This window comes from Streptomyces sp. NPDC059008 (assembly GCF_042749045.1).
Lineage (GTDB): Bacteria > Actinomycetota > Actinomycetes > Streptomycetales > Streptomycetaceae > Streptomyces.
Map to the genome: position 1 here is coordinate 1 of NZ_JBHYJC010000022.1, position 115,343 is coordinate 115,343.

The 115,343-nt window shown below is 72.8% G+C and carries 96 protein-coding genes; 38 read left to right on the top strand and 58 right to left on the bottom strand.

Annotated elements, in window-relative coordinates:
- Positions 1-222 precede the first annotated feature (222 nt).
- From ACFWZH_RS24415 to ACFWZH_RS24425, 3 genes are read left to right on the top strand one after another with little or no spacing between them, the layout of a single operon-like run.
- Positions 223-1,038 carry an ABC transporter ATP-binding protein gene (locus ACFWZH_RS24415; RefSeq protein ID WP_384434960.1) on the top strand — a complete coding sequence of 272 codons (816 nt, stop codon included), beginning with the start codon at positions 223-225 and terminating at the stop codon, positions 1,036-1,038.
- On the top strand, positions 1,028-1,903 hold the full coding sequence (locus ACFWZH_RS24420) for an ABC transporter permease (RefSeq protein ID WP_384434963.1): 876 nt from the start codon (positions 1,028-1,030) through the stop codon (positions 1,901-1,903). The genes ACFWZH_RS24415 and ACFWZH_RS24420 overlap by 11 nt, the downstream gene beginning before the upstream one ends.
- 41 nt (positions 1,904-1,944) lie before the next feature.
- Positions 1,945-2,985 carry an ABC transporter substrate-binding protein gene (locus ACFWZH_RS24425; RefSeq protein WP_384434966.1) on the top strand — a complete coding sequence of 347 codons (1,041 nt, stop codon included), beginning with the start codon at positions 1,945-1,947 and terminating at the stop codon, positions 2,983-2,985.
- 24 nt (positions 2,986-3,009) lie between these two features.
- Here the strand turns inward: ACFWZH_RS24425 and ACFWZH_RS24430 are convergent, their stop codons facing one another.
- Genes ACFWZH_RS24430 through ACFWZH_RS24455 form a run of 6 tightly spaced genes read right to left on the bottom strand, consistent with a single transcriptional unit; the run spans position 3,010 to position 11,137 of the window.
- Positions 3,010-4,074 carry a trypsin-like serine peptidase gene (locus tag ACFWZH_RS24430; RefSeq protein WP_384434968.1) on the bottom strand — a complete coding sequence of 355 codons (1,065 nt, stop codon included), beginning with the start codon at positions 4,072-4,074 and terminating at the stop codon, positions 3,010-3,012.
- Positions 4,075-4,101: 27 nt separating this feature from the next.
- The gene (locus ACFWZH_RS24435; RefSeq protein WP_384434971.1) at positions 4,102-5,235 is read right to left on the bottom strand and encodes a trypsin-like peptidase domain-containing protein; all 1,134 of its coding nucleotides are present in this window, start codon (positions 5,233-5,235) and stop codon (positions 4,102-4,104) included.
- Positions 5,232-8,234 (bottom strand): ATP-binding protein, encoded by a 3,003-nt coding sequence (locus tag ACFWZH_RS24440; RefSeq protein WP_384434973.1) that lies wholly within the window; start codon positions 8,232-8,234, stop codon positions 5,232-5,234. The genes ACFWZH_RS24435 and ACFWZH_RS24440 overlap by 4 nt, the downstream gene beginning before the upstream one ends.
- Positions 8,215-9,342 (bottom strand): hypothetical protein, encoded by a 1,128-nt coding sequence (locus tag ACFWZH_RS24445; protein WP_384434976.1) that lies wholly within the window; start codon positions 9,340-9,342, stop codon positions 8,215-8,217. Before ACFWZH_RS24445 ends, ACFWZH_RS24440 begins: the two co-directional genes overlap by 20 nt.
- A gap of 7 nt (positions 9,343-9,349) precedes the next feature.
- On the bottom strand, positions 9,350-10,288 hold the full coding sequence (locus ACFWZH_RS24450; protein WP_384434979.1) for an alpha/beta fold hydrolase: 939 nt from the start codon (positions 10,286-10,288) through the stop codon (positions 9,350-9,352).
- An 18-nt stretch (positions 10,289-10,306) separates the two neighbouring features.
- Positions 10,307-11,137 carry a DNA/RNA non-specific endonuclease gene (locus ACFWZH_RS24455; protein ID WP_384434982.1) on the bottom strand — a complete coding sequence of 277 codons (831 nt, stop codon included), beginning with the start codon at positions 11,135-11,137 and terminating at the stop codon, positions 10,307-10,309.
- 262 nt (positions 11,138-11,399) lie between these two features.
- On the opposite strand from ACFWZH_RS24455, the gene ACFWZH_RS24460 reads away from it, so the two are divergent.
- Positions 11,400-12,200, top strand: coding sequence for a caspase domain-containing protein (locus ACFWZH_RS24460; protein ID WP_384434985.1), 801 nt, complete (start codon positions 11,400-11,402; stop codon positions 12,198-12,200).
- An 84-nt stretch (positions 12,201-12,284) separates the two neighbouring features.
- On the opposite strand, the gene ACFWZH_RS24465 is transcribed toward ACFWZH_RS24460, so the two are convergent.
- Entirely contained in the window at positions 12,285-12,476 is a 192-nt protein-coding gene (locus ACFWZH_RS24465; RefSeq protein WP_384434988.1) for a DUF6381 family protein, read from the bottom strand.
- Positions 12,477-12,774: 298 nt separating this feature from the next.
- Between ACFWZH_RS24465 and ACFWZH_RS24470 the strand changes: the two genes are divergently transcribed.
- Positions 12,775-13,878 carry a hypothetical protein gene (locus tag ACFWZH_RS24470; RefSeq protein ID WP_384434991.1) on the top strand — a complete coding sequence of 368 codons (1,104 nt, stop codon included), beginning with the start codon at positions 12,775-12,777 and terminating at the stop codon, positions 13,876-13,878.
- A gap of 98 nt (positions 13,879-13,976) precedes the next feature.
- On the opposite strand, the gene ACFWZH_RS24475 is transcribed toward ACFWZH_RS24470, so the two are convergent.
- From ACFWZH_RS24475 to ACFWZH_RS24505, 7 genes are all read right to left on the bottom strand, one after another.
- Entirely contained in the window at positions 13,977-14,327 is a 351-nt protein-coding gene (locus ACFWZH_RS24475; RefSeq protein WP_384434993.1) for a PRC-barrel domain containing protein, read from the bottom strand.
- Between the two features lie 16 nt (positions 14,328-14,343).
- On the bottom strand, positions 14,344-14,856 hold the full coding sequence (locus ACFWZH_RS24480) for a DUF6328 family protein (protein WP_384434996.1): 513 nt from the start codon (positions 14,854-14,856) through the stop codon (positions 14,344-14,346).
- Between the two features lie 39 nt (positions 14,857-14,895).
- Entirely contained in the window at positions 14,896-17,457 is a 2,562-nt protein-coding gene (locus ACFWZH_RS24485) for an ATP-dependent Clp protease ATP-binding subunit (protein WP_384434999.1), read from the bottom strand.
- A 195-nt stretch (positions 17,458-17,652) separates the two neighbouring features.
- On the bottom strand, positions 17,653-19,908 hold the full coding sequence (locus tag ACFWZH_RS24490; protein WP_384435002.1) for an FUSC family protein: 2,256 nt from the start codon (positions 19,906-19,908) through the stop codon (positions 17,653-17,655).
- Between the two features lie 7 nt (positions 19,909-19,915).
- Positions 19,916-20,905, bottom strand: a complete 990-nt coding sequence (locus ACFWZH_RS24495; protein WP_384435005.1) for an alpha/beta hydrolase — start codon at positions 20,903-20,905, stop codon at positions 19,916-19,918.
- A complete protein-coding gene (locus ACFWZH_RS24500) occupies positions 20,902-21,654 on the bottom strand; it encodes a glucose 1-dehydrogenase (RefSeq protein WP_384435008.1) in 753 nt (250 codons plus the stop codon). The genes ACFWZH_RS24495 and ACFWZH_RS24500 overlap by 4 nt, the downstream gene beginning before the upstream one ends.
- Positions 21,651-22,778 (bottom strand): LLM class flavin-dependent oxidoreductase, encoded by a 1,128-nt coding sequence (locus ACFWZH_RS24505; RefSeq protein ID WP_384435010.1) that lies wholly within the window; start codon positions 22,776-22,778, stop codon positions 21,651-21,653. Before ACFWZH_RS24505 ends, ACFWZH_RS24500 begins: the two co-directional genes overlap by 4 nt.
- Positions 22,779-22,936: 158 nt before the next feature.
- Between ACFWZH_RS24505 and ACFWZH_RS24510 the strand changes: the two genes are divergently transcribed.
- Positions 22,937-23,578 (top strand): PadR family transcriptional regulator, encoded by a 642-nt coding sequence (locus ACFWZH_RS24510; RefSeq protein WP_384435012.1) that lies wholly within the window; start codon positions 22,937-22,939, stop codon positions 23,576-23,578.
- A gap of 81 nt (positions 23,579-23,659) precedes the next feature.
- Here the strand turns inward: ACFWZH_RS24510 and ACFWZH_RS24515 are convergent, their stop codons facing one another.
- From ACFWZH_RS24515 to ACFWZH_RS24525, 3 genes are read right to left on the bottom strand one after another with little or no spacing between them, the layout of a single operon-like run.
- Entirely contained in the window at positions 23,660-24,643 is a 984-nt protein-coding gene (locus ACFWZH_RS24515; protein WP_384435015.1) for an acyl-CoA dehydrogenase family protein, read from the bottom strand.
- Positions 24,643-25,845, bottom strand: a complete 1,203-nt coding sequence (locus ACFWZH_RS24520; RefSeq protein ID WP_384435018.1) for an acyl-CoA dehydrogenase family protein — start codon at positions 25,843-25,845, stop codon at positions 24,643-24,645. The genes ACFWZH_RS24515 and ACFWZH_RS24520 overlap by 1 nt, the downstream gene beginning before the upstream one ends.
- Entirely contained in the window at positions 25,845-26,729 is an 885-nt protein-coding gene (locus ACFWZH_RS24525; protein WP_384435021.1) for an enoyl-CoA hydratase, read from the bottom strand. Before ACFWZH_RS24525 ends, ACFWZH_RS24520 begins: the two co-directional genes overlap by 1 nt.
- Before the next feature lie 79 nt (positions 26,730-26,808).
- On the opposite strand from ACFWZH_RS24525, the gene ACFWZH_RS24530 reads away from it, so the two are divergent.
- The 3 genes from ACFWZH_RS24530 to ACFWZH_RS24540 are packed head-to-tail and all read left to right on the top strand — an operon-like array spanning position 26,809 to position 29,362.
- Positions 26,809-27,591: an SDR family oxidoreductase gene (locus ACFWZH_RS24530; protein WP_384435024.1), complete on the top strand. Its 783-nt coding sequence runs from the start codon at positions 26,809-26,811 to the stop codon at positions 27,589-27,591.
- A complete protein-coding gene (locus ACFWZH_RS24535; protein ID WP_384435027.1) occupies positions 27,584-28,168 on the top strand; it encodes a TetR/AcrR family transcriptional regulator in 585 nt (194 codons plus the stop codon). Before ACFWZH_RS24530 ends, ACFWZH_RS24535 begins: the two co-directional genes overlap by 8 nt.
- A gap of 36 nt (positions 28,169-28,204) precedes the next feature.
- Complete coding sequence (locus ACFWZH_RS24540) at positions 28,205-29,362, top strand: acetyl-CoA C-acetyltransferase (protein ID WP_384435030.1); 1,158 nt, start codon at positions 28,205-28,207, stop codon at positions 29,360-29,362.
- A gap of 21 nt (positions 29,363-29,383) precedes the next feature.
- On the opposite strand, the gene ACFWZH_RS24545 is transcribed toward ACFWZH_RS24540, so the two are convergent.
- From ACFWZH_RS24545 to ACFWZH_RS24560, 4 genes are read right to left on the bottom strand one after another with little or no spacing between them, the layout of a single operon-like run.
- The gene (locus ACFWZH_RS24545) at positions 29,384-30,427 is read right to left on the bottom strand and encodes an NAD(P)H-dependent flavin oxidoreductase (RefSeq protein WP_384435217.1); all 1,044 of its coding nucleotides are present in this window, start codon (positions 30,425-30,427) and stop codon (positions 29,384-29,386) included.
- Positions 30,428-30,438: 11 nt separating this feature from the next.
- A complete protein-coding gene (locus ACFWZH_RS24550) occupies positions 30,439-31,185 on the bottom strand; it encodes a CoA-transferase subunit beta (protein ID WP_384435033.1) in 747 nt (248 codons plus the stop codon).
- Positions 31,182-32,021 carry a CoA transferase subunit A gene (locus tag ACFWZH_RS24555; protein WP_384435036.1) on the bottom strand — a complete coding sequence of 280 codons (840 nt, stop codon included), beginning with the start codon at positions 32,019-32,021 and terminating at the stop codon, positions 31,182-31,184. Before ACFWZH_RS24555 ends, ACFWZH_RS24550 begins: the two co-directional genes overlap by 4 nt.
- Positions 32,018-32,791: an enoyl-CoA hydratase family protein gene (locus tag ACFWZH_RS24560; RefSeq protein WP_384435039.1), complete on the bottom strand. Its 774-nt coding sequence runs from the start codon at positions 32,789-32,791 to the stop codon at positions 32,018-32,020. Before ACFWZH_RS24560 ends, ACFWZH_RS24555 begins: the two co-directional genes overlap by 4 nt.
- Before the next feature lie 82 nt (positions 32,792-32,873).
- Between ACFWZH_RS24560 and ACFWZH_RS24565 the strand changes: the two genes are divergently transcribed.
- Together ACFWZH_RS24565 and ACFWZH_RS24570 are read left to right on the top strand one after the other, a co-directional pair.
- Positions 32,874-33,683 (top strand): SDR family oxidoreductase, encoded by an 810-nt coding sequence (locus tag ACFWZH_RS24565; protein ID WP_384435041.1) that lies wholly within the window; start codon positions 32,874-32,876, stop codon positions 33,681-33,683.
- A gap of 1 nt (position 33,684) precedes the next feature.
- A complete protein-coding gene (locus ACFWZH_RS24570) occupies positions 33,685-34,596 on the top strand; it encodes an SDR family oxidoreductase (protein ID WP_384435044.1) in 912 nt (303 codons plus the stop codon).
- Between the two features lie 105 nt (positions 34,597-34,701).
- On the opposite strand, the gene ACFWZH_RS24575 is transcribed toward ACFWZH_RS24570, so the two are convergent.
- From ACFWZH_RS24575 to ACFWZH_RS24590, 4 genes are all read right to left on the bottom strand, one after another.
- The gene (locus ACFWZH_RS24575) at positions 34,702-35,493 is read right to left on the bottom strand and encodes a uracil-DNA glycosylase (protein WP_384435046.1); all 792 of its coding nucleotides are present in this window, start codon (positions 35,491-35,493) and stop codon (positions 34,702-34,704) included.
- Between the two features lie 84 nt (positions 35,494-35,577).
- Positions 35,578-36,201, bottom strand: a complete 624-nt coding sequence (locus ACFWZH_RS24580; protein WP_384435049.1) for a DinB family protein — start codon at positions 36,199-36,201, stop codon at positions 35,578-35,580.
- A gap of 88 nt (positions 36,202-36,289) precedes the next feature.
- Entirely contained in the window at positions 36,290-37,537 is a 1,248-nt protein-coding gene (locus ACFWZH_RS24585) for an MDR family MFS transporter (RefSeq protein ID WP_384435051.1), read from the bottom strand.
- A 41-nt stretch (positions 37,538-37,578) separates the two neighbouring features.
- Entirely contained in the window at positions 37,579-39,261 is a 1,683-nt protein-coding gene (locus ACFWZH_RS24590; protein ID WP_384435054.1) for an AMP-binding protein, read from the bottom strand.
- A 349-nt stretch (positions 39,262-39,610) separates the two neighbouring features.
- On the opposite strand from ACFWZH_RS24590, the gene ACFWZH_RS24595 reads away from it, so the two are divergent.
- The 9 genes from ACFWZH_RS24595 (at position 39,611) to ACFWZH_RS24635 (ending at position 49,507) form a co-directional block, all read left to right on the top strand.
- Positions 39,611-40,873, top strand: a complete 1,263-nt coding sequence (locus tag ACFWZH_RS24595; protein ID WP_384435057.1) for a condensation domain-containing protein — start codon at positions 39,611-39,613, stop codon at positions 40,871-40,873.
- Positions 40,874-41,071: 198 nt separating this feature from the next.
- Positions 41,072-43,516 carry an ATP-grasp domain-containing protein gene (locus ACFWZH_RS24600; protein WP_384435060.1) on the top strand — a complete coding sequence of 815 codons (2,445 nt, stop codon included), beginning with the start codon at positions 41,072-41,074 and terminating at the stop codon, positions 43,514-43,516.
- Positions 43,517-43,636: 120 nt separating this feature from the next.
- Positions 43,637-44,905: a pyridoxal phosphate-dependent aminotransferase gene (locus tag ACFWZH_RS24605; RefSeq protein WP_384435063.1), complete on the top strand. Its 1,269-nt coding sequence runs from the start codon at positions 43,637-43,639 to the stop codon at positions 44,903-44,905.
- Between the two features lie 2 nt (positions 44,906-44,907).
- A complete protein-coding gene (locus ACFWZH_RS24610; RefSeq protein WP_384435065.1) occupies positions 44,908-45,621 on the top strand; it encodes a maleylpyruvate isomerase family mycothiol-dependent enzyme in 714 nt (237 codons plus the stop codon).
- Positions 45,622-45,656: 35 nt separating this feature from the next.
- A complete protein-coding gene (locus ACFWZH_RS24615) occupies positions 45,657-46,583 on the top strand; it encodes a hypothetical protein (RefSeq protein WP_384435068.1) in 927 nt (308 codons plus the stop codon).
- 34 nt (positions 46,584-46,617) lie between these two features.
- On the top strand, positions 46,618-46,896 hold the full coding sequence (locus ACFWZH_RS24620) for a phosphopantetheine-binding protein (protein ID WP_384435070.1): 279 nt from the start codon (positions 46,618-46,620) through the stop codon (positions 46,894-46,896).
- A complete protein-coding gene (locus tag ACFWZH_RS24625; RefSeq protein WP_384435073.1) occupies positions 46,893-48,041 on the top strand; it encodes an acyl-CoA dehydrogenase family protein in 1,149 nt (382 codons plus the stop codon). Before ACFWZH_RS24620 ends, ACFWZH_RS24625 begins: the two co-directional genes overlap by 4 nt.
- Entirely contained in the window at positions 48,038-48,670 is a 633-nt protein-coding gene (locus tag ACFWZH_RS24630) for a 4'-phosphopantetheinyl transferase family protein (RefSeq protein WP_384435075.1), read from the top strand. The genes ACFWZH_RS24625 and ACFWZH_RS24630 overlap by 4 nt, the downstream gene beginning before the upstream one ends.
- Before the next feature lie 120 nt (positions 48,671-48,790).
- The gene (locus ACFWZH_RS24635; RefSeq protein WP_384435078.1) at positions 48,791-49,507 is read left to right on the top strand and encodes a GntR family transcriptional regulator; all 717 of its coding nucleotides are present in this window, start codon (positions 48,791-48,793) and stop codon (positions 49,505-49,507) included.
- An 11-nt stretch (positions 49,508-49,518) separates the two neighbouring features.
- Here ACFWZH_RS24635 and ACFWZH_RS24640 read toward each other — a convergent pair whose 3' ends face one another.
- Entirely contained in the window at positions 49,519-50,910 is a 1,392-nt protein-coding gene (locus tag ACFWZH_RS24640) for an aminopeptidase P family protein (protein ID WP_384435081.1), read from the bottom strand.
- A 147-nt stretch (positions 50,911-51,057) separates the two neighbouring features.
- Between ACFWZH_RS24640 and ACFWZH_RS24645 the strand changes: the two genes are divergently transcribed.
- Positions 51,058-53,382, top strand: coding sequence for a collagenase (locus ACFWZH_RS24645; RefSeq protein WP_384435084.1), 2,325 nt, complete (start codon positions 51,058-51,060; stop codon positions 53,380-53,382).
- A gap of 27 nt (positions 53,383-53,409) precedes the next feature.
- Here the strand turns inward: ACFWZH_RS24645 and ACFWZH_RS24650 are convergent, their stop codons facing one another.
- Both ACFWZH_RS24650 and ACFWZH_RS24655 read right to left on the bottom strand, forming a co-directional pair.
- A complete protein-coding gene (locus tag ACFWZH_RS24650; protein WP_384435087.1) occupies positions 53,410-55,821 on the bottom strand; it encodes a glycoside hydrolase family 65 protein in 2,412 nt (803 codons plus the stop codon).
- Positions 55,821-56,585 carry an HAD family hydrolase gene (locus ACFWZH_RS24655; protein ID WP_384435090.1) on the bottom strand — a complete coding sequence of 255 codons (765 nt, stop codon included), beginning with the start codon at positions 56,583-56,585 and terminating at the stop codon, positions 55,821-55,823. The genes ACFWZH_RS24650 and ACFWZH_RS24655 overlap by 1 nt, the downstream gene beginning before the upstream one ends.
- A gap of 193 nt (positions 56,586-56,778) precedes the next feature.
- On the opposite strand from ACFWZH_RS24655, the gene ACFWZH_RS24660 reads away from it, so the two are divergent.
- On the top strand, positions 56,779-57,648 hold the full coding sequence (locus tag ACFWZH_RS24660) for a universal stress protein (protein WP_384435093.1): 870 nt from the start codon (positions 56,779-56,781) through the stop codon (positions 57,646-57,648).
- Between the two features lie 11 nt (positions 57,649-57,659).
- Here ACFWZH_RS24660 and ACFWZH_RS24665 read toward each other — a convergent pair whose 3' ends face one another.
- From ACFWZH_RS24665 to ACFWZH_RS24720, 12 genes are all read right to left on the bottom strand, one after another.
- Positions 57,660-59,006 (bottom strand): nicotinate phosphoribosyltransferase, encoded by a 1,347-nt coding sequence (locus tag ACFWZH_RS24665; protein ID WP_384435096.1) that lies wholly within the window; start codon positions 59,004-59,006, stop codon positions 57,660-57,662.
- A 46-nt stretch (positions 59,007-59,052) separates the two neighbouring features.
- The gene (locus ACFWZH_RS24670; RefSeq protein ID WP_384435099.1) at positions 59,053-59,352 is read right to left on the bottom strand and encodes a dsRBD fold-containing protein; all 300 of its coding nucleotides are present in this window, start codon (positions 59,350-59,352) and stop codon (positions 59,053-59,055) included.
- 47 nt (positions 59,353-59,399) lie between these two features.
- Complete coding sequence (locus tag ACFWZH_RS24675) at positions 59,400-60,269, bottom strand: universal stress protein (protein ID WP_384435101.1); 870 nt, start codon at positions 60,267-60,269, stop codon at positions 59,400-59,402.
- Between the two features lie 134 nt (positions 60,270-60,403).
- Entirely contained in the window at positions 60,404-61,660 is a 1,257-nt protein-coding gene (locus ACFWZH_RS24680) for a sugar ABC transporter permease (protein WP_384435103.1), read from the bottom strand.
- Positions 61,657-62,436, bottom strand: coding sequence for an ATP-binding cassette domain-containing protein (locus ACFWZH_RS24685; protein ID WP_384435106.1), 780 nt, complete (start codon positions 62,434-62,436; stop codon positions 61,657-61,659). Before ACFWZH_RS24685 ends, ACFWZH_RS24680 begins: the two co-directional genes overlap by 4 nt.
- A gap of 496 nt (positions 62,437-62,932) precedes the next feature.
- The gene (locus ACFWZH_RS24690) at positions 62,933-64,063 is read right to left on the bottom strand and encodes a sugar ABC transporter substrate-binding protein (RefSeq protein WP_384435109.1); all 1,131 of its coding nucleotides are present in this window, start codon (positions 64,061-64,063) and stop codon (positions 62,933-62,935) included.
- A 1-nt stretch (position 64,064) separates the two neighbouring features.
- Positions 64,065-66,440: a SpoIIE family protein phosphatase gene (locus tag ACFWZH_RS24695; RefSeq protein WP_384435220.1), complete on the bottom strand. Its 2,376-nt coding sequence runs from the start codon at positions 66,438-66,440 to the stop codon at positions 64,065-64,067.
- A gap of 279 nt (positions 66,441-66,719) precedes the next feature.
- Positions 66,720-67,787 carry a zinc-dependent alcohol dehydrogenase family protein gene (locus ACFWZH_RS24700; protein WP_384435111.1) on the bottom strand — a complete coding sequence of 356 codons (1,068 nt, stop codon included), beginning with the start codon at positions 67,785-67,787 and terminating at the stop codon, positions 66,720-66,722.
- Positions 67,788-67,845: 58 nt separating this feature from the next.
- Entirely contained in the window at positions 67,846-68,184 is a 339-nt protein-coding gene (locus ACFWZH_RS24705) for a hypothetical protein (protein ID WP_384435114.1), read from the bottom strand.
- 105 nt (positions 68,185-68,289) lie between these two features.
- Entirely contained in the window at positions 68,290-68,730 is a 441-nt protein-coding gene (locus tag ACFWZH_RS24710; RefSeq protein WP_384435117.1) for a hypothetical protein, read from the bottom strand.
- Positions 68,731-68,868: 138 nt separating this feature from the next.
- A complete protein-coding gene (locus ACFWZH_RS24715; protein ID WP_384435120.1) occupies positions 68,869-69,819 on the bottom strand; it encodes a hypothetical protein in 951 nt (316 codons plus the stop codon).
- Positions 69,820-69,932: 113 nt separating this feature from the next.
- Positions 69,933-71,390 carry an amino acid permease gene (locus ACFWZH_RS24720; RefSeq protein WP_384435122.1) on the bottom strand — a complete coding sequence of 486 codons (1,458 nt, stop codon included), beginning with the start codon at positions 71,388-71,390 and terminating at the stop codon, positions 69,933-69,935.
- Positions 71,391-71,890: 500 nt separating this feature from the next.
- On the opposite strand from ACFWZH_RS24720, the gene ACFWZH_RS24725 reads away from it, so the two are divergent.
- Positions 71,891-73,321: an NAD-binding protein gene (locus ACFWZH_RS24725; protein ID WP_384435125.1), complete on the top strand. Its 1,431-nt coding sequence runs from the start codon at positions 71,891-71,893 to the stop codon at positions 73,319-73,321.
- Positions 73,322-73,349: 28 nt separating this feature from the next.
- On the opposite strand, the gene ACFWZH_RS24730 is transcribed toward ACFWZH_RS24725, so the two are convergent.
- Positions 73,350-75,803 carry a SpoIIE family protein phosphatase gene (locus ACFWZH_RS24730; RefSeq protein ID WP_384435127.1) on the bottom strand — a complete coding sequence of 818 codons (2,454 nt, stop codon included), beginning with the start codon at positions 75,801-75,803 and terminating at the stop codon, positions 73,350-73,352.
- 170 nt (positions 75,804-75,973) lie between these two features.
- Positions 75,974-77,605 (bottom strand): PucR family transcriptional regulator, encoded by a 1,632-nt coding sequence (locus ACFWZH_RS24735; protein WP_384435130.1) that lies wholly within the window; start codon positions 77,603-77,605, stop codon positions 75,974-75,976.
- 343 nt (positions 77,606-77,948) lie between these two features.
- Here ACFWZH_RS24735 and ACFWZH_RS24740 point away from each other — a divergent pair, with 343 nt between their 5' ends.
- A complete protein-coding gene (locus tag ACFWZH_RS24740; protein WP_384435133.1) occupies positions 77,949-78,782 on the top strand; it encodes an undecaprenyl-diphosphate phosphatase in 834 nt (277 codons plus the stop codon).
- Positions 78,783-78,872: 90 nt separating this feature from the next.
- Positions 78,873-80,159, top strand: a complete 1,287-nt coding sequence (locus ACFWZH_RS24745; RefSeq protein WP_384435136.1) for a PP2C family protein-serine/threonine phosphatase — start codon at positions 78,873-78,875, stop codon at positions 80,157-80,159.
- Positions 80,160-80,289: 130 nt separating this feature from the next.
- On the opposite strand, the gene ACFWZH_RS24750 is transcribed toward ACFWZH_RS24745, so the two are convergent.
- From ACFWZH_RS24750 to ACFWZH_RS24765, 4 genes are all read right to left on the bottom strand, one after another.
- Complete coding sequence (locus ACFWZH_RS24750; RefSeq protein ID WP_384435139.1) at positions 80,290-81,114, bottom strand: hypothetical protein; 825 nt, start codon at positions 81,112-81,114, stop codon at positions 80,290-80,292.
- A complete protein-coding gene (locus ACFWZH_RS24755) occupies positions 81,114-82,388 on the bottom strand; it encodes a VWA domain-containing protein (protein ID WP_384435141.1) in 1,275 nt (424 codons plus the stop codon). Before ACFWZH_RS24755 ends, ACFWZH_RS24750 begins: the two co-directional genes overlap by 1 nt.
- A 156-nt stretch (positions 82,389-82,544) precedes the next feature.
- Positions 82,545-83,732: a MalY/PatB family protein gene (locus tag ACFWZH_RS24760; protein WP_384435143.1), complete on the bottom strand. Its 1,188-nt coding sequence runs from the start codon at positions 83,730-83,732 to the stop codon at positions 82,545-82,547.
- Between the two features lie 88 nt (positions 83,733-83,820).
- Positions 83,821-86,106: a SpoIIE family protein phosphatase gene (locus ACFWZH_RS24765; RefSeq protein WP_384435146.1), complete on the bottom strand. Its 2,286-nt coding sequence runs from the start codon at positions 86,104-86,106 to the stop codon at positions 83,821-83,823.
- A 240-nt stretch (positions 86,107-86,346) separates the two neighbouring features.
- On the opposite strand from ACFWZH_RS24765, the gene ACFWZH_RS24770 reads away from it, so the two are divergent.
- Entirely contained in the window at positions 86,347-88,314 is a 1,968-nt protein-coding gene (locus ACFWZH_RS24770; protein ID WP_384435149.1) for an amino acid transporter, read from the top strand.
- 37 nt (positions 88,315-88,351) lie between these two features.
- On the opposite strand, the gene ACFWZH_RS24775 is transcribed toward ACFWZH_RS24770, so the two are convergent.
- On the bottom strand, positions 88,352-90,022 hold the full coding sequence (locus ACFWZH_RS24775; RefSeq protein ID WP_384435151.1) for an FAD-dependent oxidoreductase: 1,671 nt from the start codon (positions 90,020-90,022) through the stop codon (positions 88,352-88,354).
- A 186-nt stretch (positions 90,023-90,208) separates the two neighbouring features.
- Positions 90,209-91,093, bottom strand: coding sequence for a GNAT family N-acetyltransferase (locus tag ACFWZH_RS24780; RefSeq protein WP_384435154.1), 885 nt, complete (start codon positions 91,091-91,093; stop codon positions 90,209-90,211).
- 167 nt (positions 91,094-91,260) lie between these two features.
- Here ACFWZH_RS24780 and ACFWZH_RS24785 point away from each other — a divergent pair, with 167 nt between their 5' ends.
- A complete protein-coding gene (locus ACFWZH_RS24785) occupies positions 91,261-92,376 on the top strand; it encodes a CapA family protein (RefSeq protein WP_384435157.1) in 1,116 nt (371 codons plus the stop codon).
- A 49-nt stretch (positions 92,377-92,425) separates the two neighbouring features.
- On the opposite strand, the gene ACFWZH_RS24790 is transcribed toward ACFWZH_RS24785, so the two are convergent.
- Both ACFWZH_RS24790 and ACFWZH_RS24795 read right to left on the bottom strand, forming a co-directional pair.
- Positions 92,426-93,703, bottom strand: a complete 1,278-nt coding sequence (locus tag ACFWZH_RS24790; protein ID WP_384435160.1) for an acyl-CoA dehydrogenase — start codon at positions 93,701-93,703, stop codon at positions 92,426-92,428.
- 206 nt (positions 93,704-93,909) lie between these two features.
- Positions 93,910-94,368 (bottom strand): RrF2 family transcriptional regulator, encoded by a 459-nt coding sequence (locus ACFWZH_RS24795; RefSeq protein ID WP_384435163.1) that lies wholly within the window; start codon positions 94,366-94,368, stop codon positions 93,910-93,912.
- 139 nt (positions 94,369-94,507) lie between these two features.
- Here ACFWZH_RS24795 and ACFWZH_RS24800 point away from each other — a divergent pair, with 139 nt between their 5' ends.
- From ACFWZH_RS24800 to ACFWZH_RS24820, 5 genes are all read left to right on the top strand, one after another.
- On the top strand, positions 94,508-94,630 hold the full coding sequence (locus ACFWZH_RS24800) for a hypothetical protein (protein WP_384435166.1): 123 nt from the start codon (positions 94,508-94,510) through the stop codon (positions 94,628-94,630).
- Between the two features lie 188 nt (positions 94,631-94,818).
- Positions 94,819-95,742, top strand: a complete 924-nt coding sequence (locus ACFWZH_RS24805; protein ID WP_384435169.1) for a glutathione S-transferase C-terminal domain-containing protein — start codon at positions 94,819-94,821, stop codon at positions 95,740-95,742.
- Between the two features lie 180 nt (positions 95,743-95,922).
- A complete protein-coding gene (locus ACFWZH_RS24810; protein WP_384435172.1) occupies positions 95,923-96,900 on the top strand; it encodes a GlxA family transcriptional regulator in 978 nt (325 codons plus the stop codon).
- A gap of 169 nt (positions 96,901-97,069) precedes the next feature.
- A complete protein-coding gene (locus ACFWZH_RS24815) occupies positions 97,070-98,002 on the top strand; it encodes an NADP-dependent oxidoreductase (protein WP_384435223.1) in 933 nt (310 codons plus the stop codon).
- 217 nt (positions 98,003-98,219) lie between these two features.
- Positions 98,220-98,612, top strand: a complete 393-nt coding sequence (locus ACFWZH_RS24820; RefSeq protein WP_384435175.1) for a hypothetical protein — start codon at positions 98,220-98,222, stop codon at positions 98,610-98,612.
- Between the two features lie 101 nt (positions 98,613-98,713).
- Here the strand turns inward: ACFWZH_RS24820 and ACFWZH_RS24825 are convergent, their stop codons facing one another.
- A complete protein-coding gene (locus ACFWZH_RS24825; protein WP_384435178.1) occupies positions 98,714-99,559 on the bottom strand; it encodes an alpha/beta fold hydrolase in 846 nt (281 codons plus the stop codon).
- A 221-nt stretch (positions 99,560-99,780) separates the two neighbouring features.
- On the opposite strand from ACFWZH_RS24825, the gene ACFWZH_RS24830 reads away from it, so the two are divergent.
- The gene (locus tag ACFWZH_RS24830) at positions 99,781-100,128 is read left to right on the top strand and encodes an Ig domain-containing protein (protein ID WP_384435181.1); all 348 of its coding nucleotides are present in this window, start codon (positions 99,781-99,783) and stop codon (positions 100,126-100,128) included.
- Between the two features lie 56 nt (positions 100,129-100,184).
- On the opposite strand, the gene ACFWZH_RS24835 is transcribed toward ACFWZH_RS24830, so the two are convergent.
- Positions 100,185-100,583: a hypothetical protein gene (locus tag ACFWZH_RS24835; RefSeq protein ID WP_384435183.1), complete on the bottom strand. Its 399-nt coding sequence runs from the start codon at positions 100,581-100,583 to the stop codon at positions 100,185-100,187.
- A gap of 332 nt (positions 100,584-100,915) precedes the next feature.
- Between ACFWZH_RS24835 and ctaD the strand changes: the two genes are divergently transcribed.
- On the top strand, positions 100,916-102,571 hold the full coding sequence (gene ctaD / locus ACFWZH_RS24840; protein ID WP_384435226.1) for a cytochrome c oxidase subunit I: 1,656 nt from the start codon (positions 100,916-100,918) through the stop codon (positions 102,569-102,571).
- Between the two features lie 6 nt (positions 102,572-102,577).
- Positions 102,578-102,970: a cytochrome c oxidase subunit 4 gene (locus tag ACFWZH_RS24845; protein WP_384435186.1), complete on the top strand. Its 393-nt coding sequence runs from the start codon at positions 102,578-102,580 to the stop codon at positions 102,968-102,970.
- Between the two features lie 28 nt (positions 102,971-102,998).
- Here ACFWZH_RS24845 and ACFWZH_RS24850 read toward each other — a convergent pair whose 3' ends face one another.
- From ACFWZH_RS24850 to kdpB, 3 genes are all read right to left on the bottom strand, one after another.
- Positions 102,999-104,636, bottom strand: coding sequence for a cytochrome bc complex cytochrome b subunit (locus ACFWZH_RS24850; protein WP_384435189.1), 1,638 nt, complete (start codon positions 104,634-104,636; stop codon positions 102,999-103,001).
- 198 nt (positions 104,637-104,834) lie between these two features.
- Positions 104,835-105,548 carry an N-acyl homoserine lactonase family protein gene (locus ACFWZH_RS24855; RefSeq protein WP_384435192.1) on the bottom strand — a complete coding sequence of 238 codons (714 nt, stop codon included), beginning with the start codon at positions 105,546-105,548 and terminating at the stop codon, positions 104,835-104,837.
- A gap of 154 nt (positions 105,549-105,702) precedes the next feature.
- A complete protein-coding gene (kdpB, locus tag ACFWZH_RS24860) occupies positions 105,703-107,886 on the bottom strand; it encodes a potassium-transporting ATPase subunit KdpB (protein WP_384435194.1) in 2,184 nt (727 codons plus the stop codon).
- Positions 107,887-108,291: 405 nt separating this feature from the next.
- Between kdpB and ACFWZH_RS24865 the strand changes: the two genes are divergently transcribed.
- Positions 108,292-108,810, top strand: coding sequence for a SixA phosphatase family protein (locus ACFWZH_RS24865; protein ID WP_384435197.1), 519 nt, complete (start codon positions 108,292-108,294; stop codon positions 108,808-108,810).
- Between the two features lie 128 nt (positions 108,811-108,938).
- On the opposite strand, the gene ACFWZH_RS24870 is transcribed toward ACFWZH_RS24865, so the two are convergent.
- From ACFWZH_RS24870 to ACFWZH_RS24880, 3 genes are all read right to left on the bottom strand, one after another.
- The gene (locus ACFWZH_RS24870) at positions 108,939-109,592 is read right to left on the bottom strand and encodes a DNA alkylation repair protein (protein WP_384435228.1); all 654 of its coding nucleotides are present in this window, start codon (positions 109,590-109,592) and stop codon (positions 108,939-108,941) included.
- A gap of 142 nt (positions 109,593-109,734) precedes the next feature.
- Positions 109,735-110,979 (bottom strand): PP2C family protein-serine/threonine phosphatase, encoded by a 1,245-nt coding sequence (locus tag ACFWZH_RS24875; RefSeq protein ID WP_384435200.1) that lies wholly within the window; start codon positions 110,977-110,979, stop codon positions 109,735-109,737.
- Between the two features lie 147 nt (positions 110,980-111,126).
- On the bottom strand, positions 111,127-111,708 hold the full coding sequence (locus ACFWZH_RS24880; protein ID WP_384435203.1) for a TetR/AcrR family transcriptional regulator: 582 nt from the start codon (positions 111,706-111,708) through the stop codon (positions 111,127-111,129).
- Between the two features lie 295 nt (positions 111,709-112,003).
- Between ACFWZH_RS24880 and ACFWZH_RS24885 the strand changes: the two genes are divergently transcribed.
- Both ACFWZH_RS24885 and ACFWZH_RS24890 read left to right on the top strand, forming a co-directional pair.
- The gene (locus ACFWZH_RS24885) at positions 112,004-112,864 is read left to right on the top strand and encodes a sulfotransferase domain-containing protein (protein ID WP_384435206.1); all 861 of its coding nucleotides are present in this window, start codon (positions 112,004-112,006) and stop codon (positions 112,862-112,864) included.
- A 127-nt stretch (positions 112,865-112,991) separates the two neighbouring features.
- Positions 112,992-114,548, top strand: a complete 1,557-nt coding sequence (locus ACFWZH_RS24890) for a GMC family oxidoreductase (RefSeq protein ID WP_384435209.1) — start codon at positions 112,992-112,994, stop codon at positions 114,546-114,548.
- The last annotated feature ends 795 nt before the right edge of the window (positions 114,549-115,343 follow it).

Genomic DNA, 115,343 nt, shown 5'->3' on the forward strand with positions numbered 1-115,343 from the left:
GCACGGCACCTCGCGGCGTTGCCGAAACGTCCCGAGAGCTCCGCTATCGAGACGCTCCGGCGCCTTGCGATGTACCGCACCAGACGCCGCGGCCTTTCCGACCCTGACCCATCGGACAGGCCCTAGTGTGAGCAAAACGAGCACAACAGGGTTTGCGCGCAGAAAGGCAGCTTGTGCCCACAAGGCGGGCTGTGGCCCGGATCACTCCTAACCTCGCGGGCCATGAGCAGCCACACGAGCCCCGCTATCGAACTGCGGGGAACGAGCAAGACGTTCCGGACTCCGTCGGGGGCGCCGCACACCGCCGTGCGGGATCTGGACCTGGTCGTCGAGCGCGGTGAGTTCGTCGCCGTGGTCGGCCCCACGGGGTGCGGCAAATCCACCACCCTGACCTTGATCAGCGGGCTGGAGGAGCCCACCGAGGGCGACGTGCTGGTCGCCGGTGAACCGGTCCGCGGCATCGGCGAGAAGATCGGCTTCGTCTTCCAGCAGGACGCGGTCTTTCCCTGGCGGACCGTGCTGTCGAACGTGATGGCCGGCCCCCGCTTCCGCGGCGTACCGAAGTCCGAGGCCCGGCAGCGGGCGCGCGAATGGCTGGCGCGGGTCGGTCTGGCGGCCTTCGAGGACCGCTATCCGCATCAGCTCTCCGGCGGTCAGCGCAAACGGGTCGCGCTCGCCGCGACCTTCGTCAACGACCCCGAACTCCTGCTCATGGACGAGCCGTTCTCCGCACTCGACGTGCAGACCCGGGCGCTGATGTCGGACGAGCTCCTGGAGCTGTGGTCGGGGACCGGCGCCTCCGTCGTCTTCGTCACCCACGACCTGGAGGAGTCGATCGCCCTCGCCGACAAGGTCGTGGTGATGACCGCCGGCCCCGCGACGGTCAAGGAGGTCTTCGAGATCGATCTGCCGCGCCCCCGCCAGGTCGAGTCGGTGCGGCTGGAGCCGCGGTTCATCGAGATCTACCGCGAGATCTGGTCCTCGCTCGGCGAAGAGGTCCGGATCACCCGCGAGAGGGGTGCCGCGGATGCCGCCTGAGACCGTCCCCGCGCGGCGCGTGGGGGTGACCAAGTCCGGTGCGGGAGCCGATCGTTCGCGGGAGCGGGCGCGCACCGCACGCAACCACCGGCTGCTGGTCCACGGCGCGCGGGTGCTGCTGCTCGTCGGGCTGATCGCCCTGTGGGAGTGGCTGGCCCGGGCCGCCGTGATCGACCCCTTCAACTTCTCGATGCCCTCGAAGATCTGGGACCAGACGACCCAGTGGGCGCTGCACGGCACCCCGCAGGGCTCGCTGTGGGAGCAGATCTGGTACACGCTCTACGAAGCGCTGCTCGGCTGGGTCATCGGGGTGACGGGCGGGGTGGTGCTGGGCATCGCACTCGGCCGGATCCGCTTCCTCGCCGATGTCCTCGGCCCCTACATCAAGGTGCTCAACGCGCTGCCGCGGATCGTGCTCGCCCCCATCTTCCTCATCTGGTTCGGCCTGGGACCGGCCTCCAAGGTCGCCTCCGCCGTGGTCCTGGTCTTCTTCCCGGTCTTCTTCAACGCCTTCCAGGGAGCCCGGGAGGTGGACCGCAACCTGGTCGCCAACGCCCGGATCCTCGGCGCGAGCAGCCGCCAGGTCACGCTGCGGGTCGTCATCCCCTCCGCCACCTCATGGATCTTCACCAGCCTGCACGTCAGCTTCGGCTTCGCGCTGATCGGCGCGATCGTCGGCGAGTACATCGGCGCGACCAAGGGCCTCGGCCTGCTGGTCTCGGCGTCGCAGGGCACCTTCAACGCGGCCGGTGTGTACGCGGCCATGGCGATCCTCGCCGTCGTCGCGCTGCTCGCCGAGGGCCTGTTGGCCTTCCTCGAAAGGCGGCTCTTCCGCTGGAAGCCGGCCGACGCCACCAGCCGCTGAACTCCCCGTATCCCACCACACCTTCCTCCAAGGACGTCATCATGCGTACGCACCGCAAGCTCCCGGTCGCCGCGGCCGCCGCCCTGCTCGCCCTGACCACCCTCACCGCGTGCGGCGGCGGTGGCGCGACGACCTCTGCCGCCGACGGCGGGAACGGCAAGATCAAGATCATGGTGGGAGGCCTCGACAAGGTCATCTATCTGCCCGCCAGACTCACCCAGCAACTCGGCTACTTCGAGGACGAGGGCATCCACGTCACCCTGCTCACCGAACCGGCCGGTGTGCAGGCCACCACCTCGCTCGTCTCCGGCGACGTCCAGGGCGTCGTCGGCTTCTACGACCACACCCTCGATCTGCAGGTCAAGGGCAAGCAGGTGGAGTCGGTGGTGCAGCTCGCGCACGCCCCCGGAGAGGTCGAGGTCGTCTCGAACCAGGCGGCCGGCGAACTCACCTCGCCCAAGGACTTCAAGGGCAAGAAGCTCGGGGTCACCGGCCTCGGTTCGTCCACCGACTTCCTGACCAAGTACCTCGCGGTCAAGAACGGCGTGCAGACCGACGAGTTCACGCCGGTGGCGGTCGGCGCCGGCCAGACCTTCATCTCCGCCATCCGGCAGGGCTCGATCCAGGGCGGGATGACGACCGATCCGACGGCCGCGCAGATCGTGGACAAGCAGCTCGGCAAGGTCCTGATCGACATGCGCACCCCCGAGGGCTCGAAGGAGGCGCTCGGCGGCCCGTACCCCTCCTCCAGCCTCTACATGAGCACCGACTGGGTGAACAGCCACAAGAAGGAGGTGCAGAAGCTGACCAACGCCCTGGTGCGGACCCTCAAGTGGATGTCCACGCACACCCCCGAGCAGATCGCCGCGAAGATGCCGTCCGACTACGCCCAGGGCGGCAAGCAGCTCTACGTCCAGGCGATCAAGGACACCCTGCCGATGTTCACCAAGGACGGGGTGATGCCGGCCGACGGCCCCGCCACCGTCGAGCGCGTCCTGAAGTCCTTCAACCCCAACCTCAAGAACGCCACGGTGGATCTGCAGAAGACCTACACCACCGAATTCGTCAAGAAGGCCGGCTGACCGGCCGGCGGCACGCGCCCCCGGTCAGACGAAGTTGATCTCCGCCCGGCCCAGCAGCGGATCGTCGACCAGCTGCCACAGCGGGACCGCGAAGTTGCCGAAGCCGTAGCGGCCGCCGAAGTGCAGTCCGAGCACGCGGTGGTCGGTGAGGTCGATGACCGGGGAGCCGCTGTTGCCGCCCAGCGTGGAGCAGTCGTGCTTGATGACGTTGCGGTCCGGCACCAGCTCGGTGGCGGTGCCGGGCTGGAGCCGTTTGACGTTGTAGATGTCCATGAAGATCCGGCGCATCGACTCCGGTTCGTTGCGCCGGCCGTCGTACGCCGGATAGCCGACGCAGTACACCGGACGCCCGGGCAGATCGCCCGGCGCGTCGGCGGCCACCGCCAGGGGAGCGGGCAGCGCGCCGCCGCCGTCCGGCGGCGCGACCCGCAGCAGCGCCAGATCGACGTCCTCGTGGATGCCCAGGATCTCCACGACGTCGAAGGACGGGCCGCCACCGGGCTCCGCGCCGCCGTACTCCTCACCCATGTCGACGCTGGCGCCGACGCCCGGCTGGAAGGTCCAGCCGGCGCCGCCCCCGCGGGCGAACTCCGCCGCCACATGACGGTTCGTCAGCACCACGTCGGGGCCTACCAGGAACGCCGTTCCGAGCCAGTCCAGACTGATGTGCCCGGTCAGCTCGACCCGCCCCACCCGGGCCAGCGACTCCCGGATCGCCGCGCGGTGCCCGTCGAGCACCGCCCAGTCGCCCTGCTGCGGCGCGAAGTCGTGGTTCTGGACGAGGATGGCGGGCCGGCCCTCCAGCAGCACGATGGCTTCCATACCGAAGGACTCGTCGTCGCTGATCTCGTCGTCGCGGCCCTCGGCGAGCTTCTCCAGACCGCTGACGCCCGCCGACAGCACCCGGGTGCGCTCCTGCTGGGCGAACTGGGAGATCTGCCCGGCCGGCAGCTCGTCCGCCGGCAGCTCCTCCAGGGACTCGGGGATCTCCCAGGACAGCCCGTCGCGCACCCGCGCCGCGACCTCCCGCAGATCCGAGAAGACCTGCTGCGGCCCGGCCGCGACAGGTGATCTGCTCCCTCTGTGCATCTTGCCCTCCTTGGACTGTGGCCCCCGCTAGACCGCCGCCTGTGCCGCGGCGATCTCGGCATGGACACCGGGACTGGTGGTCTCCAGATGGCGCATCACGCTGCGCATCTGGGTGCCGACGTTGACGAACGCCGTGGTCCTGCCCTTGAACTGCACGTTCTCCACCCGCCGCGTGCCCCGGTGGAGCGCCACCACCTTCCAGTCGTCGGTCAGCACGGGCGAGCCCGAGGACCCGCCACGGGTGTCGGTGAAGTAGCGGACGTCCTGCTCGTCCGCCTCGTAGACGAGGTTGTTGCGCAGCGCCACCCGCTTCGGCCGGCCGCCCGGATGCTGGATGATGTTGACCGCCACGTAGTCGCCCCGGGCGACCGCCAGCGGCCTGTCCGCCAGCCGCAGCACCGGCCGGGCGGGGCCGGGGGCCAGCCGCAGCACCGCGTAGTCGAGTGCGGCGTCCGCGGCGACGAGTTCGCTGACGGTGGCCTCCTCCGTCTCCACCTCGTCGGTGTCGAAGTCGAACCGGGCGGTGGTGTGCTGGGCCTGGAGGCGCAGATCCGCGCTGTCGGCCGTCGGCCGCCCCGTGCCGGTCCCGGCCCTGGCGTTGACCACATGGTGGTTGGTGACCAGCAGGTCCGGGGCGATCAGCCACCCGGTACCGGAGTGCGGGAAGCCGTTCGGCTGCAGCGGTGCGCCCCCTTCGTACGGTGGCACCTTGATCCGGGCCACCGCCCCGCCGGCCAGCTCCCCGCCCCGCAGAAAGCCGATCGGGACGGTGTCGTCCCGATGGATGATCTCCTCCTTGATCTCCGCCGCCGGAGTGGGCAGACCCGCCAGCACGTCCGGCTCACCGCCGGCCTTGCGGGCCACCTCGTCCAGGGCCCGCTGGAAGACGGTGAGCGGCTCGGCCTCGGTGGTCTCGGCGACCGCGTTGCGCAGCCAGATCTCCAGCGGCACCGAGCCGTCCACCAGGCGCTCCACCCGGTTCATCTCGTTGAGATCCGAGCGCACCTGCCGGCCGGGCGCGGGGTTGAGCGGAAGGGTGCCGCGGTAGCGGGGCATGATCCCGTCGAGCAGCAGCGGCCGGACGGTGGGGTCGGCGAGTCCGGTCTCCACGGCGGCGTCCAGCAGCCGCTGGATCTCGTCGGACGAGAGATAGGTGTTCACTGTTCACCGCTTTCCGCCGGGGCGCGCCCGGGCACCGGCGCGTGCTGGACGATCCGGGAGGCGGTCGCCGGGCGGCCCGTGCTGCCCACTCCCATGGCCGCCGCCACTCCGGCGACGATCTCCCCGCTCTCGTCGGGCGTGGCCAGCAGCCGCCGGGCCAGCTCGTCGAGCGTGCCGCGGTCGCGGGCCAGCCGCAGGATCCCCGCGATGCTGCTGGGCGCGCCGCCCGCCTCCGGCCGGGTCGGCCCCGCGGCCTCGTTCAGGATCTCCATCACGGCGCCCAGCAGCGCCGGTTGCCGAAGGGTCGCACGGCGCATCGCCGCGCCGAGCGCGTCCAGCGTCTCGTCGTCGGCGGACAGGCCCACCACCTCCAGCGCATGGTCCAGCGCCCCGGGCTCCAGCTCGTAGATCTGCGAGGCGACCGCGCGCACGAGGACGGGCTGATCGGCGAGTACGTGGTCGGGCAGCTGCCGCAGCCGCTCGGCGAGCTGCTCGTCCGCCTCCAGGTCCGCGCCGCCGTCGCCCGCGGTCAGCTGCGCCTGCGCCAGCAGCGCGCCCATCGCCTCCAGGTCCTGGCCCAGGCCGACCGCGACGTCCTCGGCCACCCGCAGGTCCCGGCCGGCGCTCTCGCGGTCGCCGGCCTCCTCCGCGAGCCGGGCGGACAGCAGCAGCAGCTCCAGATGGCGCTCCCCGCACCCCGCGCGCTCCGCCGGACCGAGGGCCTGCGCCACCGCCGCACGGGCCTCGGCCAGCCGTCCGAGCCGGCCGAGCGTCTCGGCGAACAGCGCGTGCAGCGGGCTGCAAGGAGTCCACGGCCGGCGCCGGCCGATCCGCTCGAACGCCGCCTGTGCGAAACCCTGTGCCAGCAGGTCCTCCACCTCGCGGGCGGCGATCCGCTCCCAGTCCTCCTGGTCGGCGCCCGCCGCCACCTGGTCGGGCGTCCCACCGCCGAGCCGGGCCGTGAGCAGCCCGGCCGCCCGGGGCGTCATGTCCTGCTGCGCCCCGGCCAGATACCGCTCGACGCCCGGCAGCCACCGCTCCTCCACCGAGCGCGGGTTCTCGTCCAGCCGCAGCCGGTGGTAGATCTCCTCGGCCCGCGCCTCCAGCCCGTCGCGTGCGGCGTAGTAGTCGACGGCCCGCCGTTCGACGGCCCGCATCACCTCGGCCCGCTCGCCGCCCGGCAGCCGCAGCATGATGGCGCGGACGTCGCCGCGGTAGCGCACGGCGTCCGGGCCGGCCGGCTCGACCATGTCCAGGCGGCTCAGCTCGTCGAAGAGTGCACGGGCCCGCTCCATGGTCGCCGCCGGCAGCCCGCAGGGTTCGGCGAGCACCTCCTTGATGACCTCCGGCGTGATGACCCGCAGCACCAGGCCCGGGTGGGCGAGCCGGCGGACGTCCTCGTCGGCGATGTGACCGAGGATCCGGTCGTAGAGGATGCCCTGGACCAGCAGTTGGTCGACGTGGCGGAAGACCTCGCGGCGGCGTTCGGGCAGGCTGCGGATCAGCTCGCGGGTCCGCTCGGGCTCCGGCCCGGCGAGGGTGGCGGCCCGGGCGGCCAGCCGCAGGCTGAGCGGATGGCCGCCGACCCGGTCGGCCAGCGCCCGCGCCATGTCCGGGTCCTCGACCCCGCAGGACATCAGCATGTCGACGGCAGCCTCCGGGGCGAGTTCGCCGAGTTCGATGTCGAGCGGGGGCGTGGCCCTCGCCGGATGGTCCACCGGCGCCCGCCCGGAGACGATGAACCGCAACCCCGGATAGACGCTCTGCAGCGAGCGGAAGATCGCCCACATCCGTCCCACCACCGGTGATCCGCGGTACTGCGCCTCCTCGAACGAGTCGACGGCGATCACGAACGGCGGGTCCGGCTGACTCGGGTCGGTCTTGCCGTCGGCGACCGCCCGGACCAGGACGTCGGCGACCCGCCGGATCAGATCGGTCTCCCGACCGGCGGCCAGCATCTGGAACTGCTGGGAGGAACGGCGCCCCAGCACCGCCCGGGTGGTGGCGAGTTGCCGCAGCTGGGTCACCCGGTCCTGCCCCTCACGCTGGCTGCGGACCACCTGCTGGGCCTCGTCCGCCAGCGCGTCCAGCTCGGCGCGGTGGGCCGGGTACTGGACCCCGAGCTGCCGGGCGGCCTCGGCGATCAGGGTGACCGGCTCCCGGAGCGAGAGGGTGGGCCGGGCGAAGTCGATGTACGCGAAGGGGAAGCCGTCGCCGAGACCGTGGGCGCCGTCGAGCACGAACTTGGCGAGGAGGGTGCTCTTGCCCATGCCGTCGGGGCCGTGGATGACCAGCGGCAGCACCGGCTCCAGACGGCCGCCGGCGGGGGCGTCGAAGGGCTGCTGCCCGGATACGGCGGCCAGTCCGGCGTAGCGCCGCAGCTCCGCCAGTTCGCGGTCCCGGCCCTGGAACGGCCGCCGCACCAGGCGTTCCAGCGGCTCCAGCAGCCGGGCCCGCTCCAGGGAGTGCTGCAGCTCGGCGGTGTCCGGCAGGCCGGTCATGCCCGGTACCCGGGACAGCCACAGCACCGCCTGGAGGACGTCGGCCAGTTCGTCGGCGGACATCCGGTCGGTGGCCGGCGGGCTGCCGGACAGGAAGGCCAGCGCGAAACGCTCCGGTCCGGGCCCGGCGGGCAGCTGGTCGAGGTTGCACTCCAGGACCCGCCGGGCCGCCGCGGGGCCGGCCAGCCCGCGTAACGCCTCCTCCCGGACGTCCGACGCCAGGGCCCACTCGGCCCGGTCCGGCATGCCCAGGGTCGTGCAGTCGTCGACCAGTTCCAGGGCCGCGGCGCCGGCGGCCCGCTCCTCCCCGGGCAGCTTGAGCCGGCGGGGATCGAAGCGGGCCAGCAGACAGGCCGCCTCGCGGTAGGCCCGGCGGACCGCCGGCACTTCGGGGGCCCGGTCCTCGCCCGTGCGCAGCGCCGCCCGTAACCGGGTGGCGAACAACTCCCGTACGTCGCAGGGCGGTTCGGCCGGCCGCTCAGAGGGATCGATAGACACGGATGGCCCCCTCCGCAGCCGTGCAGATCCTGCGCATATAGCTCTCGCCGTGCCGGGTGTCCGCGGTGGAGGCGTGCAGCACCTCCGCGACGGCCACGTCCACGAGGTCGGCGATGGTGGCCTCCCGGGCGTCGCCGCTACCGAGGAGCGCGGGCGGGGAGTCGTGGAAGACCTGGTCGAAGAAGGTCCGCAGATCACCGGGTTCGGCCACCCGCGCGGTGTCCCGGCAGATGTTTCCCCGCAGGTCGTGGGGGAGTTCCGGCATCGAGCGCCCGTACCCCAGGAGCACCAGCCGGGGCGCGTCGTCGCCCCGTACGTCGGCGTGCTCGTAGATGGCCATGGCCAGCTGGCCGATGAAGTCCCACACATCGGAGCTGGGGTCGAGCTTGTCGCACTCGTCCAGGACCAGCCACAGGCGCTCCTCGGCGGCGGTCGCCCGCCCGGCCACCCAGTGCGCCGCCTCGTCGATCGACGGGAGCAGGTCGTCGAGGCCGGCGGGGTTCAGCGGGGCGGCCCCGGCGTGCGGACCGGCGACGAAGTCGGCCAGTCGCCGGACGACCCGGGCGGCGGTGGAGGTGCGCGACAGGGTGACCCGTACGGGACGGAATCCGCAGTGCTGTCCGATGTGGCGCAGGAAGCCGTAGGTGTAGGAGCGGCCGCTGTCGGGCTCGCCGTCGACCAGCAGGATGAACTTGTCGGGGTCCGCGATGAACCGGCGCAGGGTCTCCCGCAGGTCCGCACGGTCGATGAAGGCCTCGGTGCCGTTCTTGAGGACGCAGGTGCGGAAGTTGTCCTGCGCGTTGTGGGCGCGTAAGTCCTCACGCAGCCGGTCCCGGAACTCCTCGGCCTTCCGCACCTGCGGCAGCACCCGCAGCCGGTCCTCCTTGGTGAGCGCCTCGACGAGCCTGAGCTGCCGCTGGATGTCCGTACGCGACTGGTGCACGAGGGCGCGGGCGTTGTCGGAGCTGACGCGTCCCAGCGGCAGCGCGGCGATGAATTCCGGGGGGAAGCCGTGCTGGGCGAGCTGGGCGTGCGGCTCGACGTTGTCGAGCAGATAGGTCTGCGCCCAGTCGGTGACCAGGTCCCACTCCGTTTCGTCCAGCGGCACGTCGCACCTACCCCGTACCGTCATCGAAGATCCGCTGAACCGGCTCCCTGACCTGGCGCTGGGACAGGTACTCGGTGACGCCGTGGTGGTTCCGGCTGTCGTTGGTGACCAGCAGATCGGTGACCTTCTCCTGCGGCGCGTACTCGGGCCGCAGGGTGTGGTCGAGCGCCACCAGGTCCCGCAGGTCCGAGGCGTTGCGCCAGGCGGCCACGCCCGTCGGAACCGCCGGCGGCCGCGCCAGATGGTCCTGCACCTCGGAGATGGCCAGCGGGGAGCCGACGGTGACCAGCAGCTCCACCTCCCGCCCCTGCTCCATCAGCACCTCGTAGGCGATGATCGTGCCCAGGCTGTGCCCGACGACCACGAGCGGGCCGCCGTCCGGGCCGTCCAGGGCCTGTGCGACCACCTGGCGCATCGCCGGACCCGCCCCGCCGAAGAAGTAGGCGTGCACGTCCTGGAACGCGTGCTTGACCAGCAGCCGGAACAGCGCCGTCCGGCCCGACTGGGGCAGCGGCAGCGCCTCCAGCGGCAGCTCCGCGCCGGGCTCCTCGCTCTCACCGGCGTGGGCCAGCGTGTCCGCGAGGTAGGTCATGTCGCGCAGCCAGTCGGCCAGGGCGCTCTCCTCCAGGCCGGCCCGCCCCTCCAGCCCGAGGTCGCCGGCATCCCGCCGCGCCTCCTCCAGCGTCCGCGCCACGAACTCCTCGGGCGGCTCGGCCTCGGCGCGCTCGGCCAGGGCCGGCAGCTCCTCGATCAGCTCCGGCCCGCCGTCCAGCGGGTCCGGCCGCAGGTCGGGCAGCGGTGCCGGATACCGCAGCGGGGCCCAGTACGCCATCCGCGACGCCGCACCCATGTCCCGGCCGAACAGCGCCGTGTCCCACTGGGACTTGAGCAGCTCCGCGCGCGGCTTGTTCCCGTTCCCGTGGACGTAGACAACCGTCGGTGCCATTGCGCTTCCCTCCGCGCCTCAGCGCTGCATCATGATGTCGTCGTGGGAGGCGAGGCGCTTCCAGCGCTCGCCCGGGGCGCGCACGGCCGGCATCAGATCGGCGGCCGGCAGCGGCCCGAGGTCCAGCGAGGTCAGCTCGACGACGTCCGACACCGGCACCTGGAACGTCCGGAAGGCGCCCAGGGGAGGCGGCGCCCCCGGCGTCGCGCCGGCCAGCGCCCGCTCGGCGTCCCGGGTGAGGTCCGGGCTCTGGTCGAGGACGTACGCCGTCGCCGCCAGCGCCCCGTCCTGCAGGAACGCCGCCACCTTCCAGAAGCGCAGCGGTACTTGGACGCCCCGGTACGGCGGGTCCGAGTCGTGCAGCACCGGTCCGGTCAGCACGGTCAGTTTGCGGTCGAACGTCGCGGCGTGGTCGAGCAGGAAGTTCTCCAGCCCCTGCCACAGCTGCTTGCCCTGGTTGAAGACATCGGCCTGCGGGGCGGCGTTGGTGTAGTGGAAGGTGTCCGCGTTGGCCTTGTTCGCCTCCGTGGCCTCGCCCCATACGGGATCGAGCCGGCGCACCAGATGCCCCTTGTCCAGGGAGTTGTCGCGGTAGACCTCGTCACCGGCCTGGTGGTGCTCGTCCAGCCGCGGATCGAAGCGCCAGCTGCTCTCCCGGGGCACGTGCTCGACCAGCAGCCGCCCGTCGATGCACACCGCGGTGGCGGCCGCCATCCGCCGGTCCGGGCGCAGCAGGACGGTGAAGTGGGTGTACGGCAGGACCACGGACCGCACATCGGGACTGGTCGGGGTCGGCAGCGGGACCGGGACGCCGAGGAAGTTCTCGTCGTAGCCGGCTCGGTCGGCCAACGGATCCCGGGACTCGATCCGGGCCGTCGACCCACCCGACCGCGGGGAATCTGATGGGATCATGTGACCACCGGTTCCCGGTGGCGCGGACCACCGAATCGGTGCCCCACGGGAAGCCACTCGAACAGCCGGGGCGTGCCCGGCGACCCGCCGGGAGGGGCCCGTTCAGGCGGTTGGGCGGCGCGCCGCGTTCAGCGGTCGACGGCTCACGGAACGCATCCAGGCGTTGCCCGTCACCCCGTCGTCCCCAAGGAGCACCACCATGCCGACCGGCCTCTCCCTCCACGTCGGACTCAACCAGGTCGATCCGGACAGGTACGGCGGCTGGGACGGCCGGCTCGTCGCCTGCGAGAACGACGCCCACGACATGGCGCGGCTGGCCCACGGAGCCGGCTTCGACGACACGACGCTGCTCACCTCGGACGGCACCGTCAAGAACATCACCGCCGAGCTGCGCGCGGCGGCCAAGACCCTCAAGAGCGGCGACATCCTGCTGTTCACCTACTCCGGACACGGCGGACAGGTCCCCCACACCGACGGCCGCGACGAGGAGTCGGACGCTTTCGACGAGACCCTGGTGTTCTACGACCGCGAATTCCTCGACGACGAGCTGCACCGGGAATTCGGGCGCTTCGCCCAGGGAGTCCGCATCCTGGCCCTCCTCGACTGCTGCCACAGCGGCACCGCCATCGAGCTGCCCGGTGGGGACGAGCAGAACGCACGCCTCATGCCGGTCCCCAAACAGCACGAGATCTACCAGCGTGACAAGGAGTTCTTCCAGGAGATCCAGCGCGACCTCGCGGCGGGGAAGGGCCGCGAGCGCTCCGCCGACGCGCTCCTCATCTCCGCCTGCCAGGACGATCAGCTGGCCTCCGACGGCGACGTCAACGGGGAATTCACCGGAACTCTGCTGAAGGTCTGGGACAACGGGGCATTCCGCGGCGGCTACCGCAGCTTCCACCTCCACATCCGACACAACATGCCGGCCACCCAGGTCCCCAACCTCTATGTGACCGGTCAGCCCGCCGAGGGGTTCCTGGAGCAGCAGCCCTTCACGGTGTGAGCGCGGGCCGCGCGCGCCTGCGCGGGGCCACACGCGGACGGGACGCGGCCCTCGGGCCGCGTCCCGCACTCACCTGCCGCTCACTCACTCCGCGGGGTAGATGTCCCCGCCCCGCATCATGCTTTCCTGTTCACTCTGGGACTGCAGCCTGCGGGCCTTCTCCTGAAGCCGCTTCCGCTCGTCCGGGTCGCTGGTGCGCTCCGCGGCCGCCTTCAATTCCTGGGCCTTGTCACGCATCTGCTGGATTCGTGCGCGTGATTCTCCTGAGGCATTCATGTTCTGTCCTCGCACGGTGTAGGGGAGCCGCCTCTACCAGCGAATCAGGCTCGGCGGCCGTCGGCACCTCGAAGGGCCGCTCCTCCGGCCGCGGAAAACCGCCGGCCGCAACGAAGCCGGATCGTAGGAACGCCCCGACCGCGGCGCGCCCGGGCGTATCGGCGTGTCTCCACCGGATGGCCTTCCTGAATGGCGGGGGCTGCCCAGAGGGACGTTGGCTGAAGCACAGCAGCACAACGTCCGCTGAGTGTCAGCGCTTCTGGTGTTTGACGCTCTCCTCGTTCAGTGGAGACCCTCCATGACATCCGAACCAGCACTTTGTGGGGGCGACGCCGAACTGTCATCGACAGAACACGGCGAGCACATTCCGCCCGACACCCCTGAGAAGAACTCGGCCCGCACCATTCTGTGGGAGGCAGTCACCCATCGGCCCCTGGAGGAAGTCGCCGCGCTTGTGGAACTGCTCAAGCGCAGCGACGACGTTCCCAACCCGGGTGACGAGGCCCTGCGAGTGGCGGTCGTGTCCCGTCCGGTGAGCGAAGTCGCTGCGCTCTTCGAACTGCTCCGAGCCGCCCCGAACACCGTGGAATCGAGCCATGACGCGCTGCGTGCCGCGGCGGTGGGCAGGTCGGTGGAGGAGGTCGCGCAGCTGATCGAGCTGTTCGACCGCACGAAGCAAGGCGGTGCCGACCTCTTCGGCGGCGCCGACCCCTACGCCGGCGACCCCTACGGCGGCGGCGACTCCCCGCACCCGTCCGACCACTTCCCGCCCGGTCCCGGTGGCCCCATGGAGCCGGAGCACACCGCGGCCATGCACGTCCTCGACCCCGACGTACGGCCCCTGGGCAACGCCGGGCAGCCGCACGCCGCACGCCGCGAGGCCGCGCCGCAGCACCCCAACCGCCCGCCCTGGGCCCAGCAGCCGGCCGGCCACGCGCCGCAGGGCGGCCCGGCGTGGCAGGCCGCGCACCAGGAGCCCCGGCCGCCCGGCTACGCGCTCCCCGGTGTGCTGCGCTCCGTACTGCGCTGGCCCGCGGCCGCGGCGCTGGCGCTGTGCGGTCTGAGCCATCTGCCGGTGAACTCCTCGCACATGCAGGGCGCGCAGGCCGCCGCCGGGCTCTCGATGGCCATCACCGTCATCTATCTGCTGCTGGCGGGCTGGCTGGCGATGCGCGACACCGCCATGGTCTGGACCGTGAGCGCGGCCGCGGCCATGGTCATCGTCGCCCTGCACGCACTGTCCCGGGCCGGTGTCCTGACTCCACTGGGCAGTGGACTGGGCGACACCGCGATGTGGCCCGAAGTGGTCGCGGTGGGACTGGCCATCGTCAGTGCGGGACTCGCGGGGGCGGCACTGCTGATCCGCCCGCGGCGGGTGGAACCGGTCACGGCCGGAGCATGAGCGGCCGCCGTACGCATGGCGCCGAAGGGCGCGGGCCGGGACCCTGACCGGGGTCCCGGCCCGCGCCCTTTGCCGGCCCGGTGGACGGGCGCGGCGCCTCAGGCGTGCGGAGCGCCGTAGTAGCCGGCGAGCAGCCGGTGGTACTCGTCGTCGCGGATGTGCTTCTCCCGGTCGAACTCCGGTGCGTCCTCGATGTCCTTCTTCGTACGGGCGAGATAGACCGTGCCCCGGTCGTGGTCGATCGAGGAGACCACGCCGGCCGGCAGCAGGACGTGTCGGCCGAAGATCCACACATGGGTGTCGACGACCAGACAGGCGGCGCCGGCCTCGTCGACGTACGCCTCGACCGTCCCGACGGTGCCGTCGATCGCCTCGACCGAGTAGCCGGTGAGATCGGTCCCGGCCCGGCGTTCCACCGAGTCCTGGTAACGCCAGATGCTGTCCGTCACAGGGACACCTCTCCTCTCACTTCTTCGGTGGGGTGCGGGTGTAGCGGCGCAGGGCCCAGGCGGGCAGCGCGAACCAGCACGCCATGAACCAGGCGGCGAGCCCCGCGACGATCCAGGGGACCGCGCTGTCGTCCATCGCGACGCGCAGGATCAGCAGCAGCGCCGAGGTGACCGTCGCCAGCAGCAGCACGATCCCGACCATGGACAGCCGCGACGCCCAGACCACCGTCTCGGGCTTGATCCGGTGCCCGGTGACGAACCGGTGGAAGGTCACCGTGCCGATCAGCGCGCCGGTGGTGGCCGCGCCCAGCAGCACGGTCACCACATAGATGTTCTTGTCGGTCTGCCCGAGCGTGATGAAGCGCGGCGCGAAGACGACGGTGAGCAGGAAGCCGAAGAGGATCTGCACGCCGATCTGGATGACCCGCACCTCCTGCAGCAGTTCGATCCACCGCCGGTCGGCACGCTCCTCCGGCGTCTCGTGACGGCCGTCGGCCGTCTGGCGCGGCCCCAGCGATTCCGACGTCACCCCGGCCTCACCTGCCTCCGCATCCGCCCGGCCACCGCGCTACGCCCGCTCGCTCTTCTCGGTGGTACGGAACGCCAGCTCGTTGTCCCGCACCTCCACCAGCACCTCGTACCCGGCCGACAGCGCACCGTCCAGCAGCAGCCGCGAGAGCGCGTTGTCGACCTCGCGCTGGATGACGCGGCGCAGCGGCCGCGCCCCGTACTCGGGCTGGTGACCGCGGTGGGTGAGCCAGTCCACGGCCTCGGGGGCGAACTCCACGGAGATGTCCTGGGCCTCCAGCCGGCGCCTGGTGCCCTCCAGCAGCAGACCGGTGATCTGCTGCAGCTGGGCGTCGCTGAGCCGGTGGAAGACGATGATCTCGTCGAGCCGGTTGAGGAACTCCGGGCGGAAGTGCTCGCGCAGGCTGGCCAGCGCCCGCTGCCGCGCCCCGTCGCCGCCCGGCGTCCCCGAGATGTCCGCGCCGAAGCCGAGCACCCCGCGACCGCCGCTGAGCGCGTCCGAGCCGAGGTTGCTGGTCATCACGATGACGGTGTTCTTGAAGTCGACCGTACGGCCCTGGGAGTCGGTCAGATGCCCGTCGTCGAGCACCTGCAGCAGCATGTTGAAGACGTCCGGATGGGCCTTCTCCACCTCGTCCAGCAGCAGCAGCGAGTACGGGTGGTGACGCACCGCCTCGGTCAGCTGGCCGGCGTCCTCATGACCGACGTATCCCGGAGGGGCGCCCACCAGCCGGCTGACGGTGTGCCGCTCCTGGAACTCACTCATGTCCAGCCGCACCATGCGCTCCTCGCTGCCGAACAGCGCCTCGGCCAGCGCCCGGGCCAGTTCGGTCTTGCCCACGCCGGTGGGGCCGAGGAAGAGGAAGCTGCCGATCGGGCGGTTGGGGTCGGAGAGCCCGGCCCGCGACCGCAGGATCGCCTCGGAGACCGCCGTGACGGCGTCGTCCTGCCCGATGACGCGGGTGTGCAGCCGGTCCTCCAGGCCGAGCAGCAGCTCCTTCTCCTCCTGCGTCAGACTGCTGACCGGCACACCGGTCTGCCGCGACACGATCTCGGCGATGTCCTCCGCGGTGACCATCACGATCCGGCCGTCACCGCTCGGCGCCGCGCCCTGGGCCGCCTCGATCCGCGTGGTGAGCGCGTGGATCCGGTCCCGCAGCTCGGTGGCCCGCTCGTACTGCTCCGCGGCGACCGCCTGGTCCTTGTCCACGGCCAGCTGCTCCACCTCGCGCTCCAGGGCCCGTACGTCGGTGGTCTTGGCGCCCGAACGCAGCCGGACCCGGGCGCCCGCCTGGTCGATCAGGTCGATGGCCTTGTCCGGCAGGAAGCGGTGCGGGATGTAGCGGTCGGAGAGTTCGACCGCCGCGAGCAGCGCCTCGTTGGTGTAGCGCACCTGGTGGTGCGCCTCGTAGCGGTCCTGCAGGCCGCGCAGGATCTGCACCGTGTCGGCGACGGTCGGCTCGGGCACCAGGATCGGCTGGAAGCGGCGGGCGAGGGCGGGGTCCTTCTCGATGTGCCGCCGGTACTCCTCCAGCGTGGTGGCGCCGATGACGTGCATCTCGCCGCGGGCCAGGGCGGGCTTGAGCATGTTGCTCGCCTCCAGCGAACCGCCGTCGCCGCTGCCGCCGCCGGCCCCGACGACCGTGTGCAGCTCGTCGATGAAGATGATCAGCGATTCGGGGTGGGTGCGGACCTCCTCCATGATCCCGTTCATCCGCTCCTCGAAGTCACCGCGGTACCGCGTGCCGGCGAGGACGGCGGTCAGGTCCAGGGCGACCACGCGCCGGCCCGCCAGGGTGTCCGGCACGTCCCCGTCGGCGAGCCGCTGCGCCAGGCCCTCCACGATCGCGGTCTTGCCGACACCCGCGTCGCCGACCAGCACCGGGTTGTTCTTCCCCCGGCGGGAGAGCACCTCGATGGTCTGCTCGATCTGCTCCTCGCGGCCGATGACCGGGTCGATCCGGCCGGCCCGCGCGAGATCGGTCAGATCGCGGCTGTACTTGTCGAGGGTGGGGGTGTCGTGCTTGGGCGCGGCGCCGTGCTCGGCTCCACCGTGCTGGGGCCCGTGACCGCCCGGCGCGGCGGCCTGCGGGTCGAAGTGGGCGAGGTTCAGGATGCGTCCGGCCGCCGAGTCGGGGTTGGCCGCCAGCGCGTCGAGCACGTGCTCGGGCCCGATGTACGACGCCCCGTTGTCCCGCGCCAGCTCGTGCGCGCCCAGCAGCGCCCGCTTGACCGCGGGGGTGACCGCGACGCTGGACTGCTTGGGGCCCTCGCCGGCGCTGCGGTCGATCTCCGCCGCGAGCGCGTCGGGGTCCGCGCCGGCCTGCCGCAGCAGCGTGCGGGTCGGCTCGGCGGACAGCGCCGCGCGCAACAGGTGCTCGGTACCGAGCTCGGGGCTGCCGTGCTCGGCGGCGTAGTTGGCCGCGGAGGTCACCAGGTCCCGGGCGGGCCCGCTCATCAGGCGCGCGATGTCGGCCTGGCGGGGTACGGGCTGCCCCGGCTCGCCGCTCCCGGACGTCGCGCCACCGCCGAGGAAGCGCGCGAGGAATTCACTGAACGGGTCCGGGCCGTAACCCTCCGGACCCATGAATCCATTGCTCATGTGTGTCCGTTCCGCTGTCACGGCGGTACCGCGACATGCTGCCTTGCCGGGTTCCTTGGGTTGCCTTCGGGCTCCTGCCTGGCGGGTGCCCGGGGGACGAGAGGTCACACGTCACCCGCCACTGCTCTGCTTCAGGATCGGCTCCCACGGACCCATCCGCACCTGGGCGGGCCGGGAGCCACCGGACGCGTCATGTCACATCTCCTGGTGGATGCGGGTCAGATCGGCGGTCAGCGCGTCCAGCCAGATGACCGAGTCGAGCAGGAGCGCGGCGGACAGCGCGCGGGCCTCCCGGTCGGGGCTGTCGCGCGGGATGGGCGGGGCGACGGCCAGCAGGGCGCGGATGTCGAGCGAGGGGCGCGGCGGGGGCCGCCGGTCCGGGGTGCCGGCGTCGTCGGCGCACAGGCGGTGGGCCAGGGCGCGGTAGTCGGCCGCGGTGTCGCCGGCCGCCCGTTGCAGCCAGGCGCCGACCTCGTGGTGGGTGATCCTGCCGGGGCGGCCGGGCAGCAGCCGTTCGCCGCGCCGGGCGTCCGCCCCGGCGACCAGCACCGCGGGCCAGTCCGGCTGCCGGGCGGTCTCCTCCCGCGGCTCGCTCTGGTACTGCGCCAGGCTCTCCTGCGCCAGCGCCAGCGCACGGTTGATCGCGACGATCCCGCGGGTGTCGGCCGCACCGGTTGCCCCGGCCGCGGACCTGCCGCCCCGGGCGTCGGCCGCCCCGGTGGGCGCCACGACGTGGGCGACGGTCCGCCCGACGGCGTCGGCGACGGCCGAGCACACGCCGGCCATACTGCGGCTCACCTCCCGCCCCGCGCCCCGCGGCCAGGCCACCAGACCGCAGACCAGCCCGATGAGGCTGCCGGCCAGCACGTCCATCAGCCGCACCGGGGCGAGCTGCCAGGTGACGGGGGAGACCTGCGCGAACAGCGTGGCGACGACCAGGGTGAAGCCGCCCTGGGCCCAGGCCAGCCCGCGCAGCGGTCCCGCGATGAAGGCCGGCAGCATCACCGCCGGCAGCAGCACCGCGTACACCGCCGCCCGGTCGTGGACCGCGGCGAGCAGCCCGCCGGCCAGCAGCGCGCCGACCAGCGTGCCGATCAGCGCCTGCCGGACCGCGGAGCGGGTCTCCAGGCTCGTCGTACGGGTCAGCGTCAGCGTCGCGAGCAGGACCCAGAAGCCGTGCTGCAGATCGAGGAGTCCGGCGACGGCACGGGCCGCCGCCAGGCCGAGCGCGAACCGGCAGGCGTTCTGGAAGATCACCGAGCGGGGGGTGAGGTGGGTGGTCAGCCGCCGCCACCACAGCTCGGGGGCGTGCGCCCGGGCGTAGCCGAAGGCGTGTCCGGCGCGGTTGCGGTCCACGCCGCGGTCGCCGAGCAGCAGCCGGGTGGCCAGTACCAGGACGACCGCGGCGTCGGCGGCCTGGACGACCTGGGACCTGCGGCGCACGAAGACCAGCCGGTCGTCGCCGCTCAGCAGCTCCAGGGAGTCCAGTGCCCGGTGGGCGCGGGCCGGCGCCAGCTCGCGCTGCAGCGCCTCGGGCGACGGCCCCTCGCCGGGCCGCAGCCGCCCGCCCCGCCGCAGCGCCACGGCCGCCGCACGGGCCGCCTCGCTGATGCCCTGGAGCAGCGCGACCGTCTCCGGGCGGTAGGCGTGCCGCCCCCCGGCCACGGCGTGCAGGGCCTCCAGCCGGGCCAGCAGGGTGCGGACGGCCTCGGCGGCGTGTGCCAACGCCTTGTGGGCGAGAGTGGGGGAGGAGGGCAGATCGGCCGGCGGTACGCGGGCGGGCCGCAGGGCGTCGGCGGCCGTGCGCGCCCGGTCCAGAGCCGGCCCGGGGACCACCCCGCCGTGGTGGTCCGCCAGGCCCGCGGCGGCGTCGGCGGCCTCGGCCAGCAGCCGCCGGAAGGACGGGGTGTCCGGTTCGGGCAGCACCAGTCGCTCGGCCAGCGCGAGCAGCACGGCGCCCAGCACGAAGCCGGACAGCCGCTGGCCCAGGGTGTCCGGGGCGTACGGAGGGAAGCACGGCAGGATGTACAGCAGTTGCATCCCGGGAGCCGCGCCGGCGATCCGCGGCCCGGTGGTGCCCGCGTAGGCGACCAGGAAGCCGATGACGAGCATGCCCAGGACGGCCGCCCAGGTCGCGACGGCCAGCAGGGTGCCGAGCGTCAGCAGCGCCAGGCCGGCGGGGATCGCGGTCAGGACCGTCGCGGCGCGCTGTCGCCCGGACCCCGGGATGCGGGCGAGCGCCCCGAGCGCGACCACGGTGAAGGTCGCGTATACGGACATCACGACCAGGTCGAGCCCGTAGCGGCAGACGTAGAAGGCGACGCAGGACGCGCCGGTCACCCGCAGCGCGTTGCCGACCACCGACCGGTGCGCGCGCAGCGCCGCCGGGCCGGGCCCGCCGGCCGCACGCCCCGGGCCACGCCGTGCGGAGACTTCCTGCCGCGGCCTCACCCCTCCACTATTGGCCAGTGGCCCGGGGCCCGCAGCCCACGCCGCCGAGCCAGTCGCCGGCCGCGTCGAACGCACGCTCCGCGGCCGGCAGCGCCCCGAGCGCACCGAGGAACCCGTGGAAGGTCCCGCGGTACTCGTCGACCCGGGCCGGCACGCCCGCCTCCCGCAGCGCCCGGCCGTAGGCCCGTCCCTCGTCCCGCAGCGGATCGCACTCGGGCAGGACCAGCAGCGCGGGCGGCAGCCCGGTCAGGTCCGGCGCCAGGCCGGGGGAGGCGTAGGGATGACAGCCGTCGCCGCCCGGGCCCAGATACTGCTGCCAGTACCAGCGCATATGGGCCGTGGTGTGGAAGAAGCCGGTCGCGTAGTCGGCCGCGGACGCGCTGGTCAGGCGGTGGTCGAGGGCCGGGTAGATCAGGAGCTGGGCCGCGGGCGGGGGGCCGCCGCGGTCGCGGGCCATCAGCGTGACCGCGGCGGCGAGCCCGCCCCCGCTGGAGTCGCCCCCGACGACCACCCGCGCCGGGTCGCACCCCAGCCGGTCCGCCTGCGCGACGGCCCATACCGTGGCCGCGTACGCGTCCTCCACGGCTGCCGGGAAGCGCGCCTCGGGAGCCGTCCGATAGGCCACCGAGAGCACCGACGCGCCACTGCGCAGGGCGAGTCGACGGCAGGTCGCGTCATGGGTGTCGAGGTCGCACATCACCCATCCGCCGCCGTGGAAGAACACCAGGAGCGGGCCGGGCCCGGTGGCTTCGGCCCGCGGGCGGTAGAGGCGTACGGGGAGGGCGGGTGCGCCGGGCGGTCCGGGGACCCGGCGGTCGAGGGCGTCCACACCGTCGGCCGGGCCGGTGCGGGGCCCGGCCCCGGTGCCGGAGGCCCGGCGCAGCGACGCGATGTCCAGCGGCCCGCGGGCGGGGTCGGGGAACCGCGCCGACATCGCGTCGGCGATCCGGCGCGCGAGGGGCGGGAGCGGATCGGGGGAGGCGGCCGGCCGGCTCATCCTGTCGTCAGCCCGCCGTCCACCGCGAACTCGGCACCGGTGATGTACGAGGACGCGTCGCAGGCCAGGAAGCGGACCAGGTGCGCCACCTCGTCCGGCCGGCCGACGCGGCGCCACGGCACCCGCGGCCACTCCCGGTCCCCGGGAGCCGTGCCCAGCGCGTTCGCCACCATGGGGGTGTCGATCACCCCGGGGTGCACGGAGTTGACCCGGATCCGGTCGCCGGCCAGATCGAGCGCGGCGGACCGGGTCAGCCCGCGCAGCCCGAACTTGCTCGCCCCGTAGGCCGCGTGCCCCGCGATCCCCCTGATTCCGGCCGTCGAGGAGATGGCGACGATCGACCCGCCGCCGGCCCTGCGCAGCTGCGGGACCACCGCCTTGATGCCGAGGAAGGAGCCGATCAGGTTCACCCGCAGCACCCGTGCGAAGTCCTCCTCGGTCTCCTCGTCGACGGGGGCGGCGCGCCACACCGCCGCGTTGTTGACCAGGATGTCGAGCCGCCCGAAGGACGCGACCGCGGCCTCGGTCACGCGCTGCCAGTCGCCCGCGTCGGTCACGTCGTGCGGGACGAACACCGCGGCGTCCCCCAGCTCCGCGGCGACCGCCCGGCCCTCCGCAACCCGTACGTCGCCGAGCACCACCCGCGCCCCGGACTCGACGAACAGCCGTGCCTCGGCCGCGCCCTGGCCCCGCCCGGCACCGGTGATCACCGCCACCTTGCCGTCCAACCGCTCCCCGCCGGCGCTCATGCCCGCTCCCCGAGCCCGCGGAAGTGCGGGATGACCCGCTCGCCCCACTGCCGGATGGTCTCCAGGCAAACCTCCTGCGGCACGGTGCCCATCTGGATCAGGCACATCACCTCGTCCACCCCGATCGCCCGCAGTCGCTCGACATAGGCGATGGCGTCCTCGGCGCGGCCGTACGCGTGCCGGGCGTTGTACGGACCGGTGTCGACCGGCCGCGCCGGGATGTTCGCCTCGTCGAGTCTGGCGACGAGCTGTGCCCGGCGCCGCGCCAGCGCCTCGACATGGTCCTCGTCCGGCGCGTAGGCCCTCGGCGCGGGCCCGTCGCCGTACCAGTGCGCGATCGCCTCGGCGAAGAACCGCTGGCCGCGGGTCCCGATCCGGTACGCGGCGGCGGCGTCGTCCAGCACGATCGTGGGACACAGCGCGGACAGATGGTCGTTGGGCCGCTCCCCGACGAAGTGCGCGCCGCTGCGGGCGGCGATCGCCTCGTCGTAGAGCGTGCGCATGGCCCGTACGTCGTCGGCGCCCGCGAAGCCCATCACCAGTGCACCGACGCCCAGTTCGGCGGCGCGCCGGAGGCTCTCGTGCCTGCTGCAGGCCATGAACAGCGGCGGATGCGGGGCCTGAACGGGCCGGGGGAGGACCGCGCCGGGGCCGATGTCGATCGACCCGTGCCATTCGAAGGTCTCCGTGCGCCAGGCGCCGGCGAGGATCCGCAACGCCTCCTCCAGCTGCGGCTGGGTGTCCTCGGGCCGCACCCCGAACATGGCCATCTCCTGCCGGGTGGCGCCCCGGCCGGCGCCGATGTCGACGCGTCCGCCGGAGAGCACATCGAGCATCGCGGTGCGCTCGGCGACCCGGACGGGGTGCTGGTAGCCGAAGGGCATGGTCACCACGCCGTGGCCGATGCGGATCCGTGTGGTCCGCGCCGCGACCCAGGTCAGAAAGATCTCGGACGCGCTCATGTGCGCGTACTGGCTGAGGGCGTGGTGCTCGACCGCCCAGATCCGGTCGAAGCCCATCGCCTCGGCGTGCACGGCCTGTTCGACGCAGTCGTGGAGGACCCGGCGCTCGTGTTCGGGGGCGGGGTCGGCGAGTTGCGCCTCGAAGATCATCGAGAATTTCACGAAACTCCCTTCAGGGTATTTCGAATAGAAATATGTCTAGCAGTAACACCCGTCCATCGGAAGGGAGTTGACGCGTCCGTCCCTCGCACCGCCCGGCCCTGCGGCCCCTCCCGGCCGCGGCCCGGGTGCGGGCGGACGCGGACCGTAGACTGCGGCACGTGACGGAGACGAGGGCGGGCGCGGCGAACGCCGGCGATGCGGAGCGGCCGGCACTGCCGGCGACCAGCTGGGCGGTGCTGGGGCTGCTCTCCTTCGGTGAGGAGCTGTCCGGATACGACCTGAAGAAGTGGTCGGACGGCTCGCTGCGCTTCTTCTACTGGAGCCCGTCCTTCAGCCAGATCTACGGCGAGCTCAAGCGCCTGGAGAACGTCGGCTACGTCAGCTCGCGGATGGTCGCCCAGGAGACCGGCAACCGCGACAAGCGGGTCTATGTGATCACCGACGAGGGGATGGCGGCGGTCCGGCACTGGGCGCGCGAGGCGCCGGTGGAGCCCCCGGTCCTCAAGCACGGGGTGATGCTGCGGCTGTGGCTGGGCCATCTGCTGGAGGCCGACCGGATGCGTGACGTGCTCGGCCGGCACCGGGAGTACGCGGAGGCGATGCGGCAGCGCGCCGAGGTGGACGTCGAGAGCGCCCGCGCCGAGGAGGCCTGGGCCTACCCCTCGCTCGTCCTGAAGTGGTCCGAGCGGTTCTACACCGCCGAGCGGGACCTGGCGGACGCGATGCTGGCCGACCTGGACGAGATGGACGGCGGGCGGCGCCAGGGCCTGCCCGACGGGCCGGGGCCGGACAGGCCGTAGGACGAGTCGGCGGAGTCCACGACGTGGGGGAACTCGGCGACCGTCAAGGGGCGGTGACTCCGCGTCAGGTATGACCTGAACTCAGGCATCTGCGAGGACCAGCGCCCGGCATTCCGACGGGGTCCCCCAGGCGTCCCGCAGGGGGCGGGCCTTGCGGATCCACAGGGAGAGGTCCAGCTCCTCGGTGTACCCCAGGGCGCCGTGCAGCTGGAGCGCGGTACGGGCCGCGGCGTATCCGGCCTCGCCCGCGGCGACCTTCGCCGCCGCCACCTCCCGGCGGGCCGACGGCGCGTCCGTCGCCACCGCCAGCGCCGCCGCGTGCACCAGCGGCTGCGCGAACTCCAGCCCGACGAGGGTGTCCGCCAGCCGGTGCTTGACCGCCTGGAACGAGCCGATGGGCACCCCGAACTGGGTGCGCTGCTTGACGTAGGCGACCGTCTCGGCCAGCAGGGCGCGGCCCAGGCCCAGCGACTGCGCGGCGGTCAGCAGCCGTGCTACGTCGACGGCGTGCGCGGCGGCCGCACCCGCCGCCGGACCGCCGGCCAGGACGCTGCCGCCGCGCGGGCGGGCCGGCCGCCGGGCCGGATCGAGACAGGGCTGTACGGGGCCGTGCGTAGCGGCGCGGCGGACCGTGTCGCCCTGGACGGCGAGGACGGTGTCGGCGGCCGCCGCGTCCAGGGCGTACGGCGTGCCGGCGCACAGGCTGACCACGGCGTCGCCGGAGGCGATCCGCGGCAGCCATTCGCCGGCCCCGGCGTCCTCGCCGAGCCGGTCCCACAGCACCGCCGCCGCCACCGTCTCCACCAGCGGACCGGGCACCGCGTGACGCCCCAACTCCTGGAAGGCGAGGGCCAGTTCGACCGGCAGCCACCCCATCCCGCCCTGTTTGTGAGGCACGGCGAGCCCGAACACCCCCGCCGCCGCGATCCGCGCCCACAGCGCCCGGCCGGGCGCGGTGTCCCCGCGGGCCCAGGCCCGTGCCACCGCCGCGGTGCCGGACGCCGCCAGCATGCCGTCCAGCGTGCGGGCGAACTCCCGCTGCTCGTCGGTGGGCAGGAAGCGCATCACCGGCGTCCCTTCGGCAGGCCGAGCAACCGCTCGGCGATGATGTCGCGCTGGATCTCATTGGTGCCGGCGTAGATCGGCCCGGCGAGCGAGAAGGTGTAGCCCTCGGCCCACCGTCCGTGCGCGGGCGCCTCGTCGGCGTCGTCGGCGAGCGCGCCGTACGGGCCGAGCAGATCCAGCGCCGTCTCGTGCAGCGCGAGGTCCAGTTCGGACCAGAAGACCTTGGTCAGGCTCGACGCGGCGCCGAGGTCCGCCCCGCCCGGCCGTCTCCGCGCGGGGGCGTCCCCGTCAGCGGCCGTGAGCCGGGAGGCCTGGGCGTAGGTGTGAAGCTGGTACGCACGGGCGCCGATCAGCGCGTCGGCCACCCGGTCGCCGAGGGGACCGGCGGCCTCGGGGGACTGGCGCCACAGCGCGGCCAGTCGTTCGGCGGCCGCCGTGAAGCGGCCCGGACTGCGCAGCGTCAGCCCGCGCTCGTTGCCCGCGGTGCTCATCGCCACCCGCCAGCCCTGCCCCGGCTCGCCGATCACCTCCGCGTCGGGCACGAACACCCCGTCCAGGGAGAGTTCGGCGAAGGCGGGTCTGCCGTCGAGGCGGCCGATGGGGCGCACCGTCACTCCGGGCGCGTCCAGCGGGAACATCAGATACGTCAGGCCCTGGTGCGGCCGGGCGGTGTCCGGGTCGCTGCGGAACAGGCCGAAGGCGCGGTCGGCGAAGGCGGCCCGCGACGACCAGGTCTTCAGACCGTTCAGCAGCCAGCCGCCGTCGGTCCGTACGGCCGTCGAGCGCAGCGATGCCAGGTCCGAGCCCGACTCCGGTTCCGACCAGGCCTGGGCCCAGATCACCTCGCCGCTCGCCATGGGGCCCAGGACCCGGGCGCGCTGCTCCTCGGTGCCGTGCTCGAAGAGGGTGGGGGCCAGGAGGTTGATGCCGTTCTGGCTGACCCGGCCGGGCGCGCCCGCGGCGTAGTACTCCTCCTCGAAGATCAGCCACTGCAGGACCGAGGCGCCCCGACCGCCGTGCTCCTCGGGCCAGGAGACCGCCGACCAGCGGTCCGCGAAGAGCCGGCGCTCCCACTCCCGGTGGGCGGCGAAGCCCCGCGCGGTCTCCAGCGACGGCAGCGGGGCGGCGGGTACGTGCTCGGCGAGCCAGGCCCGGGCCTCGGCCCGGAAGGCGTCTTCCGCGGGGGTGAAGGCGAGGTCCATCAGGCCCCGCCCTCCGGGGAGGACGGCTGCCGCCGCGCGGCGTGCCGCCGCATCGCGTGGACGTCCATGCCGCCCAGCGGGTCCGCGGCCGTCTCGGCATTGTGGGCGTGCGCGAGATGGTGCAGGCCGAACACCGAGTCCAGGCCGCCGTGCAGCCCCTGGAGGTCCTCGGCCTGGTTGACGGCGCGCTTGGTCAGCGCCAGGCCCAGCCGGGGCATCTCCGCGATGCGCAGCGCCAGTTCCTGTGTACGGTCGGCCAGTTCGGCGCGCGGCACCACACGGTTGACCATGCCCACCTCGTACGCCCGCTGAGCGCTCATCCGGTCCCCGGTGTACAGGAACTCCTTGGCGATCCGCGGCGGCATCACCCACGGGTGGGCGAAGTACTCGACGCCGGGTATCCCCATCCGTACGACCGGGTCGGCGAAGAAGGCGTCATCGGCGGCGACGATCAGGTCGCAGACCCAGGCGAGCATCAATCCGCCCGCCACACAGGCTCCTTGGACCGCGGCGAGTACCGGCTTGGGCAGCTCCCGCCAGCGGCGGCACATGCCGAGATAGACCTCCGACTCACGGGCGAACCGGCTCTCCGCGCCCGCCTTGTCCGAGTGGTCCCACCACAGTCCGGCCGTGCGGTCGAAGGGAAGGTGCGCATCGCGCCGGGGGGTGCCGATGTCATGGCCCGCGGAGAAGTGCCGCCCCTCGCCGGCGAGGACGACGACCTTGACCTCGTCGTCGTCCGCGGCGCGGTAGAAGGCGCGGTCCAGGGCGTAGGTCATCGCGGAGTTCTGGGCGTTGCGGTAGTCCGGGCGGTTCATGGTGACGGTCGCGACCGGGCCCTGGCGTGCGTAGCGCACGGGCTCGTCGTCGTGGGCAGCGGGCATCCGCCCCTCCTTCCCTAACAAGTGTTTGGTAGGTTAACGTACGGCCAGGAGCAGCGTCGAGGCCCGAGGAGGCTCGCGTATGACACCGCCCCCCTATGTGCCCGGCCATGATCTGCTCGCCGGCCGCAGCGCCGTCATCACCGCGGCCGCCGGGGCCGGTATCGGCGGCGCCACCGCCCGGCGCTTCCTGGAGGAGGGCGCCCGGATCGTCGTCGGCGACAGCCACACACGGCGGCTGACGGAGAGCGCCGAGGCACTCGCCGCGGAGTTCGGCGCGGACAAGGTCGCGGCCCTGCCCTGCGACGTCACCGACGAAGCGCAGGTGGGCGCCCTGCTGGAGCTGGCCGAACAGCGCCACGGCCGGCTCGACATCGTGGTCAACAACGCCGGACTCGGCGGCACCGCCGACCTCGTCGAGATGACCGACGCACAGTGGAGCACGGTCCTCGACGTGACCTTGAACGGCACCTTCCGCTGCACCCGGGCCGCGCTGCGACGGATGCGGCGCGCCGGCCGCGGCGGCGTGATCGTCAACAACGCCTCCGTCGTCGGCTGGCGCGCCCAGCGCGGCCAGGCCCACTACGCCGCCGCCAAGGCCGGGGTGATGGCGCTGACCCGCTGCGCCGCCGTGGAGGCCGCCGCGTACGGCGTACGGGTCAACGCGGTCTCGCCCAGCCTCGCGATGCACCCGCACCTGGCGAAGGTGACCACGCCCGAGCTGCTCGCCGAACTCACCGAGCGGGAGGCCTTCGGACGCCACGCCGAACCCTGGGAGGTCGCCAACGTCATCGTCTTCCTGGCCGGCGACTACGCCTCGTACATGACCGGCGAAACCGTGTCCGTCAGCTCCCAGCATGCCTGAGGAGCGCCGCCGCGAACTCCTCGCCGCCGCCGCGGAGGTGTTCGCCGTCCAGGGCTACGACGCGACCACGGTCCGGCAGATCGCGGACGCCGTCGGGATGCTCGCGGGCAGCCTCTACTACCACTTCGATTCCAAGGAATCGATGCTGGACGAGATCCTGTCCACGTTCCTGGAGGAGCTGTGGGACGGCTACGACGCGGTGCTCGCCGCGTCGCTCGGGCCGCGGGAGACGATCGAGGCGCTGGTCACCGAATCCTTCCGGGAGATCGACCGGCACCGCGCGGCCGTCGCGATCTACCAGAAGGAGGCCAGGCACCTCGCCGCCCACCAGCCCCGCTTCGACTACCTCGCCGACTCCCAGCGGAAATTCGAAAGGGCCTGGCTGGGCACGCTGGAGCGGGGAGTGGCCGCCGAGGTCTTCCGCGCCGACCTCGACATCCGGCTGACGTACCGGTTCGTCCGCGACACCGTCTGGGTGGCCGCCTCCTGGTACCGGCCGGGCGCACGGCACCGCCCCGAGGAGATCGCCCGGCAGTACCTGTCGATGGTGCTGGACGGCATCGCCTTGCGGAACTGACCGGCCGATCCGCAGAATCTGACCAAGGAGACCACCATGTCCGAGGCCTACATCGTCGAGGCGGTCCGCACCCCCGTCGGCAAGAAGGGCGGCGGTCTGTCCGGCGTCCACCCCGCCGACCTCGGCGCCCATGTGCTGACCGCGCTGATGGCGCGCACCGGCGTCGATCCGGCCGCCGTCGAGGACGTCGTCTTCGGCTGCCTGGACGCCGTGGGGCCGCAGGCCGGGGACATCGCCCGCACCTGCTGGCTGGCCGCCGGGCTGCCCGAGGAGGTGCCCGGCGTCACCGTCGACCGCCAGTGCGGCTCCTCCCAGCAGGCCGTGCACTTCGCCGCCCAGGGGGTGCTCTCCGGCACCCAGGACCTGGTCGTCGCGGGCGGTGTGCAGAACATGTCGCAGATCCCGATCGCCTTCGCCAGCCGGCAGGCCGCCGAACCGCTGGGACTCACCGAGGGCCCGTTCGCCGGTTCCGCGGGCTGGCGGGCCCGCTACGGCGAGCAGCCCGTCAACCAGTTCCACGGCGCCGAACTGATCGCCACGAGGTGGCACCTCACCCGCACGGACATGGAGGAGTTCGCGCTGCGCTCCCATCGGCGGGCCCTGCGCGCCATCGACGAGGGCCGCTTCGACCGTGAGATCGTCCCGTTCGGGGACGTCACCGTCGACGAGGGGCCGCGCCGTACCACCTCGCTGGAGAAGATGGCCGAGCTGGCGCCCGTCGTCGAGGGCGGCCGGCTGACCGCCGCGGTCTCCTCGCAGGTCTCCGACGGCGCGGCCGCCATGCTCCTGGCCTCCGAGCGCGCCGTGGCCGAGCACGGTCTGACCCCGCGGGCCCGCATCCACCATCTGTCGGTACGGGGCGAGGACCCCATCCGGATGCTGACCGCACCCATCCCCGCGACGGCGTACGCGCTGAAGAAGGCGGGCATGACGATCGGCGACCTCGACCTGGTCGAGATCAACGAGGCGTTCGCGCCCGTGGTGCTGGCCTGGCTCAAGGAGACCGGCGCCGACCCCGAGCGGGTCAACGTCAACGGCGGCGCCATCGCCCTGGGCCACCCGCTGGGCGCGACCGGCGTACGGCTGATGACGACGCTGCTGCACGAACTGGAGCGCACCGGCGGCCGGTTCGGGCTGCAGACCATGTGCGAGGGGGGCGGCCAGGCCAACGTCACCATCATCGAGCGGCTGTGACCGGCCGCGCCGGCGGGTGACTCAGCGCGGCAGGGCGGCGAGCGTGCCGTGCGCCTCGGTCATGATCCGGTCGACGAGTTCCGCGCAGGACGGCAGATCCTCGATCAGACCGGCGACCTGGCCCGCGGCCATCACCCCGAGGTCGGTACGGCCCTCCACCATCGACGCCCGCAGCAGCATCGGGGTGTTGGCCGCGAGCAGGACCTGGCTCCAGGACAGCTCCCTGCCGTGCTTCATCGCCAGACCGTCCCGGACCATCCGGGCCCAGCTCAGCCCGGACAGCTTCCGGAACGACGCGGCCTGGCGCACCGCCCTCACCAGTGCCGCGGTGCGCCCGGACCGCTCCAGGGCCGCGACCAGATCGCTGCGCAGCATCCGGTGCGGCAACCCGTCGACCTTCGTGGTGACGGTGACGTCCGAAACCGAAGCCTGCAGATAGCGGGCCTGTACCGCCGGCGGCACCGTGCTGTCGGACGTCAGCAGGAAGCGGGTACCCATGGCGATTCCGGCCGCGCCGTAGGCGAGCGCCGCGACCAGGCCCCGGCCGTCGAAGAAGCCGCCCGCGGCGATCACCGGGATCCCGACCGCGTCCACGACCTGGGGCAGCAGCACGCTCGTGGCGACGCTCCCGGTGTGGCCGCCGCCCTCACCGCCCTGTACGACGACCGCGTCCGCGCCCCAGGCGGCGACCTTCTCGGCGTGCCGGCGGGCCCCGACGGACGGGATGACGATCACTCCCGCCTCCTTGAGCCGGGCGATCAGCTCACGGGACGGGGCCAGGGCGAAGGAGGCGACCCGTACGCCCTCCTCCACGATGACCTCGACGCGCGCGCCCGCGTCGCCCGCGTCGGCCCGCAGGTTGACACCGAAGGGCTTATCCGTACGTGACCTGACCTCGCGGACCGCCGAACGCAGCTGGTCGACGGTCATGGTGGCCGAGGCGAGGATGCCCAGGGCACCGGCGTCGGCGGCGGCCGAGACCAGCCGGGGTCCCGCCACCCACCCCATGCCGGTCTGGACGAGCGGGTGCCGCACCCCGACGAGCTCGGTCAGCGCGGTGGCGATCCGGGGGGTCGTCATGGCGTCGGCACCTCGCGTTCGCGCAGCCCCTCGGGGTCGATGACCTCGCGGATCAGAAGCAGCTCCGCCTCGGAGGGCTCCCGGGTGCGGGGCACCTCGTCGGGCAGTACGAGCGGGAATCCGGTGGCCTGTCGGACCTCCTCGACGGTGACACCGGGGTGGACCGAGGCGAGCCGCATCGCGTGGTCCGGCGTCGCGAAGTCGAAGACCCCCAGGTTGGAGACCACCCGGGGGAGGTGGTGGTAGCGGGTCGCGGACGGCCCGGCGGCGGCCGCGCTGTCGTAGCCCACCCCGCTGATCATGTCGACCTTCTCGACGAAGACCCGTGTGGAGTGCCGGGGCACCCAGTAACTGACCGGATTGTTGAGGGTGTTGACGGGCGCCCCGCGGACGCCCAGCAGTTGGCGGACCGGCCGCCGCCAGTCGCCGATGCAGGAGATGTTCTGGTTGCCGAAGCGGTCCAGCTGACTGGCGCCCATCATGACGTGCCGCCTGCCGCCGGTGACCATGGCCAGGTGCTGGCGGTAGGGGAGCCAGCCCTCGGTCTCCCCGTCGAGGCCCACCAGCCTCGCCTCGCCGTCGGTGAGCAGCAGGTCGGGCGAGAAGGTGTGCTTGGCGAGCCGGGCTCCGACGGACGGGATCAGTCCCATCGGGCTGGCCAGCACCTCACCGTTGCCGCGCCAGGCGTCGGCACAGGCGATCACGCAGTACTCGGCGCGGGTCGTCGTGGAGATCGTGCTCACCGCTGCTCCTCGTGCCAGGTTCGGACCGCGGACTGGTAGCCCTGCTCGTCCCCGTGCAGGAACCGCTCGGCGAACTGCGGCCAGGGCGTGGTCGCGTAGAGCTTCTGGAAGGGCTCGTCGCGGCCGTAGTCGGGGGCGCAGGAGGTGAAGTGGGCGCCGTGGGGGGTCTCGACGACTCCGGTGACCGAGTACCGCTTGACGAGCAGGGTCTGCGGGACGGCCGCCGCGAAGCCGTCCACCAGCCGCTCGCACGCGACGTAGGCGCGGTCCGCGGCCTCGCAGAACAGGTCGTCGAAGTACGGATCGGGGCCCAGGTACTGGCCGTTGCCCATCCGGTCGGCGCGGTTGAGGTGGACCAGCGCCGCATCCAGCCGCAGCGCGGGCATGGCCACGAACGTCTCCGCGTCGTCGTAGGGCGAAGTGACCGTCCGCAGGCCCGGGTTGACGCGCATCACGTCCGAGCCGATACCGGCCCGTACGGGCAGGAACGGCAGCCGGTTGGCGGCGGCCCGCAGCCCCCACATGAACATCGCCTCGTCGACCTCCGTCAGCTCGAACTCCCCGCGCTGACGGGCCGCGCGGAAGTGCGGTTCGAGCGGGATGGAGTCCAGGGTGGCGAACGGGGCGATCAGCTTGCGGATCCGGCCTGCGGCGGCGAGCAGGCCGACGTCGGGCCCGCCGTACGCGACGACGGTCAGATCGGTGACCGGGGACCGGAGCAGCGCCCGTACCAGCGCCATCGGTTTGCGGCGCGAACCCCAGCCGCCGATGCCGACGGTCATACCGCTGCGCAGGTGGGAGACCGCCTCGTCGGGCGTCATGGTCTTGTCGGTCATGGCTTCCCGGCCCCCTGCCCGGTCTCGGTGCCGAAGGTGTCGCGGATCCGGTCGGCGACTCCGCCGAGGTTCGCCTCGAAGGTGAACCCCTGCTCGAAGCGGTAGCTGCGGCGCACGTCGACGGGGTCGATGCCGTTGATGGCGGCCTTGGCGAGCCGGAGCAGACCGCCGTCCTTGCGCGCGATCTCGCACGCCAACTCCACCGCCGTGTCCCGGAGTCGGGCGCCCGGGACGACCTGCCAGACGGAGCCGTGCGCCCGCAGCTCGGCGGCGGTGACGGTGCGCGAGGTGTAGTAGAGCGTACGCATCAGGTGCTGGGGGACCAGCCGGGCCAGATGCGTGGCCGCGCCGAGCGCCCCGCGGTCCAGCTCCGGCAGGCCGAAGGACGCGTCGTCGCTCGCCACGATCGCGTCGGCGTTCCCGGCGAGACCGATGCCGCCGCCGAGGCAGAACCCGTGCACCGCCGCGACGACCGGCACCTCGCACTCGTAGACCGCCGAGAACGCCTCGGCGCAGCCGCGGTTGGCGCCGATCAGCGCACCGTGGCCGCCCTCTGCGGTGTCCCGCTGCAGTTCCTTGATGTCGACGCCCGCGTTGAACCCGCGCCCCTCGGCGGCGAGCACCACGCAGTGGATGCCGGGGTCCCGGCCGGCGGCGCGCACGGCGTCGGCGAGCTCGTACCAGCCGTGCACGGGGAGGGCGTTGACCGGTGGGAAGTCCACGGTGACGACCGCGACGCCCGGTTCGGGCCTGGAGGTGGAGACACCCATGAGCGGATCAGCTACCTTTCCACCAAGCGTTTGTTAGGTAGCGAAGTTAGCAGCGGATCGCGCGCTGCGGGAGGGGTGCCGGTTGAGCCTGACTCTCGATCTGGCCGGGCAGGTCGCCGTCGTCACCGGCGGTACCCGGGGCGTCGGCGCCGGGATCGCCCGGTCGTTCCTCACCGCCGGTGCCGATGTCGTGGTCTGTGCCCGGCGCCCCCCGGACAGCCCCGTCACCGCGGCCGGCCGCACCGCCCGCTTCCGCCCGCTCGACCTGCGCGATCCGCCCTCGGTACGGGAGTTCTTCACCCGGGTCGCGGCGGCGCACGGCCGCCTCGACTGCCTGGTCAACAACGCCGGCGGCACGCCCTACCGCCTCCTCGGCGCGGCCGGCCCGGAACGGCACGCACGCGTCCTGGAACTCAACCTCACCGCCCCGATGACCGCCTCCCTCGCCGCCTACGAGGTCATGCGCGACCAGCCGGCCGGCGGCTCGATCATCATGATCGGCAGCGTCAGCGGCACCCGCCCCTCGCCCGGCACCGCCGCCTACGGCGCGGCCAAGGCGGGTCTGGACAGCCTCGCCCGCACCATGGCCGTCGAATGGGCCCCACAGGTCCGGGTCAACACCCTCGTCCCGGGCATGGTCCGCACCGAACTGACCGCCCTGCACTACGGCGACGAGGCGGGCGTCGCCGCCGTCGGCGCCACCGTACCGCTCGGCCGGCTCGCCGAACCCGCCGAGATCGGCGACGCCGCGGTCTTCCTCGCCTCCGACCGGGCGGCGTACCTCACCGGCGCGAGCCTGCTCGTCCACGGCGGTGGGGAGCGCCCCGCCTTCCTCGACGCCGCCACCGTCAACCGCCCCGCCACACCACCCCCGCCCACCGAGGAGAGCTGAGATGACCGGTATCTGCGCCGGCCGCGCCGTCGCTGTCACGGGAGCCGGCCGCGGCCTCGGCCGCGCCCACGCACGCGCCCTCGCCGCCGAAGGGGCCGCCGTCGTCGTCAACGACCTGGGGGTGACCGCGGACGGCGCCGGAGCTTCGCCGGGCCCGGCCCAGCAGGTCGTCGAGGAGATCCGGGACCGCGGCGGCCGGGCCGTCGCGCACACCGGCGACATCACCACCGCCGACGGCGCCGGCTCGCTCGTCGCCGCCGCCCTGGACTCCTTCGGCCGCCTCGACGCCCTCGTCAACAACGCCGGGTTCCTGCGCGACCGGATGCTGGTCAACCTCGACGAGGACGACTGGGACGCCGTCGTCCGCGTCCACCTCAAGGGCCACTTCCTGCCGCTGCGGCACGCCGCCTCCCACTGGCGGGCCGAGGCCAGGGCCGGCCGCACGCCCAACGCCCGGGTGATCAACACCAGTTCGGGCGCCGGACTGCTCGGCAGCGTCGGCCAGGTCAACTACTCCGCCGCCAAGGCGGGCATCCTCGGCCTCACCCTCGTCGCCGCCGCCGAGCTGGGCCGCTACGGCGTACAGGTCAACGCCATCGCCCCCGCCGCCCGCACCCGTATGACCGAGCAGACCTTCGCCGGGACGATGGCGGCGCCGGCCGAGGGGGAGTTCGACGCGATGGCCCCCGGCAACGTCTCCCCGCTGGTGGTCTGGCTGGCCTCCGCCGCCAGCGACGGCGTCACCGGCCGCGTCTTCGAGGCCGAAGCGGGCCGGATCACCGTCATGGAGGGCTGGCGCCGCGGCCCCACCATCGACAAGGGCGGCCGCTGGACCCCGGCGGAGGCGGGCGAGCACGCCCGCGAGCTGCTGGCGGCGGCCCCGGAACCGCACCCGGTGTACGGGGCGCGGTGACGCGGGCCCCGGAGCGGCGCGTCCGGTGGCCCACCCGCTTGCGGCGCACGGGCCCGGCTGCCCACGACGCTCCGGACCCGCGCGCAAGGCGCGGCGGGCGCCGCCTCACCGCCGTTCGCCACGCAGCCCCGCGAGAGCCGCTGCCCGGGTGAGCACGTCGACGAGCATGTCCGAGGTGAGCCGGCCGGTGAACACGTTGCGCCGGCTGGGGTGGTAGCTCCCCAGGACGTGCAGCGGCTGTCGCCGTCCGGTGGCGGGCAGGGTCAGTGCCACGCCGTGGCCGAAGGCGGGCCGGGGCCGGGGCAGCGCCCACCCCGCGTCGCCGAGCACCGGCAGCAGCGCCTGCCAGCCGAAGGCACCCAGTACGACGACCGCGCGGAGGCCGGGGGCGAGCAGCTCGAACTCCGCCGTCAGCCAGGGCCGGCAGGTCTGCCGCTCGGCCGGCGTCGGCTTGTTCGCCGGCGGGGCGCAGTGCACCGGAGCGGTGACCCGCACCCCGTACAGCTCCAGCCCGTCGTCCCGATGCGTCGCGGTGGGCCGGGAGGCGAGACCCACCTCGTGCAGCGCGGCGAACAGGAAGTCGCCCGACGCGTCCCCGGTGAACATCCGGCCGGTCCGGTTGCCGCCGTGCGCGGCGGGTGCCAGCCCGACGACGGCCAGCGCCGCGTCCGCGGGACCGAACCCCGGGACCGGCCGCGCCCAGTACTCCTGGTCCCGGAACGCCGCCCGCGGGTGCGCCCCGGCCTCTTCCCGCCAGCGCACCAGCCGGGGGCAGGCCCGGCAGCGCACCAGATGCGCCTCCAGCTCCGCCGGCCCACCGCAGCGCGCCGCGTAGTAGGCCGGGTAGCCGGCCTCGCCGCTGTCCGGCGGCGACTGCGCCGCCCCCGTCTCCTCCATGCCCACAAGGTAGGCCACCGGATGACGGGGGCCGCTGGACGACGAGGGCGGTCTGCCGCCGGTGTCGGCGCCGGTGGCCCCGGCCTACCCCTGACGACTGCGGTAGAGGTCGCGGAGCAGGGCGATCTCGGCTCCGTGGTGCAGCAACTCCTGGTTGACCCACCAGACGATGTCGAGGAAGGGCTCCTCAGGGTCGCTGCCGTGCGGGAAGGTGCACAGGCCCACCGTGTCGAGCCCGGCGTCGTCGACGCCGGCCAGCGTGTCGCGCCAGGCCGTCGCGCCGGCGTCGAAGGCGGCGACCGCCCCGGCGGCGTCCCCGCTGCTGACGTAGTCGGCACGGGTCAGGCGGCGGCTGCCGGCGGTGTGGTCCGCGCGGAGGGTGAGCATCTCGGCGAGGTGGCTCAGACGCCAGGCGAGGGTGGTGAGCGGCGCCGGCGAGGGGTGCGGGAACGGTGCGGCGTCGCGCCCCCACTCACCCGCCCCGTCCAGGTGCGTCGCCCTCGGCCCCGGACCGTCCCCGTGCCTGCGGACAGACCAGCAACCGGGCACCGGCTCCCACAGGTGCTCCTCGTCGGTCAGCGGATCGACCGGCACGTCCGTGCCGTTGCCGCTGTCCATGTGCGGCCCCGTCAGCCGGTCCCGCAGGCGCCGGTGCGCGAAGTCGAACTGCTCCAGCAGCGGGATCAAGCGGGGTGGTGGTGTCGCCATGCGACGCTCCTGCGATCGGAGGGACGGGCCGGGAGGCGAGCGCGTTCGCCCGGCCCGCACCCTGCCACGGCGCAGGCGCCGCCGCCGCTCATTTTCCGGCGGCGGCCTCGGCGCGGCGGCGCAGCGACGGCGCCAGCGCCAGTTGGCCCGCGGCCGCGGCCAGGCACAGGGCGGTGCAGGTCAGCCAGAGGGTGGTGGAGCCGATGACCAGGAGTCGGGTGCCGACGATCGGCGCGATCAGGAATCCGGTGCCCCAGGCCATGCCGATCAGGCCGTTGTACCGGCCGCGGAGGTGGGCGGGCGCGAGGTCGGCGACGACGGTCGCGGTGACGGCGAAGACCAGGATCTCGCCGAGCGTGGAGACCGCGACGGCCAGCGCGTAGCCGGCGGTCGTCGAGGCCGCGGCCGCGACCGCGTTGCCGCAGGCCGCGATCGTGAAGCCGGTGGCCAGCACCCGGCTCTTGTCGTAGGCCGCCAGCCGGTGGCCGATCAGCGGCTGCACCGCGATGACGACGATGCCGTTGATGCCCATGACGAGGCCGTAGGCGCTGCTGGTCAACGCGGTGCCGGTCATCGCCAGCGGCAGGGTGGCGAAGGCCTGTTGGAAGACGATCGCATAGCCGACGACGAGGCCGGCGAAGGCCAGCATCGCGCGGTCGCGCAGGACGGTGCGGTAGCTGCCGGCGCTGCGTTCCCGGGCGGCCGGGCGGGTTTCGGGAATGGCGAGCCAGACCAGCAGGCCGAAGAACGCGCAGGCCCCCGCGTCGAGCCAGAAGAGCAGTCGGCCGCCGTGCGAGGCGAGGTAGCCGCCGAGCACCATGGCGACCGAGAAACCGAGGTTGACGGCCCACAGCAGCAGGCCGTAGGCGCGGGTGCGGTCGGCGGCCGGCACCGCGTCGGCGACCAGGGCCTGGGCCGCGGGGCGGAACAGATCGATCGTGACGCCGAGGACGAAGCAGCAGACCACCAGCACCGTGAGGTCGCGGGCGTAGCCGAGCGTGAGCAGGGTCGCGCCGTTGGCCAGCATGCCGCCGGTCAGCGCCACCCGGCGGCCGAAGCGGTCCGCGAGGAATCCGCCGAGCGGCTGGGAGACGACCGAGCCGATGCCGACGACGGCGAGGACGATGCCGGTGTCGGCGACGGACAGGCCTCTGACCCCGGTCAGATACAGGCTCAGGAACGGATTGACCATCGAGCCCAGGCGGTTGACCAGGGAGCCGCCCCACAGCACCCAGAACGCGGCGGGCAGCCCGCCCGCCCGCACCCGTACGTATGCGCGCAGCCGCCCTGGGCGGGGCTCGCCGATCGCCGGGCCGGACGCGTCGATTCTGCTCATGGTCCCCTCCTGGGCTCTCTTCTCCGGGGCGTAAGGGGTCGTCAGTGTCCGCGGTCGCGGAGCGCGGTGGGGGCCAAGGGAGCGGGGGCGTGCCGGGTGGGGGCCGGCGCCGGGGCCGCACTGGTGCCGTCCGCCGTGGTCGGTCGGGTGCCCTGCGCCAGGGCCGCGCGGTCGACCTTGCCGTTCGGGGTCGTGGGCAAGGCGTCCAGCAGCCGGATCTCCTGCGGAACCATGTACGGGGGCAGCTCCCGGGCACAGAAGGCGCCCAGGTCCGCGGTGTCCACCGAGGGGTGACCCGCCGTCAGGACGACGAAGGCGGTCAGCCGGAGGCCGCCGCTCCCGGGCTGCGGCAGGGCCATCGCGCTGGCCGCGGCGACGCCCGGGTACTGCGTCAACCGGCGTTCCACCTCGGCCAGTTCGACGCGGTTGCCGTTGATCTGCACCTGGGAGTCGGTCCGGCCGCAGAAGTAGAACTCGCCGCCCGCTCCCCGCACGGCCAGGTCTCCGGTGCGCAGCACCACCTGCCCGGACTGCGGGCACAGCGGGTCGGGGACCAGCGCCCGGCGAGTGGCCCGCGGATCGTCCCAGTAGCCGGAGAAGAGCGCGGGGCTGCGCAGATGGATCTCGCCGGGTACGCCGGGCTCCGCCACGATCTCGCCGTCCTCGCCGACGAGGAGCATCTCCGCCCCGGGATGCGCGACGCCGATGGAGAGCCGGTGCGCGTCCTTCGGCAGGGGGTGGGGGACCTCCTCGAAGGAGCACGCCATCGACTCGGTCGCGCCGTAGCAGTTGACGAGGCGCGCCTTCGGCAACAGCTGCTGGAGCCGGCGCAGTTCGGGCAGCGGGAACTCCTCGCCGCAGAAGAGGACGGAGCGCAGCCGGTCGAGGGCGGCCAGTCGCTCGGGCTCGTGGCGCAGTGGTTGGCGCCAGATCGACGGTACGCCGTTGACCTGGGTGGCTTCGGTCTCCCGCAGCACCCGCAGCAGATGCCGTGGCCAGCGCACCAGGTCCGGCGCTACCGGCACCACACTGGCGCCGCTGCCCAGCGCCAGGCCGATGTTGAGCAGCGAGAAGTCGAACTGCAGGGGTGAGGTGCTGGCGATGCGGTCCTCGGGCGTGGCGATGCCGTGCGCCAGCATGCCCCGGTAGAACGCGACCACCGCCCGGTGGCTCATCACCACGCCCTTGGGCCGTCCCGTGGTGCCCGAGGTGAAGATGATGTAGGCGGGGTCGGTGACACAGGGCTCCCGGCGCCGCGGCCGGCGCTGCTCGGGGGCGTGCTCCACGGTCAGTCCGGCCGGGCCGAACCGAGCGGTGGCGAGGTCCCGGGGGAGGTCCGTGCGCTCGCCGTCGGATACCTGGAGGTGGAGGGCGGGCCGGGCGGTGGTGATGATCGAACGCAGCCGCTGCTCGGGTGTCTTGGGGCTCACCGGGATGAAGGCGAGGCCGGCCCGGGAGGCGGCGAGCAGCATCGCGAGGGAGTGTGCGGTGGTGTCGGCCTCCAGGATCACCCGGGCACCGGTCTCCAGGCCCAGGGTGTGCAGACCGTCCGTGTACGTGTCCGTGAGGGCGCCCAGTTGCGCGTAGGTGGTGACGGTGGTCAGGCCGGGCCGGGCGGACTCGACGACGGCGGGGGCGTCGGGGGTGTGCCGGCCGGCGGCGAGCAGGAAGTCGTGGAGGAACTCCCCGGCGGTGCCGGCCGGGACCGGTGGCTGCTGACTCACGTGGCGAAGCCCCCTCGTGGTGGTCGGGAACGGTGACCCGGGGCGGGCCGGGCGGAGTGGACGGTGCCCGGTGCCGTCGGGCGGCCGGTTCGGCGGCGTCCGGTCGGTGGTCGGCCCAGCCGCCCCGTGACCGCCGCGCTCCCCATCAGGCTTCCGTGGAGTGGAAGTTGAATTCCGTAGAGCGGTGGTCAGGCTCTCATGTTCGCGACGGGGCTGGGGTGTGAGGTGGGTCACTTTCGGGGGTGCTCGGGGTCGGTGAAACCTGGACAGCTCGCGGCGAGTTGTGGCAGCGTCCCCTCTGCATGGAATTCAGTTTTCGCATTGTGGAAGTGTGTGGATGGGGGAGCGTATGTCCGGGGCAGGACCGCTATCGCTGGGCCAGCTCTCGGTATGGCACGACATCCGGGAACTGCCGGCGCACCGCCGCCACGAGCCGAACAACGCGGCGGCCTGGCCCCTTCCACCGGGCGTCACGGCGGACCAGGTGCGTCGCGCGCTGCGCGCGCTCGCCGCCCGGCACCCCTCACTGCGCACCCGCTACGACCTCCAGGACGCCGACGCACCAGGGCAGTTGCCGCCCGACACCGAAGGCGACGACCAACTGCGGAGCATCGACAGCGCGGCTGCCGAGCCCGCACGGCTCGCCGCCGAACTGGCCACCGAACCCTTCGACCTCGGCCGCGAACACGCCTGGCGGGCCCGGCTGCTGACCCGCGCGGGCACCCCCGCCCAGCTGCTGTTCGTCAAGCACCACATCGCCGCGGACGCCTGGGCGCAGGAGCTGCTGCACCAGGAGTTCCGGCGGGCGCTCACCGACCCCGCAGGCCTCGGCCCCACCCCACCGGGCCCCGCCGACCTCGCCGCCGAGCAGTACGGCGCCGCCGGACTGCGCCGGCAGGCCGCCGCCCTCGACCACTGGACGCAGACGCTGGCCCACGCCCCCTCGGCCGCGCTGCCGCGCAGTGCCGACACGGCGGGCGACGTCGTCCAGTGCACGCTGCGCTCCGCACCCGCCCGCCCGGCCGCGCACACCGTCGCCGAACGCGCGCGGGTCTCCGTCGCCAGCGTCGTGCTGGCGGCCTACGCCCGCGGCGTGGCCCGCAGATGCGGCGTCGACGCCCTGCTGGTGCAGCTGATGAGCGCCAACCGGTTCGCCGGTCGCTGGCGGAGCGTGGTGACGTCGATGAACCAGTGGGTGCCGGCGCTGATCGAGGACGCCCGCAACGACGACCTGGTCAAGCTCGCCGACGCGGTGCACTGGAGCGGCCTGGGCGCCTTCCGGCACGGGATGCACGACGTCACCGCCGTCGCCGCGCTGCGCGCCCGTACGCCCGAAGCCCCCGAACCGGCCTGCGCCTTCAACTACGTGACCGTGCCGGACGACGCGGCGCCGGACGCGCTGCCGCCCCGGGGCCCGCGAAACACCGCTTCGCCCACGCTCACCTGGGAGGAGCCCTTCACCACCATCGGCCCGCGATGTTACGTCCGCGCCGTGGAGAGCGAGGACGCGCTCGCCCTCCGGCTCACCGCCAAGGACCTCGACCGTGCCCACTGCGCCGAACTGCTGTGGGACGTGCACGAGAGCCTGCTGACCGCCGCCGGGCGTCCCTGACGCAAGGCCGCCCCACCGGCTCCCGACCCGCCGCACGGACGAACGAGCCGCGTGGACACCGCCGTCGTCCGCCCCCGGCGATCCCGGGGGCCGGACCACGTCGCCCGCCCCGCCCCCCCGGCGCCGCGCCGCCGCACCAACCGGCCGCCCCCTGCCGCCCCTTCCATCCCGCGCTCGTTCCTGCCCCAGGAGGCCGCCGTGCCCGAACACGTGATGATCATCCACCGCTGGACCGACCGCTACGCCGACTACGCGGCCTACCTCGACCACCGCGCCCACCGCGTCAGCTACCTCACCACCGACCGGGCCGCCCGCCACCTGCCCGCCGAACAGGCCGCCGGCGTACGGCTGGTGGACAGCACCGAGGACGTCAAGGCGGTGCGCGAGGCCGTCGACGCGCTGGTCGAGCGGAGCGGACCGCCGACCCGGATCGTCGCGCTACAGGAGACGGACCTCGACCTGGCGGCCGAACTGCGCGACGAGTTCGAACTGCCCGGCCAGCGCACCGGGGACCTGCTGCCGCTGCGCGACAAACTGCTGATGGCGCAGCGGCTCGCGGCGGCGGGCGTCGCGGTGCCGGCGACGGCCGCGGCACCGGACCACGAGGCCGTGGCCGCCTTCGCCGCCCGGCACGGCTGGCCGGTACTGGTCAAGCCCCGGCGCGGCACCGCCAGCGCGGGCATCACCCGGCTGGCGTCCCCCGGGCAACTGAGGGCGTACGCCTTCCCGCACGACACCGACCTGCTCGTCCAGCAGTGGCTGCCCGATCAGGTCCTGCACGTCGACGGCGTCTTCGACGGCGCGGAACTCGGCCCCTGGCGGGCCTCGCGCTACCTCAACACCTGCCTGGAGTTCACCGTCGGCAGCGCCCTCGGCTCGGTCGAGATCGACGACGCCGCGCTCCTGGCCCGCATCGAGGAGATCACCACCGCCGCCGTCGGCGCGCTGTTCACCGGACCGTCGGTCTTCCACCTGGAACTCTTCGCGGGCGACGACGGCACGCTGACCGTATTGGAGATCGGCGCCCGACCGGGCGGGGCCGAAGTGCCCTTCATCTGGCGCGAGGTGCACGGCATCGACCTGATGGCCGCGGCGTTCGCCCACCAGACGGGCGCCCCCGACCCCACCCCCCGCACCTTCGCCGAGCCCGCGCAGGTGGCGGGCTGGATGCTGGTGCCGCCGTCCGTACCACCGCCCTGCCGGGTGCGCGCGCTCACCCCGCCCCGGGCGGACGGCCCCCGCACCGGACCGTACGCCGAAGTGCTGCCGGAGACCGGAGCGTTGCTGACCGGCGGCGGCTACGAGCACGCCGGGGCGAGGTTCCGCTTCCGAGGGAGCGGCAGCGCGGAGGTGACGGCCGCGGTCCGCCGCGCGATGCGCGAGGCCTCGCTGGAGTGCGAACCGGTCGATCCGCGGGCGCCCGGCCGACTGGTCGTGGTCGGCTGCGGCAATCCGCCCTACCGCGAGTACGCGCTGCGCACCGTCGCGGGGCGGGTGCCCACCGCCCTCGTACAGCGCACCGCCGTCGACTGGCAACAGCGGTACGTCGCCGACCGGTTCCAGGTCACCGACACCTCCGACGCGGCCGGGACCACCCGTGCCGTCGCCGCCCTGCTGGCCGGCCATCCAGGCCCGGGAGCCGTCCTGACCTGGGACGAGACGCTCCTGGAGACCACCGCGGAGGTCGCCCGCCGGCTGGGACTGCCGCATATGAGCCCCGAGGCCGCGCACCGCTGCCGCGACAAGCTGGCCACCCGCCGGCTGCTCGCCGCCGCCGGGGTGCCCTCGGCCGGCTTCCGGCAGGTGCGCACGCACGCCGAGGCGCTGGCGGCGGCGGAGGCGCTCGGCTGGCCGGTCGTGGTCAAACCCCGTGCCCTGGCCGGCAGCATCGGCGTCACCCGCGCCGACGACCCCGGCCACCTCGCGCGGGCCTACGACCAGGCGCTCGGCGCCTCCTTCCCCGGCATCCGCGCACCGGCCGGCGCGATCGTGGAGGAGTATCTGCCCGGCCCCGAGATCAGCGTGGACTGCGCGGTGTCCGACGGCGCCGTACGGATCGTGAACGTGGCGCACAAGCGGCTGGCGTTCGCGCCGCACTTCGAGGAGGTCGGCCACCTCGTCGCACCCTGGCGGGACGAGCCCTGGGCCGACGAGGTGCGGTCCGTCGTCACCGCCGCCCACACCGCACTGGGAATCCGTACCGGACTCACCCACACCGAGATCCGCCGCACGCCCACCGGGCCACGCGTCGTCGAGGTCAACGGCCGCCTCGGCGGCGACTTCATCCCACTGCTGGGCACCCTCGCCACCGGGGTCGACCCGGTCGAGGCCGCCGCCGACCTCGCGCTCGGCCGCGCGCCCCGCCTCGCCCCGGTCCGCGACCGCTGCGCCGAGGTGCGCTTCGTCTACCCCGAGCGCGACGGCACCGTGCGCTCCCTCGACCTGACCGCCGCCGCGGCCACGCCCGGCATCGTCGAGGCTGTCCCGCTCGCCGCGCCGGGCACCGAACTGCTGCTGCCTCCCCGGGGGATCGTGCCCCGGCTCGCCGCCCTGATCGCCGTCGGCGACACCCCCGAGGAGTGCGCCGCCGCGCTCGACCGCGCCCAGCGCGCCGTACGGCACTCCCTGGCCCCGCTCCACTGATCCGCACCGGCCGACGAAGAGAGACAGACCCATGACCCCGATCCTCGGTGTCCCCGCAGCGGCCCCCGGCTGGCCCGGAGGCACGGCCCGTGGGTACCACCGCACGCAAAGGACTTCGAGATGACCGCCGTGACCGTCGCCCCGCCCTCCCCGAACCTGGCGCTCAACCAACTGGTCGACCGGCGCCGCGCCGAGGGGGCGTCGCTGGTCCATCTCGCCTTCGGCGAGGCCCGGCTGCCGGTGCTGCCCCAGCTGGCCGAGCAGCTGGCGCTCGGCGCGGCGCGCGCCGCCTACGGACCGGTGGCCGGCGCCGAGGGCGTACGCGACGCGGTGGCCGGCTACTTCACCCGCCGCCGGCTGCCCACCGAGGCCGACCGGGTGATCGTCGCGCCCGGCAGCAAACCCCTGCTGATGGCGCTGCAACTGGTCGTCCCCGGCGATGTGCTGCTGCCGCGCCCCGCCTGGAACACCTACGCCCCGCAGGCCCGCTACGCGGGCAAGGAGGTCTACGGCGTCCCCGTTCCCGCGGAGTGCGGCGGCGTCCCCGAACCGGACGCGCTGCGCGAGACGATCCACCGGGCCAGGGCGGCCGGCGCCGACCCCCGGCTGCTGGTCCTCACCCTGCCCGACAACCCCACCGGGACCCTCGCGCCGCCCGCGCTGATCCGCGAACTGTGCGCACTGGCCCGCGCCGAGGACCTGCTGATCATCTCCGACGAGATCTACCGCGACATCGTCCACGACCCCGAGTCCACCCCCTTCCTCAGCCCCGCCGAGGCCGCCCCCGAGCGCACCGTCGTCACCAGCGGACTGTCCAAGACCCTCGGCCTCGGCGGATGGCGGATCGGCGTGGCGCGCTTCCCGGCGGGCGAGACCGGCGCGCTGCTGCACGACGCCGTGACCGCGGCCGCCAGCGAGCTGTGGTCCACGCTCGCCGGACCCATGCAGCAGGTCGCGGAGTACGCCTACGCCGAGCCGCCGGAGGTCGTCGGGCGGATGCGGGCGAGCGCACGGCTGCACGGCGCGGTGGCCCGGGCGGTGCACCGCATCGCCCTCGAAGCGGGCGCGGTGTGCCGCCCGCCCACCGGAGGGTTCTACGTCTACCCGGACTTCGCGCCGCTGCGCGACCGGCTGGCCGCACGCGGCGTCACCGACGCGGCCTCGCTCGCCGGCCGGCTCCTGGACGACTCCGGGATCGTCGTGCTCGGCGGCCACCTGCTGGGCGACGACCCGCAGGCCCTGCGCTTCAAGGCCGCCACCAGCCTGCTCTACGGCGACGAACAGCAGCAGCACCAGGCACTGCGGGCCGACGACCCCACCCGCCTGCCGCACATCGCCCGCGAACTCTCCCGGATCGCCCGGGGCTTCGCCCGTCTGAAAGGAGCATGACGATGAAGGAGATACCCCCCACCGCCGCGTCCTTCGCGCAGATCGCCGCGGCGGCCGACCGTCTGCTGGCCGGACTCGCGGGACTCGACGACCAGGACGTCGCGGCGCCGTCGCGGCTCCCCGGCTGGACGCGCGGACACGTCCTGCGCCACCTCGCGTGCCAGGCCCCCGCACTGGAACGGCTGCTGGAGTGGGCCCGTACCGGCATCGAGACACCCCAGTACGCCAGCCGCGAGGCCCGGGACGCCGAGATCGAAGCGGGCGCCCGCCGGCCGGCCGCGGCGCTGGTGGCGGACGTCCGGGCGAGCGCCGCGCACTTCCAGCGCACGGCCGAGCAGCTGCCCGAGCCGGCATGGCGGGCCACCATCCGGCCCTTCACAGGTGAACTGTGCACGCCCCAACGGGTGTTGGTGATCCGGCTCCGCGAACTCGAACTGCACCACGTCGACCTGGATCTCGGATACGGCTTCGCCGACATCCCCGAACCGGCGCGGCAGATCATCCTCGACGACGTACTCGGCTACTACGCCGCCGCCGAGGGCGTACCCGACTGCCTGCTTAGCGACCGCGAAGGCGCGCTGGTCGGGCGCTTCGGCACCGGCGGCCCGGTCGTCTCCGGCGAACCCGCCGACCTGCTGGCCTGGCTGGCGGGGAGATCCGCCGGTGCGGCACTGGAGTCGACGGCGGAGCTGCCCGCGCTGCCCGCGTGGCTGTGACCGACGGCACCACCCCGAGAGGAAGACGAACGGCAATGGCAGTCACCGTCGAACCGGAGCGGTTCGACCTCGGTTCGGTCCGCAGCGCCCTGCTGGACTGCATCCAGGTCAACCTCGCGGTGCTCGCGGACCACCACCACGGCCCCGGGGCTCACCTCCGCCTCGGCGCGCCCCTGAGGTTCCGTACCTGGGACGGGGCGGACGGTCTGCCGACGGTCGACCCGCCGCTGCCGGAAAGACTGGCCGTGGCGCCGAAACTCCTGGGGCTGCGGGTGGTCCGGCAGGAACGCCCGGCCCGCGGCGAGTTGTGCAGGGCGATCCGCGCCGCCGTCGGCGTGCGCTACATCGTCGCCGACGCCTTCCAGCTGCCCTGGCTGCCGTACTACGGCCGGGCCCACCTGGCGCACGGCTTCCTGCTCGCCGCGGGGCCCGACGGCTGGCACGTCACGGACGCCTACCTCAGCGAGACGCCGTGGGGGACGGCGGCGCCCGGCCACTGGGTGCTGTCCGCCCAGGAGCTGGCGGGCATCGAGTCGGCCGAGGTCATCGAGCTGGCACCGGCCGGCGTGCGCCCCGTCGCCGAGCTGCCGCCCACCCAGGCGGTCGACGACGCCGTGGTGGCGGCCTACCTCGCCGCGTACGACGCCTGCGCCGACCGCGCACGGGCAGTCGAACGGCTCACCGGCGAGACCTGGTTGCTGATGCGGGCCCGCAAACTGCACGCGGCCTACCGCGCCTCGACCCGCCGGACCGGAGCGACCGAGGCCGAGCGCGCCCAGCTGCGCGCCTGGGACGAGGTCGTCGAGTGGACCTCCCTCGCCCACCGCCGGGTGTCCCGGGGCCGCGCCGAGCCCCCGGGAGTCGTGGACCGCCTGCGGGCGGTCCTCGCGGCCGACCGCACGGTCTTCGGCACCACGCCCACCACCCCCGCCGTCTCCCCGTCCCCCGACGGGGACCGCTGACCACCCGCCCACCACCGGAAAGGCCACACCCACCATGGACGCCCGATTCACCACACTGCTCGGCCCCTTCCTCAAGCTCGCCGGACCCGAGGAGCCCGTCATCACCCCCGACACCGACCTGCGCAGGCTCGGGGTCGACTCCATGCAGGCCATCGAGCTGCTCTTCGTCATCGAGGACACCTTCGGGATCTCGCTGCCGGACGACGAGCTCAACGACGCCACCTTCGCCACCGCCGGCAGCCTGTGGCGAGCGATCCGCGCCCAGCTGCCCGACGAGGCCGGCGACCGCGCCGACGACCAGGAGACCCCGTGAGCACCGAGGCCCCGCGCGCGGTGTCCCCTCCGCCGACCGGTCAGCAGTCCGCCGGCGCCGCGCTCGACGCGCTGCCCCGCACCGCCCGCGGCGAGCAGGTGTGGGCCGCGCTCGGCCGGGCGGGCCTGATCACCCGCGCCTATCGCGACGGCACGGTCGGGGCGGGAGTCGACCCCGCGGGACTCGAAGGCCTGCTCACCGCCGTCGACGCCCGCTTCTCGATCGCCGCCACCCTGTCGGTCAGCGTCCAGCTGGCCACCGCGCTGCCCGTTCTCGCGGCGGGCCGGACGCCGGTGGCGCGGCGGGCACTGGACCGGGCGCTCTCCGGCCGAGCCACCGTCGCCCTGGCGGCCACCGACGTCACCGCCGGCACGGACCTCACCGCGCTGCGCACCCAGGTGCGGATCGAGGACGACGGCCTGGAGCTGTCCGGCGAGAAGAACTGGATAGCCAACACCACCACCGCCGCGTCCTTCCTCGTGCTCGCCCGGCACCGGCCCGGCCGGCACTTCACCGACTTCACCTGGGTCCTGGTGCCCGCCGACGCCCCGGGCGTCGAGGTGCGGCCCGCCGACTCCGCCCTCTTCGCGGACTCGGGTGTCGGCCACCTCACCCTCGAGGGCGTACGGCTGGGCCGGGACCATGTGCTGGGCCGGGCCGGCTTCGGACTGCCGCTGTTCGCCCGGCACATCGGCACCGAGCGGCTCGCCGGCGCCCAGTGGGGTGTCGCGCTGTGCCGTCGCGTCCTGGCCGACACGCGAAGCCGGCTGTCCGGCCGCGCGCACGGCGAGGGCACCCTGTGGGACCTGGAGGTGGTACGCCAGCGCTTCGCGTCCTGCCTGCTGCGGGCATGCGAACTCCGGGCGCTGGTCGCACGGTTCGAGGACGCGGTGGCGGTGCACCACGACGCGACGGCCGCCGCCACGCTCAAGGCGGCCGCCGGCGCGACGGTCCAGCACGTGCTGACGGAGTGCGGCCAGCTGTGGGGCGCGGCCGGATTCGCCACCGGCGGGATCCAGGAACTGCGCGCCCAGGCCGCGCTGTTCGGTATCGGCGGTGGTGCGAACGAGGTGGTGCTGGGCGCCCTCGCGGACGCCGCCGAGAGCGTACTGGACGGCCTCGTGCGGCCGGGCACCCCGCCGTGAGCGCACCGATCGAGGTGGCGGACCGGCTCTGGGTGGCCACCGCCACCGCGGACCGGGTGGCGCCCAGCACCCACCGCGACGATCTGCGCCGGGCGCAGCGGATGCCCGCGTGGCGTGCCCGGGAGTTCCTCACCGGCCGCGCGCTGCTGAGGGAGCTGCTCGCCGCCGTACGGCCGGCCCTGTCAGGTACGGACGTGGTCGCCGACCGGCGCGGCAAGCCCTGGTTGCGGGGGCATCCCGGCATCGGCATCAGCGTCTCGCACAGCCACGGTGCCCTCGCCGCCGGAGTCGCCGTCGGGCGCGCCCTCGGCGTGGACCTCCAGCGCCCCGGCGCCCGCGTCACCGCGTCGTTCGCCCGCCGGCTGCTGGGCGGGCACGCCGAGCGGATCGCCGCACTGCCGCCGGCGCGGGCCGCCGAGGAGGTGGCCTGGGTGTGGACCGCCCAGGAGGCGTGCGTCAAGGCCACCGGGGCGGGGTTCGCCGACCGCCCATGGACCATCGACGTACCACCGGGCGCCCGCTCGGGCCGCTGGCGCGACTACCGCTGGATATCCCTGCGCGAACACTCCGCCACCCCCTTGAGCTGCGCATTCCCCCTGGAGAGGAGATGCGGCGACGGCGAGCGCTGAACGGACGGTCCGGTGAAGGTCCCCGGTCCCGCGGCGGCCGGCCACAAAAGCCCTCACCACCAGGCGGTTTGCACAACGTGACATTGTACGCTGGCACTCCGCGTCAACTCGGAGGACCAGATGGGTGAGCTCAAGCATCGCAGTCTGATCACCGCTCAGGAGCGGCTGCGCGATCAGGTCGCCCATCAACTGCGCGCCGCGCTGATCGCGGGGGAGCTCCGCCCGGGTTCGGTCTACTCGGCCCCGGGCCTCGCCGCGGACTTCGGGGTCTCGGCCACGCCGGTGCGTGAGGCGATGCTCGACCTGGCCCGGGAGGGGCTGGTCGAGCCGGTACGGAACAAGGGCTTCAGGATCACCGAGGTCAGCGAGCGCGACCTCGACCAGTACACCGAGATCCGGGCCCTGATCGAGGTCCCGGTCGTCGGCCGGATCACCCGGACCGCCACCCGCGAGCAGCTGGCGGCGCTGCGCCCGATCGCCCTGGAGATCGTCGCCGCCGCCCGCGCCCACGACCTCATCGGCTACCTGGAGGCCGACCGCCGCTTCCACCTCGAACTACTGGGCCTGAGCGGCAACGACCGCCTCGTCGAGACGGTCGGCGAGCTGCGCAAACGCTCGCGCCTCTACGGACTCACCCGCCTCGACGAGTCGAACCAGCTGCTGCCCTCCGCCGAGGAGCACGTGGCACTGCTAGAGGTGATGCTGACGGGCGACGCCGAGGCGGCCGAGGCCTGTATGGCCCGCCACCTCGGCCACGTCCGCTCCCTGTGGGCCCAGGGCCGCGAGGAACCGCGGGTACCGCATCCGCAGCGCGGTCGGGCCGCCCACCACGGCTGACGGCCCTCCGATCAGTCCCGGGCGGGCCCGGACAGCAGCCCGTCCATCCACTCCTCCACCGCGTCGGCGGTACGGGGCAGCGCCGACGACATCAGCCGGGCGCCGTCCGCCGTGATCACCAGGTCGTCCTCGATGCGGACCCCGATGCCGCGCAGCTCCCTCGGCAGGGTCTCGTCGTCGGGCTGGAGGTACAGGCCCGGTTCGACGGTGAGCACCTGGCCCTCCTCCAGGACGCCGTCCAGGTACTGCTCGGCCCGAGCGCGGGCGCAGTCGTGGACGTCGAGCCCGAGCATATGGCCCGAACTGCACAGGGTGTAGCGCCGGTAGAGACCGCTGCCGGCGCTGAGCGCCTCCTCGACCGGGACGCGCAGCACGCCCCAGTCGGCGAGGCCCTCCGCCAGGACGGACATACAGGCCTGGTGGAAGTCCCGGAAGCACGCGCCCGGCTTCAGGGCGGCGATACCGGCGTTCTGCGCGGCGAGGACCAGGTCGTAGACCCGGCGCTGGACGGGGGAGAAGCGGCCGGACAGCGGCAGGGTGCGGGTGATGTCGGCGGTGTACAGCGCGTCGGTCTCCACGCCGGCGTCGAGCAGCAGCAGTTGGTCGGGGTCGAGCGGGCCGTCGTTGCGTATCCAGTGCAGCACGCAGGCGTGGGCGCCGGCGGCCGCGATGGTCTCGTAGCCGGTGCCGTTGCCCTCGGCGCGGGCGCGCAGATTGAACACGCCCTCGATCCAGCGTTCGCCGCGCGGGTGGCGCAGGGCGGCGGGCAGTGAGCGGACGACGTCCTCGAAGCCGGTGACGGTGTGGTCGACGGCCTCCTGGAGGCGGTCCACCTCCCAGTCGTCCTTGATCAGCCGCAACTCGCTCAGCGCGGTGGCGAGTTCGGTGTCATGGGCGGCGTTCCGGCCGGCCGGGAGGTGGGGGAGGGCGTCCAGGTCGGCGCAGCGCAGGCCGGTCGTCCGGGCGGCCTCGGCCAGGTCGGGGCGGCGGCCCACCCAGAACTCGCCGTACTTGCGGTCCCGGTAGAACGCGCCGCCCTCGTCCCGCGGTGACCGGGGCCGCAGATACAGCACCGCCTCACCGTCCGGTTCCAGCACCAGGACGTGCCCCGGCTGGTCCTCGCCCGTCAGCCCGGTCAGCCAGGCGTAGGCGCTGTGCGGACGGAAGCGGTGGTCGCAGTCGTGCGAACGGACCGTCAACTCCCCGGCGGGGACGAGCAGTCGCTCGCCGGGGAAGCGTGCGGCCAGCCGGTCGCGGCGTCGGGCGAGTTGCTCGAAGCCCGGGACGCGGGAGTCGGCGGGCGGCGGGGTGGCGGCCCACCGGTCCGTCATGAAGCGGGCGAGGGCGTTCGACACCGGCAAGTCATGGCTGCCGGTGTGGGGTTGGGCGGCACGCGCGGTCACGGACACCTCCGGAGGGGAACCTGGGACGCTTCTTCCTGAAGCCTTGTCAGTGCAATTTCACATTACTATGTTACGGGTCACACCTCGTGGAGTGAAGGCCATTGCCTCGAACCCCACCCAACCCCTCAGCCCTTCACGGAGGTTCAGGTGTCACACCCGCGTCTGCCACGCAGAATCCTGCTGGCCGCGACCCTCGCCACCGCCCTCGTCCTGCCGGCCGTCCAGACCGCGCAGGCCGCACCCGGGCGCCCCGCACCGTCCGCCCCCGCCCGGAAGGCCGAGCCCCGGCCGCCGGCCGTCGACCACCCCCACGACCGGGTTCCCCACCTCGCCAGGGCGCCCAAGCCGGGGGCGACCCTCTTACCGGCACCCCGGGCCGTCACCGACGAGGGCCGCCTACCGGGCCCGCAGACCACGTCCGTGAAGACCCCCCACGCGCGCCCCGCCGTCGCTCCCTGCACCCTCGACGGGATCACCGGACTGGGCCCCGAACAGCTCGCGGACTTCCTCGCCGACCCCGCCGTCACCGCGGACGGCTGCCTGCGCGACCTCATATGGAAGTGGGACCGCCGGCTCGTCCCCGTGATGTCCGACGCCCACGTCCAGGCGGTTGCCGGGCGCCTCGCACGTCTCGCCGCCGCCCACGACGGCAAGAACACCGGCCACCTGTACGAGATGTTCACCTACCTGCACGCGGTGGCCTACCACGACTTCTCACACGACGAGATCGACACCACCGACGCGCCGACCGTCAACGCGGTGCGCGGCGCGGTCGACGCGTTCGGTGCCGCCGCCCGCACCTTCGACGCCACCCGGGAGAACGCCGCCACCCTGCGCGAAGCCCTGTACGGCGTCGGCCCGGGCGGACGGCAGTACCAACTCGGGCTGATCCGGAAGGTCCTGGCCACCATGGACCCGGATCACCCCGCCACCCACAAGGACCGGTCCTGGGGCAACGCCGCCCTCGCCGCGCTCACCCTGAGCTACCTGGGCGTCTACCCCGGCAACCAGGACACCGCCTTCCAGCGGGCGGTCACCGCCGACCCCGGCTACCGCGCCGCCTTCAAGGCCTTCGCGCACTACACCCACCTCAAGGACACCGACAACGCGTGGGCGGTGCGCGACGCGCTCAGCGAGTACGGACGGTTCGGTCAGATCGAAGCCCTCAAGGGTGAGATCGTGCCCGCCCTCGGTCAGCTGCTGGACCTGGTCACGCGCAACTTCGGCGACGGCAGCGAGCCCTGGGGGAAGCTCGTCACCTGGCTGATCGCGTTCGACGCCTGCCGGCCGTACAAGGTGTGCAAGGAGGACATCGAGCGCCGCCTCTTCCCGCACACCTACCGCTACGACAAGGGCGGGGTGGAGGTCCGCACCGCCCTCGACCGGCGCACCGTCGACCAGCTGTACTACGCCGGCAAGCAGGTCAAGGCGCAGTTCCACCGGGTGCTGGGCACCGACCGGCCGCTGGACGGCGACACCAACACCACGCTCCACATCGTGCTGTACGCCTCCCGCTCCGACTACCGGACGTACCAGCCGGTCCTCACCGGCCTGAGCACCGACAACGGCGGTATGTACATCGAGCAGGGCGCGACCTTCTACACCTACCAGCGCCGGGTCCCCCAGGACTCCACCCTCACCCTGGAGGAGCTCTACCGGCACGAGTACACGCACTACCTCAACGGCCGCTGGGCGGTTCCGGGGCTCTTCGGCCAGGGCCCGTGGTACGAGGGCGACCGGACCACCGCGATGGACGAGGGCACGGCCGAGTTCTTCGACGGCGCCACCCGCGACGACGGCGTCAAGGTCCGCAGATCCCTGGTCCGGGGCGTCATCAACGACACCGCGGGCGGCGGCCCGCGGATGACCGTCGACCAGCTGCTGCACGCCACCTACGCCGGTGACGGCTTCCGCTTCTACCACTACGCCGGCACCTTCTTCGAGTTCCTGTGGGCCGAACGCCCCGCCCTGCTGCGGGAGATGTACGGCTACCAGCGCGCCGACGACCCCGCGCGCTTCGACGCCTGGCGGAACCGCATGGGCAGGGACACCGCCCTGCAGCGGGCGTACGACGCGTTCCTCGACGAACAGATCGCCCACGTCGACGACCTCTTCGTCCCGGCCACCACCCACACCCCCGTCGGCTCACTGAAGTTCGCCGACGCCGCGCAGGTCCGCAGGGCGTTCGCCGCGGCCACCTCCCACACTCCCAGGTGCAAGGACAACGGCGACCCGGCGTACGGCCGCTTCGTCTGCACCGGCCGGATCAGCGCCGACCTCACCGACCCGGGCAGCCCCGACCGGGTCTTCAAGGACATGTCCGAGGCCGTCGACGCCACCCTCCTCGACCGCACCGCGTCCGCCGCCAACAACTTCGCCGATATGAACTGCTCCTTCGGCGCGGTCACCGTCCGCTCGCGGTACGGGTCCGGCACCGCGGACTACACCTGTGAGGGACCGCTGCGGCGGTGACGCACGACGCGGCCGCCATGAAGCGGATCAGCCGTCCGGCATGTCGAGCCGCCGGGTCGTACCCGGTGCGACGCTGAACGACCGCTCCCGCAGCCGCACCCGCACCGCCGCCTGCTCGGACTCCGGCACCGCGATCCGCACCTGTTCGGCGCTGATGCGGAGGTCGATGTCCCAGTGGCGGCGGTAGCGGATGCGTACGTTGAACTTCGAGAGTTCGGGCAGGGGGGCCGGGTCGAGCCAGAGGGCCTGGTCCCGGGTCTCCAGACCCGTCAGGCCGCGCTGGACCAGATCCAGCGTGCCGGCCATCGCGCCCAGATGGATGCCCTCGGCGGTGCTGCCGCCGTGGAGGTCCGCGACGTCCCCGGTCAGCGCCTCCTCGCAGTACGTCCAGGCGTCGGGGCGCTGTACGCGGGCCAGGACCCAGGCGTGGACCAGGGCGCTGAGGGTGGAGCCGTGGCTGGTGCGGCGCAGGTAGTAGTCGACGGTGGCGTGCCAGGTGTCGTCGTCGAGGGGGTAGCCCATGTGACGGAAGACCGAGGCGAGTTCGGACGGTGCGAAGAGGTAGCCGAGCATCAGCACATCGGCCTGCTTGGAGGCCTGGTAGTGGTTGACGGTGTCGCCCTCGGCCTCCAGGATCCGGTCCAGCCGGCGGATGTCGCCGTACCGCTGCCGGTAGCCGTCCCAGTCGAGCTCGGCCAGGTCCGCATAGCCGGCGAACTGGCTGATCACGCCCCGGTGGAAGGGCACATGGAGCAGCCGCGCGACGTCCTCCCAGCGCTCCGGCTCGTCCGGGGTGAGCTGGATGCGCTCGTAGAGCTGCCGCTGATGCGCCTCGGGCAGGGACCGGCACAGTTCCAGGGCGCGCAGCAGCACCCAGGCCGCGGTGACGTTGGTGTAGGCGTTGTCGTCGACGCCCGGTTCGGCGGCCCCCGGATAGCCGTCGTGGTACTCGTCGGGGCCGACCACGCCCCGGATGCGGTAGCGGCCGAGGTCGGGGTCCCAGGCCGCGGCGGCCGCCCAGAAACGGGCGACCTGCAGCAGCATCTCGGCGCCCTTGGTGTGCAGGAACTCCGTGTCGCCGCTGGCCTGTCCGTACTGCCACACGTTGTAGGCGATCGCCGATCCGACGTGGTGCTGCAGACGGGAGTGGTCGGGCAGCCAGCGGCCGGAGCGCGGGTTGAGATGGAGCTGCTGGGTCTCCTCCCGGCCGTCGCCGGCGCTCTGCCACGGATACATCGCCCCCGCCCGGCCCGCTTCCTGCGCCGCGCGGCAGGCGGCGGGCAGCCGCCGGTAGCGGTAGTCGAGCAGCGCCCGGGAGACCTGGGGGAGGTGCAGGTTCAAGAACGGCAGCACGAACAGCTCGTCCCAGAAGACGTGCCCTCGGTACGCCTCGCCGTGCAGGCCCCTCGCCGGCACCCCCACATCGAGCTCGGCGGTGTGCGGCGAGAGGGTCTGCAGCACATGGAAGAGGTGCAGCCGCAAAATCCGGCCCGCGTCCCCGGGCACCTCCAGCTTCGCCTGCCGCCACAGGTCCTCCCAGGCGCGCCGGTGCGAGGCCATCAGCTGCCGGAAGTGCGGGGCCCGCGCCACGCAGTCGACGGCCGCGTGCCGGGGGCTTTCGATCGCCGGGTCACGGGAGGTGTACAGCGCCACCGTCTTGTCGACGACCACCGTCGCCCCGGAGGTCACCGGCAGCGTCAGGGTGTGGAAGGCCCGCAGTACCGCTATCCGGGTGCGCGGTGTCCCGCCCCGCCCGGGGGTCGCCCGGATGCGCGCGGCCAGCGCGATCTGGATGTCCGAGTCGATGGTGCGGCAGCTCAGCCACACCGTGTCGGTCCCTTCGGCACCGGTCTCCCAGCCCCGCAGATGCTGGTCGGCCAGCCCGCGGTAGCGCTCGACGCCGGTGTTGCGGACCGCGCCGTCCAGGCCCGACTCCACCTCCACCGCGCCCGCCCAGCCGTCGGCGGTGAACGAGGTGCGCATCGCGGCCAGATGGGGCTCGCCCATGTGCACCAGGCGGCGCTGCTCCACGCACAGGCGGTGGCCGGCCTCGTCCTCGTAGACCGACCAGCGGGTCAGGGTGCCGTGCCGCAGGTCCACGCTCTGCCGGTGCTGCGTCAGCTGCGGGTGGCCGGGCGTGAGCCACGGCCCGGGAGGCGCGTCGGCGGGGCAGATCCGGTAGCGCAGCGGCAGCCAGTTGGGCAGGTTGACCATGTCCTCGTTCTCGACGGGCTGGCCCGCCACGGTGGAGGTGAGGCGGTTGTAGCAGCCGGCCGCGTAGGTGCCGGGGTAGTGCGCGGGCCCCGACAGCACCTCGCTGGCCGCGCCGCGGGTGACGAAGTAGCCGTTGCCCAGGGCGCAGAGCGTCTCGCGCAGCCGTTCCGCGCCCGCGTCGTACCCCTCGTACGACCAGGTCCACGCATTGCCGCCGGTCGGCATCAGCCCTCCCCGCAGGTCAACAGCTCGCCGGGATCGGACACCACCACATCGGCGCCCCGGCGGCGCAGCGCGTCGGCGCCGGCCGGGTCGGCCGACCGGTGCACGCCCACCACCAGGCCGAACCCGCCGCGCCGCCCGGCCTCCACACCGGCCAGCGCGTCCTCCACCACGGCGGCCTCCTGGGGCCGGACACCGAGGCGGCGCGCCGCTTCCAGGAAGAGCGCCGGATCCGGCTTGCCCGGCAGCCCGAGCCGGCCTGCCTCCCTGCCGTCCACCACGGCCGCGAACAGCCCGAGCAGCCCGGCCGCCGACAGCAGCTCGGTCGCGTGCCGCGACGCCGAGGCGGCGGCACACGGCACCCGCTCGTCCCGCAGCACGTGCAGCAGCCGTACGGTGCCGGGCCAGACGGCGACGCCGCCGGCCCGCAGGCGCGCGGTGAACAGCTCGTCCTTACGGGCCGCGACGGCCCGGACGGTGTCCGTCCCCGGCCCGTCATCCGGTTCGCCGAGCGGCAGGTCCAGGCCCCTGGACGCCAGGAACGCGGCCGCGCCGTCCTGCCGTGACCGGCCGTCGACCAGCCGCAGATAGTCCTCCACCGGGTCGAAGGGGCGCTGCTGCCCGTCCGCGGCCGCCAGACAGGGGTCGAAGGCTTCCTTCCAGGCCGCGGCGTGGAGGCCCGCGGAGTCGGTGATGACCCCGTCGGTGTCGAAGACCACGGCCCGCAGCGAGCGCAGGCACGCGGCCAGGGACGGCGCACCGGTCATGGTGACGGTTTCCGTTCGTCGGTGTGTCCATTCCATGGCACCACGGCTGATGGCCCGGGGCGCGGCCGCGGCCCTGGCGAGCACACCGCGGCGGCGCGACGATGGAAGACACCACCGCGACGATCGACGACCCCCCTCGTGGCGATGGTGTGCACCACCGAGACCGGCGACCGGGAGGAAGGCGGTGGCGGCGATGGAGCGGTCCCTGGTCGTGGGCGTGGACGGTTCGGACTCCGCGCTGCGGGCGCTCGACTGGGCGGTGGACGAGGCGGCCCGCCGCAAGCTTCCGCTGGACGTGGTCCACGCCTCCACCTGGGAGCGCTTCGAGGGCACGGCGCAGGGCCCCGAACGCCCCGGTGAGCAGGTCCTCGCGGAGGGCATCGCGCAGTCCGCCGCCGAACAGGCCCGCTGTCGCAACCCGGACCTCAAGGTCGGTGCGCAGGTGGTGGCGGACGACGCGGTCACGGCCCTGCTGCGGGCCGGTCACTATGCGTCGGTGCTGGTCCTGGGCTCGCGGGGGCGAGGCGAGATCGCCGGTCTGCTGCTCGGCTCGGTCGGCCTGGCGGTGGCGGCGCGGGCCCGGTGCCCGGTGATCGTGGTGCGCGGGGACGCGGCCGGGGTGGCCGGGACGCACCGGTGCGTGCTCCTGGGTGTCGGCGATCCGGAGAAGGGGGCGGCGGCCGTCCGCTTCGCCTTCCAGGAGGCCGAGGCCCGCGGCTGCCTGCTGAAGGCCGTACGCACCTGGCGCTGCCCCGCACACGAGACGGCCGATCCGCCGCTCCTCGCCGACCAGGCCCGCAGCCACCACGAGAAGCAGGCGGCGGCGCGGCTGGACGACGCCCTGGGAGCGGCGGCCGGCGACCACCCGTCCGTGCAGGTGCGTCGCACCACCGTCGAGGGCCCCACCCACAAAGTGCTGGTGCACCGCGCCGCGGCCGCGGACCTGCTCGTCATCGGCGCGGGGCACCGCCACGGCCACTTCGGGCTGCCGCTCGGGCGGGTGGCGCACACCGCGCTGTGCCACGCGGCCTGCCCCGTGGCGATCGTGCCGCAGCGCGCCTGACGCGGTGCGGCTCAGGCGTGCATACGGAACGGAGCGAGCATCTCCCGCTCGGTGCGCCGCCGTACCCGGTCCGTCAGGACCGACAGCCGGTGCGAGACCATCGCCCGTACCGGCTGCGGCGACCGGATGCGCCGGGCCGTGGCGGGCAGTTCGGCGAGGTCCTCGGTGAGCCGCTGGTGGGCTTCCTCCAGCCGGCCGCGCGGGGTGCTGCGCTCGCCCCCGCTCATCATCGTCCGCAGCAGCGGCGTACTGTCCGCCGGGGCCGGCTCGTCGGCCAGGCCGATCACGTCGAGGCAGCCGGGGCGGCGGAAGACCTGCTTGCGCCCCGGGGACGTGGCCTTCGCCGCCGACAGCTTCATCACCGGCCGGCCGTCGTAGGCGACGAGCTTGTACGCGGAATCCAGGTAGGGCGCGTCGGCGCTCACCCCGACCCGGGTGCCGACGGCGAAGACGTCGATCGGCGCCCCCGAGGACGTCAGGTCGTGCACCCCGTATTCGTCCAGTCCGCCGCTGGCGATGATCCGCACCTGCGGAAGGCCCGCGTTGTCGAGCATCGCCCGTGCGTGGCGGGACAGTTGTGCCAGGTCACCGCTGTCCAGCCGGATCGCCGAGCCGTCCCCGCGGCCCAGCGCGGCCAGCACACGGGCCGCCGCCGCGACCCCGGACGCGGTGTCGTAGGTGTCCACCAGGAACGTCACGGGCCCCGGATGGCACAGCGCGAACGCGGTGAACGCGGTCTCCTCGTCCTCGAACGCCTCGATGTAGGAGTGCGCCATCGTGCCGACCGCGGGCAGATCCTCGGCGTGCGCCGCCGCGACGTTGCTGGTGCCCGCGAAACCGGCCATGGCGCCCAGCCGGGCGACCTGGTGCGCGACCGCGGTGCCATGGGTGCGCCGCAGCGCGAAGTCCACGACCGGGCGCCCCCGCGCGGCGATCACACAGCGGGCGCACTTGGTCGCGAGGGCCGTCTGATGGCTGAGCTGATTGAGCACGAACGTCTCGACGAGCTGCGCCTCGGGGAGCGGCGCGGTGATCTCCAGCAGGGGCTCGTTGGCCAGCACCACCCGGCCCTCCGGCACCAGCCGGGCCTCGCCGGTGAAGCGCAGGTCCAGCAGCGGGGCCAGGTCCGCCGACGGCCGCTGAAGGGCCTCGGCGAACACCTCGACGTCCTCGCGGTCCACATGGAACCCGGCGAGGTAGTCCAGGACCGTCTCGGCGCCCGCGGCGACCAGGAAACCCCGCTCCGGCGGCAGTTCCCGCACGAAGCAGCTGAAGGTCGCCGGCTGCTCCATGCCCTCGCGGAGAAACGACAGGGCCATGGTCACCTCGTACAGGTCGGTGATCGTCGCATCCGACATGGCCGACTCCTTCCACGGCCGTGACGCCGTCCGCCACGGCCCTGGCTCACGCCATCGCATCCGTCCAGCCATAGGCGACGCGGGTCTGCCGCCGCGGTGGTGCGGCACCCACGCCCTCGAGTTCCTCGTCCGCCACCCGCAGCAGCTGCCCGGCGAGGTCCCGCAGGGCCCGGCCGGCCGCGATCTCGTCGCCGATCTCCGGGATGTCGCGGTCCTCGGGGCTGCACCGCGCCGTGCCGTGCCCGGTGAAGGTGGTGGTCGCGGTGGTGAGCACCGCCCGCGCCGTGGTGGTGCCGTCCTCCTCGACGAGGGTCAGACGGACGGGCCACTCGACTGTGTTCGCCATGGCTTACCCCAACTTCCTCGTGCCCCCTGTCGTCATCATCCGCCTTCTCACTCGTACGGCACCACCGCCACCGGGCACGGAGCGTGATGGACCACCGCCTGCACGACATGGCCGATGCGCGGCGCCGGCAGCACCCGCCGGTGCCGTCGCCCGACGACCAGCAGCGCGGCCCCGGCCGTGTCGCGCAGCAGCGCCGGCGCCGCGCTCTCCATCTCCACCCGCGCGTCCACCCGCAGATCCGGATACTTCTCCCGCCACGGCTGGAGCGTCTTCGCCAGTTCGTCCCGGGCCAGCTGCGCTGCTTCCTCGGCGGCGTACGGCTCCACGCCGCCGCCGCGGTTGTACGCGAAGGAGGGCAGATGCCGGCCGTGTACGGCGCGCAGCGGGACGCCGCGTCGCACGGCGCTGTCGAAGGCGAAGGCGAGCAGCGTCTCGGCGGGTTTGCGCAGACCGACCCCGACCACCACCGGACCTGCCGGCCCGGCCGTCGAGCCGCCCTGCCGGGTGCGCACCAGCACCGTGGGGCAGTCGGTGTGCGCCACCAGTTGCAGGCCGAGCTCGCCGAGGACGTAGCGGGTCACCGGGCCCAGGTTCCGCGAGCCGAGGACCAGCAGGTCGGACTGCCCGGCGGCGTCCTTGAGGGCCTCGTACGGGTCCTTGGCCGCCAGGTCCCGCGTCACCCGCAGGTCCGGGCAGCGGGCCCGGACGGCCGCCTCGGCCTCGTCCATCATCCGGTGGGGCCAGTAGTTCTGGTCGTCCTCCGTGAGGGGGTGGGACACCGGTTCCGGGGCGAGCAGCACCCAGGCGTGCAGCAGCCGCAGCCGCGCCTGCCGGGTGTGTGCCTCCTGCGCCGCCCACTGGACGGCGGACAGGGACTCCGGCGTACCGTCCACGCCGGCGGTGATGACGTCCTTCATCGGCTCGCTCCTCTCCTGCGGCGGCCGCGGCCTGGCCGGTGCGCGTCGCTACACTTCCAGCGTCCGCCCGGATCCGCCCCGCGCGCACGGCGACCGGGGAGCGCGGGCCGCCGGGGTGCCGGGCCGGGCACCGCTCACACCCGACCGTGTGCCCGCTGCGCCCGCCGGGACAGCGAGTCGATGACCACGGCCAGCAGCAGCACCCCGCCCGTGATCATGAACTGGACGGCGGTCTGGATGCCCATCAGCGCCACACCGGAGGCGATCGACTGGATGACCAGGACGCCGAGCAGCGCGGACCAGGTCCGGCCCCGGCCGCCGAACATGCTGGTGCCGCCGATGACCGCGGCGGCGATCGCGTCCATCAGCAAGATGCCCGTCCCCGAGGTCTGGGTGGCCGAGGTGACGCGCGAGGCCAGGAACAGCCCGCCGATCGCGGCCATCGTCCCGGACACCATGAACACCGAGATCCGCACCAGGCCCACGTTGAGTCCGGTGCGGCGGGAGGCTTCGACACTGCCGCCGAGCGCGAAGATCATCCGGCCGTAGCGGGTCCGGCGCAGCACCTGGTCGAGACCGACCAGGAAGACCAGGAAGATCAGCAGCGCCAGCGGCAGCCCCTGGTACTGGTTGAGCACCCAGGCCGCGGCCAGGGACATCACCGCCAGCACACCGGTGCGCACCGCGATCTCGCTCAGCGGCCTGGCCGGCACCCCGGCGGCCCTGCGGCGTCGTACGTCCTGGTAAGAGGCGAGGAAGTACCCCGCGGTGCCGATCACCGCCAGGCCGTACGCGGCGGCGACATGGGTGAAGTAGAAGCTGGTCAGCATGGCGACCAGGCCCTTGTCGTCGAGGTTGACGGTGCCGCTGTAGCCCAGGATGTAGAGCATCAGCCCGTTCCAGCCCAGCAGGCCCGCGAGGGTGACCACGAACGCCGGCACCCCGACCTTGGCGAAGAAGAACCCCTGCACGGCCCCGATCGCCGTGCCGGCGAACACCGCGACCAGCAGCGCGAGCGGTTCCGGCACGCCGTGCCGCACGTTCAGCACCGCGAACGCGGCCGCCGCCAGCCCGCTCACCGAACCGACGGACAGATCGATCTCGCCGAGCAGCAGCACGAAGACGACGCCGATCGAGATCATCCCGATCCCCACGATGTCCACGCTCAGGTTGGACAGGTTGCGCGGCGAGAGGAAGTTCTTGTTGAGGCTCTCGAAGATGATCCACACCACGAGCAGTCCGAGGACGACCGGGACCGAGCCCAGCTCACCGGCGTGGAACCGGCGCCGGAGGATCTGCAGCGGGTTCGGGCCGCCGCCCCCGTCCGCCGGCCTGCCGTCCGGGCGCGCGGCCCGGTTCCCGCGTCGCGCCGCCTCCCAGAGGCGGCTCACCGCTCCATCTCCCAGCCCGGCATCTTGCGCCGGGTCACCGCGTTGTCGGTGGCCCCGGTGATGGAGGAGATGATCTGCTCGTGGGACGTCGTGCCCACGTCGAAGAAGCCGTTGTTGCGGCCGAGCCGCAGTACCGCGATCCAGTCCGCGACGGCCTTGACGTCCCCCAGGTTGTGGCTGATCAGCAGTACCCCGAGACGGCGCTCACGCAGCTGCTCGACCAGGTCGAGGACCTGCGCGGTCTGCTCGATGCCCAGGGACGCGGTGGGCTCGTCCAGCAGGACGAGGCGGGGCTCGCCGAGCATCGACCGGGAGATCGCGACGGTCTGCCGCTGGCCCCCGGACAGCGAGGCCACCGGGATGCGTACGTCGGGGATCCGGATGGCGAGGGCGTCGAGCAGCTCCAGCGTGCGCCGCTCCATCTCCACCTCGTTGAGGATCCCGGCCCGGTGGATCTCCCGGCCGAGGAAGACATTGCCCACCACGTCGAGGTTGTCGCAGAGCGCGAGGTCCTGGAAGACGGTGGCGATGCCCAGGTCCTGGGCCTCGTGGGGCCGGGTGATCCGGACCGGGCGGCCCTCCCACTCGACGGTGCCGGAATCGGCCGGGTCGACCCCGGCGATCACCCTGATCAGCGTGGACTTGCCCGCCCCGTTGTCCCCGACCAGGGCGACCACTTGGCCGGCGCGTACCTCCAGCTCGACATCGGCCAGTGCCTGGACCGCGCCGTACCGTTTGAAGACTCCGCGCAGCGCCAGCAGGGGCGGTGCTGTCATGGGGTACCTGCCTTACCTGGTGAGCCCGGCCTTCGCGCACAGCAAGGCTGTCTGAGGACACACACAATCCACGTTACTGGCGAAAAGGCGGCAAACCAGGCAGAAAGGGTCGTAACGTGATCGAAAGGCCCAATGGCGGGTCCGGTAAGTGTCCCGTCGGGCTCACCGACCCTCCCGCAGGACCGACGCCACCTCATCCCCCGAGCGCCGGCGCGACCACGTCCTGGCGGTGGCGAAGGGGTGCGGCGGCCACCTCGTCGCGGGGGCCGACGACCGGGGTGGTCAGCGGCTTGTCCACCATGCGGCGCCCGCTCCGGTGACCGTGGTGACGACGGTGATGAGCCACCCTGGGACTCGCTGGATCGTCAAGTGCAGTCCTCCGTAGCGGAGTTCGAACTGAGGGGTCCTGTTGGCGGGCTCGGATTCCATGCACCCAGCACAGCAGTTACCTCCGAGTAGAGAACTGTTGGGGGCGTACCGAGACCCCCTTGGTCGATCACCGAGGGGACTGTTCCTCGCCGTGTGCGGGCTGAGTCAGACCGGCCTTCGCGCAGGCGGCCGCGTATTTGGGAGTGCAGATCTGGTCGATCGTGTACAGCCGGTTCTTGACCACGGTCTCCTTGATGTTCTTGGCGGTCACCGGGATGGGGGTGAGCAGCACGGCCGGGATGTCGCGTGTGGTGGGGCTGTTGACGCGCCGGGGGGCGATGTCCTTGAGGCTCTTGCCGCGGGCCAGCGCGACGGCCATGGCGGCGGCGTTGTCGGCCTCGGGCCGGAAGGGCTTGAGGACGGTCATGATCTGTTCGCCCGTGAGGATCCGCTGCACCGCGTCGAGTTGGGCGTCCTGCCCGGTGATCGGGGGCAGCGGAGTGACCTTCGCGGCCTTGAGCGCGGAGATGATGCCGGTGGCGAGCATGTCGTTGGCGGAGTAGACGCCGTCGATGCGCCCGGGGCCGAGGGCGGCGAGGGCGGCGGTCATGTTGGCGTTCGCGGCCTCCTGGCGCCAGCCGGCGGTGTCGTACGCCTTGCCGATCCGCACCTTGCCCCGCAGGACGTCCAGCGCGCCCTGCTTGAACCAGGCGGAGTTGGGGTCCGTCTCCGCGCCGTTCATCATCACGATCTGGCCGGTGCGGGCCTTGCCGCCGAGCGCCCGCAGCAGCGCCTGCGCCTGGAGCCGGCCGACCTGCGCGCCGTCGAAGGAGACATACGACGATATCGGCCCTTCGGCGAGCCGGTCGTAGGCGACCACGTGGACGCCGGCCCGGCGGGCCCGCTCGATCGGTGCGCGCAGCGACCGGGAGTCGACCGCGTCGAGGATCAGGACGTTGGCCCGCTTGGTGATCATCGCCGCCATCTGCGCCTGCTGGGTGGCGATGTCGTGATCGGCGCTGACGATGTCCACCTGGCACTCGGGGCACAGCTGGTGGATCTTCTTCGCCATCAGCGGCTTGTCGAAGTGGTAGAAGCGCCAGTTGTTGTCCGGGAGCAGCACACCGATCCGCGGCGGTTCACCGGACGCCGGCCCGGACGGCCGGTCGACCTCACGGGCCTCGCCGCAGGCCACCGGCGCGGCCAGCAGGCACACTCCGGCCAGGACGACGGCGGTCTTGCGCAGACGGGTGTTCACCTCAGGGCACCTCCTCGCCTTCCGCGCCGCCCAGCCGCTCGTCCGTCTGCAGGCTGATCTCGCTCCACACCTGCTTGCCGCCGCTCAGCGGCACCGAGCCCCAGGACAGCGACATCGCCGAGACCAGGAGCAGTCCGCGGCCGCCGGTGGACTCCCAGTCCACGCTCACCGGCTTGACCGGCGCCCGCGGCGAGGTGTCGTTCACGGCGATCCGCAGCCGGTCGGCGGCCAGCGTCAGATCCAGTTGCACCTCGCCCTGCGTGTGCGCGATGGCGTTGGTGACCAGCTCGGACACCACCAGCAGCGCCACGTCCAGCTCCTGGGTCACGCCCCACGAGCGCAGCGTGCGCCCGGTGAAGCGGCGGGCGTGCATGACGGCGTCGGGCAGCCGCCATACCGCCCAGCGGGCCCGCGTCGGGCGGACGCGCATCCCGTCGTAGCGAAGGACCAGCACCGCCACATCGTCGTCGCGCCGCTTCGAGCCGCCCAGCAGGTCGTCGGCGAGCCGCCCGGCATCGGCCGGATCGGCGGCACCGAGCACCTCCCGTACGCGGCGGATGCCGTCCTCCAGGACGAGGGTGGCGGACTCGGCCAGTCCGTCCGTGAGCAGGACCAGGACGGTGCCGGGCGCCAGCCCGACCTCCGTCAGCGGATACTCCGCGTCCTCGGCGACGCCCAGCGGTGGCCCGCCCTCGACCGACATGGCCTCGGTGCTGCCGTCGGGGTACCGCAGCAGCGGCGGCAGATGCCCGGCCCGCACGAACCAGGCGATGCCCTCCTCCATGTCCAGGTCCACATAGCAGCAGGTGGCGAAGAGGTCGGTCTCCATGCCGAGGAGCAGGCGGTTGGCATGGGAGATCACCACGTCGGGCGGATGCCCCTCGACGGCGTAGGCCCGGATGGCCGTACGCATCTGACCCATGATCGTCGCGGCCCCCGCGCTGTGCCCCTCCACATCACCGATGACCAGCGCCACATGGCCGTCGGAGAGCGGAATGACGTCGTACCAGTCGCCGCCCACCTCCAGCCCCATCGTGGCGGGCAGATAGCGGACCGCGGCCACCCCGCCGGCCAGCTCCGGCAGCTTGCGGGGCAGCAGACTGCGCTGCAGCATCGTGGCGAGCTCGTGCCCGGCGTCCAGCGCATGGGCGCGGACCAGGGCCTGCCCCACCAGCCCCGCGGTCGCGGTCAGCAGGGAGCGCTCCTCCGGTCCGAAGCGGTGCTCCGTCTCCCACCCGAGCAGGCACACCCCCACGATCCGGCCCTCGGCCGGCAGCGGCAGGACGGCCAGGCCACCGGGGCCGATACCCGCCAGGCCCGGTTCGAGCGCCGCGCCCGGGGGCCACAGGGCGACATGGCCGCCCCGCAGCACGCCCTCCAGGGTGGGCAGCGAGTGGCACGAGGCGTCGGGCCACTCGGAGCGCCATTCGGACTGCCAGGACGCGGGCCAGGATTCCGGCTCCGGCGGGTCCAGGGCGGTGACCACCAGCCGGTCGGCCTCCAGCTCGGCGACCGCGATCCGGCTCGTGGCCAGCGGCGCACGCAGCGTCGAGATCACCGCCCGGCTGACGTCCCGTATGGTCGTCGCGCCGGCCAGTGCGGCCGACAGCCGCTGCACGATGGAGACCTCGTCGGCACTGGGGCGCAGGTACGAGGCGTCGGCGACCACCCCCAGCATCCGCTCCGGCGCCCCGTCGGCGCCGGTCAGCACCCGGCAGCGCAGCGTCAGCCAGCGCAGTTCGCCGTTGGGCCGGCGGATCCGGAACGACAGCTGCTGGCCGGCGACCGGCACCCCGCCGGGCTCCACGATCGACATCAGCGCCGGAACGTCGTCCGGCACGGTGCGCTCCAGCAGGGTCTCCACCTGCCGGTCGAACTCCGTGGGGCCGATGCCGAACAGCTCCAGGACCTGGGTGTCCGCCTCGATCCGCCCGGTGTGCAGGACCAGGGTGAAGGCGCCGCCCCGCAGGGTGTCCAGTCCCGGGCCGAGCAGCGACCGCCGCTCCGTTCGGGCCAGCACCCGCGCCTCGACCGCCTCCAGACCCGCGGCCACCTGGTCGGCGTGCAGCTCCAGCAGGTGGCGGCGGTCGGCGTCGAAGGCGTCCGCCGCCTGGTCGACGACGACCAGGCAGCCCAGCCGCCTGGCGTCCCCGCCCAGCGGCAGCACCCCGAGCGAGACGGTGGTGGGCAGGGGCCCGGTGCCGTTGCCCGGCTCCGCGTCGGCGCCGCCCGCGGAGCCGGGCACGCCGCGCTCGGTGAGCTCCGCCGGGCTCAGCCACTGGGGGAGACCGGTGCGGAAGGCCGCCGCGACCGGGGAGTCGCCGGACAGGGGATAGCTTGTCGGCAGTGTGTAGGGGACACCGGAGCCACCGACCATCTCGGCCAGCTGAAGATCGCCGTCCCCTTCGGCCGGCACATAGACGGCGGTCAGCTCGGCCCCGGAAGACCCAAGGACCCGCGCGGTCACTGCTTGTACCGCCTCCGTACACGGGAAGCCGTCGTCGTAAGCCACGGTCGCCGTATCCGCCCTCGGGGCCAGGGCGTCGACCCCGCCACCGCCTCATCGGATATGTCGTAATTTACCCTCTTCACCCCATGGTGCGGCATTCAAGGACGAGGGAGCCAGTCGGCGCGAAGCGGGCTGGCCCGCCCTTCGTCAGCCGGGGATCAGCACCGCCGCCCCGTGGACCCGGTCGGCGGCCAGGTCGGCGAGCGCTTCGGGGGCGCGGCTCAAGGGGTAGGGGCTGACGGTGACCTGGAGGCCTATCCGGGCGGCGGCCCGGAGGAACTCGCGGCCGTCCTCGCGGGTGTTGGAGGTCACGCTGCACAGGTTCCGCTCGTAGAACAGATGCCGCTCATAGGTGAGCGTGGGGACATCGGTGAGATGGATCCCGGCGACGGCCAGGGTGCCCGACCGGTCCAGCGCTTCGAGAGCCACCGGCACCAGATCGCCCACCGGCGCGAAGAGGATCGCCGAGTCCAGCGGCTCGGGCGGGCGCTCGTAGGCGCCGGCGGCCGAGGACGCGCCCAGGGCGACGGCGAGTTCCCGGGCCTGCGCCGACCGGGTCAGCACATGGACCCTCGCCCCTTCGGACAGCGCGACCTGCGCGGCCAGATGCGCCGAGGCGCCGAATCCGTAGATGCCCAGCCGCCCGCCCGGCGGCAGCGCACTGCGGCGCAGCGCCCGGTAGCCGATGATCCCGGCGCACAGCAGCGGCGCCAGTTCCGTGGCGCTTCGGCCGTCCGGCAGCGGATAGGCGTAGTCGGCGGGGACGAGGGCGGCCTCGGCGAACCCGCCGTCGGCGTCCCAGCCGGTGTAGCGGGATGCCGGGCAGAGGTTCTCCCGGCCGGCGCGGCAGTACCGGCAGTCGCCGCAGGTGCCGCGCAGCCAGGCGCCGCCGGCCCGGTCGCCGACGCGGAAGCCGGTGACCGTGTCGCCGACGGCGACCACCCGCCCGACGATCTCGTGGCCGGGTACCGTCGCCGGGCGGTGCGGGGTCAGATCGCCCTCCGCGAGATGCAGGTCCGTACGGCACACCCCGCAGGCCTCCACCCCCAGCAGCAGGTCGCCGGGGCCGGGTTCGGGTGTGGGGCGTCGGACCAAGGTCAGCGGACCGGAGGAGATCGGGCCGGGCCGTCGGACGGCCCAGCCGGAGACGGTGTCGGTGCCGACGGCCGCCGCGGTGTCCCCGGCCGACCTGTGATCAGCCGCGTGACCAGCCATGTGTCCAGGATCGCCGCTGCCCTGGAGGCGGACAAGTGGCGGTGGGTGCCGCTCTGTGTCAGGAGTCGGAGGCCCTGCGGCCGCTGGTGGAGCCGGGGCGGCCCTTCTGCACGATCGAGGTGAGCGCGGACAGTTTCCGCAGCAGCGCCGGGCGGGGGCGCTCGGGCGTGGACGCGGCCGCGGAGACGGCGTCGGACGCGGCGGGCGGCGATCCGCCCGGCGAACGGGCCGGCGGGGGTTCCGGGTTGCCCGGGTTCTGTGCCTGGTCCCGGTCGGTGTGCGTGGCCCGGTCCGGGTCGGTGTGCGGGGTCGGCGTGGGCGACTTTGTTTTGGGCGCGGTGCGTGAGGCCTCGGCGCGTACGAGCGCGCCAAGGGCGGCGAAGATGTCGATGGGCATGCCGAATCTCCTGCGGTGCGAGAGTCCTGGGAGCTGACGACGGCAGGCCGCGGTCGCCCCGGCGGCCCCGTTGCGGGGTGGGGCGGGTGTGCGGCCGGGGTCGGCTCAGCAGCGCAGGACGGTCACCCGCGTCGGCGCGGCGGCAGCGGCGGCCGTGGTGACGGCCCAGGACGAGGCGTCGCTCGGTGCGCAGACGCTCTCCGCCACGGCGGACTCCCGGATCGCCTTGCCGCCGGGCCCGTTCGGGACGGGGTGGCGCAGATGGCAGACCGAGGCCTCGCACATACGCCGGAATCCGCTGCCCGGATGCTTGTCGCCGGCTCCGTGCGACGCCAGCAGCGGCGCCGGGGCGACACAGGACCGCTCGGCCGGACCGGGCGCGGCGGAAGCGCCGGCGCGGGTGAGGCAGCGGCCGGTCTCGGCGGCCTGCGCCTCGGAGGAGTCGGCGGTGAGCGCGGTGTGCACCAGCGCCAGCAGTACGAGGAGCAGTAGCACGCGCCAGCCGCCAGTCGCCGCGGAGCGGCCGGTGCTGACGGTGTCGCGCATGCGGGTCTCCCAACGCTCTTCCAGGATGGGGTTCCCTGGAAGGTGTCGGGGCACTCGGGAGAGAACGGAAAGAGGCCGTAATTCCACCCGATTTGGCTAAGGGTTGGGCGTATACCCCTTAAATCGGATAAGTCTCCGTCAGTTCGTGGTGGTGGCACGGCCGAAGTAGTGCGAGAACCGCTCCAGCGGATCGCCGTCCGCACTCCACGGCCAGGGCGTCCCCACGCCCCCGGTGGCGCGCAGCGCGGTGGCCGCGTCGGCCATCCGGACGGACTTGATCAGCGCGTAGGCCAGCAGGTTCAGATCGGCCAGCGCCGCCGCGTGGTGCAAGAACCCCGGGCGCGGCCAGTAGTGCGCGGCCTGCTCGAGCGCCCGGGTGGCGTCGGGGCGGCGCCAGATCTCGCCGGCGCCGAGGGCCGTCAGGCCGCCGGGGGCGACCGACCGCAGATGCGTACGGACCAGCGCGGTGAGCTCCAGACCGGCCGCGGGGGCGTCGGGCGGCATGAGGGAGCGGACGCCGTCGAGCAGGTCCAGCACCAGGGCGCTGGAGCCGCACTCGTCCGGCGAGAGGTAGCCCAGGGCCTGGAGGTGGGCCTCCCGGTTCCAGGGGTCGCGCGCCTTGATCTCGCGCCAGATCGCCGACATCTCGCGGGAGGGACGCCGCTCCAGACGGAGCGTGGCCAGGTGCAGGGTCCAGGGAGTGGGGTCGGCGGGGAGCAGCTCGGCCGCCAGCAGCAGGGTCTCGCGGACCTCGTCCAGACCGGCGGCGGAGCCCTGCTGCTGGGCCTGGAGCAGCTCCGACCAGGCGTGCAGCAGCAACGCGCTCTGGTGGTGCGGATTGTGCTGCCGCCAGATGCCGGGCAGCGCCCGCCCCGCGGCACCGGCCAGCACCCGGAGGCGGTGGGCCTTGCGGTCCCAGTCCTCGCCGGCGTCGTCGAGCACACCCGCCATCATGGCCATGACGGCGGTGTCGAGCGAGCCGCGGGACCAGCAGGTCTCGACGCGCCGACGGACCTTGCCCAAATCGAGGTCGTCGAGTTCGGGGACCAGATGGGGACGGCTGCCTTTGCGGCGTCTGAAGACGGGCATGTCCGCGGTGGCCCTTCCGGGGTGTCGTGGTGGGTGGAGGTACGGGCGCGAAGGCCCGCGAAGGGCGGCGGCGTGCCAGGCACGCCGCCGCCCGTGAGAGGCGTCTGGTCCGGTCAGCGGGAGACGGACGCCCGCTCGGTGTTGCGGCCGAGCCGGTCGCGGAGCAGGGAGATCGCGACCACCACGACGGCCAGCAGCACCGACAGCAGCACCTGGATCCGGCCGCCGCCGGGGCTGTCGTCCGTGAGCATGTAGACCAGCACGAAGGAGATCATCGCGATGGTCGCCCAGGTCAGGTAGGGGAAGAGCCACATGCGGACGATCAGCTTGTCCGGGTTCTCGCGCAGGATGATGCCGCGCATGCGCAGCTGCGAGAAGCAGATGACCAGCCACACGAAGAGCGCGACCGCACCCGAGGAGTTCAGCAGGAACTGGAAGACCGTGTCCGGCCACAGGTAGTTGAAGCCGACCGCGACGAAGCCGAAGACGACGGAGACCAGGATCGCGGCCTGCGGGACGCCCCGGGCGTTGGTCCGGGCGAAGCCCTTCGGCGCGTCGCCGCGCTGTCCGAGCGAGAACGCCATCCGGGAGGCGGTGTAGAGACCGGAGTTGAGGCAGGAGAGCACGGCGGTCAGCACGATGACGTTCATGACCTGGCCGGCGTGCGGGATGCCGATGGAGTCCAGGGCCGCGACGTACGAGCCGTTCTTGGTGATCGAGGGGTCGTTCCAGGGCAGCAGGGAGACCACGACCAGGATCGAACCGAGGTAGAAGACGCCGACCCGCCAGATGACGCTCTTGGTGGCCTTGGTGACCGCGCGCTGCGGGTCCTCGGACTCACCGGCGGCGAGGGTGACGATCTCACTGCCCATGAAGGAGAAGACGACCATCAGGACGCCGGTGAGGATCGCACTGGGCCCGTTCGGCAGGAAGCCGCCGTGCGCGGTGAGGTTCGCGAAGCCGGAGCCGGGGTTGTCGGAGCCCGGCAGGAGGCCGAACATCGCCAGGCCGCCGAGGGCGATGAACGCGACGATGGCGACGACCTTGATGCCCGCGAACCAGAACTCGAACTCACCGAACGAGGCCACCGAGGCCAGGTTGGTGGCGGTGAGCACGACCATCACGATCAGCGCCCAGGCCCACTGCGGGACGGCCGGGACCCAGCTGGTGAGGATCGCGGCGCCGGCGGTCGCCTCCACGGCGAGCACCACGACCCAGAAGAACCAGTACAGCCAGCCGATGGAGAAGCCCGCCCAGCGGCCCAGCGCCCGGTCCGCGTAGGCGGAGAACGAGCCGGAGGTCGGGTTGGCGGCCGCCATCTCGCCGAGCATCCGCATCACGAAGACGACCAGCGCGCCCACGAGGGCGTACGACAGCAGGATGCCGGGGCCGGCCGCGGTGATGCCGGAGGCGGATCCCACGAAGAGACCGGCGCCGATGACCCCACCGACGGCGATCATGGACAGATGGCGGTTCTTGAGGCCGGAGTGCAGTCCTGATTGCCCCGGAGCCCCACCGTTGCCCGGGGGAGCGGGCGGTGCGGCCACGTGGCTGGAGGGAGGTGTAGTCATCTCGACATCCGTTGAGGGTTGGAGGGGTCATGCACGGGGTGCCTGCTGGGATCGCCTCGGTTTTTGGACGCACGAAAGGGCCGGGTGCTGGCAGGTGGCGATCAAGGCCCTTACGGATTCGAAAGCGGCGGCACGGGACCGCGTCCTTCGGATGCCCGCGCGGGTGGGGGAGCGCTGGTCGCGCCTCCGCGCTGTTGCCCGTCCTCCTTATGAGAGGTGAGCCGCATCACGTCCGGATATGGATTTGCGTCAGCGTATGTGGCGGTGCGCGGCGGCGTATTTGTGAGGCTCGACAAATTCGTCCCCGATGGCTGTGCGAGCGGCCAATGCACATTGCCCGATGTGTGGACTCGCGACCTGGTGCGGGCCGCTGGTCCGGCCGGACAACGGCGCCCGCGAAGCCTTGGCCGACCGGACAGATGCCTCCGACGGCCCGCGCCCTAGCGTGAGTTGGGCCCACACCACCAGTGCTGTGCGACCACAGCGGGACGGGGGACGGAATGCCCGATGAACGGGACACGGAGACCGACGCGATCGTGGTGATCGGGGCCACAACGCTGGCCCGCCGGGTCTGTGCCTCACTGCGGGAGGCCGGTCGCCCGGTCGGCCATCTCGCCGCACCGGACGACCAGGACCTGCGACGGGCGCTCGCCGTCCGGCCGTCCGCGGTGGCCGTTCTGGTGGGCGACGACCTCTCCGCGCTGCGCTACGCGCTCGCCGTCCGGCACGTCTGCGACACCGTCCGCATCGTCGTCACCGTCTTCGACCGGACGGTGGCCCAGCAGCTCCGGTCGCTGCTGTGCCACTGCGTGACCGTCTCACCCGCCGACCTGCTGGCACCCACGCTGGCCGGCCTGTGCGCGGACGCCGGCACGCTGGCCGTACGGCCCGAGGGACGCGGCGCCGTGGCGGTGCGCCGGCGGGCGGGACGGCTGGTGGAGACGGCGTGGCGGCCGAGCGCGGCCGCCCGGCGCAGGGGCCTGCTCGGCCGGCTGCGCGGACACCTGCAGCCGCACGACGCGGACGCCCGCCTGCTGCTCATCGGGCTGCTGGGCATCGTGACCGTGCTCGCCCTGGACTGGCTCTGGCTGGTCGCCGCCCTCCACACGCCGCCCGCCACCGCCTTCCTGGAGGCCGCCCGGGTCGTCGCCGGGGTCGGGCCGGCCGCGCCGCACCCGGGCCATCCCGCCTACGAGGTGGTGTCCGGGGTGGCGATGCTGGTGACGGTGGGGTTCACCGCCGTGCTGACGGCGGGCATCGTCGACCGGCTGCTGGGCCCGCGGCTGGTCGGCGTCCTGGGGCCGCGGGTGCTGCCGCGTTCGGGGCATGTGATCGTGGTCGGACTGGGGCAGGTGGGGCTGCGGCTGTGCCAGACGCTGCGGCAGCTGGGCGTCCCGGTGATCGGGGTGGAGCGGGAGCCGGCCGCCCCGAACCTGCGGCTCGCGCGGTCGATGGGGATCCCCGTGGTGCTGGCGCACGGCGAGGACCGGGCGGTGCTCGCCCGGCTCGGTCTGGGGCGCGCCCGGGCGCTCGCCGCGGTCGGCTCCGACGAGCTGGACAACATCGCCGTCGCGGTCGCCGCCCACGCGGTGGCGCCGGACGTCCGGGTGGTGCTGCGGGCCGGCGAGGACGAGGCGAGCGCCGAGACCCGTTCGCTGCTCCCGCTCGGGCTGACCCGCGACATCGTCAGGACGAGCGCGGCCTATGTGACCGCCCATCTGACCGCCGGCCCGGCGGGCACCGCGCCCCGCCACGTCGTGGCCGACACCGACTGCGACTATGTGGCCCTGCCAGGAGACGGCCTGGTGGCCCGTCCCGTCCCGGCGGGGGACGACTGCGGCCATGTGCCCGGCGGCGAGGTGCCCGGCGCGTGTCCACACGGTCCGGTCGTCCACCCGAGGGCAGGGCGGGACTTCGCGCAGGCGCCCTGAATCCCGGCCATGGCCCGTCGGACAGGCGCTAACCCCCGGCCGGCATGCTCTGCTCGGTCCAGATGACCTTGCCGGTCGGGGTGTAGCGGGTGCCCCAGCGCCCGGCGAGCTGCGCGATGATGAACAGCCCGCGTCCGCCCTCGTCGGTGGTCCGGGCGTGGCGCAGATGCGGTGCCGTGCTGCCGGCGTCGAAGACCTCGCAGATCAGGACGTCCTGCCGGATCAGCCGCAGGGTGACCGGCCCGGTGCCGTGGCGGATGGCGTTGGTGACCAGCTCGCTGACGATCAGCTCGGTGGTGAACTCCAGCTCCTCCAGGCCCCACCCCGACAGCTGCCGGCCGGCCAGCGCCCGCGCCCTGCCGACCTCGGCCGGATCGGTGGCCAGATCCCAGGACGCGACCTGGTGCCCGCCCAGCGCGCGGGTCCGGGCCAGGAGCAGCGCGGCGTCGTCGGCCGGGGGGCCGGTCAGCAGCGCCTCGACCACCGTCCGGCCGATCTCCGCCAGCGCCGGTCCGGACGAGGTGAGCGCGGTGCTCAGCCGGTCCATCCCGATGCCGATGTCCGGGTCGCAGGTCTCGATGAGCCCGTTGGTGAAGAGGGCGATCAGACTGCCCTCGGCCAGCTCCAGCTCCCTGGACTCGAAGGGCAGCGTCCCCAGGCCGAGCGGCGGCCCGGCGGGCAGGTCGGGGAGGTCGACGGCGCCGTCGGGCCCCACGATCGCGGGCGGGAGGTGCCCGGCCCGCGCCATGCCACACCGCCTGCTGACCGGGTCGTACACGGCGTACAGGCAGGTCGCCCCCATGAAGGTCGCGGCCACGTTCGCGTTCTCGCTGTCCGCCGCCGGTTCGGTGCCGTGCGTCTTGAACAGGCCGATGACCAGGTCGTCCAGCCGGGCCAGCAGCTCGTCGGGCGGCAGGTCCAAATTGGCCAGCGTGCGGACGGCGGTGCGCAGCCGGCCCATCGTCGCCGCGGCGTTGATGCCGTGCCCGACCACGTCCCCGACGACCAGGGCGACCCGGGCCCCGGACAGCGGGATCACATCGAACCAGTCACCGCCCACCCCGCTCGGCGCGTCCGCCGGGAAGTACCACGACGCCACCTCCAGCGCGGAGCCTCCGGACAGCTCGTGCGGCAGCAGGTTCTGCTGCATCACCCGGGCCGCGGTGCGCTCGCGGGTGAAGCGCCGCGCGTTGTCGACGCAGACCGCGGCCCGGGCCACCAGCTCCTCGGCGAGCCGTACGTCGTCCGGCACGAAAGGGCCCAGGCGACGGGTGCGGAAGAAGGTGGCGGCGCCCAGTGTGACGCCGCGGGCCTGCACCGGCGCCACCATCACCGAGCGGAAGGCGAATCTGCGGATCGCCGCGGCCCGTGCCGGGTCCTCGGTGACCCAGGCGCTGTTGACGAAGTCCAGCTCCGGTTCCACCAGGGGCTCGCCCGCGAGCAGACAGCGGGCGATCGGCGAGGAGGGGGAGCGCTGGACGGCTTCGCCGACGGCCAGGCCCGCCTCCGGGCAGCCCTCGTTGACCGACTGCTGCCCGGAGCGGCGCATGGTGGGAACGTCGTCGACCGGCCCGGGATTCGGCTCCTCGCCGTGGAGGACGGAGTCCAGCAGATCGACGGCGACGAAGTCGGCGAGCGCCGGCACCGCGACATCGGCCAGCTCCTGTGCGGTCCGGGCGACGTCCAGCGTGCTGCCGATCCGGACGCTGGCGTCGTTCAGCAGCGCGAGCCGGTCCTGCGCCCGCCAGCGCTCGGTGACGTCGATGACCATGTACCAGATGCCGATGCGTCGGCCCCGGGGGTCCGCCAGTCCGAAGAAGGACGCCGAGTAGGCGCGCTCCTGGGTGGGGTCGGCGTAGGTGGGACTGCGGAACTCGTAGTCCATCTCCGGTGAGCCGGTCGCCACGACCCGCCGCATCCGCTCCTCGAACGCCTCGGCCTCCAGCCTCGGCAGCACCTGGCCCACCGTTCTGCCCAGCCGGCGCTCCAGGGGGATCAGGCGCTCCAGCACCTCGTTCACCCAGACGTAGCGCAGTTCGTTGTCCAGTACGGCCATGCCGACCGGCGCATGCGCCAGGAACGGTTCGAGCATCAGCTGGTTCACCCCGCCGCCCGGCAGCCGCCACTCCTCCAGGGCGAGGACCGACCACCGCTCGCGGTCGCCGCCGTCGAGCACGGGGGTGACCTGCACCGCCAGCTGCAGCTCCCGGCCGTCCCGGTGGCGCGCCGCAACGGAGCCGCCCCAGCCGTCCCCGGCCCGGCACCAGCGGGCCACGGCGGCCACCCGCTCCTCGTCGCCGGGGAACGCCAGCAGCCGCGTCGCCGGGTGGTCGAGGACCTCCTCGGCCGGGTAGCCGAGCAGCCGCTCCGCCGCCCGGGTCCAGGAGACGACCCGACCCCGCGCGTCCAGCTCGGCCGTGGCTGCCTTCGCGATGTCACACGCCCGGCCGGACCCGCCCGGCAGCGCATTCTCCGAGGTCATGATCGCCAGCCCGTCAGTTCAATGGGGCATATCGCTCAGTTTAGGAGAATCCCGTACAAGGGGGCTGGTCGACGGAGGGACGGGGAGACCGATCCCCGGAGATCGACGAGGCGCCCCAGGTGGTGGGTGGTCGGACCGGCGTCGGTCCATAGGGGGCGGCCGTCGGCGGATCAGCCGGCGGGCGGCAGCCGCAGCTGCAGCATGGCCAGCAGCCGCTGGTCCGGCCGGCTCAGATCGAGACCGGTCAGCTCCTCGGCCCGGCGGATGCGGTAGCGCAGGGTGTTGGGGTGCACATGCAGCTCGGTGGCCGCGGCCCGCACATCGCCGAAGGCGTTCAGGTAGGCCAGGACGGTCTCCGCCAACTGCCCCTGATGGCGGGTGTCATGGGCGACCAGAGCGGTCAATCGGGGGTCCCGCATGGCGGGGTGCGCGGAGAGCAGCGTCAGCACCTCGCTGACGAGCACCTCCGCCTGGATGTCGGGCAGTGCGGCGACGGTGGTGGTGAAGCCGACGCTCACCATCGCGTCGAGTATCCGGTCGGCCTCCCGGCGCGACGCGGGGACCTCCCCGAGCGCCGGCACGATGCAGCCGACCGAGCCGCGCAGCGACAGCCCCAGGTGGCGGTGCGCGGCGTCGGTGATCTCCTGCCCCCAGCCCCGCAGGATGCCGAGGTCGATGCTGCGCGGCAGCTGGGGCAGCAGCACATAGATCCGTGAATCGCCCTGGGTGACCAGGGCGCTGCGGTGCCGGGCCGCGGTGTGGACCGAGACGAGGTTGCTGACCTCGGCACGGGCCAGCTCCGGCGGGGTGGCCTCGGTCGAACCGTACGAGAAGCCCAGGACGGCGGCCGGCCGGGCCGGGTCCAGCCCCAGATGGGACGCCAGCGGCTGCGGCCCCGTCGTGCCCTCCAGCAGCCCGGCCGCCAGCGTATGGGTCAGCGTCAGGTCCGCCGACAGCTCACGGCGGCGGCGTACGAGATGGTGGGCTGCGACCCGGGCCGCGCCCACCAGCGCCTGGTCCGACTGCTCGGTCAGCGGTGTCGACCCCTCCTGGACCCAGATGATGCCCAGTTGCCGCTCCCCGGACCGGATGGACACCGCGAGCCGGCGGCGGATGCCCAGCTCGGGGTGCCCGTCGATGTTGATCACGTCGTCGGAGGCGCGCAGCCGCTGGAAGACGCCCCACTCGCGCAGCCGCGAAAGGTACTGCTCCGGGCCGTGCCAGCCCAGGATGGACAACCGCCGCAGGTCGTCGACCTCGTCGGTGTCGGTGGACCGCGAGTAGGCCAGCACGCGGTTGGCGGTGTCCTCGATGCTGACGATGCCGCCGGTGAGGACGGCGGTGGTCTGGGCGAGTGCGAAGAGGTCCCCTTCCTGGGCCTCCTCGCCGGGGCGCCCCGGGGGCGCGCTCTCCAGGGCCGCCCGGGCCAGCGCGTCCACCTGCTCCCAGCGCGCCTCGGTGCGTACGGACAGCAGCGCGACGCCGGCGTCGACGGCGGTTTCGCTCAGTGCGGCGGCCTGGGCGGGGGTGTCCATCTTGACCGCGACGGCGCCGGCCCCGTCCCGCCCGCCGGCCCGCAGCGCGGGGAACGCGGCGCGGCCCCGGGCGCCGATGGCGAGGACCAGCTCGCCGGGGCGGGCCATCGGCGGGTCCTCGGGGTCGAGCAGGGCGACGCTGCGGATCTCGACGTCCAGCCCGGCGGGCGCGGCCTGCAGCTCGACCAGGGGGTCGCCCAGTGCCATGAGCAGCTGGCGCAGGCTGATGCCCGTAGGGGGTGAGGGTGCCGCGGCGGCTGGATCCATGATCGGCGCCTCTGCTGGGTTCGGGTGGCGTGGGCTCACTTCACTGCCGGCCCTCGCGCATACGGTCCCGCTACGTCATGCCAAGCAGCCGATCGGCCAAAGGCTGAGTCGCAACCGCGCGAATGAGCCACGCCAACAGTACTGATGCTATCCGCCGGGACGATCGCGGCCGCCTCCGCCGTGGGCGTACCGCCGGACCGTGGGCATCCCACCGGGGTCCGGAGGTGTCCGCGCACCGCCCTCCTTCGTCTACAGTGTTGTAGACCGTCTGGGGCGCGGTGGACGCCGCTCCGCCCCGAGGTGTGGCTGCGCCCCCGTCCGCCCGTCGCCAGAAACGGATCCCATGAGCGCGATCAGCATCGGCCAAGCCGTCGTCCTCGGAGCCATCGAGGGGGTGACGGAGTTCCTGCCCATCTCCTCCACCGGCCACCTCAAGATCGCCGAGGGGCTGATGGGGATCCCCGTCGACGACCGGACCGTCGTCGGCTTCTCCGCCGTCATCCAGGTCGGCGCGATCGCCGCGGCACTGGTCTACTTCGGCAAGGACATCGTGCGCATCATGGGCGCGTGGATCCGCGGGCTGCGCGACCGCGAGGAGCGCTACCACCACGACTACAAGTTCGCCTGGTGGGTCGTCTTCGCCACCCTCCCGATCGTCGTCGTCGGCCTGGCCGCCAAGCCCCTGATCGAGGGCCCGCTCGCCTCCCTGTGGGTGGTGGCCGGCTCACTGATCGCCGGCAGCGGGGTGATGTGGGCGGCGGACCAGATGGGCCGGCACAAGCGCGGCGAGGACGACACCTCCCTCAAGGACGCCATGTGGGTCGGCTGCTCGCAGATCCTCGCCCTGCTCTTCCCCGGCTTCTCCCGCTCCGGCGCCACCATGTCCACCGCCCTCATCCTCGACCTGGAGCGCGTCGCGGCCACCCGCCTGTCCTTCTTCCTCGGCATCCCGGCCCTCACGGGAGCGGGCGTCTACGAGCTGAAGGACGCGGTCGGCAGCGGCGCGGCCGTCGCCCCGCTGGCCATCGGCACCGTCGTCTCCTTCCTCGTCGCCTACGCCTCGATCGCCTGGCTGCTGAAGTTCGTGGCCAAGCACTCCTTCAACTCCTTCGTGCTCTACCGGATCGTCGTCGGCGCGCTGCTGTTCGGGCTGCTGGGCATGGGCGTACTGCACTGACGGCCGCCGCGCCGGAACGGGATGCGGCCGGGCCGGTGGTATGGGTGCATCACCGACGCACCCGCCCGACGCGGGCGCCGCGCCCTGGAGGTGGCCTTGTCGAACCGGGACGGCTCGGATACGGGCCCGGATGCCGATCACGCACGCGTACTGGCCCGTCTGCGGGTGATGGAGGACGCCGCCGAGCATGTCGGCACCACCTTGGACGAGCAGACGATCTGCGCCGAGCTGTCGCGGTTCGTGTGCCGGCACCTGTGTGACGCCGCCGCGGTGGACCTCCTCCCCGAGAACGCCGCGGCGGCCCGGCCCCCGTCCCGGGAGCCGGCGCTGCGCCGGGTGGCGTCGGCGGGTCTGGTGCGGGTGCTCCAAGCACAGCCCTCGGACGACGACAGCGGGCCCGGCGGTGGCTCACCCGCCTCGCGGGCACTGGAGGAGGGGCGCCCGATCACCGCCACCGCCGCCCTGGGGAAGGACAGGTCCGCCGAGGCCGTGTCGGTGCCGCTGCTCGCGCAGGGCCGCCGCTACGGCGTCCTGCTCGCCCTCCGCGCGGGCGGCGGCTTCACCGATCACGAGACCGCCGCCATGCAGTACGCCGCTCGCCTGGCGGCCGTTCATCTCGCGCACGCCCGCCGGTACGCCTCGGCGCAGCGCACCGCGATGGACCTGCAACGGGCGCTGCTCGCCGAGCCGGGCCGGCCGCACCCCAACCTGGAACTCGCCACCCGCTACCTCCCGTCCGGCACCAGCGCCCTGGTCGGCGGCGACTGGTTCGAAACGGTGCGGCTCCACTACGGGCGCACCCTGCTCGTCATGGGGGACGTCATGGGCCATGGTCTCGATGCCGCCGTCGACATGAACGCCTACCGCTCCCACCTGCGCTATGTCGCCTCGACGGACCTGCCGCCGCACCGCGTGCTGCGCCAGCTCGACGCGGCCGTGTCCGAGGACGAGGCCCGCCGTCCGGCGACCTGTCTGCTCGCCCGGGTGGATCCGGCGCGCGGACTCGCCGGCTTCGCCAGCGCCGGCCATCTCCCGCCGGTGCTCTTCCGCGGCGACGGCGGCGCCGACCTGGTGCGGGTCCCCGTCGGACCGCCCCTGGGCACGGGCGTGGGCGGCTATGAGCTGATCACCCGCACCCTCACACCGGACGACACCCTGCTGATGTTCACCGACGGCCTCATCGAGCGCCGCGGTGAGGACATCGACGACTCCCTCGCCCGGCTGGCCCGGCTGCGGCTGCCCGCACGGGCCGGTGTGGTGGAGCTGCTCGACGAGGTCCTGCTCCGCCTCGACGGACTGCACGCCGAGGACGATGTCGCCGTCCTCGCCGCGCGGCTGCGCCGGCACCCCGGGCCGGAGACCGACCCCGAGGTGTGAGGTCGCCGCTTTTCGACGCCGCGCCCACTTCCTGACGTCGCGTCAGGGTGGTGCCCGCTCCGCCCCTGGGGGCGGAAGCCGAAGGGGCGGCCACGGCACCGGGCCATGGCCGCCCCTGGGGCTTCGCCGGTCAGGCGCCCGGTGGCACCCGTGACGGGCGGCCCCGTCCCCGGGTGGCGCGATAGCCGGCGATGCCCGCGAGGGCGGCGAGCGCTCCGCCCGCAGCGGTCCAGATCCAGCGGTCGGACCACCGTCCGGAGGACCAGCCGCCGTCCGGCTCGCGCAGGGCCGCGGGCCGCGGCGACGAGGCGTCCTCGTCGTCCTTCGACGCCGTGGCCGCGGCACCCGGCACCAGGGGCGCCGCGAGCCTGCCGTCCACCGCGTGCGCGCCGCCCTGGTCGGCCACGGCCGCCTCGACCTCGGCGTGCACCGGAAGCCCCAGGTCCTCCTGCGGAAGATCGACGACCGTCAGGCGTACGTAGTAGCTGCCCGGCAGCGGATCGTTCGCCCAGGGCTCCGCCCAGCCGCGCACCGTACGCAGCGTGCAGGACAGCTCCACCGATCCGGCGTCCTTGGCCGCCGCCCGGGTCTGGGTGCCGTACACACATGCCTGGCGGCGGCGCAGCCCGTCGTACACATCGAGCTGCCAAGTGGCCGCGCCGTGCCGGGCGGCGGCCGCCGGCAGCGTCACCTTGGCCTTGACCGTGGCGCGCTGTGCGGCGTCCACGGGCAGCACCCAGTAGAGGTAGTCGCCGGTGGAGGCGTCGGCCGTCGCCGGCTGGTCCGGCTTGACGGCGGTCGCCGTGCGGAACGAGGTGCCCGCCTCGGTCGGACCGGCCGCCTCCCCGCTCTCGCTCGGACTCGGCGTGGGGCTGTCGGCGACGGCGGCTCCCGCCAGGGCGAGAAGGCTCGCGCCGGCCAGCACGGCGCCGGTCAGTACGCGTACGGTGCGCATCAGTTGGTCCTCCAGACGGTCACGCGCCAACGGGAGATCCAGCCCCACAGCAGCCCGGCCAGCAGCCCGGCGAGGGTCAGTGAGACCAGCAGCCACCAGCCGTGGCCGAGGCCGAAGGAGGCCGCGTCGGAGGCGTCACCGGGACCGTCCACCAGGTCGATGGACAGCTCCATCGGCAGGCCGGGGTCGGTCTTGACCGATGCGGGCGCCGAGAAGGAGTTGCTGACCTGCAGACAGACCGTCTCCGCCGCCGGCTTGTCGTCGTCTCCGTCGGCGGTGTCCGGCGACTTGGGGTAGCGCAGCCCGGACGAGATCACGTCCGTACGGCCGTCGCCGGCCTCCGCGCCGCGGACGATCTCCCGGCCGTGCACGGTCGAGGCCCGCAGCAGGACCCCGTAGTCGTTGTTGACGGCGCGGTCGGCGGCGATGCTCACCGACGCGCGCAGCTCCTGGCCGGGACGGACGTCCACCCGGTACCAGCGGTGCTCGGCGAACTTCTCGCGGTCGCTGTAGAGACCGGGCTTGAGCTTCGGCGCGGTGGCGCACTGCCGGGCACCTTCCGTGGGCACCGGGGTGACCACCGGATCGGCGGCCCGGTCCACCAACTGGTGTACGCGGTCGCGCAGTTCCTTGGTGTGCTGCACGGAGGTGTAGGTGCCGCCGGTGGCCTCCGCGATGCAGCTCAGCTGCTGACGGGTCTTGGCGTTCGGCAGCAGCCCGAGGGTGTCGACGGTGAGGTGGATGCCCTCGGCGGCGATGTCACGGGCCACCTGGCAGGGGTCGAGCGGGGCGCAGGTGTCCTCGCCGTCCGTGATGAGCACGATCCTGCGCGTCCCGTCACCGCCCTTGAGGTCCTGGGCCGCGCCCAGCAGCGCGGGGCCGATGGGGGTCCAGCCGGTGGGGGTGAGGGTCGCCACCGCGGTCTTGGCCTCGGTCCGGTCCAGCGGACCGACCGGGTAGAGCTGGCGGGTGTCCTTGCAGCCGACCTTCCGGTCCTCGCCGCGGTAGTTGGCGCCGAGGGTCCGTATACCGAGCTGTACCTCTTCGGGCACCGCGTCCAGCACCTCGTTGAACGCCTGCTTCGCCGCGGCCATCCGGCTCTGCCCGTCGATGTCGCGGGCCCGCATCGAGCCGCTGACATCGAGCGTCAACTCGACTTTGGGGACCGGCTTCGCGGACGGCTCGTCGGCGACGGCGGGTGTGGGCGCAAGGGCGGCGGCCATCGCGGCAAGCAGCCCGCACACCCCGACCGCCAACCGTTTTCTTGTGATCATCGCTGGATCGTATGGAGAAAACCACCTCGCTCCAAAACGGTCCCGAAACCGGGGCCCGGCCAGGCGTCTTGACCGTCTGCCGGCGGTCGCTCCAGGGCAGGGGAAGAGGTACCGGCGGGCGAAGTCGAGTCCGCCGGCGGCTCCGGCGCCGTGGTGTCAGGGCGCGGTGGCGGCCATCCGCCGTACCGCCTCCGTGAGCACCTCGGGGGAGGTCGCCAGATTGAGCCGTACATGGCCGGCGCCGCCGGTGCCGAAGTCCGGGCCGGGGCTGAGGGCCACTCTGCCGCGGGCGAGGAACACCGCGGCGGGGTCGTCGCCGAGGCCCAGCCGACGGCAGTCGAGCCAGGCGAGACAGGTCCCGGGGGCGGGGCGGTAGCGGACCGCGGGCAGGTGCTCGGCCAGCAGGTCGGCCAGCAGCCGCCGGTTGTCGTCGAGGCCGGCGCACAACGCGTCGAGCCAGCCGCCGCCGTCCCGCAGCGCGGCGGTGTGGGCGATGACGCCGAGATGGCTGGGGCCGTGGCCGACCTCTTCGGGTACGCGTGCCAGGTCCTCGGCGGCGGCGGGCCCGGCGAGGGCGAGCGCCGCCTTGAGGCCGGCCAGGTTCCAGGCCTTGGTCGCCGACATCAACGACAGCCCGTTCTCCGCCCCGGGCACGCTCAGGTAGGGGACGAAGGCGGTGCCCGGGGCCACCACGGGGGCGTGGATCTCGTCGGCGACGACGCGTACGCCGTACCTGTCCGCCAGCGCCGCGACGGCGGCCAGTTCCTCGGCGCTGTGCACGGTGCCGGTCGGGTTGTGCGGGCTGCACAGCAGATACGCCGCCCGGGCCCCACCCGCGGCGGCCTGCCGGAACGCGCCCTCCAGCGCGGCGAAGTCGATCCGCAGGTCCGGTCCCAGCGGCGCCTCCACCACGCGCCGGTCCATGTGTGCCACGAACGGGTAGAACGGCGGATACACCGGGCAGTTGACGATCACCGGATCGCCGGCGCGGGTCACCACCTTCAGGACCTCGACGATGCCCAGCATGACGTCGGGCACGATCGTCGTCCGCGGTACGGCGAGCCCGTCCCAACCCCAGCGCCGGCGGGCGAAGCCGGCCAGTGCCTCGGCGTACGCCGTCCCCGCGGGGTAGCCGGTGTCGCCGAGCCCGACCGCGTCCGTGATCGCCCGCACGACCGGTGCGGCCAGCGGCACATCCATCTCCGCCACCCACAGGGGCAGCACATCGGCGGGATGGGTGCGCCACTTCAGGCTCGTACGCCGGCGCAGCTCGTCGAGGGAGAGCCGGCGCAGCGGATCGGTGTGGTCCGGGTCGTCGGGTGGTGTCGGCGCTCTTCGCCCCATAGGGCCAAAATAGGCGCGCGCGGCCGGTCGGGCCATGCGGCCCGGTCCGGCCGGTCCGGCCGGCCGTGAGGAGTTCGGCGCGCGGAGTTCAGGTGGCCGTGAGAACCAGCGCGGCCTGGTCGTCGGGTGTGGAGTCGCCCGCGAACGCGGTGACCGCGGCCGTGACGGCCTCGATGAGCGTGGCGGCCGTGGGGGTGGTGCGGCCGCGGAGTGTCGTGCGGCAGCGGACCGCGGCGAGGGCGTCGGCGAGGCGGTGTTCGTCGAAGAAGTCCCCGTCGGTGGCGCGGGCTTCGGTGATGCCGTCGGTGACCAGCACCAGGCTGTCTCCCGGGCAGAGATCGACCCGGCAGGGGGACCCGTCGAAGTCCGGGGCGATGCCCAGCAGCAGGCCCGGCTCGGCGATCTCCTCGACCGTGCCGTCGGCACGGCGTACGAGCGGGGGAACATGGCCGGCGCGGATCAGATCCAGCGTCAGACGGGAGTCGGAGTGCCGCAGTTCGCCGTAGACGAGTGAGACGAAGTTGTCCTCGGTGGTGCTCTGGGCGAGCGCGTCGTTGATGGCGGCGACCACGGCGGCCGGGTCGGTGAGCAGCCGGGCGGCGGCGCGCGCGGTGTGGCGGACCATGCCGGTGGTGGTGGCCGCCGCGGCCCCGCGCCCGCAGACGTCGCCGATCATGAACGCCCAGCGGTCGTCGGGCAGCGGGAAGACGTCATAGAAGTCGCCGCCCACGTCGAGCCCCTCGCCGGCCGGGTGGTAGGACGCCGCGAGATCGGCACCCGGTATCCGGGGCAGCGCGGGCGGCAGCAGACCGGCCTGCAGATCGCGGGCGAGCCGGACACGGTCGGTGAACTGGTGGGCGTTGTCGGCGCTGGAGGCCGCCCGGCGGGCGAGCTCCTCGGCCAGGGCGATGACATGGCAGTCCAGGGGCCGGTCGGTGGCCACCAGGGTCAGCACGCCGAAGGTGCGGCCGCGGGTGGTCAGCGGCACGCAGACGTACCGGGTGACGTCGGGCTCGGAGGCGGGCGCGTCGAGGCTGTCGAGGTCCGAGACGGGCGCGTCGGCGTGGTCGGGCTCAGCGAGGGCGGTGTCCGAGTGACCGGGCTCCGTGAGAGGAGCGACGGCGGGGCGGTGGTCGGTCTCCGTCGTGCCCGAGGCGAGGACACGGGCGACCGCGTGGTCGATCTCGTCGGCGATGCCCGGCGAGGTGAGGTACTCCTCCGCGGCCCGGCACGCGGAGGCCACGGCGATCCGCCGGGTCCGGCCGTCCTCGACGACATGGACGGTGCACAGCGGCGCCAGCGCGGGCACGGTCAGCCGGGCCATGCACTGCAGGCAGTCGAAGTAGTGCGGCTCGCGCGTGATCGCGGTGCTGGCGTCGAGCACGAAGGCCAGGTCCTCGCGGGCGGCCTTCTCCCGCTCCTGGGCGGCGCGGCCGGCCTCCATGGCGCGGTGACGCTGGATGGCCAGCGCGGTGATCCGGGCGAACGCGGCGCTGAGCGCCACGTCCTTGTCCTCGGGGGCCTTGGGGGTGCGGTGGTACATCGCGAAGGTGCCCAGCAACTCGTCGTCCGCGCCCAGGATCGGGGTGGACCAGCACGCCGCGAGTCCGGCCCGGCGCGCCAGGTCCTGGTAGCCCTCCCACCGGGGGTCGGTGGCGATATCGCTGACGATCACCGGGGCGCGCAGATAGGCGGCCGTGCCGCACGAGCCCACGTTCGGGCCGGTGGCCACTCCGTCGATCGCCTCGTTGTAGAAGTCGGGCAGGCTGGGGCCGGTGCCGTGCCGCAGATGCCGGCCGTCGGGGTCGGCGAGGAGTACCGAGACGATCAGCTCCGGGGAGAGGTCCTCGATCGCCCGCGCCATGTCGGTGAGGATCTCGCGGAGCGGGGCGTCCCGCGCGATCTGCTCCAGCAGGATGCGCTGCTCGGCGGCGAGCAACTGCGTGTGGTGGTACGCGGTGGTCTCCACCGCGATCACGATCACCCCGTCGACCTGGCCGACCGCGTCCCGCCGGGGCTCGTAGGTGAAGTCGAAGAACCCCTCCCGCTGCGCCCCTGGCGCACCGAGCACCAGCCGCCCGCCGCGGGCCCGGTACGGGGTACCGGTGGCGTACACGGCGTCGAGACGGTCCAGGACGCCCTGGGGCCCCAGCTCCGGATAGAGCTCGCCGACCGGCGCGCCGGTCTGGGTGCGCTCGCCGCCGAACACCTCGAAGAACGCCGGATTCGCCGCTTCCAGCACATGCTGCGGGCCGCACAGCGCAGCGAAGATCACCGGGGCCTGGTCGAACAGGTCCTCGTACTCCTCGGTCCGCGTGTACGCGGTCGTGGACCGCGCAGTGACCGCTTCGAGGCGGTCCGACGGTATGGACATCGCAGGCCGCCCTCTCTTGCATTCGCCGACCGCGCCGTCGAGTCCTCTCTTCACTCTTACACACGGCGACGCGGAAGTGAGCGGGCCGGCCGTCCGGGCACGCATCCGCCAGGTGCGCCCGCGTGTCGGTGACATCTGAGCGGCATACGGAGGAAGGCCACGGCGACGGTGCCCGGTATCCCCGCGCCGACGTGGCTGTCTCGTCGATGACGGACGGCAGCGGTACGACAGGAGCGCATGATGGCCACTTCCGCCCCCGAGGGCTCTCCCCTGGCCGGGGTGCGCCATCGCTTTCGCGCATGGATGCTGGAAGGCCTGGTCGACATGGCCAAGCGCCACCCCGGTCCGCACGCCGGGCCGCAGAGCGCCCACGAGGGGCAGCGGTGGTGGCGGGTGATGTGCCTGACCGGTGTGGACTACTTCTCCACCCTCGGCTATCAGCCCGGCATCGCCGCCCTGGCCGCCGGAGCGCTGTCGCCGATCGCCACCATCGTCCTGGTCGTCGTGACGCTCGCCGGCGCGCTGCCGGTCTACCGGCGGGTGGCGAAGGAGAGCCCGCACGGCCAGGGCTCGATCGCGATGCTGGAGCGGCTGCTGTCCTTCTGGAAGGGCAAGCTGTTCGTGCTGACGCTGTTGGGGTTCGCCGCCACCGACTTCCTGATCACCATCACCCTGTCGGCGGCCGACGCCGCCACCCACCTCGTGGAGAACCCGCACGTCAGCAGCGCCCTGCACAACCAGCAGTTGGTCATCACGCTGATCCTGGTCGCCCTGCTGGGCGCGGTCTTCCTCAAGGGGTTCCTGGAGGCGATCGGGGTGGCGGTCGTGCTGGTCGGCCTCTACCTCGCCCTCAACGTCGTCGTGGTCGTCGCCGGGCTGTGGCATGTGGTCACCGCGGCGCACGTCATTCCCGACTGGTCCCATCTGCTGACCACCGAGCACGGCAACGCGCTGGCGATGGTCGGGGTGGCGCTGCTGGTCTTTCCGAAGCTGGCGCTGGGCCTGTCCGGCTTCGAGACCGGCGTGGCGGTGATGCCGCACATCGAGGGCGAGCCGGGCGACACCGAGGCGCGGCCCACCGGGCGGATCCGGGGCGCGAAGAAGCTGCTCACCACCGCCGCCGTGATCATGAGTGTCTTCCTGATCCTCACCAGCTTCATCACCACGCTGCTCATCCCCGCGGAGGCGTTCCAGCCCGGGGGAGAGGCCAATGGACGCGCGCTGGCCTACCTGGCCCATGAGTACCTGGGCTCGGCCTTCGGCACCGTCTATGACATCTCCACCATCACGATCCTGTGGTTCGCCGGCGCCTCGGCCATGGCCGGACTGCTGAACCTGATGCCGCAGTACCTGCCGCGCTACGGCATGGCGCCCCACTGGGCGCGAGCCGTACGCCCGATGGTGCTGGTGTTCACCCTCGTGGCGTTCCTGGTGACCTGGATCTTCAACGCCGATGTCGACGCCCAGGGCGGCGCCTACGCCACCGGCGTCCTGGTCCTGATCAGCTCCGCGGCGATCGCCGTGACCATCGCCGCCCACCGCGCCGGCCAGCGCGGCTGGACGATCGGCTTCGCCGTCATCTCCGTGGTGTTCCTCTACACCACCGTGGACAACGTCATCGAGCGGCCGGACGGTGTGAAGATCGGTGCCTGCTTCATCGCCGGCATCATCCTCATCTCCTTCCTCTCCCGTCTCGCCCGCGCCTTCGAACTGCGGGTGACCAGCGTCCTGTTCGACGAGATGGCCGAGCGGTTCGTCCGCGACATCGCCCACCGCAAGATCCGCCTCATCGCCAACGAACCCGACCAGCGCGATCTGGCCGAATACCGCGACAAGCTCCAGCAGATCCGCACCGACAACGACCTGCCGGCCGACGACGACTTCATCTTCGTCGAGGTCACCATCGGCGACCCTTCCGAATTCGAGAGCGAGCTGCGGGTGCGCGGGGAAGTGCTGCACGGCCGCTACCGCGTGCTCTGCCTGGAGAGCTCCACCGTCTCCAACGCCCTGGCCGCGCTGCTGCTGCACGTACGCGACGAGACCGGGCAGCGGCCGCACATCTACTTCGAGTGGACCGAAGGCAACCCCTTCGCCCAGCTGCTGCGGTTCTTCCTCTTCGGCCAGGGCGAGGTCGCGCCCGTCACCCGCGAGGTCCTCCGCGAAGCCGAACCCGACCGCTCCCGCCGCCCACGCGTCCACGTCGGCTGAGCGCGAGCCCGCGCGCACGGCGGTCCCGGTCACCGGATCACCGGGTGAAGGGCCGGATGGACTGGGCGTGCCGGAAGACGTTGCGAGGGTCCCAGTACTCCTTGGCCTCCTGCAGCCGCCGGTAGTTGTCGTCGCCGTAGTAGAGGCGGTGCGAGGGCTGGCCCGAGGTGTTCCATTCGGTGTCGTCGAGGTCGGTGTCGGGGTAGTTGATGTAGCAGCCGTCCGTCACCGGCGCCGGCTTCCCGGCGGCCGGGGGCGCGGTCGGCGCCAGAATCGGCACTCCGCCGGTGTCCTTGTAGACATCGCGGTAGAACTCCCGGATCCAGCGCAGGTGCGGTGCGGCGATCGAGGGGTCGACCTCGGCGTCGTGGTGGTCGGCGACACCGTCCTTGTTGGAGTCCCGTTTCCAGCTCCAGTAGGTCTGGTACTGCAGCTTCAGCACGGAGCTGCGCTGGTAGACCGCGGTGTCCCGGCTGTCGGGGAGGTTGATCGCGCCACCGTAGGAGTCGACCTGGAGCAGCGCCTGCGGATTCTTGTAGCCGTCGTCGCGGGTCAGCGCGCCGTAGATGGCGGTGAGCTGGTCCTCGGTGAAACCACGTGTCATATACGCGGACTTGTACTTGCCGCACTGGTTGTCACCGGAGCCGTTGAGGGTCTGAGTGGCCGTGAGCCAGGGCAGCCGGGTCGGCACGTGCAGCCCGCCCATGGGGGCGTGCTCGCCCATCCGCCGGTCCAGCGGTGTGGGGTCGACGCCCAGGTCCTTGGTGATCCAGTCGAGGAAGGCGTTCAGCCGCGTGACGCTGTCCGGTCGGGTGGCGTCGAGCTGGGTGATCAGACCGACCTTGCCGTTGGAGTGGTGGGTCAGCTTCAGCAGGGTGAACATGTCGGTGAAGTCGCCGCGGAGGGACTCCGGCAGCTTCCGGGTGTTCTCGTACTCGAAGAACAGCCCGTAATTGCGCACCAGCGACTTGAAGCGCTCCGGCTTCTTCCTGAGCTTCTCCCAGGGCCAGGCGACGGCGTGCAGCAGGACTTCGCCCGGAGGCTTGGGCAGCCCCTTGAACCAGTAGCGGGTGACCACGCCGAAGTTGCCGCCGCCCCCGCCGGTGTGCGCCCACCACAGGTCCCGCAGCCGCGCGTCGGGGGAGTCCCGGCGGGCTACCACGACCTCCGCGTGCTGGCCGTCGCGGACGACGACGACCTCCACCGCGTACAGGTAGTCCACCGTCAGGCCGTGCTGCCGGGACAGCAGCCCGTATCCGCCGCCCGACACATGGCCGCCGGCGCCGACCGAGTAGCACGACCCGCCGGGGAGGGCGACGCCGAACGGCGCGTAGAGATGGGTGGCGACATGCCAGTTGTTCGCGCCGGCCTCGACGCAGTACGCACCCATCTCCTGGTCGAGATAGGCCCGGTCCATCTGCCCGAGGTCCAGGATCACACCGACGTCGTCGCCACAGACGAAGTTCTCGTAACAGTGGCCGCCCGACCGGACCGTGATGCGCCGGTCGAGACTCTCGTCGGGGCGGTGGCTCGCCAGGTACTTGTTGAGCGCGGCGACGGCCTCGTCCGTCGAGCTGATCACCGACACATAGTCAGGGCTTGCGATGAAGCGCTGGTTGAAGCCTCTTCGCAGGGCCGCGTAGCGGGCGTCGCCCGGCCCCACCTCCGTACCGCACTCGGTGCCGGCCCTGGTCTGGTAAACGGTCATGTGCTCTCCCTGCGATGGAGCGACGGCGCCGTACGATCACCTCGCACGGCAGCTCTGCGTAATCACTGACTACTATCCGTGACCACCGTGGGGAGGGGAATGCCCGGAACGTGTCCCTCCGCGTGTCCTGGGTTGACGGCCGCGCCCTGTGTCAGGGAGCAACAACCCGTGCGGCCGGTGGCGTGCTCACCGGGGGTGATCCAGCCGGGCGTCCCGGTATTGGTCCCGCACCTCGGGGCGTTGCCGGAAGCCGGCCGACTTGTAGGTGGCGACGGCGCCGACATTGGAGCTCGGGGTGCAGACGATCGCGCTCGACGAGCCCAGCTCCCGCAGTGCGGCCGCCGCGGCGAGGGCGATCGCCTCGCCGTAGCCGCGACGGCGATGTTCCCGGTGCACGCCCAGTGGTTCGAGCAACCCGGGCCTGCTCGGACCGGCCGACCACACCGTCACCGCCGCCACCGCGTTGCCCTGGTCGTCGCACGCGACCAGGCACCGGGCGTCCGCGTACGGCGATCCGGCCGCCATCGCGTGCCAGCGCTCGTCCGTGAACGTCGACCCGTCGAACGCCGCGCGCTGGACGGCGGCGAACACGTGCGCCCGCTCCGGCCCGACCACCTCGATCCGCACACCCGGATCCCTCACCGGTCGTGTGAGGTCGCGGCGCAGCGGCGTCCACGGCTCATCGGTCTTCCAGCCGTTCTCGAACAGCAGATCCTGGACCAGTGCACCCACCGGCGCCTCGATGTTCACCTTGCCCTCGGGCAGCACGCCGCGCTCCGGCTCGGTCACGTCCGCAACCAACCGCCGCGCCAGTTCCTCGTCCCGCTGCGCGTCCGGCGCGATCGTCAGCCGCAACAGCCCGGGACCGTCCAGCAGCCCGACGGCGAGAATCCGTCCGCCCCGGCTCCACGTCCTGACCGCCGAGGCGGTCGCTTCCGCACCGAACCGCCAGAACCAGCCCAGGTCCCCCGGATGCAGTTGCATCGGCGCACCGTCGTACTGCCACTCCCGCAGTGCGCCCACGGCCTCGCTCAGCCCGTCGACCCCCGGCTCGCCCAACGTGATCGTCATACCGCCGATCACACACCACCGCACCGACGGTGTGCACCTGGTTTCCGGGCTGGTGTGGGTCTGCGGACCCGGGCGGGCAGCCGATGACCGAGGAGGCCCGACCTGGGCGTCCACGGCAGCCGCATCGCCCCGTTACGGCCCTGGCGGACACGCCCTAGCCTGGAGGAATGGGCGGCGACGTGCTCACGGTGTTCCTCTGCGGGGACGTGATGCTCGGTCGCGGCGTCGACCAGATCCTGCCGCACCCGGGCGACCCCGCGCTGCGGGAGGGGTATGCCCGCGACGCCCGCGACTATGTCGCGCTGGCCGAGGCGCTGAACGGCCCCATTCCCCGTCCGGTCGACTTCTCCTGGCCGTGGGGGGAGGCGCTGGGGGTGCTGGACGAGGCCGCGCCCGCCGCGCGCGTGATCAACCTGGAGACCAGCGTCACGCGCAGCGACGCCTTCGCCCCCGGCAAGGAAGTCCACTACCGGATGAACCCCGCGAACCTCCCCTGCCTGACGGCCGCCCGCCCCGATGTCTGCGTACTGGCCAACAACCACGTCCTGGACTTCGACCGCAGTGGACTGCGCGAGACGCTCGACACGCTGGCGGGCGGCGGCCTGCGGACGGCGGGAGCGGGCATGGACTCCGACGCGGCCCGGCGGCCGGCCGTCGTCCCCGTCGAAGGCGGTCGGCGCGTCCTGGTCTTCTCCTTCGGCCTGCCCTCCAGCGGCATCCCCCGGACCTGGGCCGCGGACGAGGGCCGCAGCGGGGTCGCGTTCGTGGCCGCACCGTCCCAGGCCGCCGCCCGGGAGTGGGCCGTCCGCGTCCAGCGGACGAAGCGACCGGGGGACATCGTGGTGGCCTCGGTCCACTGGGGCCCCAACTGGAGCTACGGCGTCTCCCGCGCCGAGACCGCCTTCGCGCACACACTCCTCGACGGCGGAGTGGACATCGTGCACGGGCACTCCGCGCACCACCCCCGCGGCCTGGAGGTGCACCGGGGGAAGCTCCTGATCCACGGGTGCGGCGACTTCATCGACGACTACGAGGGCATCACCGGCTACGAGCACTACCGGGACGATCTGCGGTTGATCTACCTGGTGTCGGTGGAGCCGGACACCGGACGGCTCCACGAGGTACGGATCACCCCGCTCCAGGCCCACCAGATGAGGCTCCGGCACATCTCCTCCGAGGACTCCCGCTGGCTGCGGAGGCTCCTCGACCGGATCGCCACCGGTTTCCAGGCGTGCGCCGCATCCGAACCCGGCGGCACGCTGACGCTCCGGCCCGCCGCCTGAGGCACACCGTTTCTCCCCGACCGGCGTTCCCGCGGCCCGGGAAGGGTGATCAGATGTGCAGGGTCAGCGGCGGGTGCGTGCCGTTCAGAAAGTGATCGCCGATGTCCCGGAGGCGGTGCGTCGGAGAGCCCTGCGCCGTCAGGACGCGCGCGTTGCGCCAGAACCTGTCGAACCCGGGGCCGTCGGCAGGGGAGTCGGCGCCGTCGGTGAGTTCCAGGATCCGGGTGGTGATGCGCATGGCGGACCGGCTGGTGACGGCCTCCGCCGCGGCGACCAGGACGGCGATGTCGGCGCGTGCTTCGACGCCGAGTTCGCGCCCGGCCACCAGACCCCTCGCCAGGGCCTCCGTCGCCGGTTCCACCACCGCCGCGGCGGTGTGCGCGGCGGCCACCAGCTCCCCGTAGGCGAGCAGGAGGTACGGATCCCCGTCCGGCAGCCCCTCGTACGTGCCGCTGTCGGGACCCGAGCGCGGCCAGCTGCGCGGCGCGGCGCGACTGAAGTCCCGCGCCTCGGCCAGCGCTCCTTCGGCGATCCCCAGACCGACGTGTACCAGGGCGAGCCGGAGCGCCAGTGGGGCGAGCGCGGCGAAGGGGGAGACGTCGTGCTCGTCGCGCGGGACAGCGCCCAGTACCTGGTCCGGGGACGACACCGGGACGCCGTCGAAGCCGATGCTGCCCGCCCCGGTGAGCCGCTGCCCCAGACGGTCGTGCGACGGATCGGCCGTCACTCCGGGGTGGTCGGGGTCCACGAGCACCATCAGCGACTCGCCGGTCTCGGTGCACACCGCGCCGAGCACCAGCCGGTCGGCGACGGCGACACCCGCGGAGAACGCCCGGCGGCCGTTGAGGAGATACCCGTCGGACGTCGGTGTCAGCGTCAGCTCCGGGCCGGTCTCCGTCCCGGTGTCCGCCTCCGTCCCCGGAACGCCGGTGTCCCCGCCCCAGAGCCACTGCTCCTCGGCCGCCCGGAGTTCGAGTGCGGCGGCCCGCTCCGGGGTGCCGAAGAACCGGGCGCTCCACGACAGCGCGTAGTGCCGACCGAGGAGTTCGCCGATGGAGCTGTCGGCCGCCGCGATCTCACGGATGACCGCGCAGGCGGTCCGCAGGTCGGTGCCCCAGGGGGAGCCGGGCGGCATCAGCAGGGCCGGCAGGCCGGCTTCGCGCACCCGTTGGATCTCGTCGAAGGGCGGCTTGCCCGCGCGGTCGCGCAGGAGTGCGTCGACGGCGAGATCGTCCGCCACCTCACGGGCGACCAGCGGCCATATCCCGTCCTCCGAAGCGCCGTTGGCCTGCGGGGCGGCGGGACACGCTGCGGACCTCTTCGACATGACGCCGTTCACCGTCCCCTCTCCGATCCAGTTTCCCTAGTTTTCCCACTGGATTGATAGGGAATAGGATGCGTCCGGACTCCCCGCGCAGCAAGGGCCGTTCAAGGGGTGGACAGCAGCGTCTTGCAGTCCGGACAGGCGGGTAGTCCGCGGGGCGTTTCCAGTGGGCGAGGCGCCGCTCGGGGGCCCGGGAGGCGGTGGGCCTCCTAGGGGTTCGTCCAGGAGTCGGGGTCCTCGGCCAGCGCCGAGACCGGGTCGGGCAGTTCGGCCGAGGCGACGTCGGCCAGGGACACCCCGTCCAGGATCTGGCGGACGTTGGCGCGCAGAGCGATCCACAGCGGCAGCAGCGACTCGGCCGGGCCGGAGTAGGACAACTCCGGCGGGCGGACCCCGCGTACGGAGACCAGTGGTCCGTCCACGACGCGGATCACGTCCGCGATGCTGATGGTCTCCGCCGACCTGGCCAGTCGATAGCCCCCGTTGCCGCCGCGCTGGCTGAGGACCAGTCCGCCCCGGCGCATGTCGTTGAGGATGCCTTCGAGGAACTTGTGTGGAATGTCCTGGGCGTCGGCGATGGCCTCCGCCTTGAGCGGCCCCGCGTCCCGGGCGTCAGCGAGTTGCAGCGCGGCGCGCACCGCATAGTCCGCTCTGGCTGAAATCCGCATGCCTGCATTATTCCGCAGCGGCGGTGCGGGCTCTCGCCGCGGCCGCCCCCGGTCGCAGACCCGGCCGCAGCCCCCTTGACGCGGCTCGACGGCGGCTCGACACTCGGGGGCGGGAACCCTAGCGAACGGGTGGGAAATCATGGGGCGTGCAGGGTCGGCCGGTGACCGCGCGGTCCGCGCCATTCGGCCGCTTCCCCCGCTGACCTCGCGCCGGCACATCGATCTCCTGCGCGTCTGCAGCGCGGCCGGTCTGCTGCGCTGAACCGGTCGCGGCCGCGCCGCGCCATCCCTCGTTCCCGCCGCACCCCTCCGCAGCCGGGCCCGCGCCGACGCCGCCGCCCGCCCGCCGCCCGAGGCGCATCCGCCCGTACCTCCACCCGTACCTCCGCCGGTCCGCGCGCCGCACCCCGTCGTACGTCCGCGCACCGGCCCCGGATCCCAGGGAGCCGCATGTCCGCCACGTCTGCCGTGTCCGCCGCAACCCAGAACTCCGCCGCAACCCAGAACTCCGCCATCTCCCCCGACGCCGTACCTCCCCTGCGCGGCAGGATCGGCGACGATGCGCGCAGCGGCCACTACGCCGTGCCGCACCGCTACCGCCTGCACCTGACGCTGTCCTGTCCGCACTGTCTGAGCATCGCCATCACCCACAGCCTGCTGGATCTCGGCGACACCCTCCCGGTGACGCTGCTGCCCGCCGTCCCCGACGCCCCGGACGGCGGATACGCCACGCTGCGCCCGTTGTACGAGGCCAGTTCGCACCAGCACCCCGGGCCCGCCGCGGCACCGGTGCTCAGTGACGGATGGACGGGGCGGATCGTCAGTACGCACGCCCCCGACATCCTGCGGGACCTGGCCGAACGGTTCGGTGCCCAGGGACCCGTGCTGTATCCGTGCGAGGCCCGCAGCGGCATCGAGGCGCTCGGGCGGCTCTGCGCGCAGGACGTCAACGAGGCCGCGCAGCGCGCCGGCAGGGTCGGCGTCGGCAGCCCGGCCTACGGGGTCGCGCTGGCGACCCTGCTGAGGGCGCTGGACTCACTGGATCAGCTGCTGGCCGGGCGGGAGTACGTACTGGGCGGTGAACTCACCGCCGCGGACGTCCAGTTGTGGGTGACGCTGGTACAGCTCGACACCGTGCACCGCTGGCACCTGGACGCCGCGGCGGTGCACCGCATCGCCGACCACCGCCGACTGTGGTCGTATGCGCGCCGGCTGGCCGCCCTGCCCGCCTTCGGCTCCCACCTCGACCTGGACGGCATCGCCCGCCGGCACCATGCGCGTTGCCAGGGGCGGGAGGCCGCCGGTGCGGCGGTGCAGATCCTGGACTGGACGGCGGCGCACACACCCGGGCGGAGCGCGCCCTGCTCCCGCTGACCTGAGACGGGCGGGCCGTCACCCGGTGGCCGGGCCGGGTGCGCGGCACGGACCTGGTGTGGCCGGTGCGGCCGCGGCGTGCGTGACGGTCGGTGACGGCCGCACGCGCCCGCTGGCTACCGTCCGCGGAAATGGCACGATGATGGCTGTTCGATAGAATGGTGCCATGAGGTTGATGTCATGAGCTCGCCGCAGCAGCCGTCGCGGCCGTCCGTCCACCGCGTCGTCGTGCTGGCCCTCGACGGTGTGTACCCGTTCGAGCTGGGCATAGCGAACCGCGTCTTCGGCGAGGCGAAGCACCTGTACGAGGTGGTCACCTGCACCGTCGACGGCCTCCCGGTGCGGACCGGTGCGGACTTCTCGGTCACCCCCGACCCCGGCCCCGAGGCCCTGGAGGCCGCCGACACGGTGGTCGTCCCGCCCTACGACCACAGCCTGCTCTCGGACCGGCTCACACCGGCCATGGCCGCCGCCATGGCCCGTATCCGCCCCGGTGCCCGGCTGGTGTCGATCTGTACGGGCGCGTTCCTGTTCGGGGCGGCCGGCCTGCTCGACGGACGGACCGCCACCACCCACTGGCTCCTCGCGGACACCTTCCGCCGGCTGTTCCCGCGCGTCACCCTCGACCCCGACGTGCTGTTCATCGACGACGGGGACATCCTCACCTCGGCCGGAGCCGTCTCGGGGGTGGACCTCTGCCTCCACCTCGTCCGCAAGGACCACGGCAGTGAGGTCGCCAACCACATCGCGCGCCGCTGCGTCATACCGCCCTGGCGGGACGGCGGTCAGGCCCAGTACATCGAACAGCCGGTGCCCGAGCCGGGCACGGCGGGGACCGCCGCCACTCGTGAGTGGGCCCTGGAGCGCCTCGACCAGCCCCTCACCCTCGCCGACCTCGCGGCGCACGCCGAGATGAGCCCCCGTACCTTCGCGCGCCGCTTCACCGAGGAGGCCGGCACCAGCCCGGGCCGCTGGGTGATCCAGCAGCGCGTCCATCAGGCCCGCCGGCTGCTGGAGACCACCGACCTGTCCGTCGAGCGGATCGCCCACGAAGTCGGCTTCGGGGGAGCCATCTCGCTCCGTCAGCATCTGCACTCGGTGATCGGCGTCTCCCCGCTGGCCTATCGACGGGCGTTCCAGGCGACGAGTGACGCATGACCGGTGGCGCAAAAAAGACCGGTGACGCATGAGCGGCAGACGGGCGGCCCGGCGCGAGCGTGGCACGATCCCATCGAATGCTGTCCATCTTGCCATTGTCGCGCGACGCGGGCGGGGCCAGTCTGGGGATATGACCGACTCGACGGCGCACCGCGCCACATCTCCCACCATGCGTGCCATCAGCCAGAACGCCCACGGCGGCCCCGAGGTCCTCACCGAGGTCGACCTCCCGCGCCCCACACCCGGCATCGGCGAGATCCTCGTCGCCGTCCACGCGGCCGGCGTCAACCCGACCGACTGGAAGCACCGCGCGGGCGCCCTGTCCGTGGGGCCGCCGCCGTTCGTCCTCGGCTGGGAGGTCTCCGGCGTCGTCGAGGCCGTCGGCCTCGGTGTCACCCTCTTCAAGCCGGGTGACGAGGTCTTCGGGATGCTGCCCTACCCCTCCGGTGTCGGCGCGTACGCCGAGTACGCCACCGGCCCCGCGCGAGCCTTCGTCCGCAAGCCGTCCGCCCTCGGCCACATCGAGGCGGGCGCCATCCCGCTCGCCGCCCTCACGGCCCATCAGGCGCTGGTCGACACCGCGGACATCCGGCCCGGGCAGCGGGTGCTGATCCACGCGGCCGCCGGCGGCGTCGGCCACCTCGCCGTACAGATCGCCAAGGCCCGGGGCGCCCATGTCATCGGAACGGCCAGCGCCGCCAAGCACGACCTGCTGCGGGAGCTGGGCGCGGACGAGCTCATCGACTACCGGACCACCGACTTCGCCGACGTCGTCAGCGAGGTCGACATCGTCCTGGACACCCTCGGCGGCGACATCCGCACCCGCTCCCTCGACGTGCTGCGCCCGGGCGGCATCGTCGTCTCGATCGTGCCCCCCGTCACGGAGGAAGAGACCAAGAAGGCGGCCGAGTTGGGCGTCCGGTTGGAGACGATGATCGTCGAGGCCGACCAGGCCGGCATGCGGGCGGTCGCCGACCTCGTCGAAGCCGGAAAGCTGCGCGCCCACGTCGACGCGGCACTGCCGCTCACGGAAGCCGCCAAGGCGCATGCGCTGGGCGAGACGAACCGCACCACCGGCAAGCTCGTCCTCACCGTGCGGTGATCCCCCGCCGCACCGGTTGACGCTCCGTGGAGCCGGCCGGCCGCCCTCGCGACACCAGGTGGAGATCACGACATTCGCGTGGTGCGTGGTGGTTGTGTGATTGGCCCGGAATGGCCGAATTCCCGGTTGGTCGGGCTCCCGGAGCACGTGCAGGATTCAGCTGCGGAAGCGGCCGCGATCCGGTGCGCGGCCGTGTCATCGACAGGGGGAATGTTCCATGCGTCAGGTCCGTGGCACGATCAGGAAGACGGTGGCGGCGGCCGCCGCGCTCGCCGGCGGAGCGCTGTTGACGCTCGGTGTGAGCGCGGACGCCGCGCACGCGGCCGGCGCGGCGGGGGAGTACCAGGGATGCCCGTCCGGGTATGTGTGCCTCTACCCGAACGCGGGGTGGAACGGCGGCCACCCCACCTACAAGTGGTACACCTACGGCGCCCACAACATCAGCAACCAGTTCGGCGTCAAGAGGCTCTTCAACAACCAGACCGGCGGCGCCATCGCCCGCAACTGCACCGGTTACAACGGCACCGGCTGCCAGGGCATCCAGAGCGCCGGTACGTACGCCGACTACGACTACACGCCGTACAACTCCGTTCTGCTCGCGCGCAACTGACCTCCCGGTCCGCGGCGTCGCCGCCATCCTCGCCCTCCCCCGAGCAGACGGCCGCACTGCGGGTCCTGGTCGCCAGGGCGACCGCGCTCGCGCCCCTCGGTCTACCGCTGGTCGAGGAACGTCGCGACGGCCTGGACGAACCGCTGCGGGTCGTCCAGCCAGGGGTAGTGGCCGGCTCCCGGCTGGACGGCCAGCTCAGCCCGGGGCAGCAGCCGCGCGATGTCGGCGGCGACGCGGGGGAGCGGGCCGCTGTCCAGTTCACCCGCGAGGACCAGGACCCGCGCGTCCCACCCGGCGAGGGCGGCCCGCGCCGCGGCCGGTTCGAACGCGCCGGCGGCCGCGTACCGCTCCCCGGCCTCGTCGTTGCACTGGGCCACCTCGGATGCCGCGTGCGCCTGCGCGGCCGCGTCCCAACGGCCGTAGAAGAACGGGGCGACGGCGTCCCAGTCGGCGTCGCTCGTGGAGCCGGCCCAGATGGCCTCGTACGCGGCGTGGGCGGCCGGGAACCAGGGCTCCGGGGCGCGCCGGGCGGCCGCCTCGCGCCGGTGCTCCTCGGTGAAGTCGACGCCGAGGGCGCGAGCACGGGCGGTGATCAGGGTGAGGGTGCGGACGCGCTCCGGATGCCGGGCCGCGTACAGCAGGGCCAGATCGCCGCCCGCGGAGTGCGTGAGGAGGTCGATCCGGTCCAGGCCGAGGTGCTCGCGGAGGGCCTCGACATCGGCGACCTGCCGGTCACAGCGGTACGTGGCCGGGTCGAGGGGGCGGCCGGAGTCACCGGTGCCGCGCAGATCGAGCAGGACCAGCCGGCGCCGCTCGGACAGTCCGCCGAGATCGCCGAGGTAGGCGGAGGCGCGCATCGGGCCACCGGGCAGGCAGAGCAGCGGCTCGCCCTCACCCACCTCGTGGTAGGCGAGTTCGGTGCCGTCGACAGCGGTGAGCGTGGGCATGGCGCCATCCTCATCGCCGTACCACGCCCCGACAAGCGATTTGGTGCGCACGGTCCGCCAGGACCGACCCGGCCCCTTCCGTCACCCCAACGCAGGAACTCCAGACAAATGCGGAGGTCGCACACGAGTCCGGCACGGTGCCCTGTTTACCATCACCGGCATCCCCGGGATACGCAGCCGGGCACCTCGCCATGAACAAGGTCTTTCCGTCAGGAGGCGGCATGAGTGCGGAATCGGGTTCGGCGCAGACACTCGTCATCCAGCCGACCGGGGGCACGGGGCAGCACGCCGGCCGCCGTGACACCTTCGCCCAGCCGCTGACGGCCCGGCTCGTCGACAGCGGCTCCCGCCGTCCGGTGTCCGACGCCGAGGTGACGTTCGCCTGGGTGTCCACCAGCGAGCAGGCCCTCTTCGAAGGGGAGCGACAGACCATCACGGTACGGACGGACGACGACGGCTATGCGCGGACGTCGCCGCTCGTGGCCGGCGATTCCGACGGCGTCGCGGTCTTCATCGTCACCGCCGCCGGTGCGGCCCCCGAGCAGGTCGAGGTCACGGTCGACCTGTGACGCCCTCCCCGCCGGCCCGGGGCACGGACCGGCGGGGCGTGGCGGCCGATGTGGGCTCAGCGCCGTTTGACGACGCGCTGGATGTTGTTCTTGCTCCCCTGCGCGGCACCCGCGACCGAATTGCTGCTGGTGGTGGACCCGTTGGTGCTGGTGACGTTGCCGCTGTCGTTCGGATTTCCGTGGTTGTGGAAGTTTCCGCCGTGCAGGGAGTTTCCGCTGTGCACGGGTCCGTTCAGACAGGCGCGGGAGTCCCTGGACGCGGGTGCGTGGTAGTTGATGTTGCCGAACCGGTTGTTGCACGCCACGCCCTGAGGCGCACCCGTAAGGGAGACGAGGTCGGCGCCCACCGCGGCGTCCAGCAGATCCGGAATGGGCTGGGCCCGGGCGATTCCGGCGCTCAGCAGAACGAGGCCGCAGGCCCCGGCGATACTTCCCGCCCGCACAACGCTTCTCACGATGCTCCTTGCCGTTTCCTCTTGTGATGCCGGAGGTATCGTCCTGCCGCCGGCAGTCCCTGACATCGGCAACCCGCTGGAGTCGAAACGCTCGCCGGCCACAATCAGCCGGGTGGCGCAATGAAGACCCGCCGCCGTCCCGCCGCGCGTTTCGCGCTTTTCACCCCTACGGCCGCCCATACACGCGCGATGGCCCGCCGGGGAGCGGCCATTATGGCGGAGAGGGTTTTCCGCGGCGGGACTTTGTGAGGGTGGAAGGGGCGTAGGTGGCACAGGTCGAGGAGGCCGAGCGGTCGGCACCGGAAAAGGACCGGTCGAGGCCGGGCCGGGTCGTGCTGGGATGGCTCACGACGACCGATCACAAGGTCATCGGCAACCTGTACATGGTCACCGCATTCGGATTCTTCCTCTTCGCCGGAGCGCTGGCCATGCTGATGCGGGCCGAGCTCGCCGAGCCCGGAATCCAGCTGGTCTCCCACGAGCAGTACAACCAGCTTTTCACCATTCATGGCACGGTCATGATGCTGCTCTTCGCCACCCCCATGTTCGCGGGCTTCGCCAACGCGGTGATGCCGCTCCAGATCGGTTCGCCGGACGTCGCCTTCCCGCGGCTGAACGCCTTTACGTACTGGCTGTTTCTGCTCGGCGGCCTCATGGTGGTGTCCGGCTTCATCGTTCCCGGTGGGGCCGCGTCGTTCGGCTGGTTCGCCTACGCACCCCTGAACGGCCCGGTGTTCTCGCCCGGACCGGGCGGCGATCTGTGGATCATGGGGCTCGTCGTGGCCGGTCTGAGCACGATCCTGGGCGCGGTGAACTTCATCGCCACGATCGTGTGCCTGCGCGCCCCCGGCATGACGATGTTCCGGATGCCGATCTTCAGCTGGAACGTGCTGTTCACCTCCGTTCTGGCTCTGCTGGCGTTCCCGGTGCTGGCGGCCACGCTCCTGGTGCTGGAGGCGGACCGGAAATTCGGCGCGCATGTCTTCGACGCCGCGAACGGGGGCGCGATCCTCTGGCAGCACCTGTTCTGGTTCTTCGGTCACCCGGAGGTCTACATCGTCGCGCTGCCGTTCTTCGGCGTGATCTCCGAAATCATCCCGGTGTTCAGCCGCAAACCGATTTTCGGGTATGTCGGCATGGTCGGTGCCACGATCGCCATCACCATGCTGTCCGCCTCGGTGTGGGCCCATCACATGTTCGCGACCGGGGCCGTGCTGCTGCCGTTCTTCGCCGTACTGTCCTTCCTGATCGCGGTGCCGACCGGTGTGAAGTTCTTCAACTGGATCGGCACCATGTGGCACGGGAGCCTGTCGTTCGAGACCCCGATGCTGTGGAGCATCGGATTCCTCGTCTCCTTTCTTCTCGGTGGGCTCAGCGGTGTCCTGATCGCGTCCCCGCCCCTGGACTTCCAGGTCACCGACAGCTACTTCATCGTGGCGCACCTGCATTACGTGCTGTTCGGCACGGTCGTCTTCGCGATGTTCGGCGGATTCTATTTCTGGTGGCCCAAATGGACCGGGAAGATGCTGAACGAGCGGCTCGGGAAGATCCACTTCTGGACGCTGTTCCTCGGCTTCCAGAGCACGTTCCTGGTGCAGCACTGGCTGGGCGAGATGGGGATGCCCCGCCGATACGCGGACTACCTGGCCGCCGACGGCTTCACCGTCTTGAACTCGGTCTCCTCGGCCGGCTCCTTCCTGCTCGGCGCCTCCACACTGCCGTTCCTGTACAACGTCTGGCACACCGCCCGTTACGCCCCGCAGGTGCGTATGGACGACCCCTGGGGCTTCGGCAGATCGCTGGAGTGGGCGACCTCCTGCCCGCCGCCCCGTCACAACTTCCATACGATGCCGCGCGTCCGCTCCGATTCGCCGGCCTTCGATCTGCACCATCCGGAAGTCGGCGAACGCATGCCCATGTCCGCTGCCGGTTCCCGGTCGTCGACCGACCAGGAATCCCCCCGTCCCCCCGACACCCCTGCCGAGTGATCGACGATGAAGATGGAAACGTGTCTCTTCGGCGGCGTCACACTGTTCTTCGCCGTGACGGCGATCGGCTATACCTGGTGGTCGGACGCCGAACCGGCCGGCTCGACCGCGCTGACCGTGTCCTTCCTCATGAGCGCCCTGGTGTTCCTCTTCCTCTACGTGCAGCAGCGCAAGCACGGCTCCCGCCCCGAAGACCACAAGGGCGCCGAGATCAAGCAGCGGTCCGGGCCGGTGGACTTCTTCCCGCCGCGCAGCATCTGCCCCTTGATGACCGCCGTCGGATACACCGTGGCCGCGCTGGGTGTGATCTACGGGCTGTGGCTGTTCCTCATCGGCCTGGGGCTCCTGGCGGGCGGCGTCTTCGGCTTCATCTACGAATACGGGGACCGCGAGCCCTGATACTCCTTCAGGAACCGTGAACCGGACGCTACGAGCCGTCGGCCTTCGGCCCGCCGGGGACCGCCGCGGCCTGCTGCTCCGGTTGCGGTTCGGACGGCAGGGCGACCTGGTCGCGGTAGTACCAGCGGCTCAGTGCGAGGCGCAGCCGCTGCCGCCGGGGAAGGGTTTCGACGGCCTCTTCGGGGGGCGCCTCCAGGACCCGCGACGCCGGCCGCGCGAGGAGCGTGTGGCGCTGCGCGGCGGGCAGCGGCCGGTGCTCCTCGTAGAGGCCGCCGTACACGGACTGGTGGACCTGCCCGGTCTCCTCGCCCTCGGCCAGCCGCTCCCGGTCGCGGTGCTGCAGTGCCAGGCACAGCCACTTGGTCACCAGGAATCCGAGCACGGGAACGATCACCACCGCGGCGCGCAGCACCCAGGTCAGGGTGTTGATCGACAGGCCGAAGACGAAGGCGACGACATCGTTCCCGCCGGCCAGTTGGAGCACCGCGTAGAAGCAGATCGCGGCGACGCCGAAAGCGGTACGGGTGTGCTGCTCGCGCGGGCGGTCGCACACATGCCGTTCACCGCGGTCGGCGGTCACCCACCTCTCGAAGAAGGGGTAGGCGTACAGCACGCCGAAGAGCACTCCGGGAAGCGCCACCGCGGGGATGAAGACGTTCCACATGATGGTGTGGCCCCAGAGGTCGGTCTCCCAAGGAGGCATCAACCGCAGCGCACCTTCCAGGAATCCCACGTACCAGTCGGGTTGCGCGTTGGTGGACACCTGGTCCGCCTGGAAGGGGCCGTAGTCCCACACCGGGTTGATCTGACCGACCGCCCCGAGGACGGCGAAGACCGCCGACAAGATGAGCAGGAGCCCGGTGGACTTCGTGAGCCACTGCGGGAACATGGGCTGGCCGAGCACGTTCCTGTTGGTTCTCCCCGGGCCGCGCCACTGTGTGTGTTTGAGATACACCACCAGAATGAGGTGCACCGTGACGAGCCCGATGAGAAGGCCGGGTACCAGCAGAATGTGAAGGGCGTACAGACGCGGAATGATGTCGTTCCCGGGGAACTCGCCGCCGAAGGAGAAGAAGGAGAGGTAGGTCCCCACGACGGGAATGGAGCCGATGATGGTGTCGGCGGTGCGCAGACCGGTACCGGACAGCAGATCGTCCGGCAGGGAATATCCGCAGAACCCCTCCAGCAGGGCCAGCAGAAAGAGCGTCACCCCGATCAGCCAGTTGCCCTCGCGCGGCCGGCGGAAGGCGCCGGTGAAGAAGATCCGCAGCATGTGCACGCCGATGCTGGCCAGGAACGTGAGGGCCGCCCAGTGGTGCACCTGGCGGATGAGCAGCCCGCCGCGCACATCGAAGCTGATGTGGAGGGTGGAGGCGTACGCCCGGGTCATCCGCGTGCCGTGCAAGGGGGTGTAGGAGCCGTGGTAGGTGATCTCGGCCATGTCCGGGTCGAAGAAGAACGCCAGGAACACGCCGGTGAGCACCAGCACCAAAAGGCTGTAGAGCGCCAGCTCGCCGAGCAGAAAGGCCCAGTGGTCCGGAAAAGCCTTGCGCAGGAGTTTGCCCGCCGATGCCGCCGGCAGCCGCGCGTCGAGGCGGTGGAAACTTTGTTCAGCGGCGCCTTGAAGTCTGCGCCCGAGCCGTTCCGTGCGCTTCCGGAAAACCATGCACCGCGCTCCTCACGCGTCGACCGGCCGCTACCCGGTTGCTTCAACCGGATGGTGCTATGGACACCCCCTGGTGCGTAATGTACTGAGAATCGCACCGGGAACACGGCAGGACCGACCGCCAGTCGTCGGCAGGAGTTTTCCGGTGGTGAAGTCGGCGGTCCGGTGCGGAATTCGGCGGGCCGCCGCGGAATTCGGCTATCCCCCCGCGCCGCGCGGCGGTTCCCAGACCGAGCAGTCGTGGGCGAAGAGCACACGGCGCGGGTCGAATGCGGTGAGCCGGTCCAGCCACGGCCGGTAGGGGGGAAGGGGCTGCTCGTCGCCCGCCCGTGCGGCGTGGCGGGCCAGATGGTCGGCGGCGAACCCGGACGCGAAGTCGTGGGCCTGCCCGGCGAGGACCACGGAACCGTCGTTCTGACGGACCACCAGTGACTGGTGCCCCTCCGTGTGCCCGGGCGTGGGGATGATCCAGACCCCGGGCAGGATCTCGGCCTCACCGGCGATCTCCTCGTACGTCGCGCCGCGGAAGTCGACGAGCGCGTCGATGGTGTGACCGCCCCGGCGGGCGGCGGCCAGCTCCGCCTCCTGCACCAGGATGGGCACACCGCCCAGCAGGGGGTTGCCTCCGCAGTGGTCGAAGTGCAGATGGCAGTTCACGACCAGGGAGACCTCCGCGAGGTCGACGCCGGCGGCCGAGAGGGCGTCCGGCAGGGGGCGGCGCCGGGGCCGGTAGTGCGCGTCGGCCTCGGGGGATCCGCTGCCGATGCCGGTGTCGAAGAGGATCAGCCCCTGGTCGTGCCGTACGAGGTAGCCGAGCACGGGCTCGACCCGTGGGTGCGGGCCGCCGGTCTCCGATGCCGGTCGGATGAAGTACCCCAGATCGAGTCGGCGTACTGGCGTGTTCTTCCCCATCGGTGCGTTCCTCCGCCTCAGGTCGTCGGTCTTCCTCGGGGCGCTCCTCCCTCTCGTCATCCTGGCAGGAGCGTGGGACGCCGTCCGCCCCGTACGCCGGCAGCGGACGGGGCGGGGGAGGGGGCGGGAAGGGACGGGCGGCCGCCGGTGGTGCTCAGCCGAGCCCGGGGATCTGGGAGACCAGCAGGTCGATGAGTTTGATGCCGACGAACGGGGCGATCAGGCCGCCGAGTCCGTAGCGGGTGAGGTTGCGGCGCAGCAGGTCGTGGGCGGAGGCGGGGGTGTAGCGGACGCCGCGCAGGGCGAGGGGGATCAGGGCGATGATGATGAGTGCGTTGAAGATGATCGCGGAGGTGATGGCGGAGGTCGGGCTGTGCAGACCCATGATGTTCAGGGCCGACAGGCCCGGGTAGGCGCCGGCGAACATCGCGGGGATGATCGCGAAGTACTTGGCGACGTCGTTGGTGATCGAGAAGGTGGTCAGCGCGCCCCGGGTGATCAGGAGCTGCTTGCCGATCTCGACGATCTCGATGAGCTTGGTCGGGTTGGAGTCCAGGTCCACCATGTTCCCGGCCTCCTTGGCGGCCGAGGTCCCGGTGTTCATGGCCACACCGACGTCCGCCTGGGCCAGCGCGGGGGCGTCGTTGGTGCCGTCGCCGGTCATCGCGACCAGCTTGCCGCCCTCCTGCTCCTGGGCGATCAGGGCGAGCTTGTCCTCGGGGGTGGCCTCGGCGAGGTAGTCGTCGACGCCCGCCTCCTGGGCGATGGCCCTGGCCGTCAGCGGGTTGTCACCCGTGATCATGACCGTCCTGATGCCCATCCGGCGCAGCTCGGCGAAGCGTTCGCGGATGCCGTCCTTGACGATGTCCTTGAGGTGGACGACGCCGAGGACCCGCGCCCCGTACTGGTCGTGCACCGCGACCAGCAGGGGAGTGCCGCCGGACGCCGCGATCGCGTCGGTGAACATCCGGGCCTCGGCGGGCACTTGGCCGCCGAGACCGGTCACCCACGCGACGACCTGGGCCGTCGCGCCCTTGCGGACCCGGCAACCGGACCCGTCCGCCCAGCGCAGATCGACGCCGCTCATCCGGGTCTGCGCGCTGAAGTCGACGTACTCGGCGTGCTGCAGCTCCCCTTCGGAAGGCGCCCGCAGCTCGTACCTGTCCTTGGCGAGGACGACGACGGAGCGGCCCTCGGGCGTCTCGTCGGCGAGGGAGGAGAGCTGGGCCGCGTCCGCGAGCCGGAGTTCGTCGACGCCGGGCAGCGGGACGAAGGCGACCGCCTCGCGGTTGCCGAGGGTGATGGTGCCGGTCTTGTCGAGCAGGAGGGTGTTGATGTCGCCTGCGGCCTCGACCGCGCGGCCCGACATGGCCAGCACGTTGCGCTGGACGAGCCGGTCCATACCGGCGATGCCGATCGCGGAGAGCAGCGCGCCGATCGTCGTCGGGATCAGGGTGACGAGCAGCGCGACGAGCACCGCGGTCTGCTGGGCGGCGCCGGCGTAGGAGGCCATCGGCTGCACCGTGACGACGACGAGGACGAAGACGATGGTGAGCGCGGCGAGCAGGATGTGCAGCGCGATCTCGTTCGGGGTGCGCTGCCGGGTCGCGCCCTCGACCAGGCCGATCATCCGGTCCAGGAAGGAGTGCCCGGGGCGGGAGGTGACACGGACGACCAGCCGGTCGGACAGGACGGTGGTGCCGCCGGTGACGCCGGAGCGGTCGCCTCCGGACTCGCGGATGACGGGTGCCGATTCGCCGGTGACCGCCGATTCGTCGACCGCGGCCACGCCGTCGACCACCTCGCCGTCCGCCGGGATCACCTCACCCGCCTCGACCAGCACGAAGTCGAACGGCTGCAGATCGGTGGCGGCGACCGGTTCGGTCACGGCGCCCCGCAGGTCGATGCCGACCCGCCAGTTGTCCCGCAGCCGCCGGGCGGAGATGTCCGTACGCGCCTTGCGCAGCGACGCGGCCTGGGCCCGGCCCCGGCCCTCGGCGACCGCCTCCGCCAGGTTGGCGAAGACGACGGTCAGCCAGAGCCAGCCGCTGATGACCCAGGTGAAGACGGACGGGTTGCTCAGCGCCGAGAGCGTGGTCAGGCCGGAACCGCAGGCCACGACGAACAGTACGGGGTTGGTGGCCAGCGCCCGAGGGTGCATCTTGCGCAGCGCCTCGGGCAGGGACGTCAGCAGCACCTTGGGGTCGAGGAGCCCGCCCGGCTCCCGTCGTCGCCGCCGGCGGCCGCCCTGCGCCGGGGCGCCTTGCGGGGGGTGGGAGCCCGTCCCGGTGGCCGAGGACGTCGGCGTGGTCGGGGCGTGGGGTGGGGCGGGAACCATGGGAAGACTTTCTGGGAGCGCGGCCTGGGGCGGGCGGCCGGACGGCCTGGGGACGGTGGCCGAGGACGGCGGGCCGGTGGGCGGAGCGTGGCCGCTTCGCGCATCCGTCAGCCGGGACCGAACCTACGGTGACGCGGGGCGCCACAAGCCCTGCCCCGTAGGGAATTTGCGGCTCTCTTACGGCCCGGTCCGGAAATCCGGCCCGGCCATACGCGCCCTTGACGCCCGGCCGCCGTCCCGGCCCGTCCTGCGCATGTGCTGCCAGGGGGTTCGCCACGCGGAGGGGCGGCGTGCGGTGCTCAGCCGTTCTCCACTTCACGCGCGGTATCGTCGAGTCGACCGCTGACCCTGTGGGGTACCGTCAGCACGCCGTCCGGCCGGGCGCGGCCCCTGTGAGGAGGCCCCGTGGCGGAACTGCGCCGACTGGTCGTCCTGCGACATGCCAAGTCCGCCTGGCCGCCGGACGTGGCAGACCACGAGCGGCCGCTCGGCAAGCGCGGACGGCGCGACGCCCCCGCCGCGGGCCGCTGGCTGCGGGCCGCCGACTGCGTCCCGGACCTGGTCGTCTGCTCCACGGCCGAACGGACCCGGCAGACCTGGGAACTGGCCGCCGCGCAGCTCCACACACCGCCCCCGGTCCGGCACGACCCCCGGCTCTACGGCGCGGAGGCCGCCGAGCTGCTCGCCGTCGTCCGCGAAACCCCGGACAGCGTGCGCACCTTGCTGCTGGTCGGCCACAGTCCCGCGGTCCAGGACCTGGTCCTGCTGCTCGCCGCGGAGGCGCTCGGTGACGCCCTCGAACGAACCCGGGAGAAGTTCCCGACCTGCGCGATCGCGGTGCTCACCCAGCAGGGCGCCTGGCCGGCGGCCGCACCGCGAACGGCGCTGCTCACCGACGTGGCGGTGGCGCGCGGTTCGCGCTGATACAGCGGTGTCCCCGGCGCGCTACGGGGCCGGTCGGCCCGCATCGCCCCAACTCGGCCTCGCGTACCCGGCGTCGGGCTCCCGGGCGCTCGGCCGTCCCCCTGCCCGCGACGGCCGACCGCCGCCGATCAGGCCACCGTCCCGTCGTCCCGCCGGCGCACGATCTCGGCGATCCAGACGGGCGCGAACGGTGACGTGCAGCCCGGGGAGGTCGGGTAGTCCTTGAGCACCTCCAGGCGCTCACCGATGTCGATCGCACGGGCGCGGTACTCGGCGTGCTCGATCCCGATCTGTGCCAGGCAGTGGTTCATCGCCCACTGCAGGCGGTCCGGGGCGTCCTTCATCTCCGCCTCGATGACGTCCAGCAGTCCTGCGAGGTCGAGGCCCTCGGGCTTCTTCGCCACGCGTTCGGCGGTCAGCGCCCAGCCGGCGCCCGCGACCACCGGATCCGGATCGGCGGACCAGGAAAGGCGCAGCTCTTCGGCGTGCGGGTGCTTCTTCACCACGTAGTTCACGAGCCAGTCGTGGACCTTGGGAGTGCGTGCCTGGCGCAGCATGGCGTCCAACTCGTCGCGCCCGAACGCCTTCGGGCGGCAGATCAGGATCGCCAGCGGCCTCGCCGCGCTGTCGTCCGTGGCCCAGAGCCGTCGCGCGAGTTCCGCCTGCGTCTTCAGCCGCTTCGCGAGCGCGCGCAGCCTGCCGAGGTTCACACCGTGATCGTCACCGTGCTTCTCGTTGACCTTGCGTGTCCTGGGGTCGTCGAGCGCGGCCAGCTCGGCCATCACCTCGGCGACCGTCGTCCCGGTCCGTGCCGTCTCGGCCACCTCGGCCTCCCGTCCTCACGTGCGAGAGGCAGCCTATGACGGAAGCCGGCCTCCCGCCGTGTGCGCCGGTTCGGCGTCCCTGACCGCTTCGGACGGCTTCTCAGAGGCGCACGGCGACAAGGGCGATGTCGTCGCGGGCGCCGGCGCTGACGCCGAGGCGGGCCAGCAGCGCGTCGGCGAGGCGCTCCGGGCTGAGCCGGCTGCAGGGGGCGAGGGCGTCGGTGAGGCGGGCCAGGCTGGCGTCGATGTCCTCGTCGCGGCGTTCGATGAGCCCGTCGGTGTAGAGGACGAGGGAGTCGCCGGGGGTGTAGGGCACCTGTGCCTGGGGGCGGAGCACGTGTTCGGGGCGGGCGCCCAGAGGCGGGTCGGTGGCCCCGTCGAGGATGTCGTGGGTGCCGTCGGGGTGCAGCAGGACGGGCGGCGGGTGACCGGCGCTGCTGTAGACGATCCGGTGGTCGGCGGTGTCGACCAGTGCCTGGACCGCGGTCGTGGCCAGGGCGCCCTCGATGGAGCGGGCGTACAGGCCCAGCACCGTCAGTGCCCGGGCGGGGTCGTGCACGGAGCGCGCGGCGGCGCTGAGGGCGCTGCGGAGCATGCCCATGACGGCGGCGGCCTCCAGGCCGTGCCCGACGACATCGCCGACCGCGACGGCGAACCCGTTCTCGGGGAGGTCGATGATGTCGTACCAGTCGCCGCAGACGTTCAGTGAGCCGATGGCGGGGAGGTAGCGCACCGCGATGTCGTGGTGCCGGGCGAGGTCCGGGGAGTGGAGCATGGCCTCCTGCAGGGTGAGGGCGACCTGGCGTTCGCGGGCGTGTGCCCGGCGGAGTTCCTCGTTGAGCCGTTGCAGCTCACGCGCCCGGACGTACAGCTCGGCCTCCATCGCCTCCTCGCGTTCGCTCAGCCGCCCGCCGGGCAGCTGCCGGGCCCGGCGGGAGTGGACGAACGCGGTCACGTCCTCCACCCGGTGGATGATCCACGCCACCCTGCCGTCCGGCCCCAGGACCGGGGTGTTGATCGTGGACCACCACCGCTCCTCGAACACCCCCGGCCGGTCGCGGACGGAGATGTCGTACCTCTGGACCGCCATGGGGTCCGGCTCCCGGGAGACCAGCACCTGGCGCAGCGAGTCGGTCAGCTCCCGCACGCCCGCGGCCTCGGGGTCGGCGGGGTTGTCCGGGAAGGCGTCGAAGACGTACTGCCCGATCAGCTCGTCCCGGGTGCGGTCGGTCGCCTGGAGGTACGCCCGGTTGACGTCCACGATCACCAGCTCCGGATCGAGGACGAGGCATGCGCTCGGTGTCGCGGCGAACAGCGCCGCGTGATCGAGATCCGGTCTCCTCACGCGCGCCCGCCTGTCTTCCCGCAGCCCACGGACCCGCTCACCCGACCAATCTATGAGCCGCCGGGCACCCGCGCGCGCCGGGACGCGGCCGTGGCCGGCGCCGCCTGGGCCGGTACGACCGGCCGGTCGGGTGCGCCGTGCGACGCCTCAGGGAGAGCCGTCTCCCCAGCCCCGTTCCAGCAGGGTGAACACCTCGTGCAGGGCGCGCCGGGGGTCGTCGTGCCCGCGGACCAGGCGCGGGCTCTCCATGACGAAGTGGGCCAGCGCCGCGGCGCCGACATCGCCTTCGGGGGCGCCCGTCGCCTCGGCGAGGGCGGCGGCCAGGGCGGTCTCGTGCCGCAGCCACATGCGGTCGACGTACTCCTGGAGTGCGGGGGTGGTGTTCACCAGCCGGATGAAGGCGGCCGCGTCCGCGGCGCCGTCGGGGAGGGACAGCCGGGTGCGCGCCACATGGTCGCGCAGGGCGTGCAGGACGGGCCGGCCCGGGGCCCGGTCGCGCACGGCGGCGACCAGGGCGGCCTCGTGGTCCTCGTCCTCGTCGAAGACCAGCGCCTCCTTGCTGGGGAAGTGCTTGAACAGGGTGGTCACCGACACGTCCGCCGCTTCCGCCACGTCCCTGACGCCGACGTTGTCGTAGCCGTGCTCCAGGAAGAGCCGCAGGGCGGCGTCCGCCAGGGCCTGGCGCGTGCGCGCCTTCTTGCGCTCGCGGCGCCCCGTCGTCTCGGTCATGGCGCCCACCCTACCCGCCACGGTTGACCTGCTGCGAAAGTGTATCCGTTACACCTGCGAGTACGGGCCGCAGGCCTCCGGTGACGGCGATATCCCAGCGGTGTCGGACAGCGCCGCATCGCGCCACGGCCGGACCGGTTCACGGCACGGATGCATGGCCGGTTCTCTCGGGTTCCCAGGCGAGAGGGTGCGCTTATCCGTGCGCCCCCTGCGCCCCGTGCGCTCTCCGTGCCACCGGCCGAATTCCCGGATTCATTGCCATGACCGCCGGCGACGATCACAATGCAACGCTGTGATGTCCCCTATTTCCGCTGTTTCCGCTCCTTCTGCTGCACCGCGGACCACCGCGGGAACGGTCGATGCGGACGGCGACGTCTATGTCATCTCGTTCCCCAAGTGCGGCCGGACCTGGCTGCGTGTCCTGATGGCCAAGGCCATTTCCGAGGCCCGTGGACTGCCGATGGAAATCTGCCGCGATCTGGAACTCACGGAATTCAGCGCGGTCGATTCCGCCGTTCCGCGCATCGTCTTCCGGCACGACGACCGGGTCGGCCGGCGGACCCCGGAACAGCTGTCCTGGGACAAGAGCTTCTACCGCGGCCGGAAGGTCGTCCTCCTCCTCCGCGATGTCCGGGACACCGTCGTCTCCTGCTACTTCCAGCGCACCCGCCGGAAGGACGATCCCTACTCCGGTGGCCTCGGCACGTTCCTGACCGAGGCGGAAGGCAGCGTGCGCACCTGCCTGACCTTCTGGAACATCTGGCACGCCCGTCAGGACGTGCCGGCGGCGTTCCTGCTCACCTCCTACGAGCGGCTGGCCGCCGACACCGCCGGAGAGCTCGCCCGCGTACTGCGCTTCTGCGGGCTGCCGCCGGCCGGACCGGAGGCGCTGCGCACGGCGGTGGACTTCGGGGACTACCCCTCCGCCCGCGCCATGGAACCCACCGACGCGCCGAGTTCGCCGCGGCCGCGGCCGGCGGTGCCCGGCGACCCGGAGGCCTTCAGGATCCGCCGCGGCGTCGTCGGGGGCTTTCGCGACCACCTCACCCGCGAGCAGACCGGCCATGTCAACGGTCTGGTGCGTCGCCGTCTGGTCCTGCCGTGGCAGGAGGCCGCCCTGGCGGCGGACCATCGGCGTCCGCCTCGCGTGCGGTGACCGCGGCAGCGCCTTCGCCGCCGTCCCCCGGACGTGCCGTCGACAATGGCCGGTTTCCCGGTGTGAGCGGAGGTGCCGATACGGCTTGGCTGGAGGGGTCCGTGTGCAGGCCGCATGAGGGGGACGGGTGTACGACTACATCATCGTGGGTGCCGGCTCGGCCGGGTGCGTGCTGGCTTCCCGGCTCACCGAGGACCCGGACGTCCGGGTGCTGCTCGTCGAGGCCGGGCCGGCGGACGACGCGCCGGAGATCCATATCCCCGCCGCCTTCAGCAAGTTGTTCCGCACGAAGTACGACTGGAGCTACCTGGGCGAGCGCGAACCGGGGCTGGGCGGTCGCCGCACGTTCCTGCCCCGGGGCCGGATGCTCGGCGGCTCGTCGTCGATGAACGCGATGATCTACATCCGCGGCCACCGGCACGACTACGACGGCTGGGCCGCCGCCGGCGCCGAGGAGTGGAGCTGGGACGACGTCCTGCCGTACTTCCTGCGCGCCGAGGACTTCCAGGGGCGCAGATCGCCCTGGCACGGCACCGGGGGACCGCTCACGGTCAGCGAGGGCCGCTCCCGGCATCCCCTGATGGCCGCCTACGTGGCGGCCGCGCAGGAGGCCGGCCACCCGTACACCGCCGACTTCAACGGCCCCGAACAGGACGGCGTCGGCTACTACCACCTCACCCAGCGCGAGGGCATGCGCTGCAGCACCGCGGACGCCTATCTGCGCCCCGCTCTGACCCGGCCCAACCTGGAGGTGCTCACCGACGCCACCTGCACGCGCGTGCTGTTCGACGGCGACCGCGCGAGCGGCGTCGAGCTGGACCGCGGCGGCGAGCTGCGGCAGCTGCGCGCCGCACGCGAGGTGGTGCTCTGCGCCGGTGCGTACAACTCCCCGCAGCTGCTCATGCTGTCCGGCATCGGCGTGGCCGACGAGCTGGCGGCGCACGGCATCACCCCCCGGGTGGACCTCCCGGTGGGGGAGAACCTGCAGGACCACCCGCACGTCGGGCTGTTGTACCTGACCGACACCGAGACCCTGCTGACCGCCGCGTCACCGGACAACGCCCGCCTCCTGGAGGCCGAGCGCCGCGGCCCGCTCACCTCCAACGTCGGCGAGGCCGGGGGATTCCACCGGACCCGCGAGGATCTCGACGCCCCCGACATCCAGGTGCACGCCACCCCGGTGATGTTCCACGACGAGGGCCTCGGCCCGGTCTTCGACCACGCCTTCATGTGCGGCGCGGCCCTGCTGACCCCCACCAGCCGGGGCAAGGTCTCGCTGCGCTCGGCGCTGCCCAGCGCCCAACCGCGCGTGCTGCACAACTATCTGGCCACCGAGGACGATCGCGCGACGGTCGTACGGGCCGTGCGGTTGCTGCTGGACATCGCCGATCAGCCGAGTCTGCGCAAGCACCGCAGGGCCGACTTCCGGGTCCCCGAGTCGCCGACCGACGAGGGGTTGCTGGACTTCGCGCGGCGGGAGTTGCAGACCCTGTACCACCCGGCGGGCACCTGCGCCATCGGCCCGGTGGTCGACGGCCGGCTCAGGGTGCACGGTGTGCGCGGGCTGCGGGTGGTGGACGCCTCCGTGATGCCCACCGTCGTACGGGGCAACACCAACGCCCCCACCATCATGATCGCCGAGAAGGCGGCGGACATGATGCGCGACCTTCCGGCGCCGGCCTGACCCTGCCGGCGCGAAGACGGCCCGCTCGGTGGTGCGACCAAGACGCACTCGCCGTCGGAATCCACCGCGCGGGGCCGGAAATACGGGCGCCGCGACTGGGCCGGCCATGCCCCCGTCGAGGCTTCTCCGTGTGTACAAGCCGCCTCGGAGTGGCCCGTTCCCGGCCAGTCGGACCAATCCGAACAAGGCCTGCGTAGTAAGCAGTTCAATTAGTCGCGCTATCGCCCGAGGTCGTGAGTTACTTCACAGTACAAAACCCTCTGTCAGGGCCCGTTAATGGGTTCGCGGGGCTGCCCTTTCCTATTCTCATTCGCGGTATCTGGTTACACTCACGCTCCATGCGAACCGCTACCCCCCACAGCATTCGCCCCGGTAAACAGCGCAATCGTCCGGTATTTGTCGACACGTCAGGCAGGCGTCGACGCCTCCTGGGACACGCAGCGCTGACCGCAGGGTGGATGTGCACCGGATATCTCGTGCTCCTCGCCGTCGTGTTCGGCGGACTCCAGCAACCGGACGCCAAACCGGCGCCGGGAAAGGCCGGACCGCTACCAGGGCACACCGCCGGCCAGGAGCCCGGCGTCCCGGACGACGCCCGTCCTTCGGCGCCCGCCCACACCTCCGGGCCGGCGGTACCCGTCGGCCACCATGCAACCCGGGCCCCCGTCGAGACCAGACCCGCCCCGTGAGAAACGCCGGACCGGCGCGCGCCACCCACTGGGTGTGAAGCCCGGCCGGTCCACCCCGAGGCGTGTCCGTCCGCGCCCCCCATCCGTGCTCGCCGCCCCGGCGAGC

Coding starts and splice junctions, on each gene's coding strand:
- ACFWZH_RS24700 (WP_384435111.1), bottom strand. CDS start 67,787: ATGGCTGGTCACGCGGCTGATCACAGGTCGGCCGGGGACACCGCGGCG.
- ACFWZH_RS24580 (WP_384435049.1), bottom strand. CDS start 36,201: ATGGCGACACCACCACCCCGCTTGATCCCGCTGCTGGAGCAGTTCGAC.
- ACFWZH_RS24735 (WP_384435130.1), bottom strand. CDS start 77,605: ATGGATCCAGCCGCCGCGGCACCCTCACCCCCTACGGGCATCAGCCTG.
- ACFWZH_RS24800 (WP_384435166.1), top strand. CDS start 94,508: ATGGGGCGTGCAGGGTCGGCCGGTGACCGCGCGGTCCGCGCCATTCGG.
- ACFWZH_RS24845 (WP_384435186.1), top strand. CDS start 102,578: ATGAAGATGGAAACGTGTCTCTTCGGCGGCGTCACACTGTTCTTCGCC.
- ACFWZH_RS24830 (WP_384435181.1), top strand. CDS start 99,781: ATGAGTGCGGAATCGGGTTCGGCGCAGACACTCGTCATCCAGCCGACC.
- ACFWZH_RS24785 (WP_384435157.1), top strand. CDS start 91,261: ATGGGCGGCGACGTGCTCACGGTGTTCCTCTGCGGGGACGTGATGCTC.
- ACFWZH_RS24675 (WP_384435101.1), bottom strand. CDS start 60,269: ATGAAGGACGTCATCACCGCCGGCGTGGACGGTACGCCGGAGTCCCTG.
- ACFWZH_RS24650 (WP_384435087.1), bottom strand. CDS start 55,821: ATGCCGACCGGCGGCAATGCGTGGACCTGGTCGTACGAGGGGTACGAC.
- ACFWZH_RS24555 (WP_384435036.1), bottom strand. CDS start 32,021: ATGACCGACAAGACCATGACGCCCGACGAGGCGGTCTCCCACCTGCGC.
- ACFWZH_RS24610 (WP_384435065.1), top strand. CDS start 44,908: ATGAAGGAGATACCCCCCACCGCCGCGTCCTTCGCGCAGATCGCCGCG.
- ACFWZH_RS24705 (WP_384435114.1), bottom strand. CDS start 68,184: ATGCCCATCGACATCTTCGCCGCCCTTGGCGCGCTCGTACGCGCCGAG.
- ACFWZH_RS24755 (WP_384435141.1), bottom strand. CDS start 82,388: ATGATCACAAGAAAACGGTTGGCGGTCGGGGTGTGCGGGCTGCTTGCC.
- ACFWZH_RS24765 (WP_384435146.1), bottom strand. CDS start 86,106: ATGTCCATACCGTCGGACCGCCTCGAAGCGGTCACTGCGCGGTCCACG.
- ACFWZH_RS24570 (WP_384435044.1), top strand. CDS start 33,685: ATGACCGGTATCTGCGCCGGCCGCGCCGTCGCTGTCACGGGAGCCGGC.
- ACFWZH_RS24485 (WP_384434999.1), bottom strand. CDS start 17,457: ATGAGCAATGGATTCATGGGTCCGGAGGGTTACGGCCCGGACCCGTTC.
- ACFWZH_RS24535 (WP_384435027.1), top strand. CDS start 27,584: ATGCCTGAGGAGCGCCGCCGCGAACTCCTCGCCGCCGCCGCGGAGGTG.
- ACFWZH_RS24780 (WP_384435154.1), bottom strand. CDS start 91,093: ATGACGATCACGTTGGGCGAGCCGGGGGTCGACGGGCTGAGCGAGGCC.
- ACFWZH_RS24470 (WP_384434991.1), top strand. CDS start 12,775: ATGACATCCGAACCAGCACTTTGTGGGGGCGACGCCGAACTGTCATCG.
- ACFWZH_RS24770 (WP_384435149.1), top strand. CDS start 86,347: ATGGCCACTTCCGCCCCCGAGGGCTCTCCCCTGGCCGGGGTGCGCCAT.
- ACFWZH_RS24465 (WP_384434988.1), bottom strand. CDS start 12,476: ATGAATGCCTCAGGAGAATCACGCGCACGAATCCAGCAGATGCGTGAC.
- ACFWZH_RS24885 (WP_384435206.1), top strand. CDS start 112,004: ATGTCCCCTATTTCCGCTGTTTCCGCTCCTTCTGCTGCACCGCGGACC.
- ACFWZH_RS24790 (WP_384435160.1), bottom strand. CDS start 93,703: ATGTCGAAGAGGTCCGCAGCGTGTCCCGCCGCCCCGCAGGCCAACGGC.
- ACFWZH_RS24655 (WP_384435090.1), bottom strand. CDS start 56,585: ATGACCGGTGCGCCGTCCCTGGCCGCGTGCCTGCGCTCGCTGCGGGCC.
- ACFWZH_RS24635 (WP_384435078.1), top strand. CDS start 48,791: ATGGGTGAGCTCAAGCATCGCAGTCTGATCACCGCTCAGGAGCGGCTG.
- ACFWZH_RS24515 (WP_384435015.1), bottom strand. CDS start 24,643: ATGCGCTTCCTGCCCACCGACGAGCAGCGGGAGTTCGCCCGCACGCTG.
- ACFWZH_RS24730 (WP_384435127.1), bottom strand. CDS start 75,803: ATGACCTCGGAGAATGCGCTGCCGGGCGGGTCCGGCCGGGCGTGTGAC.
- ACFWZH_RS24430 (WP_384434968.1), bottom strand. CDS start 4,074: ATGCACAGAGGGAGCAGATCACCTGTCGCGGCCGGGCCGCAGCAGGTC.
- ACFWZH_RS24660 (WP_384435093.1), top strand. CDS start 56,779: ATGGAGCGGTCCCTGGTCGTGGGCGTGGACGGTTCGGACTCCGCGCTG.
- ACFWZH_RS24530 (WP_384435024.1), top strand. CDS start 26,809: ATGACACCGCCCCCCTATGTGCCCGGCCATGATCTGCTCGCCGGCCGC.
- ACFWZH_RS24795 (WP_384435163.1), bottom strand. CDS start 94,368: ATGCGGATTTCAGCCAGAGCGGACTATGCGGTGCGCGCCGCGCTGCAA.
- ACFWZH_RS24725 (WP_384435125.1), top strand. CDS start 71,891: ATGCCCGATGAACGGGACACGGAGACCGACGCGATCGTGGTGATCGGG.
- ACFWZH_RS24810 (WP_384435172.1), top strand. CDS start 95,923: ATGAGCTCGCCGCAGCAGCCGTCGCGGCCGTCCGTCCACCGCGTCGTC.
- ACFWZH_RS24605 (WP_384435063.1), top strand. CDS start 43,637: ATGACCGCCGTGACCGTCGCCCCGCCCTCCCCGAACCTGGCGCTCAAC.
- ACFWZH_RS24695 (WP_384435220.1), bottom strand. CDS start 66,440: ATGGTCGGTGGCTCCGGTGTCCCCTACACACTGCCGACAAGCTATCCC.
- ACFWZH_RS24825 (WP_384435178.1), bottom strand. CDS start 99,559: ATGCCCACGCTCACCGCTGTCGACGGCACCGAACTCGCCTACCACGAG.
- ACFWZH_RS24520 (WP_384435018.1), bottom strand. CDS start 25,845: ATGGACCTCGCCTTCACCCCCGCGGAAGACGCCTTCCGGGCCGAGGCC.
- ACFWZH_RS24815 (WP_384435223.1), top strand. CDS start 97,070: ATGCGTGCCATCAGCCAGAACGCCCACGGCGGCCCCGAGGTCCTCACC.
- ACFWZH_RS24585 (WP_384435051.1), bottom strand. CDS start 37,537: ATGAGCAGAATCGACGCGTCCGGCCCGGCGATCGGCGAGCCCCGCCCA.
- ACFWZH_RS24460 (WP_384434985.1), top strand. CDS start 11,400: ATGCCGACCGGCCTCTCCCTCCACGTCGGACTCAACCAGGTCGATCCG.
- ACFWZH_RS24775 (WP_384435151.1), bottom strand. CDS start 90,022: ATGACCGTTTACCAGACCAGGGCCGGCACCGAGTGCGGTACGGAGGTG.
- ACFWZH_RS24575 (WP_384435046.1), bottom strand. CDS start 35,493: ATGGAGGAGACGGGGGCGGCGCAGTCGCCGCCGGACAGCGGCGAGGCC.
- kdpB (WP_384435194.1), bottom strand. CDS start 107,886: ATGGTTCCCGCCCCACCCCACGCCCCGACCACGCCGACGTCCTCGGCC.
- ACFWZH_RS24615 (WP_384435068.1), top strand. CDS start 45,657: ATGGCAGTCACCGTCGAACCGGAGCGGTTCGACCTCGGTTCGGTCCGC.
- ACFWZH_RS24880 (WP_384435203.1), bottom strand. CDS start 111,708: ATGACCGAGACGACGGGGCGCCGCGAGCGCAAGAAGGCGCGCACGCGC.
- ACFWZH_RS24560 (WP_384435039.1), bottom strand. CDS start 32,791: ATGGGTGTCTCCACCTCCAGGCCCGAACCGGGCGTCGCGGTCGTCACC.
- ACFWZH_RS24685 (WP_384435106.1), bottom strand. CDS start 62,436: ATGACAGCACCGCCCCTGCTGGCGCTGCGCGGAGTCTTCAAACGGTAC.
- ACFWZH_RS24670 (WP_384435099.1), bottom strand. CDS start 59,352: ATGGCGAACACAGTCGAGTGGCCCGTCCGTCTGACCCTCGTCGAGGAG.
- ACFWZH_RS24710 (WP_384435117.1), bottom strand. CDS start 68,730: ATGCGCGACACCGTCAGCACCGGCCGCTCCGCGGCGACTGGCGGCTGG.
- ACFWZH_RS24665 (WP_384435096.1), bottom strand. CDS start 59,006: ATGTCGGATGCGACGATCACCGACCTGTACGAGGTGACCATGGCCCTG.
- ACFWZH_RS24855 (WP_384435192.1), bottom strand. CDS start 105,548: ATGGGGAAGAACACGCCAGTACGCCGACTCGATCTGGGGTACTTCATC.
- ACFWZH_RS24415 (WP_384434960.1), top strand. CDS start 223: ATGAGCAGCCACACGAGCCCCGCTATCGAACTGCGGGGAACGAGCAAG.
- ACFWZH_RS24595 (WP_384435057.1), top strand. CDS start 39,611: ATGTCCGGGGCAGGACCGCTATCGCTGGGCCAGCTCTCGGTATGGCAC.
- ACFWZH_RS24540 (WP_384435030.1), top strand. CDS start 28,205: ATGTCCGAGGCCTACATCGTCGAGGCGGTCCGCACCCCCGTCGGCAAG.
- ACFWZH_RS24420 (WP_384434963.1), top strand. CDS start 1,028: ATGCCGCCTGAGACCGTCCCCGCGCGGCGCGTGGGGGTGACCAAGTCC.
- ACFWZH_RS24715 (WP_384435120.1), bottom strand. CDS start 69,819: ATGCCCGTCTTCAGACGCCGCAAAGGCAGCCGTCCCCATCTGGTCCCC.
- ACFWZH_RS24850 (WP_384435189.1), bottom strand. CDS start 104,636: ATGGTTTTCCGGAAGCGCACGGAACGGCTCGGGCGCAGACTTCAAGGC.
- ACFWZH_RS24760 (WP_384435143.1), bottom strand. CDS start 83,732: ATGGGGCGAAGAGCGCCGACACCACCCGACGACCCGGACCACACCGAT.
- ACFWZH_RS24495 (WP_384435005.1), bottom strand. CDS start 20,905: ATGAGCCGGCCGGCCGCCTCCCCCGATCCGCTCCCGCCCCTCGCGCGC.
- ACFWZH_RS24525 (WP_384435021.1), bottom strand. CDS start 26,729: ATGCCCGCTGCCCACGACGACGAGCCCGTGCGCTACGCACGCCAGGGC.
- ACFWZH_RS24500 (WP_384435008.1), bottom strand. CDS start 21,654: ATGAGCGCCGGCGGGGAGCGGTTGGACGGCAAGGTGGCGGTGATCACC.
- ACFWZH_RS24820 (WP_384435175.1), top strand. CDS start 98,220: ATGCGTCAGGTCCGTGGCACGATCAGGAAGACGGTGGCGGCGGCCGCC.
- ACFWZH_RS24450 (WP_384434979.1), bottom strand. CDS start 10,288: ATGGCACCGACGGTTGTCTACGTCCACGGGAACGGGAACAAGCCGCGC.
- ACFWZH_RS24620 (WP_384435070.1), top strand. CDS start 46,618: ATGGACGCCCGATTCACCACACTGCTCGGCCCCTTCCTCAAGCTCGCC.
- ACFWZH_RS24750 (WP_384435139.1), bottom strand. CDS start 81,114: ATGCGCACCGTACGCGTACTGACCGGCGCCGTGCTGGCCGGCGCGAGC.
- ACFWZH_RS24740 (WP_384435133.1), top strand. CDS start 77,949: ATGAGCGCGATCAGCATCGGCCAAGCCGTCGTCCTCGGAGCCATCGAG.
- ACFWZH_RS24720 (WP_384435122.1), bottom strand. CDS start 71,390: ATGACTACACCTCCCTCCAGCCACGTGGCCGCACCGCCCGCTCCCCCG.
- ACFWZH_RS24425 (WP_384434966.1), top strand. CDS start 1,945: ATGCGTACGCACCGCAAGCTCCCGGTCGCCGCGGCCGCCGCCCTGCTC.
- ACFWZH_RS24805 (WP_384435169.1), top strand. CDS start 94,819: ATGTCCGCCACGTCTGCCGTGTCCGCCGCAACCCAGAACTCCGCCGCA.
- ACFWZH_RS24870 (WP_384435228.1), bottom strand. CDS start 109,592: ATGGCCGAGCTGGCCGCGCTCGACGACCCCAGGACACGCAAGGTCAAC.